Annotated in this window: 116 protein-coding genes and 3 pseudogenes (1 of these 119 only partly in view); 52 read left to right on the top strand and 67 right to left on the bottom strand. The window is 69.0% G+C overall.

Features of this window, described 5'->3' with window-relative positions:
• A protein-coding gene (locus ON19_RS06960) for a cutinase family protein (protein WP_043688367.1) crosses the window boundary here: on the top strand, window positions 1–658 show its 3' portion. Its footprint begins 251 nt before the window's first position; 658 of the gene's 909 nt are visible here — the last part of the coding sequence; the start codon falls outside the window, past its left edge; the stop codon is at window positions 656–658.
• Between the two features lie 123 nt (window positions 659–781).
• On the opposite strand, the gene ON19_RS38720 is transcribed toward ON19_RS06960, so the two are convergent.
• The gene (locus tag ON19_RS38720) at window positions 782–1321 is read right to left on the bottom strand and encodes an Rv3235 family protein (RefSeq protein WP_051168600.1); all 540 of its coding nucleotides are present in this window, start codon (window positions 1319–1321) and stop codon (window positions 782–784) included.
• 209 nt (window positions 1322–1530) lie between these two features.
• Between ON19_RS38720 and ON19_RS06950 the strand changes: the two genes are divergently transcribed.
• The 4 genes from ON19_RS06950 (at window position 1531) to ON19_RS06935 (ending at window position 5172) form a co-directional block, all read left to right on the top strand.
• On the top strand, window positions 1531–2754 hold the full coding sequence (locus tag ON19_RS06950) for an alpha/beta hydrolase (RefSeq protein ID WP_157229610.1): 1224 nt from the start codon (window positions 1531–1533) through the stop codon (window positions 2752–2754).
• Window positions 2755–2856: 102 nt separating this feature from the next.
• Entirely contained in the window at window positions 2857–3951 is a 1095-nt protein-coding gene (locus tag ON19_RS06945) for an LLM class flavin-dependent oxidoreductase (RefSeq protein ID WP_043688366.1), read from the top strand.
• A complete protein-coding gene (locus tag ON19_RS06940) occupies window positions 3948–4553 on the top strand; it encodes an FMN reductase (RefSeq protein WP_043688365.1) in 606 nt (201 codons plus the stop codon). The genes ON19_RS06945 and ON19_RS06940 overlap by 4 nt, the downstream gene beginning before the upstream one ends.
• A 70-nt stretch (window positions 4554–4623) precedes the next feature.
• A complete protein-coding gene (locus ON19_RS06935) occupies window positions 4624–5172 on the top strand; it encodes a YceI family protein (protein WP_043688363.1) in 549 nt (182 codons plus the stop codon).
• A gap of 56 nt (window positions 5173–5228) precedes the next feature.
• On the opposite strand, the gene ON19_RS06930 is transcribed toward ON19_RS06935, so the two are convergent.
• The 3 genes from ON19_RS06930 to ON19_RS06920 form a co-directional block, all read right to left on the bottom strand.
• Complete coding sequence (locus ON19_RS06930) at window positions 5229–6068, bottom strand: DUF72 domain-containing protein (RefSeq protein ID WP_227954443.1); 840 nt, start codon at window positions 6066–6068, stop codon at window positions 5229–5231.
• Window positions 6069–6143: 75 nt separating this feature from the next.
• Window positions 6144–7661, bottom strand: coding sequence for a glycerol kinase GlpK (gene glpK / locus ON19_RS06925; RefSeq protein WP_043688360.1), 1518 nt, complete (start codon window positions 7659–7661; stop codon window positions 6144–6146).
• 48 nt (window positions 7662–7709) lie between these two features.
• Window positions 7710–8474, bottom strand: a complete 765-nt coding sequence (locus ON19_RS06920; RefSeq protein ID WP_043688359.1) for an IclR family transcriptional regulator — start codon at window positions 8472–8474, stop codon at window positions 7710–7712.
• A 174-nt stretch (window positions 8475–8648) separates the two neighbouring features.
• Between ON19_RS06920 and glpK (ON19_RS06915) the strand changes: the two genes are divergently transcribed.
• Complete coding sequence (gene glpK / locus ON19_RS06915) at window positions 8649–10169, top strand: glycerol kinase GlpK (RefSeq protein ID WP_043688472.1); 1521 nt, start codon at window positions 8649–8651, stop codon at window positions 10167–10169.
• A gap of 50 nt (window positions 10170–10219) precedes the next feature.
• Window positions 10220–11899: a glycerol-3-phosphate dehydrogenase gene (gene glpD, locus ON19_RS06910; protein ID WP_043688358.1), complete on the top strand. Its 1680-nt coding sequence runs from the start codon at window positions 10220–10222 to the stop codon at window positions 11897–11899.
• A gap of 46 nt (window positions 11900–11945) precedes the next feature.
• Here glpD and ON19_RS42800 read toward each other — a convergent pair whose 3' ends face one another.
• Entirely contained in the window at window positions 11946–12110 is a 165-nt protein-coding gene (locus tag ON19_RS42800) for a hypothetical protein (RefSeq protein ID WP_169334161.1), read from the bottom strand.
• A 173-nt stretch (window positions 12111–12283) separates the two neighbouring features.
• Between ON19_RS42800 and ON19_RS06905 the strand changes: the two genes are divergently transcribed.
• Entirely contained in the window at window positions 12284–12958 is a 675-nt protein-coding gene (locus ON19_RS06905; protein WP_086006602.1) for a class I SAM-dependent methyltransferase, read from the top strand.
• Between the two features lie 10 nt (window positions 12959–12968).
• Here ON19_RS06905 and ON19_RS06900 read toward each other — a convergent pair whose 3' ends face one another.
• From ON19_RS06900 to ON19_RS06890, 3 genes are read right to left on the bottom strand one after another with little or no spacing between them, the layout of a single operon-like run.
• On the bottom strand, window positions 12969–14231 hold the full coding sequence (locus ON19_RS06900; RefSeq protein ID WP_043688355.1) for an acyl-CoA dehydrogenase family protein: 1263 nt from the start codon (window positions 14229–14231) through the stop codon (window positions 12969–12971).
• Window positions 14232–14239: 8 nt separating this feature from the next.
• A complete protein-coding gene (locus ON19_RS06895) occupies window positions 14240–15238 on the bottom strand; it encodes a phosphotransferase family protein (protein WP_043688353.1) in 999 nt (332 codons plus the stop codon).
• Complete coding sequence (locus tag ON19_RS06890) at window positions 15235–15531, bottom strand: DUF6285 domain-containing protein (protein ID WP_043688351.1); 297 nt, start codon at window positions 15529–15531, stop codon at window positions 15235–15237. Before ON19_RS06890 ends, ON19_RS06895 begins: the two co-directional genes overlap by 4 nt.
• Window positions 15532–15778: 247 nt before the next feature.
• Here ON19_RS06890 and ON19_RS06885 point away from each other — a divergent pair, with 247 nt between their 5' ends.
• Entirely contained in the window at window positions 15779–17002 is a 1224-nt protein-coding gene (locus ON19_RS06885; RefSeq protein WP_051168598.1) for a L,D-transpeptidase, read from the top strand.
• A 230-nt stretch (window positions 17003–17232) separates the two neighbouring features.
• Here ON19_RS06885 and ON19_RS06880 read toward each other — a convergent pair whose 3' ends face one another.
• Window positions 17233–17703: a winged helix-turn-helix transcriptional regulator gene (locus ON19_RS06880; RefSeq protein WP_043688350.1), complete on the bottom strand. Its 471-nt coding sequence runs from the start codon at window positions 17701–17703 to the stop codon at window positions 17233–17235.
• A gap of 104 nt (window positions 17704–17807) precedes the next feature.
• Here ON19_RS06880 and ON19_RS06875 point away from each other — a divergent pair.
• Window positions 17808–19059, top strand: a pseudogene (locus ON19_RS06875) (cytochrome P450).
• A 294-nt stretch (window positions 19060–19353) separates the two neighbouring features.
• On the opposite strand, the gene ON19_RS44485 reads toward ON19_RS06875, so the two are convergent.
• Both ON19_RS44485 and ON19_RS44480 read right to left on the bottom strand, forming a co-directional pair.
• A complete protein-coding gene (locus ON19_RS44485; RefSeq protein ID WP_083899198.1) occupies window positions 19354–19806 on the bottom strand; it encodes an SRPBCC family protein in 453 nt (150 codons plus the stop codon).
• 399 nt (window positions 19807–20205) lie between these two features.
• A pseudogene (locus tag ON19_RS44480) lies at window positions 20206–20601 on the bottom strand (FUSC family protein); the annotation flags it as partial.
• A gap of 946 nt (window positions 20602–21547) precedes the next feature.
• Here ON19_RS44480 and ON19_RS06865 point away from each other — a divergent pair.
• Together ON19_RS06865 and ON19_RS06860 are read left to right on the top strand one after the other, a co-directional pair.
• Window positions 21548–22966: an amidase gene (locus ON19_RS06865; RefSeq protein WP_083899187.1), complete on the top strand. Its 1419-nt coding sequence runs from the start codon at window positions 21548–21550 to the stop codon at window positions 22964–22966.
• Window positions 22967–23053: 87 nt separating this feature from the next.
• The gene (locus tag ON19_RS06860) at window positions 23054–23863 is read left to right on the top strand and encodes a class I SAM-dependent methyltransferase (RefSeq protein ID WP_043688348.1); all 810 of its coding nucleotides are present in this window, start codon (window positions 23054–23056) and stop codon (window positions 23861–23863) included.
• Window position 23864: 1 nt separating this feature from the next.
• On the opposite strand, the gene ON19_RS06855 is transcribed toward ON19_RS06860, so the two are convergent.
• The 7 genes from ON19_RS06855 to ON19_RS06825 all read right to left on the bottom strand — a co-directional run bounded on the left by ON19_RS06855 (window position 23865) and on the right by ON19_RS06825 (window position 29615).
• Window positions 23865–24872, bottom strand: coding sequence for a cation diffusion facilitator family transporter (locus ON19_RS06855; RefSeq protein ID WP_218006381.1), 1008 nt, complete (start codon window positions 24870–24872; stop codon window positions 23865–23867).
• A gap of 142 nt (window positions 24873–25014) precedes the next feature.
• The gene (gene crcB / locus ON19_RS06850; protein WP_043688345.1) at window positions 25015–25383 is read right to left on the bottom strand and encodes a fluoride efflux transporter CrcB; all 369 of its coding nucleotides are present in this window, start codon (window positions 25381–25383) and stop codon (window positions 25015–25017) included.
• A complete protein-coding gene (locus ON19_RS06845; protein ID WP_265336458.1) occupies window positions 25380–25868 on the bottom strand; it encodes a fluoride efflux transporter FluC in 489 nt (162 codons plus the stop codon). The genes crcB and ON19_RS06845 overlap by 4 nt, the downstream gene beginning before the upstream one ends.
• 52 nt (window positions 25869–25920) lie before the next feature.
• Window positions 25921–26370, bottom strand: coding sequence for a universal stress protein (locus tag ON19_RS06840; RefSeq protein ID WP_051168596.1), 450 nt, complete (start codon window positions 26368–26370; stop codon window positions 25921–25923).
• A gap of 58 nt (window positions 26371–26428) precedes the next feature.
• A complete protein-coding gene (locus ON19_RS06835; protein ID WP_043688344.1) occupies window positions 26429–27781 on the bottom strand; it encodes a flavin monoamine oxidase family protein in 1353 nt (450 codons plus the stop codon).
• A gap of 526 nt (window positions 27782–28307) precedes the next feature.
• Entirely contained in the window at window positions 28308–28922 is a 615-nt protein-coding gene (locus ON19_RS06830; protein WP_051168595.1) for a TetR/AcrR family transcriptional regulator, read from the bottom strand.
• A 6-nt stretch (window positions 28923–28928) separates the two neighbouring features.
• Window positions 28929–29615, bottom strand: a complete 687-nt coding sequence (locus ON19_RS06825) for a crotonase/enoyl-CoA hydratase family protein (RefSeq protein ID WP_043688342.1) — start codon at window positions 29613–29615, stop codon at window positions 28929–28931.
• A gap of 227 nt (window positions 29616–29842) precedes the next feature.
• On the opposite strand from ON19_RS06825, the gene ON19_RS06820 reads away from it, so the two are divergent.
• Window positions 29843–31090 carry a phthiocerol/phthiodiolone dimycocerosyl transferase family protein gene (locus ON19_RS06820; protein ID WP_051168594.1) on the top strand — a complete coding sequence of 416 codons (1248 nt, stop codon included), beginning with the start codon at window positions 29843–29845 and terminating at the stop codon, window positions 31088–31090.
• A 26-nt stretch (window positions 31091–31116) separates the two neighbouring features.
• Here ON19_RS06820 and ON19_RS06815 read toward each other — a convergent pair whose 3' ends face one another.
• From ON19_RS06815 to ON19_RS06800, 4 genes are all read right to left on the bottom strand, one after another.
• Window positions 31117–32325, bottom strand: a complete 1209-nt coding sequence (locus ON19_RS06815; protein WP_043688341.1) for an ROK family transcriptional regulator — start codon at window positions 32323–32325, stop codon at window positions 31117–31119.
• Window positions 32326–32354: 29 nt separating this feature from the next.
• Window positions 32355–33593, bottom strand: a complete 1239-nt coding sequence (locus ON19_RS06810; protein ID WP_043688339.1) for a sugar ABC transporter permease — start codon at window positions 33591–33593, stop codon at window positions 32355–32357.
• Window positions 33590–34363 (bottom strand): ATP-binding cassette domain-containing protein, encoded by a 774-nt coding sequence (locus tag ON19_RS06805; protein ID WP_043688337.1) that lies wholly within the window; start codon window positions 34361–34363, stop codon window positions 33590–33592. Before ON19_RS06805 ends, ON19_RS06810 begins: the two co-directional genes overlap by 4 nt.
• Window positions 34364–34436: 73 nt before the next feature.
• Window positions 34437–35585, bottom strand: coding sequence for a sugar ABC transporter substrate-binding protein (locus ON19_RS06800; protein WP_227954447.1), 1149 nt, complete (start codon window positions 35583–35585; stop codon window positions 34437–34439).
• Between the two features lie 316 nt (window positions 35586–35901).
• Here ON19_RS06800 and ON19_RS06795 point away from each other — a divergent pair, with 316 nt between their 5' ends.
• From ON19_RS06795 to ON19_RS06780, 4 genes are all read left to right on the top strand, one after another.
• A complete protein-coding gene (locus tag ON19_RS06795; RefSeq protein ID WP_043688336.1) occupies window positions 35902–36225 on the top strand; it encodes a hypothetical protein in 324 nt (107 codons plus the stop codon).
• Window positions 36222–37592 carry a hypothetical protein gene (locus ON19_RS06790; RefSeq protein WP_043688335.1) on the top strand — a complete coding sequence of 457 codons (1371 nt, stop codon included), beginning with the start codon at window positions 36222–36224 and terminating at the stop codon, window positions 37590–37592. Before ON19_RS06795 ends, ON19_RS06790 begins: the two co-directional genes overlap by 4 nt.
• Window positions 37579–38571: a DUF8176 domain-containing protein gene (locus ON19_RS38715; RefSeq protein WP_051168593.1), complete on the top strand. Its 993-nt coding sequence runs from the start codon at window positions 37579–37581 to the stop codon at window positions 38569–38571. Before ON19_RS06790 ends, ON19_RS38715 begins: the two co-directional genes overlap by 14 nt.
• 167 nt (window positions 38572–38738) lie before the next feature.
• Window positions 38739–39677, top strand: coding sequence for an alpha/beta hydrolase (locus ON19_RS06780; RefSeq protein ID WP_043688333.1), 939 nt, complete (start codon window positions 38739–38741; stop codon window positions 39675–39677).
• Between the two features lie 81 nt (window positions 39678–39758).
• Here the strand turns inward: ON19_RS06780 and ON19_RS06775 are convergent, their stop codons facing one another.
• On the bottom strand, window positions 39759–40169 hold the full coding sequence (locus ON19_RS06775) for a nitroreductase family deazaflavin-dependent oxidoreductase (RefSeq protein ID WP_043688332.1): 411 nt from the start codon (window positions 40167–40169) through the stop codon (window positions 39759–39761).
• 111 nt (window positions 40170–40280) lie between these two features.
• On the opposite strand from ON19_RS06775, the gene ON19_RS06770 reads away from it, so the two are divergent.
• Complete coding sequence (locus ON19_RS06770; RefSeq protein ID WP_174377670.1) at window positions 40281–40937, top strand: response regulator transcription factor; 657 nt, start codon at window positions 40281–40283, stop codon at window positions 40935–40937.
• On the top strand, window positions 40934–42097 hold the full coding sequence (locus ON19_RS06765) for a sensor histidine kinase (RefSeq protein WP_043688330.1): 1164 nt from the start codon (window positions 40934–40936) through the stop codon (window positions 42095–42097). The genes ON19_RS06770 and ON19_RS06765 overlap by 4 nt, the downstream gene beginning before the upstream one ends.
• A 55-nt stretch (window positions 42098–42152) precedes the next feature.
• On the opposite strand, the gene ON19_RS06760 is transcribed toward ON19_RS06765, so the two are convergent.
• Window positions 42153–42530 carry a hemophore-related protein gene (locus ON19_RS06760; protein ID WP_043688328.1) on the bottom strand — a complete coding sequence of 126 codons (378 nt, stop codon included), beginning with the start codon at window positions 42528–42530 and terminating at the stop codon, window positions 42153–42155.
• Window positions 42531–42698: 168 nt separating this feature from the next.
• On the opposite strand from ON19_RS06760, the gene ON19_RS06755 reads away from it, so the two are divergent.
• Window positions 42699–43511 (top strand): DUF1460 domain-containing protein, encoded by an 813-nt coding sequence (locus ON19_RS06755; protein ID WP_043688327.1) that lies wholly within the window; start codon window positions 42699–42701, stop codon window positions 43509–43511.
• A gap of 22 nt (window positions 43512–43533) precedes the next feature.
• On the opposite strand, the gene ON19_RS06750 is transcribed toward ON19_RS06755, so the two are convergent.
• A complete protein-coding gene (locus ON19_RS06750; RefSeq protein WP_043688325.1) occupies window positions 43534–45039 on the bottom strand; it encodes a flavin-containing monooxygenase in 1506 nt (501 codons plus the stop codon).
• A 24-nt stretch (window positions 45040–45063) separates the two neighbouring features.
• Between ON19_RS06750 and ON19_RS06745 the strand changes: the two genes are divergently transcribed.
• Window positions 45064–46125: an AraC family transcriptional regulator gene (locus ON19_RS06745; RefSeq protein WP_227954448.1), complete on the top strand. Its 1062-nt coding sequence runs from the start codon at window positions 45064–45066 to the stop codon at window positions 46123–46125.
• Window positions 46126–46280: 155 nt separating this feature from the next.
• Entirely contained in the window at window positions 46281–48224 is a 1944-nt protein-coding gene (locus tag ON19_RS06740) for a UvrD-helicase domain-containing protein (RefSeq protein WP_051168592.1), read from the top strand.
• Between the two features lie 5 nt (window positions 48225–48229).
• On the opposite strand, the gene ON19_RS06735 is transcribed toward ON19_RS06740, so the two are convergent.
• Entirely contained in the window at window positions 48230–49213 is a 984-nt protein-coding gene (locus tag ON19_RS06735; protein ID WP_043688324.1) for a sigma-70 family RNA polymerase sigma factor, read from the bottom strand.
• Between the two features lie 156 nt (window positions 49214–49369).
• On the opposite strand from ON19_RS06735, the gene ON19_RS06730 reads away from it, so the two are divergent.
• The 3 genes from ON19_RS06730 to ON19_RS06720 all read left to right on the top strand — a co-directional run bounded on the left by ON19_RS06730 (window position 49370) and on the right by ON19_RS06720 (window position 50983).
• Window positions 49370–49759: a PPOX class F420-dependent oxidoreductase gene (locus ON19_RS06730; protein WP_043688322.1), complete on the top strand. Its 390-nt coding sequence runs from the start codon at window positions 49370–49372 to the stop codon at window positions 49757–49759.
• A gap of 62 nt (window positions 49760–49821) precedes the next feature.
• The gene (locus tag ON19_RS06725; protein ID WP_043688320.1) at window positions 49822–50196 is read left to right on the top strand and encodes a hypothetical protein; all 375 of its coding nucleotides are present in this window, start codon (window positions 49822–49824) and stop codon (window positions 50194–50196) included.
• Window positions 50197–50254: 58 nt separating this feature from the next.
• Complete coding sequence (locus ON19_RS06720; protein WP_043688319.1) at window positions 50255–50983, top strand: VIT1/CCC1 transporter family protein; 729 nt, start codon at window positions 50255–50257, stop codon at window positions 50981–50983.
• A 95-nt stretch (window positions 50984–51078) separates the two neighbouring features.
• Here the strand turns inward: ON19_RS06720 and ON19_RS39980 are convergent, their stop codons facing one another.
• The 3 genes from ON19_RS39980 to ON19_RS06715 are packed head-to-tail and all read right to left on the bottom strand — an operon-like array spanning window position 51079 to window position 51880.
• On the bottom strand, window positions 51079–51252 hold the full coding sequence (locus tag ON19_RS39980) for a CsbD family protein (RefSeq protein ID WP_083899183.1): 174 nt from the start codon (window positions 51250–51252) through the stop codon (window positions 51079–51081).
• An 11-nt stretch (window positions 51253–51263) separates the two neighbouring features.
• Window positions 51264–51419, bottom strand: coding sequence for a DUF6131 family protein (locus ON19_RS42795; protein WP_085994835.1), 156 nt, complete (start codon window positions 51417–51419; stop codon window positions 51264–51266).
• Between the two features lie 23 nt (window positions 51420–51442).
• A complete protein-coding gene (locus tag ON19_RS06715) occupies window positions 51443–51880 on the bottom strand; it encodes a hypothetical protein (protein WP_051168591.1) in 438 nt (145 codons plus the stop codon).
• 113 nt (window positions 51881–51993) lie between these two features.
• Between ON19_RS06715 and ON19_RS06710 the strand changes: the two genes are divergently transcribed.
• The 5 genes from ON19_RS06710 to ON19_RS06690 all read left to right on the top strand — a co-directional run bounded on the left by ON19_RS06710 (window position 51994) and on the right by ON19_RS06690 (window position 55819).
• A complete protein-coding gene (locus ON19_RS06710; protein ID WP_043688317.1) occupies window positions 51994–52188 on the top strand; it encodes a heavy-metal-associated domain-containing protein in 195 nt (64 codons plus the stop codon).
• A 92-nt stretch (window positions 52189–52280) separates the two neighbouring features.
• Window positions 52281–53465 carry a cytochrome P450 gene (locus tag ON19_RS06705; protein ID WP_043688452.1) on the top strand — a complete coding sequence of 395 codons (1185 nt, stop codon included), beginning with the start codon at window positions 52281–52283 and terminating at the stop codon, window positions 53463–53465.
• A gap of 145 nt (window positions 53466–53610) precedes the next feature.
• Complete coding sequence (locus ON19_RS06700) at window positions 53611–54054, top strand: hypothetical protein (RefSeq protein WP_043688316.1); 444 nt, start codon at window positions 53611–53613, stop codon at window positions 54052–54054.
• Between the two features lie 3 nt (window positions 54055–54057).
• Entirely contained in the window at window positions 54058–54615 is a 558-nt protein-coding gene (locus ON19_RS06695) for an ImmA/IrrE family metallo-endopeptidase (RefSeq protein WP_083899182.1), read from the top strand.
• Window positions 54616–54619: 4 nt separating this feature from the next.
• Window positions 54620–55819: an MAB_1171c family putative transporter gene (locus tag ON19_RS06690; protein ID WP_051168589.1), complete on the top strand. Its 1200-nt coding sequence runs from the start codon at window positions 54620–54622 to the stop codon at window positions 55817–55819.
• A gap of 2 nt (window positions 55820–55821) precedes the next feature.
• On the opposite strand, the gene ON19_RS06685 is transcribed toward ON19_RS06690, so the two are convergent.
• The gene (locus ON19_RS06685; RefSeq protein WP_043688447.1) at window positions 55822–56823 is read right to left on the bottom strand and encodes a DUF418 domain-containing protein; all 1002 of its coding nucleotides are present in this window, start codon (window positions 56821–56823) and stop codon (window positions 55822–55824) included.
• 118 nt (window positions 56824–56941) lie between these two features.
• Between ON19_RS06685 and ON19_RS06680 the strand changes: the two genes are divergently transcribed.
• Entirely contained in the window at window positions 56942–57433 is a 492-nt protein-coding gene (locus ON19_RS06680) for a MarR family winged helix-turn-helix transcriptional regulator (protein ID WP_043688315.1), read from the top strand.
• Entirely contained in the window at window positions 57430–57810 is a 381-nt protein-coding gene (locus ON19_RS06675) for a DUF5313 family protein (RefSeq protein ID WP_043688313.1), read from the top strand. Before ON19_RS06680 ends, ON19_RS06675 begins: the two co-directional genes overlap by 4 nt.
• Window positions 57811–57907: 97 nt before the next feature.
• On the opposite strand, the pseudogene ON19_RS39975 reads toward ON19_RS06675, so the two are convergent.
• Window positions 57908–58075, bottom strand: a pseudogene (locus ON19_RS39975) (ionic transporter y4hA); the annotation flags it as partial.
• 41 nt (window positions 58076–58116) lie between these two features.
• On the bottom strand, window positions 58117–58533 hold the full coding sequence (locus ON19_RS06670; protein ID WP_083899180.1) for a nitroreductase/quinone reductase family protein: 417 nt from the start codon (window positions 58531–58533) through the stop codon (window positions 58117–58119).
• Between ON19_RS06670 and ON19_RS44630 the strand changes: the two genes are divergently transcribed.
• Window positions 58456–58872, top strand: coding sequence for a recombinase family protein (locus ON19_RS44630; protein ID WP_227954449.1), 417 nt, complete (start codon window positions 58456–58458; stop codon window positions 58870–58872). The genes ON19_RS06670 and ON19_RS44630 overlap by 78 nt on opposite strands.
• A 14-nt stretch (window positions 58873–58886) precedes the next feature.
• A complete protein-coding gene (locus ON19_RS39690; RefSeq protein ID WP_043688444.1) occupies window positions 58887–59720 on the top strand; it encodes a TIGR02391 family protein in 834 nt (277 codons plus the stop codon).
• 333 nt (window positions 59721–60053) lie between these two features.
• On the opposite strand, the gene ON19_RS41685 is transcribed toward ON19_RS39690, so the two are convergent.
• The 4 genes from ON19_RS41685 to ON19_RS06645 form a co-directional block, all read right to left on the bottom strand.
• Window positions 60054–61166 (bottom strand): hypothetical protein, encoded by a 1113-nt coding sequence (locus ON19_RS41685; RefSeq protein WP_157229609.1) that lies wholly within the window; start codon window positions 61164–61166, stop codon window positions 60054–60056.
• 70 nt (window positions 61167–61236) lie between these two features.
• On the bottom strand, window positions 61237–61809 hold the full coding sequence (locus tag ON19_RS06655; RefSeq protein ID WP_157229608.1) for a hypothetical protein: 573 nt from the start codon (window positions 61807–61809) through the stop codon (window positions 61237–61239).
• 303 nt (window positions 61810–62112) lie between these two features.
• Entirely contained in the window at window positions 62113–62382 is a 270-nt protein-coding gene (locus ON19_RS06650; RefSeq protein ID WP_043688309.1) for a hypothetical protein, read from the bottom strand.
• A 279-nt stretch (window positions 62383–62661) separates the two neighbouring features.
• Window positions 62662–62988: a hypothetical protein gene (locus ON19_RS06645; protein WP_227954450.1), complete on the bottom strand. Its 327-nt coding sequence runs from the start codon at window positions 62986–62988 to the stop codon at window positions 62662–62664.
• A 302-nt stretch (window positions 62989–63290) separates the two neighbouring features.
• On the opposite strand from ON19_RS06645, the gene ON19_RS06640 reads away from it, so the two are divergent.
• Window positions 63291–64223 carry a helix-turn-helix domain-containing protein gene (locus ON19_RS06640; RefSeq protein WP_083899178.1) on the top strand — a complete coding sequence of 311 codons (933 nt, stop codon included), beginning with the start codon at window positions 63291–63293 and terminating at the stop codon, window positions 64221–64223.
• Window positions 64224–64443: 220 nt separating this feature from the next.
• On the opposite strand, the gene ON19_RS06635 is transcribed toward ON19_RS06640, so the two are convergent.
• Window positions 64444–64839, bottom strand: coding sequence for a nitroreductase/quinone reductase family protein (locus tag ON19_RS06635; RefSeq protein ID WP_043688306.1), 396 nt, complete (start codon window positions 64837–64839; stop codon window positions 64444–64446).
• Window positions 64840–65383: 544 nt separating this feature from the next.
• On the opposite strand from ON19_RS06635, the gene ON19_RS06630 reads away from it, so the two are divergent.
• Window positions 65384–66046, top strand: a complete 663-nt coding sequence (locus ON19_RS06630) for a phosphate signaling complex PhoU family protein (protein ID WP_043688441.1) — start codon at window positions 65384–65386, stop codon at window positions 66044–66046.
• Window positions 66047–66091: 45 nt separating this feature from the next.
• Here the strand turns inward: ON19_RS06630 and ON19_RS06625 are convergent, their stop codons facing one another.
• Entirely contained in the window at window positions 66092–66952 is an 861-nt protein-coding gene (locus tag ON19_RS06625; RefSeq protein ID WP_043688304.1) for an RNA polymerase sigma factor, read from the bottom strand.
• A gap of 64 nt (window positions 66953–67016) precedes the next feature.
• Complete coding sequence (locus ON19_RS06620; RefSeq protein WP_372478628.1) at window positions 67017–67967, bottom strand: haloalkane dehalogenase; 951 nt, start codon at window positions 67965–67967, stop codon at window positions 67017–67019.
• Between the two features lie 614 nt (window positions 67968–68581).
• Here ON19_RS06620 and ON19_RS06615 point away from each other — a divergent pair.
• Entirely contained in the window at window positions 68582–69304 is a 723-nt protein-coding gene (locus tag ON19_RS06615) for an HNH endonuclease family protein (RefSeq protein WP_043688303.1), read from the top strand.
• Window positions 69305–69311: 7 nt separating this feature from the next.
• On the opposite strand, the gene ON19_RS06610 is transcribed toward ON19_RS06615, so the two are convergent.
• Window positions 69312–69755, bottom strand: a complete 444-nt coding sequence (locus tag ON19_RS06610) for a hypothetical protein (RefSeq protein WP_043688301.1) — start codon at window positions 69753–69755, stop codon at window positions 69312–69314.
• A gap of 86 nt (window positions 69756–69841) precedes the next feature.
• Between ON19_RS06610 and ON19_RS06605 the strand changes: the two genes are divergently transcribed.
• Window positions 69842–70642, top strand: coding sequence for a helix-turn-helix domain-containing protein (locus tag ON19_RS06605; RefSeq protein WP_043688300.1), 801 nt, complete (start codon window positions 69842–69844; stop codon window positions 70640–70642).
• A 65-nt stretch (window positions 70643–70707) separates the two neighbouring features.
• On the opposite strand, the gene ON19_RS06600 is transcribed toward ON19_RS06605, so the two are convergent.
• From ON19_RS06600 to ON19_RS06580, 5 genes are all read right to left on the bottom strand, one after another.
• Complete coding sequence (locus ON19_RS06600; protein WP_043688298.1) at window positions 70708–71910, bottom strand: FAD-dependent oxidoreductase; 1203 nt, start codon at window positions 71908–71910, stop codon at window positions 70708–70710.
• Window positions 71911–72091: 181 nt separating this feature from the next.
• A complete protein-coding gene (locus ON19_RS06595) occupies window positions 72092–72736 on the bottom strand; it encodes a PadR family transcriptional regulator (protein WP_043688297.1) in 645 nt (214 codons plus the stop codon).
• A 58-nt stretch (window positions 72737–72794) separates the two neighbouring features.
• On the bottom strand, window positions 72795–74828 hold the full coding sequence (locus ON19_RS06590) for an MDR family MFS transporter (RefSeq protein WP_043688295.1): 2034 nt from the start codon (window positions 74826–74828) through the stop codon (window positions 72795–72797).
• Window positions 74829–74883: 55 nt separating this feature from the next.
• Window positions 74884–75840 carry a sigma-70 family RNA polymerase sigma factor gene (locus tag ON19_RS06585; protein ID WP_043688294.1) on the bottom strand — a complete coding sequence of 319 codons (957 nt, stop codon included), beginning with the start codon at window positions 75838–75840 and terminating at the stop codon, window positions 74884–74886.
• Between the two features lie 81 nt (window positions 75841–75921).
• A complete protein-coding gene (locus ON19_RS06580) occupies window positions 75922–76158 on the bottom strand; it encodes a hypothetical protein (RefSeq protein ID WP_043688293.1) in 237 nt (78 codons plus the stop codon).
• A gap of 170 nt (window positions 76159–76328) precedes the next feature.
• Here ON19_RS06580 and ON19_RS06575 point away from each other — a divergent pair, with 170 nt between their 5' ends.
• Window positions 76329–76967: a TetR/AcrR family transcriptional regulator gene (locus tag ON19_RS06575; RefSeq protein ID WP_043688292.1), complete on the top strand. Its 639-nt coding sequence runs from the start codon at window positions 76329–76331 to the stop codon at window positions 76965–76967.
• On the opposite strand, the gene ON19_RS06570 is transcribed toward ON19_RS06575, so the two are convergent.
• Window positions 76964–77605 (bottom strand): TetR/AcrR family transcriptional regulator, encoded by a 642-nt coding sequence (locus ON19_RS06570; RefSeq protein ID WP_043688290.1) that lies wholly within the window; start codon window positions 77603–77605, stop codon window positions 76964–76966. The two genes, ON19_RS06575 and ON19_RS06570, sit on opposite strands and share 4 nt — an antisense overlap.
• Window positions 77606–77737: 132 nt before the next feature.
• Between ON19_RS06570 and ON19_RS06565 the strand changes: the two genes are divergently transcribed.
• The 4 genes from ON19_RS06565 (at window position 77738) to ON19_RS06550 (ending at window position 81437) form a co-directional block, all read left to right on the top strand.
• Window positions 77738–79180 (top strand): lipase family protein, encoded by a 1443-nt coding sequence (locus tag ON19_RS06565; protein WP_438803619.1) that lies wholly within the window; start codon window positions 77738–77740, stop codon window positions 79178–79180.
• A gap of 126 nt (window positions 79181–79306) precedes the next feature.
• Entirely contained in the window at window positions 79307–80182 is an 876-nt protein-coding gene (locus ON19_RS06560) for an oxidoreductase (protein WP_043688289.1), read from the top strand.
• 428 nt (window positions 80183–80610) lie between these two features.
• On the top strand, window positions 80611–81075 hold the full coding sequence (locus tag ON19_RS06555) for a glucitol operon activator (RefSeq protein ID WP_043688288.1): 465 nt from the start codon (window positions 80611–80613) through the stop codon (window positions 81073–81075).
• On the top strand, window positions 81072–81437 hold the full coding sequence (locus ON19_RS06550) for a DUF3817 domain-containing protein (protein ID WP_043688286.1): 366 nt from the start codon (window positions 81072–81074) through the stop codon (window positions 81435–81437). The genes ON19_RS06555 and ON19_RS06550 overlap by 4 nt, the downstream gene beginning before the upstream one ends.
• A 21-nt stretch (window positions 81438–81458) precedes the next feature.
• On the opposite strand, the gene rdgB is transcribed toward ON19_RS06550, so the two are convergent.
• The 10 genes from rdgB to clpS form a co-directional block, all read right to left on the bottom strand.
• Window positions 81459–82070 (bottom strand): RdgB/HAM1 family non-canonical purine NTP pyrophosphatase, encoded by a 612-nt coding sequence (rdgB, locus tag ON19_RS06545; RefSeq protein ID WP_043688285.1) that lies wholly within the window; start codon window positions 82068–82070, stop codon window positions 81459–81461.
• A complete protein-coding gene (rph, locus tag ON19_RS06540; RefSeq protein ID WP_043688437.1) occupies window positions 82070–82840 on the bottom strand; it encodes a ribonuclease PH in 771 nt (256 codons plus the stop codon). Before rph ends, rdgB begins: the two co-directional genes overlap by 1 nt.
• Before the next feature lie 447 nt (window positions 82841–83287).
• Entirely contained in the window at window positions 83288–84052 is a 765-nt protein-coding gene (locus tag ON19_RS06535; protein WP_043688284.1) for a cyclic nucleotide-degrading phosphodiesterase, read from the bottom strand.
• A 69-nt stretch (window positions 84053–84121) separates the two neighbouring features.
• Window positions 84122–84847 carry a rhomboid family intramembrane serine protease gene (locus ON19_RS06530; RefSeq protein ID WP_083899194.1) on the bottom strand — a complete coding sequence of 242 codons (726 nt, stop codon included), beginning with the start codon at window positions 84845–84847 and terminating at the stop codon, window positions 84122–84124.
• Window positions 84848–84913: 66 nt separating this feature from the next.
• Window positions 84914–85876, bottom strand: a complete 963-nt coding sequence (locus tag ON19_RS06525; protein WP_043688283.1) for a PLP-dependent cysteine synthase family protein — start codon at window positions 85874–85876, stop codon at window positions 84914–84916.
• 8 nt (window positions 85877–85884) lie between these two features.
• Complete coding sequence (locus ON19_RS06520; RefSeq protein WP_043688282.1) at window positions 85885–86157, bottom strand: MoaD/ThiS family protein; 273 nt, start codon at window positions 86155–86157, stop codon at window positions 85885–85887.
• A gap of 34 nt (window positions 86158–86191) precedes the next feature.
• A complete protein-coding gene (locus ON19_RS06515) occupies window positions 86192–86611 on the bottom strand; it encodes a M67 family metallopeptidase (RefSeq protein ID WP_043688435.1) in 420 nt (139 codons plus the stop codon).
• Window positions 86612–86780: 169 nt separating this feature from the next.
• Complete coding sequence (locus ON19_RS06510) at window positions 86781–87845, bottom strand: P1 family peptidase (RefSeq protein WP_043688280.1); 1065 nt, start codon at window positions 87843–87845, stop codon at window positions 86781–86783.
• Between the two features lie 61 nt (window positions 87846–87906).
• Complete coding sequence (aosR, locus tag ON19_RS06505; protein ID WP_043688279.1) at window positions 87907–88476, bottom strand: oxidative stress transcriptional regulator AosR; 570 nt, start codon at window positions 88474–88476, stop codon at window positions 87907–87909.
• 22 nt (window positions 88477–88498) lie between these two features.
• A complete protein-coding gene (gene clpS / locus ON19_RS06500; RefSeq protein ID WP_039796380.1) occupies window positions 88499–88849 on the bottom strand; it encodes an ATP-dependent Clp protease adapter ClpS in 351 nt (116 codons plus the stop codon).
• Window positions 88850–88971: 122 nt separating this feature from the next.
• On the opposite strand from clpS, the gene ON19_RS06495 reads away from it, so the two are divergent.
• Window positions 88972–90282: a nicotinate phosphoribosyltransferase gene (locus ON19_RS06495; RefSeq protein WP_043688277.1), complete on the top strand. Its 1311-nt coding sequence runs from the start codon at window positions 88972–88974 to the stop codon at window positions 90280–90282.
• A gap of 2 nt (window positions 90283–90284) precedes the next feature.
• Here ON19_RS06495 and ON19_RS06490 read toward each other — a convergent pair whose 3' ends face one another.
• Window positions 90285–90473 carry a hypothetical protein gene (locus ON19_RS06490; protein ID WP_043688276.1) on the bottom strand — a complete coding sequence of 63 codons (189 nt, stop codon included), beginning with the start codon at window positions 90471–90473 and terminating at the stop codon, window positions 90285–90287.
• Between the two features lie 179 nt (window positions 90474–90652).
• Between ON19_RS06490 and ON19_RS06485 the strand changes: the two genes are divergently transcribed.
• Both ON19_RS06485 and ON19_RS06480 read left to right on the top strand, forming a co-directional pair.
• Window positions 90653–91219, top strand: a complete 567-nt coding sequence (locus ON19_RS06485) for an isochorismatase family protein (protein ID WP_043688274.1) — start codon at window positions 90653–90655, stop codon at window positions 91217–91219.
• A 57-nt stretch (window positions 91220–91276) separates the two neighbouring features.
• The gene (locus tag ON19_RS06480) at window positions 91277–93325 is read left to right on the top strand and encodes an ATP-dependent DNA helicase (protein ID WP_043688272.1); all 2049 of its coding nucleotides are present in this window, start codon (window positions 91277–91279) and stop codon (window positions 93323–93325) included.
• 164 nt (window positions 93326–93489) lie between these two features.
• Here ON19_RS06480 and ON19_RS06475 read toward each other — a convergent pair whose 3' ends face one another.
• The 4 genes from ON19_RS06475 to glgP form a co-directional block, all read right to left on the bottom strand.
• Window positions 93490–93885, bottom strand: a complete 396-nt coding sequence (locus ON19_RS06475; RefSeq protein WP_043688271.1) for a RidA family protein — start codon at window positions 93883–93885, stop codon at window positions 93490–93492.
• A gap of 141 nt (window positions 93886–94026) precedes the next feature.
• Window positions 94027–94560, bottom strand: coding sequence for a DoxX family protein (locus tag ON19_RS06470; protein WP_043688270.1), 534 nt, complete (start codon window positions 94558–94560; stop codon window positions 94027–94029).
• A 163-nt stretch (window positions 94561–94723) separates the two neighbouring features.
• Window positions 94724–96085: an NCS2 family permease gene (locus ON19_RS06465; RefSeq protein ID WP_043688268.1), complete on the bottom strand. Its 1362-nt coding sequence runs from the start codon at window positions 96083–96085 to the stop codon at window positions 94724–94726.
• Between the two features lie 106 nt (window positions 96086–96191).
• Entirely contained in the window at window positions 96192–98765 is a 2574-nt protein-coding gene (gene glgP, locus ON19_RS06460) for an alpha-glucan family phosphorylase (RefSeq protein ID WP_043688266.1), read from the bottom strand.
• A 293-nt stretch (window positions 98766–99058) separates the two neighbouring features.
• Here glgP and ON19_RS06455 point away from each other — a divergent pair, with 293 nt between their 5' ends.
• From ON19_RS06455 to glgB, 4 genes are all read left to right on the top strand, one after another.
• A complete protein-coding gene (locus tag ON19_RS06455; protein WP_157229606.1) occupies window positions 99059–99502 on the top strand; it encodes a hypothetical protein in 444 nt (147 codons plus the stop codon).
• A 178-nt stretch (window positions 99503–99680) separates the two neighbouring features.
• The gene (locus ON19_RS06450) at window positions 99681–100322 is read left to right on the top strand and encodes a LysE family translocator (RefSeq protein WP_043688264.1); all 642 of its coding nucleotides are present in this window, start codon (window positions 99681–99683) and stop codon (window positions 100320–100322) included.
• Between the two features lie 99 nt (window positions 100323–100421).
• Window positions 100422–102425: an alpha-1,4-glucan--maltose-1-phosphate maltosyltransferase gene (locus ON19_RS06445; RefSeq protein WP_043688262.1), complete on the top strand. Its 2004-nt coding sequence runs from the start codon at window positions 100422–100424 to the stop codon at window positions 102423–102425.
• Window positions 102422–104575, top strand: coding sequence for a 1,4-alpha-glucan branching protein GlgB (glgB, locus tag ON19_RS06440; protein WP_043688260.1), 2154 nt, complete (start codon window positions 102422–102424; stop codon window positions 104573–104575). Before ON19_RS06445 ends, glgB begins: the two co-directional genes overlap by 4 nt.
• A gap of 349 nt (window positions 104576–104924) precedes the next feature.
• On the opposite strand, the gene ON19_RS06435 is transcribed toward glgB, so the two are convergent.
• The 3 genes from ON19_RS06435 to ON19_RS06420 all read right to left on the bottom strand — a co-directional run bounded on the left by ON19_RS06435 (window position 104925) and on the right by ON19_RS06420 (window position 108458).
• Complete coding sequence (locus tag ON19_RS06435) at window positions 104925–105773, bottom strand: tetratricopeptide repeat protein (RefSeq protein ID WP_043688259.1); 849 nt, start codon at window positions 105771–105773, stop codon at window positions 104925–104927.
• A 61-nt stretch (window positions 105774–105834) separates the two neighbouring features.
• On the bottom strand, window positions 105835–106203 hold the full coding sequence (locus ON19_RS06430) for a DUF3817 domain-containing protein (RefSeq protein WP_372478629.1): 369 nt from the start codon (window positions 106201–106203) through the stop codon (window positions 105835–105837).
• Between the two features lie 1076 nt (window positions 106204–107279).
• A complete protein-coding gene (locus ON19_RS06420; protein ID WP_043688255.1) occupies window positions 107280–108458 on the bottom strand; it encodes an acetyl-CoA C-acetyltransferase in 1179 nt (392 codons plus the stop codon).
• A gap of 129 nt (window positions 108459–108587) precedes the next feature.
• Between ON19_RS06420 and mce the strand changes: the two genes are divergently transcribed.
• Both mce and ON19_RS06410 read left to right on the top strand, forming a co-directional pair.
• Window positions 108588–109061 (top strand): methylmalonyl-CoA epimerase, encoded by a 474-nt coding sequence (mce, locus tag ON19_RS06415; RefSeq protein WP_255218370.1) that lies wholly within the window; start codon window positions 108588–108590, stop codon window positions 109059–109061.
• Between the two features lie 86 nt (window positions 109062–109147).
• Window positions 109148–110149 (top strand): coiled-coil domain-containing protein, encoded by a 1002-nt coding sequence (locus ON19_RS06410; protein WP_043688253.1) that lies wholly within the window; start codon window positions 109148–109150, stop codon window positions 110147–110149.
• 182 nt (window positions 110150–110331) lie between these two features.
• Here ON19_RS06410 and ON19_RS43605 read toward each other — a convergent pair whose 3' ends face one another.
• From ON19_RS43605 to ON19_RS06400, 3 genes are read right to left on the bottom strand one after another with little or no spacing between them, the layout of a single operon-like run.
• Window positions 110332–110637: an Rv1322 family protein gene (locus tag ON19_RS43605; RefSeq protein ID WP_083899175.1), complete on the bottom strand. Its 306-nt coding sequence runs from the start codon at window positions 110635–110637 to the stop codon at window positions 110332–110334.
• Between the two features lie 48 nt (window positions 110638–110685).
• The gene (gene nucS / locus ON19_RS06405; protein ID WP_043688251.1) at window positions 110686–111375 is read right to left on the bottom strand and encodes an endonuclease NucS; all 690 of its coding nucleotides are present in this window, start codon (window positions 111373–111375) and stop codon (window positions 110686–110688) included.
• 37 nt (window positions 111376–111412) lie between these two features.
• Complete coding sequence (locus tag ON19_RS06400) at window positions 111413–112141, bottom strand: rhomboid-like protein (RefSeq protein ID WP_051168610.1); 729 nt, start codon at window positions 112139–112141, stop codon at window positions 111413–111415.
• Window positions 112142–112299: the final 158 nt, after the last annotated feature.

Here is a 112299-nt window from a genome sequence, read left to right as displayed (position 1 = left end):
CCCCTGGGAGAGCGATGTATACGGGGCCTCGAAGCGCGAGGCGACCGACAACGCGCGCGGCATGATCGCGGCGATGGGCAGGGCATGCGGTGCGACCAGAATCGCGCTGCTCGGCTACAGCCAGGGCGCGGACGCCGCGGGTGATCTCGCCGCCGAGATCGGCACCGGTCTCGGTGTCGTGCCGCCGCACCGGATCGCCGCGGTAGGGCTCATCTCCGACCCACGCCGCTCCCCCACCGACGCGCTGGTCGGGCCGCCGGTGGGCGGCGCGGGCGCGGGCGGTCCCCGCATCGGCGGGTTCGGCTTCGTCACTCCGCAGACCCGCACCATCTGCGCGATCGGCGATCTGTACTGCGCCACGGCCGCGGACGATTTCGTGACCCGCTTCGCGGGCTTCCTGGCCCAGACCTCGCATCCCGACCCGGCCTACCTCTGGCGCTACCAGCTCGAAATGGGCGCCATCGTCGGTGATCTGATGTCCAACGGCGGCATCACCCTGCTGCAGAGCCAGCTGTCGGAGTCGGCCAATCAGGAACGGGCTCGGCTGTTCGACGAGTTCTACCGCTCACAGGCGCACACCGCCTACGGCAGCTATCCCGTCGGCGACGGACAGACCGCGCTGTCGTGGATGCACGACTGGCTGGCATCGCAGGCCTGAGTCAGCGAGCGCGCTCGCACTCGGCGGCCGAGCAGGCCCTGGGCACACTGCGCACCGTCATCGACGGCTACTGGTGCGGCACGGTCAGCCGAACCGTTCCGCTCGGCTGACCGTTCAGGGCTGTCATCGGATACGCAGCGCCGTCATCCGCCAGCCTGCCGAGCGCGTCCGAACGATGCGTGCCGCCAGAGCGAAACGACGCCTGCCACGGCCGTATGCGGCGACGACTTCGGCGGTCTTGGCGTCCACGATGACCACGCTCACCCGGACCGGCACCGCGGCGCCGAGGGCACGCCCGGGCACGAGACCGTTGTCGATCAACGTGCGCACCGCGGCCACGACCGTGGCGTCGGCGACCACGGCGAGTTGCGGCACGGGCCGCCTGCGGTCGAGCACCTCGAGGACGATGCGCACCGCCGACTCGGCGAACCGGCGCGCCGCCGACTGCGTTTCGTCATCGGCCGGCGCCGCGTGACTTCGGCGCACCACACTGCGCACCCCGGCACTGGACCGAGCGGATGCCGCGTGCGGCCGCGGCCTGCACGTCAGCGCCCGGCCGGGCGCCGGATCCCGCGCCGAGCGCTCCGCCTCGGCGCGCCGTCGACTGTCCAGCGGCGGCTCCGGATTCGGAGCAGGCGCCAACCAATCGCGATAACCAGCCATGCAGATCCCCCTTCGAAACACAGTGGTCGAACCCTTGTGGCGACGATTCTGCGGACGGTCCACCGGATATCGCGCGTAGTCGGCTACCCGATTCCGGCCGGCCGGACCACCACCGCGAGTCGGCGGGCACGAAGGCAGACCTATGTTGGAGTCGGCAACCCCCGACACGGAAGCGGAGATCCCGGATGACCGACGAGCGAGGAGCGGACGTGACCGTACCCGGAAAATCCGCGCGCCCTCGTCGAATGGCTCGCGCCGCGCTGCTGACGCTCGCCGGAGTGCTCGCCGGGTACCTCGCGCTCAGCCAACTGCTCGCGGTCGCGCCGGTTTCCTGGTCGATGCCCTTGCTGCGCAACGCGATCGTCCAGTCGGCCGTGCTCCTGCTCGGCGCGGTCCGCGACGCCCTCGGCTCGTGGAACATGGTGCTCGCCGTGCTCGCGACCGGACTCGCGCTGATCGCGTTCCGCACCGGCGGGCGGGGACGGCGCCTCGCCGGCACGGTGACCGGCGTGGCCGCCGCCGGTCTCGTCCTGTCCGTCCTGACCAGTGCGACCCTGGTGTTCGCGGCGCGCGACGCGGCGGGCGTCTGGATTCCGTTCGCCCCGCTCGTCCCGTTCAGTACGGTCGGCGACGCGCCCGACGAGACCGTCACGTACGCGACCGTGGACGGGCAGCCGATCCAGGCGGATCTGTACCTGCCCGCACCCGCGCCCGCACCGGCCCCGCTGGTGGTGAGCATCCACGGCGGAGCTTTCGTCACGGGCAGCCGTGGCACCGACGCCTACACGACATGGCTGGCGGCCAACGGATACGCCGTCCTCGACGTGGACTACCGCCTCTCCGACGACGACCACCACCGCTGGGACACGCAGGACGCCGACATCGCCTGCGCGCTGAGCTGGGCCGCGGCGAACGCGCAGCGATACAACTGGGATATGCGGCGGGTCGCCACGTTCGGCGAATCCGCGGGCGGCAATCTCGCGATCAACGTCGCGAACAAGATCAACTCGGGCGCCCTGCGGCCCAGCTGCGGCAGCGCCGCCGAGCTGCCGAAGGTGCGCACGGCGATCGCGCTGTACCCCGCGGTCGATTTGGCCGCGTCGGGTACCGAGACCGCGCTCGGCGTCGACGCGGCCAGGCAGTACCTCGGCGGAACGCCGGAGCAATACCCCGAGCGCTACGCCGCGACCAGCTCCGCGTCGCACGTCACCGGCAACACTCCGCCCACGCTGCTGATCCAGGGTGCAGGCGATCATCTCGTGCTCGCCGAGCACACCTCCGCCTACGCCGCCGCGCTCGAGACCGCGCGCATCCCGCACCGCTACGTCGAACTTCCCTTCCTCGATCACGCCTTCGGCACCACCGAACTCGACGCGGGCGCCCAGGTCACGCGCGAGCTCACCCGGACCTGGCTGGCGGAATACCTGGCGTAACCGACGCCACACCGCCGCCCCGGGAATACCCGCGCACCCCGCCCGGTTCCTTTGGTTGCCATATCCACCAAATTGAGCCAGACTGAGAACGAAGGAGGCGTCGTGCAGTTCGGAATTTTCACGGTCGGTGATGTGACGACCGACCCCACGACCGGCCGGACGCCGAGTGAGCACGAGCGCATCACCGCCATGGTGACGATCGCGCGCAAGGCCGAAGAGGTCGGGCTGGACGTGTTCGCCACCGGCGAGCACCACAACCGGCCGTTCGTGCCGTCGTCGCCGACCACCATGCTCGGCTATATCGCGGCGCGGACCGAGCGGCTCCAGCTCTCCACCGCAACGACGCTGATCACCACGAACGACCCGGTGAAGATCGCCGAGGACTTCGCGATGCTGCAGCACCTCGCCGAGGGACGCGTGGACCTGATGCTGGGCCGCGGCAACACCGGGCCGGTCTACCCCTGGTTCGGCAAGGACATTCGCGACGGGATCCCGCTGGCGATCGAGAACTACCACCTGCTGCACCGGCTCTGGCGCGAAGACGTGGTCGACTGGGAGGGCAAGTTCCGCACGCCGTTGCAGTCGTTCACCTCCACGCCACGACCGCTGGACGACGTACCGCCGTTCGTCTGGCACGGCTCGATCCGCAGCCCCGAGATCGCCGAGCAGGCCGCCTACTACGGTGACGGATTCTTCGCCAACAACATCTTCTGGCCGAAAGAGCACTTCCAGCGGCTGATCGCGCTGTATCGGCAGCGCTACGAGCACTACGGCCACGGCTCGGCCGACCAGGCGATCGTCGGCCTGGGCGGACAGGTGTTCATGCGCAAGAACTCCCAGGACGCCGTGCGCGAGTTCCGGCCGTACTTCGACAACGCGCCGGTATACGGCCACGGCCCGTCGCTGGAGGAGTTCACCGAGCAGACCCCGCTCACCGTGGGCAGCCCGCAGGAGGTCATCGACAAGACGCTCACCTTCCGCGAGTCGTTCGGCGACTACCAGCGCCAGCTGTTCCTGATGGATCACGCGGGCCTTCCGCTGAAGACCGTGCTGGAGCAACTGGACCTGCTCGGTGAAGAGGTGGTTCCGGTGCTGCGCAAGGAATTCGCGGCGCTGCGCCCGGCGCATGTTCCGGACGCGCCGACGCACGCGAGCCTGGTAGCCGCCCGCGAGGCGGCGGTGGAGGCGACCCGATGACCCGCATCGCCGTCGTCTCCGCGGGCCTGTCGCAGCCCTCCTCGACCCGGTTGCTCGCCGATCGCCTCGCCGCCGCCACCGGCGAGGCGCTGGCCGCGACCGGCGGGGAGGTGACAGTCGACGTCGTGGAAGTACGCGACCACGCCCGCGATCTGACCGACAATCTGGTGACCGGATTCGCGGCGGGCGACCTACGCGCGACGATCGATACCGTGACCGCCGCCGACGGCTTGATCGCCGTCACGCCGATCTTCAACGCCTCCTACAGCGGCCTGTTCAAGACGTTCTTCGACGTCCTGGAGCCGGATTCGCTGACCGGGATGCCCGTGCTGCTCGGCGCGACCGGCGGCTCGGCGCGCCATTCCCTCGCCTTGGAGCACGCACTGCGTCCGATGTTCAGTTACCTGCACGCGGTGGTCGCGCCGACTGCTGTCTACGCGGCTTCCGAGGACTGGGCCTCCGCGGCGGAGGGCGGGCTGAGCACCCGAATCGGCCGTGCCGCAGCGGAATTCGCCGCCATGCTGACCAACACGCCGCGACCGCGTGCCACCGATCCGTACGACGACCCGGTACCGTTCGCACAGCTGCTCGGCACTCATTGATCTTTTCCCCGAATCACTCCCGACCGATCCATACCGAACTAGTTTAAATCTCAACTATCAAGGAGAACTCATGTCGACCGGAACCACCAACGCTCTGACCGCGGGCACCTGGGCCATCGACCCCGCCCACTCCACGCTCGGCTTCTCGGTACGCCACCTGATGGTCAGCAAGGTGCGCGGCCGCTTCACCGACTTCTCCGGCAAGCTGGTCATCGGCGAGGACGGCAGCGCCTCGGCCGAGGCCGAGATCCGGGTCGACTCGGTCACCACCGACAACGAACAGCGCGACGCGCACCTGCGCACCGCGGACTTCTTCCAGGCCGAGCAGTTCCCGGTGGCCACGTTCAAGTCCACCGGATTCCGGCTGAACGGCGAGGACTTCGTGGTGGACGGTGAATTCACCATTCGCGGCGTCACCAAGCCGGTCTCGCTGGAAGTGGAATTCCTCGGCGCGAACCCCGGCATGGGCCACGGGCCGGTCGCGGGTTTCGAGGCCAAGACCGTGATCAACCGCCGCGATTTCGGCATCACCATCGACATGCCGCTGCCCGACGGCGGCGCGGTGATCGGCGACAAGATCACACTCACCCTCGAGGTCGAGGTCGGCCTGCAGGCCTGAGCGCGTCGGACGCCTTCCGCGGGAGCTTCGAGCTTCCGCGGAAGGCGTTCTTCCGGTCAGAAGAGCGTCATCGGCTCCGCCGCCGCGGGCTCGGGCAGCGGGTCGAGCTCGGGCAGGCGGGCACGGACCTCGTCGTGGAAGCGGCGGGCCAGCTCCAGCGAGCCGGCATTGTCCGGCGTATGCAGGAACACCGTCGGTGACCGGCCTTCCCGCAACCATTCGGCGACCGTGCCGACCCACGGTTGCCAGCCTTCGACGGTGCGCCGCACGTCGTCGCGGCCGTGATACCGCACGATCGGGTATTCGGTCAGCGCGCGCATCCTGCGCCGCACCCGGGGCTTCTTCGCCGCCGCCTCCTGCTCCGCCGCACTGGTGGGCGGACCGTCGAAAAGCACGGTGGTGTCGAACGGAACCCATTCGGCGCCGACCCTGGACAACACGTATTCGAGCCTGCGCGCCGCCTGCTCGTCGGCGAAGAACGCGGGATGCCTGACCTCGACGGTGATCCGGTAGGAGCGCGGCGCCTGCCGCAGGAATCCGGCCAGCGCACCGAGATCCGTCGGGCCGAACGAGCCCGGCAGCTGCACCCACAGCGCGTGGATACGTTCCCCGAGCGGCTCCATCACGCCGAGAAACGAGCGCAGATCGTCCTCGGCGCCGACCAGCCTGCGTTCATGGGTGATCGGCTTGGGCAGCTTGAGCACGAACCGGAACGCGGGATCGCATTGGCTCGCCCACGATTGCACCGTTCGCCGTGAAGGCGTCGCGTAGAACGTCGTGTTGCCCTCGACCGCGTTGCACCGCGTGGCGTACCAGCGCAACCGCTCCCCCGGCGCGAGTTGCTTGTCCTGCCAAGCCGCGTGCGTCCACATCGCACATCCCACGTGAAGCCGCATGATCTCGACGCTAACCCACCGTCCCGACACGAGTGCCGAGCGCTCGCCCCGGCAGCACGCGGCCACGAGCCGGACTCATTGCCGCGCCCGCTTCTTCGACCGAACCCAGCCGAAGGTCAACTCGACGGCGCGCTTCCAGTTTTCGTACTCGTCCTGCCGCAACTCGGGGTCCATCCGCGGAACCCACTGGGCGGCAAGACGCCAATTGTTGCGCAGTCCTTCCAGATCCGGCCAGTAACCGACGGCGAGGCCCGCGGCGTACGCGGCGCCGAGCGAGACGGTTTCGGCGACGAAGGGACGCGACACCGGAACATCCAGGACATCGGCCACGATCTGCATGAGCAGGTTGTTCGAGGTCATGCCGCCGTCCACGCGCAAAGCCGCGGCCTGCAGGCCGGAATCGGCGTTCATCGCCTCGACCACGTCGCGCGTCTGCCAAGCGGTGGCCTCCAGGACCGCGCGGGCGATGTGCCCCTTCGTGATGTAGGAGGTCAGCCCGGCGATGAGTCCGCGGGCGTCGCCGCGCCAATGCGGCGCGTACAGACCGGAGAACGCGGGCACCACGTAGCAGCCGCCGTTGTCTTCGACGGTGCGGGCGAGGGTTTCGATCTCCGGCGCGCTGGTGATCAGGCCGATGTTGTCGCGCACCCACTGCACGAGCGAACCGGTGACCGCGATCGGTCCCTCCAGCGCGTAGACCGGCTCCGGGCCGATCTGGTAGCCGATCGTGGTGAGCAGGCCGTGCTCGGACCGCACCAGCTCGCGTCCGGTGTTCATCATGAGGAAACCGCCGGTGCCGTAGGTGCACTTGGTTTCCCCACGGGCGAAACAGGTTTGGCCGAACAGCGCGGCATGCTGGTCGCCCAGCGCGGCGGCGATCGGGATGCCGGGGACTACCCGGTGGGTCGTGCCGTAGGACGCGGTGGAGGGCTGGATGCGCGGCAGCATCCGAGCGGGGATACCGAAGAACTCCAGCAGTTCGTCGTCCCAGCTGAGAGTGCTGAGGTTCATCAGAAGGGTGCGGCTGGCATTGGTGACGTCGGTGCGGTGCAGCCCGCCGTCGGGACCGCCGGTGAGGTTCCAGATCAGCCAGGTCTCCATCGTGCCGAACAGCACCTCGCCCCGCTCGGCGCGCTCGCGCAGACCGGGCACCGAGTCCAGCATCCAGCGCAGTCGCGGCGCGGCGAAATAACCGGCCAACGGCAGACCGCAGCGTTCGCGGATCCGGTCGGCGCCCGGCTTGCGCTCCAGTTCCCCGACCAGCTCCTCGGTGCGCATGTCCTGCCAGACGATGGCGCGGCCGATCGGCGTCCCGGTGCGGCGGTCCCACACCACGGTGGTCTCGCGCTGGTTGGCGATGCCGAGGGCGACGATGCGGTCGGCGGTGACGCCGGAATCGCGCAGCGCCTGCGGCACGATCCGCTCGACATTGCGCCAGATCTCCAGCGCGTCCTGCTCAGCCCAGCCCGGCTGCGGATGGTGCTGCCGGTGCGGGCGCTGGGCGACGCCGACCAGCCGGGCACGCTGATCGAACAGGATGCACCGCGTGGAGGTGGTGCCCTGATCGATGGCCAGCACGTAACGCTGCTTCATGCTCGGCTGCTCCTGGTCGAAATCCGCCGGTCGTAGGCCGGACGGAGGTCAGCGGCCCGCACCGAGATCCCTCGACACGGCGCGAGCGGCGTCGAGCACGTGACCGACCAGCGCGGACCGGTGCCGCCACTGAGCGTCGCAGAGCCGGTCGACCGCGCCGGTGATGCCGATGGCGCCGACCACCAGGCCGCCGGGCGCCCGGATCGGCGCCGCGATGCCCGCCTCCCCCGTCCGGAATTCCTCGGTGTCGCCGGCCCATCCGGCCTGCCGGACACCGCCGAGCGCCTTGGTTAGCGCGGCACGGTCGACCAGGGTGCGGTGCGTGAGCGGGGCCAGTTCCCCGCGGCGCACCGTATCGGCCAAGTCGGTGTCGTAGGCGAGCAGGACCTTGCCCAGCGCGGTGGCGTGCGGCGGCAGGAGCTCGCCGAGTTCCAGCGCCTGTTCGGTGTTGTCCGGCCGGAACACGTGGTGGACCACGACCACCGCACCGTCCATCGGAGCGCCGATCCGCACGGACTCGCCGGTGCGCGCCGCCAGCGCGTCGGCCCAGTTGATCGCGCGGGAGCGCAACTCGTTCGCGTCGAGGTAGCTGGTGCCCAGATGCAGCAGCGCCGCACCGAGTCGGTATTTGCCGGTCGCCGGGTCCTGCTCGACGAAGCCGACACCCAGCAGCGTGCGCAGGATGCCGTGCGCGGTCGGCTTCGGCAGCTCGAGCGCGCCCGCGATGTCGCCGACGCCGAGGCGCCCGGAGCCGCGGGCCAGCAGCCGCAGGACGGCCGCCGCCCGCTCGATCGATTGGATCGCGCCCGGCATGCCGGGAAACCTATCGCCTGCGGCGCGATTCGACAATGTCGAACGGGAGCCGTATCCGGGTCGGACATTCCGCCGTAATTTCCGAGACACGCACGGTCGCGTTCGCGGCCTGCGGGGTGAACGGGAGGCTCAGCGGTGTTCGAGCTCTCCGGCAGCACTTCCGAAAGGACCGCGATGAGCAAGTTCGTCGGAGCCATCGACCAGGGCACCACGAGCACCCGCTTCATGGTGTTCGACCACAGCGGCAACGAGGTGGCCCGCCACCAGCTCGAACACCAGCAGATCCTGCCGCGCCCGGGGTGGGTGGAGCACGATCCGACCGAGATCTGGGAGCGCACCCGCGCGGTCATCCAGTCCACCCTGACCAAGGCCGATCTCGTCGCGAGCGACCTCGCCGCGGTAGGCGTCACCAATCAGCGTGAGACCACGGTGGTGTGGAACCGCAGGACCGGGCGGCCGTACTGCAACGCGATCGTCTGGCAGGACACCCGCACCGATCGCATCGCCGCCGAACTGGAACGGGCCGGGCACGGCGACACCATCCGGCGCAAGGCGGGCCTGCCGCCCGCCACCTACTTCTCCGGCGGCAAACTGCGCTGGATCCTGAGCAACGTGCCTGGAGTGTCCGAGGACGCCGAACGCGGTGACGCGCTCTTCGGCACCACCGACACCTGGCTGCTGTGGCAGCTGACCGGCGGAGTCGACGGCGGCGTGCACGTCACCGATCCGACCAACGCCAGCCGCACCATGCTGATGGACCTGGAGACACTGGACTGGGACGACGAGCTGTTGTCGCTGTTCGGTGTGCCGCGCGCGATGCTGCCCAGGATCGCCCCCTCGGCGAACTCGGAGCTTTTCGGCACCACCCGCCCCGACGGCCCGTTCGGCGGGGCGGTCCCGCTGTCCGGCGTGCTCGGCGACCAGCAGGCGGCCACCGTGGGGCAGGTCTGCTTCCGCCCCGGCGAGGCGAAGAACACCTACGGCACCGGTAACTTCCTGCTGCTCAACACCGGAACCGAGATCGTGCGGTCCCAGCACGGCCTGTTGACCACGGTCGCCTACCAGTTCGGCTCGGAGAAGCCGGTGTACGCGCTGGAAGGTTCGATCGCGGTGACCGGCTCGGCGGTGCAGTGGCTACGTGACCAGCTCGGCATCATCTCCGGCGCGGCGCAGAGCGAATCGCTGGCCCGGCAGGCCGAGGACAACGGCGGGGTGTACTTCGTCCCCGCGTTCTCCGGATTGTTCGCGCCGTACTGGCGTTCGGACGCGCGCGGCGCGATCGTCGGCCTGTCCCGCTACAGCACCAACGCCCATCTCGCACGGGCGACCCTGGAATCGATCTGCTACCAGACCCGCGACGTGGTGGAGGCGATGCAGGCCGATTCCGGCGTGCGGCTGGACGTGCTGCGAGTGGACGGCGGCGTCACCGCCAACGAGCTGTGCATGCAGTTGCAGGCCGACTTCCTCGGCGTGCCGGTGTCGCGGCCGGTGGTCGCGGAGACCACGGCACTCGGCGCGGCTTACGCGGCGGGGCTGGCGGTCGGCTTCTGGAGCGACACCGACGAACTGGAACAGAACTGGAACGAAGCCAGGCGCTGGAGCCCGACCTGGTCGGCCGAGCAGCGCGAGCGCGGCTACGCCCGCTGGAAGAAGGCCGTCGCCCGCACCCTCGATTGGATCGACGTCGACGAGTGAGGGACGACGCCGGTTTATCCCGATACCCCCCAAAACAAGGAGATACCGCTGTGTCCGCACGTTTGGACGCTACCTACCGCGCCCGCGCGGTGAACTCGCTCGGCGACGCCGAGATCGACGTGCTCGTCATCGGCGGGGGCGTGGTCGGCGCGGGAGCCGCCCTCGACGCCGCCGCCCGCGGCCTGACCGTGACCCTGGTGGAGGCCAGGGACTTCGCCGCGGGCACCTCGAGCCGCTCCAGCAAACTCATCCACGGCGGCCTGCGTTACCTGGAGCAGCTCGACTTCTGGCTGGTGCGGGAGGCGCTGAAGGAACGCGGCCTGCTGCTGCACCGCCTCGCCCCGCACCTGGTGCGCCCGGTGTCGTTCCTGCTGCCGCTACGGCATCGGGTATGGGAGCGCGCCTACATCGGCGCGGGCGTCGCGCTGTACGACACCATCGGCGGCGCCCGCGCGCTGCCGATGCACCGGCACCTGTCCCGCACGCGCGCGCTGGAACTGGCGCCCGCGCTGCGCGACGACGCGCTGACCGGCGCGATCCGGTACTTCGACGCGCAAGTCGACGACGCCAGGCACACGATGACGATCGCGCGCACCGCGGCACAGCACGGTGCGACCGTGCTCACCCGCACCAAGGTGACGGCCCTGCTGCGCGATGGTGAACGCGTCGTCGGCGCGGAGGTCACAGACCTGGAAACCGGCCGCGTGCACACCGTGCGCGCGCGGCGGGTGATCAGCGCGACCGGCGTGTGGACCGACGAGATGAACGAGATGACCGGCGTCGAGTTCCCGTTCCACGTCCGGATGTCCAAGGGCGTGCACATCTTGGTGCCACGCCACCGGCTGAACCTGGGCACCGGCCTGATCACGCGCACCGAGAAGAGCGTGCTGTTCGTCATCCCGTGGCACGGGCACTGGATCATCGGCACCACCGACACCGACTGGGCGCTGGACAAGGATCACCCGGCCGCCAGTGACGCCGACGTGCAATACCTGCTCGACCACGTCAACCGGGTGGTGCGCGAGCCGCTCACCCGCGACGACATCGTCGGCACCTATGCGGGACTGCGCCCGCTGCTGTCCGGCGCGTCGGCCGACACCGCGACGCTCTCGCGCGAGCACGCAGTGGCCGAACCGGCGCCCGGGCTGTTCGTGATCGCGGGTGGCAAGTACACGACCTACCGCGTAATGGCCGCCGACGTCGTGGACGCGGCGGTGGCCGGGCTCGGCCGGGCGGTAGCCCCCTCGGTGACCGAGCACCTGCCGATCCTCGGGGCGGTGGGGTATCAGGAACTCGCCGCCGACCTGGACAGTCTCGCGCAGCGCGCGGGCCTGCCGAGGGCGACGGTGCAGCGTCTGCTCGGCCGTTACGGCTCGGCGATCACCGACCTGTTCGACCTGATCACCCGCGAGCCCGAACTGGGCGAGCCGCTCACCGGCGCGCCGGGCTACCTCGGCGCCGAGGCGGTGTACGCGGTGACCCACGAGGGCGCCTTGCACCTGGACGACGTGCTCACCCGCCGTACCCGCGTCTCCATCGAAGCGGCCGACCGAGGGCTGGCCGCCGCCCCCGAGGTGGCCTGGCTGATCGGCGCTCACCTCGGCTGGGACGCCGCCGCCACCGAGCGCGAGATCACCCGCTACCGCGAGCGGGTGCACGCCGAACTGGCCGCCAATCAGGCGGCCGACGACGAGTCCGCGAACGCGGCCCGTCTGGTCGCCGTCGTCTGAGTCCGTTGCGTGGCACGGTCCCGTACACCGGCCGTGCCACGCGCTGCTACTCGTCCGATCCGCTGTGCCCGCGCGGAGTCGACTCGTCGGTCTCGAGCTCTTCTCCGGTGGGGTGCTCATCGGCGTGCGTCGGCTTGGTGTGCTCGTCGGCGAAATCCGCGTCCTGCTGCATCGACTCCGCCGTCGTCGGATCGACATTCGGTGTGCTCATAACGCGCGCGTACCCACCCACGCCGCCCCGACGCAGACGCGGCCCACCTCGCCCAGACCTGGTGAGGGCATCGCACACTTCGTGGTCTGCGTGCGGGACAGTTCGGGGGCACAAGCGCCTCGGACGGCGTGGCAGGTTGACCTCGAGTGGGGTTGAGGATGGACAGTGGTTGCATGACTCGTCCAGCGGATTTCTGGAATACCGTTTACGACAACGACACCGCGCCCTGGGTGATCGGTGAGCCGCAGCCCGCCATCGTCGCGCTGGAGCGCGAGGGGGGTATCGGCGGCCGGGTGCTCGATCCGGGCTGTGGCGCGGGTGAGCACACGATTCTGCTGACCAGGCTCGGATACGACGTGCGTGGGATCGATATGTCGCCGAGTGCGGTGGCGTACGCGCGCGCCAACGCGGCCGAGCAGGGTGTGCCCACCGCCGCGTTCGAGGTGGCCGACGCGCTGGCGCTCGGCGACCGGCCGGATTTCGCCGGTGACCCGCCCGGTTCCGCGCCCGCGTTCGACACGATCGTCGACAGCGCGCTGTTCCATGTCTTCGGGACCGAGGACGAGGCGCGCGCCGCGTACGTCCGCAGCCTGCACGCGGTCTGCAAGCCGGGCGGCACTGTCCATGTGCTCGCACTCTCCGATACCGAGCCGGGGTTCGGCCCTCGGATCAGCGACACACTGATTCGGGAGTCGTTCCGCGACGGGTGGGTGGTGGAGGACCTGCGGCAGGCCCGGTACCGCGGACGAGTCACCGACCTGGTGGCTCAGGAAGCGGCCGACCTGGAGATCTCCGAGTCCGGACAGGTCGACGCCGCCGCGTGGCTGGCCCGCATCCGCCGCCTCTGAACCGTCCGCGTCACACTCCTTTGGGCGCCTTGCTTCCCATGAAGCCGAACAGGTAGCCCGCGACGCGCCGCATCTGGATCTCCTCGGCGCCCTCGGTGATGCGGTAGCGCCGGTGATGGCGGTAGATGTGCTCGAACGGCTTGTGCCTGGAGTAGCCGAGGCCGCCGTGGACCTGCATGGCGCGGTCGGCGGCCTCGCAGCACAACCGGTTGGCCCAGTAGTTGCACATCGAGACCTGCTCGGAGACCGCGAACGTGCCGTAGGTGTCCATCGACCACGCGGTCTTGTGGATGAGGGCGCGCAGCATCGCGCACTGGGTGTGCAGTTCCACCAGGGGGAATTGGATCGCCTGGTTGGCGGCCAGCGGCTTGCCGAAAGGCTTGCGCTGCTTCGCGTACGCCACCGACTCGTCGATGCAGTACTGCGCCGCACCCAGGCTGGAGGCGGCCTGGCGGATCCGGTTCTCGTTGAAGAAGTGCTGGACCACCGCCAGGCCGCGTCCTTCGCCGCCGAAGACGGCGGTGTCCGGCACCCGGACGCCGTTCAGCGCGACGCGGGCGTGATCGGTGGGCATGTTGAAGGTCCAGAGGTACTCCTCGACGACGAAGCCCGGCGCGTCGATGGGCACGAGGAACGCCGTGATGCCCGCCGCGTCGCCGGGGCCGCCCGAGGTGCGCGCGAAGATCAGGTCGGCGTCGGCGATGTGCACGCCGGTGTTCCAGGTCTTCTGTCCGGTGATCACCCAGCCGTCGCCGTCGCGGACCGCCGAGGTTTCCATGTGGGTCGCGTCGGAGCCGTGCTCGGGCTCGGTGATGCCGAAGGCGAAGAACTTCGTCCCCGAGGCCAACCCGTCCACCCACTGCGCCTGCTGCGCGGGCGTGCCGTATTCGAGCATGAGCAGCAGGCCCACGTTGTTGGCCACGATGGCGTGCTCGTTCTGCAGGTCGCAGTGCAAGCCGAGACCGCGCCGGGCCAGGTGCTCGCGGATCACGGCCATGCCCAGGTTGGTGCCGTCCCGGCCGCCGTATCGCGCCGGGAACGCGTAGCGCAGGTGCCCAGCGGCGTCGGCGCGCCTGCGGACCTCGGCCAGCAACTCCTCCCATTCCGCGTTCGGCAGGCCGCCGCGCTCCCAGTCGGTGCGGGCGTCCTCGCGGCGGTGGTCGAAGAACCGGATATTGTCGCCGGTCTGCTCGAGCGGCGTGATCTCCCGTTCGATGAACGCGTCGAGTTCGGCCAGGTAATCGACCAGTTCCGCGGGTAGCTCGAAATCCATCGCGGCATCTAACCTTTCGCAGTGGGTCGGATCTGCATCAGCAGGTCCCATTCGATTTCCGACACCCGGCGGCCGCTGGCCGCCATCACGATGTCGCGCACGCTGCCGTCGGAGTGCGCCGCGGCCTGCCCGGCGAGACCGACGCCCCAGGCCAGCGTGCACATCACCTTCCACCAGCGGAACCGGTCCTCGTCGAAGTCGCCGCCCCCGCGGGAGTACCCGCGCACGAACGCCGCACGGCCGGCGAGACCGCCGAACTCCCGCTCGTCCGCGCGGAAGCGCCACATGCGCAGCGCGGGCCAGGCCACATCGCGCATCGGGTCGCCGTGGCGCTGCGCGCCTTCCCAGTCGAGCACCGCGCGCAGACCGTCCGGACCGACGACGATGTTGCCGTTGCGCATGTCGGTGTGCAGCAGCGCCGTGCGCGACGGTGGCGGTGGGCAGTGGCGTTCCAGCCAGCGCAGGGCCAGGGCGAACACCGGCCGATCCGCCAAGAGCGCGCGCACCTGCTCGCGGGCCTCGCTCAGCTGACGCTCGGGATCGGCGGCCGCCGCGGGCAGCCGTGCGGGCGCGCTCGCCGGGTCGATGGCATGCAGGCGCCCCATGGCCTCGCCCAGTTGCTCGGCGACTCGTTCGCCGAGGTCCGCCGCCTCGGTCAGCCGTAGCACCCGGCGCGGCACGGTCTCTCCGTCCACCCGCTCGGAGACCACGAACGGCCCGCCGGCATAGGCGCTGTCGGTGCAGATCGCGACCACGGGCGGCACCGGCACACCGTGGGTGCGCGCGAGTTCCCGGACCGCGGCCTCCACGTCCACCGGGACCAGTTCGATCGCGCTCGGCACGATGGTCGCGACCAAGCGTCGTGTCCCGCTTCCGGTATGGGCGTCGAAGGCGACGTTCCGGCGGCGAGCGCCCGCGGAGAGGAATTCGACGTTCGACACTGTCACCGGCCGGCCGCTCCCCGCCGTGAGGAACTCGGTCAAACCGCGTGCCAGGTCGGCGCTCACTCGCCCGCCCAGGCGTCGTACCCGGGTTTGGCGATCGCGAGATCGGCCCGCACCACGGAAACCAGCGCCTTCCAGAGTTGTTCGTCGTCCCCCTCGGCCACCGCGGCGAGCAGCGCACGCTCCTGCTCCGCCGCGGCGGGGCCCGATTCGATCTCCCTGCGCACGATCCTGGCGAGATTGGCCCCGACCCGCGCCTTGTGCTGCAGATCCGCGGGCAGGGCAGGCAGCAGCGTCTGCTCGAGCAGTTCGGCGAGCGATTCCAGCAACTCCGCTGCCGATGGGCGATTCTGCATTCGTTCCCCTCGGTCGACTCCGGCCCTCAGCATGGCACGCACCGCTGCCGCCCCGATCGGTACTTTCGGCCGTCACCCTTGGCCGCGCAGTCGCACCTGCCGTGGGAAGGAAACGGCCGGGCAACTGGGAATCTGCGGTGGGTCCTTCGTCGGACGGGTTTGTGTAAGCGCTCGGTCGGTAGACTTCGAGTGGGACATCAAGGCGCGGATGCGCCATTCGTTGCGCTGGGCGAAAACAGGAGAAGGCATGGCGGCCAGTCGCGTCCGATCCACGGTCATAGCCGGGTTCGCCCTGGTCATGGCGGTGATCGTGACGGCGTGCTCGTCCTCCTCCCCGCCGGATGGCGCACCCGGAGCCACCGGTTCGGCGCCCGTGCCGATCGCCATCACACCCGCCTCCGGCGCGGGCGAGGTCGATCCGCTGGCACCGGTGCAGGTGAGCGCCACGGAGGGCCAGCTGACCTCGGTCACCATGACGAACGAACAGGGCAAGGTGATCGACGGGGTGCTGACGCCGGACAAGACGGCCTGGAAACCCACCGAACCGCTCGGCTACGGCCGCACCTACACCCTCACCGCGGAAGGGCTGACCGTCACCGGCAAGACCGGCCCGACCACCGCCACGTTCTCCACGTTGACGCCGAACAACCAGACGAAGGTGTCGCTGACCACCACCGGCGGCACGCCACTGTCCGACGGCGGCACATTCGGCGTCGGCACCGTGGTGGTGGCGCACTTCGACGAGGACATTCCCGACCGCGCCACCGCCGAGAAGCACCTGTCGGTCAGCACCGACCCGCCTGTGCAGGGCTCCTGGTACTGGCTCGACGACCGCAACGCGCGCTGGCGTCCGAGGCAGTACTACACGCCGGGCACCAAGGTCACCGTGGCGGCGAACATCTACGGTCAGGAACTCGGCCGAGGGCTCTACGGCCAGGAGGACACCGAGACCACGTTCACCATCGGCGCCTCGCACGTCTCCATCGCCGACGACGCGACCAAGCAGATCCAGGTCTTCGACGGCGGGCGGCTGATCCGCACCATGCCGACCTCGATGGGCATGGGCGGCAGCGAGGTCGTCGCGGGCAAGACGATCACGTTCTGGACCCAGCCCGGGATCTACACGGTGATGGACAAGGCCAATCCGGTGATCATGGACTCCTCCACCTACGGCCTCCCGATCAATTCCCGCCTCGGCTACAAGGAGGCCATCGGCTGGGCCACCCGGATCAGCGCCGACGGCATCTACCTGCACCAACTCGACTCCACCGTGTGGGCGCAGGGCAATACCAACGTCTCGCACGGGTGCCTCAACCTCAGCGGCGAGAACGCCCAGTGGTTCTTCAATTTCTCCGTCCCCGGCGACGTGGTGGAGATCCGCAACACCGGCGGCGCCCCGCTGGAGGTCTGGCAGAACGGCGACTGGGGCCTGCCCTGGGACCAGTGGGTACAGGGCAGCGCGCTGCGGTAGCCGCCTCGGGCCGACACGCGGTCCGGTCTTGCCGACGTCCTCCAGCTGCACTACATTCCTGCACTCGCGAGACCACCCGGTCTCCAATCCCTGCGCGACGTACCCGCGACGGCACGGCGTGGGACCCGCGTTGATGATCGGAGCCGGCTCGATGGCGATGCTGCTGTACTACCTACTGCTACCGCTGTATCTGGCCGAGGCTTTGCTCAACGCGCTGGATTGAGCCCGGGTCACTCGGCCTGTTCGGCGCCCGGCGGTTGGTGGAATCCGGGGCCCGCCTTGGGTTCGACGTCGCGCGGGTCGATCGGTTCGCGGCAGTGGTCGCAGACCAGCATCGGCGAGGTCTCGTGCCCGCAGCTGCGATGTTCCAGGACGATCGGCCTGCCCTCCGGCCCGACGAGATGGTTGTCTCCCCAGACCATCATCGCCGTGACGATCGGATAGAGCTCGCGGCCCGCGGCGGTCAGGTGATAGTCCACGCGCCCGCCGCCGTGGTCGGTGCGGGTGAAGATCCCCGCGTCGATCAGCATGCGGAGGCGGCTGGTGAGCAGGTTGCGATTGGTGATGCCGATGTTGCGGGCGAAATCGCTGAACCGGTGCACCCCGAAGAACGCCTCGGCGATGAGCAGGATGGTCCATCGGTCGCCGAGCAGTTCGACGACGCGGGTGACCGAATCGTCGACCGGGCGCCGCAATGTCATGGCGACATCTTCGCATCTCCGACCGGTATTGCTTTCCTACCAATGGTATCGGAATAATACCAAACAACCGATGCCCCATCCGGGCCGGACGACTGGGAGTGTCGATGACGACCACGAACCACCCGACCGACGACTATGTGCGCCTGCTCGACCCCGCCGTAAGGCCGGATCCCTATCCCCTTCGCGCGACTGCGCGACGCCGGTTCGTTTCGGATCGGCACCGCCCCGGTGGTCGTCCTGACTCGCTACGCCGACTGCGCCGCCATGCTGCGTGATCCGCGCGCGAGCGTCGACCGGTCACTGGCCCGGTTGCAGCTCGGCTCGATGCCGATCTACGACGCGACGCGCGAAGACGGCGCGGCTCGGGCGAAGCCCTCGTTCCTGTTCCTCGATCCGCCCGATCACACCCGCCTGCGCCGCCTGGTGGCCAAGGCGTTCACCCCGCGCGTCGTGCGGCGACTGGAGCCGCGAGTCACCGAGATCGTGGACGACCTGCTCGACCAGCGTGCCCGCGAGGGGAGCTTCGACGCCGTCGACCACTTCGCCTATCCGCTGCCGGTGACCGTCATCTGCGAACTGCTCGGCGTCCCGCTCGCGGACGAAGCACGGCTGAGCGCCTGGTCCGCGCTGCTGTCGCGCACACTCGACCCGACTTCCCGCGCGGCATCGCAATTCCGCGCCGACCCGGCGCAGATCCAGCGGGCCGGCACCGAACTGCACGCCTACTTCGAAGATCTCACCGATCGCCGACGCCACACACCGGGCGAGGATCTGCTGTCCGAACTCATCGCGGCCGAAGACGCCGGCGACGCGCTGACGCATGCCGAACTGATCTCGACCTGCGCCCTGCTGCTGGTCGCCGGACACGAGACCACGGTCAACCTGATCGCCAACGCGACCCTCGCCCTGCTGCGCAGGCCGGAGGAACTCGCCGCGCTGCGCGCGGATCCGGACCGGGCGGCGGGCGTCGTCGAGGAGACACTGCGCTTCGACCCGCCGGTGCAGCTGATCCCGCGCATCGCCGCCGACGATCTGACCATCGGCGGCGCGGACATCCGACGCGGCGATCTGGTGGTGCTGCTGATCGCCGCCGCGCACCGCGACCCCGCGGTGTTCGCCGATGCCGACCGATTCGACCCCGCGCGCGAGAATCGCCACCTGGCCTTCGGCCTCGGGGCGCACTTCTGCGTCGGCGCTCCCCTGGCCCGTTTGGAGGCGCGAGTGGCATTGACCCGGTTCGCGCAACGGGTCGATTCCCCGGCCCTGACCATGGATCCGCCGCCGTATCGGGAACACGTCAATCTGCGCGGGCCCGCCCACCTGCCCATCGAATTCGCGGCGATCCGGCCACGGTAGCCCGGCAGGTCAGCCGGCGTAGGCGACGTGCGGCGTCCATCCCTCGGCGGGGCGGGTGGCAGCAGCGTGCAGCGAGGCCGCCTGCTGCCACGGCTTGTCCGCCGCAAAGCTGTCGCGGATCGGCCTGACGGAAGACGCTAAGACGGTTCGGCCTCCGCGGCGAGCCGTCAGGCCAGCACCGTGGCGAAGCCGTCCGCGGCGAACAGGCGGGCGACCGACAGTCCGGCGCCGAGCACGAGGAGCACGGGAGCGGTCATGGTCGCCGAGCCCCGGTCCGGCGGCTGTGCACCGGGATCATTCGACGACGGCCTTGATCCGGTTCAGCGTCTCGCGCATCCCCTCGACATTGGTCTTGTTCCGCGTCCATCCGGCGAGCAACCAGTACAGCCGCAGCACGGGGTTGTCGTGCAGCTGGAACGACTCGGTGACGTCGGTGCCACCGTCGACCGGCTCGAAAACATAGCGCCACGTGTTGATCGGGATGCCGCGCGGGCCGAGCACGGTGAACGCGAACTCGCGACCGGCCTCGCAGGCGACGATTCGGCACACCGTCGCGTACTTGAGCCCCCACCCGTTGCGGTTGACGTGACCACGGAATTTCACGCCCACCGCGGGACCGGTCGCGCCACCCAGCCACTCCGCCGCGAAGGTTTCCGGGCTGAACCGCCCGGTGTTCTCGATGTCGCTGACCAGTGCCCAGATCTTGTCGGCGGGTGCAGCCATCCGTACCGTCACGCTGTCGTGCATGCGCCGAACGCTAGCAGGCGGTCCGGCCGTCGCGTCCGGGCCGGACCGAGCCGCGGCGAGCCTGGCCGACCAGCCGTCCACGTCCGCCAGCCACTGGCCGGGTAACAGCACCCAGCAGGCGGCGAGCAAATCGTGGCCGTAGTGTGCGACGGCCGTGTGCTCCGGCCAGTACTCGCGGGTCCACTCGGGGTCGTCGGCCGCCGAGTCGATGCCGCTGCGGACCACGCCGACCAGCTCGAATTGCAGGTGCTGGACCAGCATCCACGCTCTGGCGTCCATCGGCTTGCGACGCAGCCGGTCGAGCAGGTCACGGGCGGCGGCACGCACCCGGTGCTCCATCCAGTGGAAGGTACGCCGGTGCCCACGCGGCGCCACGCCGTGCAGCGCGAGCACGGCGACGGCGACACCGAGCACGGTCTCGAGCAGCCGGTCCCGGATCACCGGTCCGATCGGTCCGCCTGTGGTGGCGACCCCGCCCGCGATCAGCGCGACCGGCGTGATGAAGACGACGGCCAGTGCGTAGTTGCGCGGCACGAAAAGCTCGATGCAGAACTGCAGCGCGGCGATCAGAACGATCAGCGCGTACCCGGTCGGTCCGAGCTGGTAGATGAGCGCGAACAGTCCGAGGCCCGCGATAGTGCCGACGAACCGGTGGATGGCACGCACCTGCCCGCGCACCCGGTCCGGCCCGGTCTGCAACACGATCAGGGCACTGAGCACCGCCCAGTGCGGCCGCTCCAGACCGAGCAGCGCGCTCAGCGCACCCGCACCCAGGCAGCCCGCGGCCACGCGCATCGAGCTGATCGCCGCATGCGAGGACAACGACAGCGAACGCCCCAGCCGGAAGCCGACACCGGGGCGGGCGAACGAGACCAAGGGATCGACCAGCAGGTCTTCGGTGTCGTCGTCGGCGGGAGCGTGCCCGGCGAGCCTGCGCCGTGCGTCCTGCAGGGTGGCCAGCAGCGCGGCCTCCCCGGGGTCCGAGGGCGGACCGGCGTCGTAGACCGCGGCCCACGCGTCCGCCATCGCGGCACCTGCCCGGTGGCGCAGCTCGATGGCGGGCGTCCCCGCTTCCCGTGCCGCCACGTAGGCGTCCACCGCGCGCACCGCTGCGTCGACCGCCGTGCGTTCGGGTTTACGGCGGTCACGCAGCACCCCGGCCATCGAAACGACGATCGACGCGACGACACCGCAGGCCGTACTGACCAACAGCGTCGCCACCCCGGTCCCGGACTCGACGGCTTTCATCGCGCCCGTGCAGACCAACGCGAAGAACAGCGCACCCGGCGGCCCGAGCCGCAGCGCGTCGATGACGAAGACGGCCACCACCGCGATCGCGGACACCACGATCACCAAGAGCAGGGACGCACCGAGTCCGGTGTCCAGCACGGCGCCGACCGCCGCGCCGACCGCGCAGGCGGCCAGCAGGGCCAGACCGGCCGCGAGGACGACCCAGCCGCGCACCCGGAACGGTCGTCCCTCGCCGTAGAGCACGGCGAACGCCCCGAACATGACGAACACCGCCGTGTCCGGACGGCCGAGAGCGGTGAGGATCGCGGCGGGTGCGGCGAACGCCACGGCAGCCCGCAGCGCCACACTCCACCGCCGCCCCGCGGGTGGCAGGGCGAACAACAGCGAACCCACCCGACCCTTCGGTGGCACCGGATCCGGGTATGTCGCGGCCACCTGCTGCCCTTTCTGATCTGGACGGACTACCTGGTGCACACATTAGATTCGGGAGATGACCGCCGACGCTCAAATACCGCTACCCCCGCGCGTCCACGCCTTCGCCGACGACGCGCTCGCTGATCACGACGCCGTCGGCCTCGCCGAGCTGGTACGCGACGGGGCGGTTGCACCACACGAACTCACCGCCGCCGCCGTAGCGCGCGCCCAGCAGGTAGAGCGGCTGGCGGCCGTCGCCTACCCGAGCTATGCGAATCCACTGCTGCCCGCCGAGCGGACCGGCACGTTCTACGGCGTGCCCAGTTTCGTCAAGGACAACACGGACGTGGCGGGCATGCCCACCAACCAGGGCACGGCCGCGTTCCGCGCGACACCCGCCCGCGCGCACAGCGGCTACACCCGGCAGTTCCTCAGCACCGGCCTCACCGTCCTGGGCAAGAGCGCGATGCCCGAGTTCGGCTTCAACGCCAGCACCGAGCCGCCGCACTCCGCGCCCACCCGCAACCCGTGGCACACGGGCTATTCGGTGGGCGGCTCGTCGGGCGGGGCGGCCGCGCTGGTGGCGGCGGGCGTCGTCCCGATCGCGCACGGCAACGACGGCGGCGGATCGATCCGGATTCCGGCGGCCTGCGCCGGGCTGGTCGGCCTGAAGCCGACGCGGGGACGGCACGTGGTCTCCGGGCTGGCCCGCACGCTGCCGGTCGACATCGTCAGTGAAGGGGTGCTGACCAGGACGGTGCGCGACACAGCGGTCTATGCCGAGGCGGTCGAACGCTATTGGCGCAATCCCGCGCTGAAGCCGATCGGCCGCGTCGAGGGACCGGCGACCCGGCGGATGCGGATAGCGCTCGTGCTCGACAACCTCGCGGGGCCGCTCGCCGCCGGTCCGACGCGGGCGGCCGTCGAACGGATCGCACACGTACTGGCATCCAGTGGCCATTCGGTCGAGCCGGTGCCCCTGCCGTTCGACGCGGCGATCGAAAGCGCCTTCCTGCACTACTGGGGTCTGCTCGCGGCCGCGATCAGCACGACGGGAAGACTTCTCGACCGCCGGTTCGACGCGCGCCGAGTGGACGATCTGACCGTCGGCCTCCGCGCGCTCTTCCTGCGCCGGGCCCTGTACGCGCCGCTCACGCTCTACCGGCTGCGGGCGGCGGCGGCCACTTACGAGCGGGCGCTCGGACCCTACGACGCGCTGCTGCTGCCGACGCTCGGGCACACCACGCCGGAACTCGGCCATCTCAGCCCGACGGTGCCCTTCGAGGAGCTCATCGACCGCTTGCGCGCCTACGTCTGTTTCACGCCGATCAACAACATCACCGGCACGCCGGCGATCACCGTTCCGGCCGGACTGACCGAGGGCGGGCTCCCGATCGGAGTCCAGTTCGCCGCCACGCGCGGCAACGAGCGCACCCTGCTGGAGCTGGCCTACCTGATCGAGTCGGAGCAGCCGTTCCCGCGCCTCGATCGCTGACCGTTTCGGTCCGAATTAGGTTAGGCTAACTTCGCTTGGTTCGAGTATCGCGAGCGGACACGGCCGGGGGCCGGAGAGGACGAAATCATGGGCGCCAGCGTCGAATTGGCAGGAGTCCCGGAGACCATGCTGTGGACGCTGTACAACCGGGCGTCGGAAGCGAAACGGGCGGACGGCATCCTGCGCGACCCGGACTGCGTCCGGATCTTCGACGCGCTCGACTACGACTACGCGCGGGCCTTCGGCGCACCCGACGGCACGCACGCGGTGCGGTCGCTGCGTTTCGACCAGGCGCTGCGCCCCTGGCTGGCAGCGCATCCCGGCGGCACCGTCGTCGAACTCGCGTCGGGGTTGGAAACCCAATTCCAGCGGTGCGACGACGGAAAGGTGCGGTGGGTCTGCGTGGACGTGCCCGAGGGCATCGCGCTGCGCGAGCGGTTCCTGCCGCCGAGCGAGCGCTGCCGCCACCTGCCGATCAGCGCGCTCGCCCCGGCCTGGCTCGACGAGGTCGACGCAGGACGCGGAGTCTTCGTCACGGCGCAGGGCCTGTTCATGTACTTCGAGCCCGACGAAGTACGGCGCCTGTGCAGCACGATCTTCGACCGGCTGCCCGGTGTGGAGCTGATGTTCGACATCATCCCGCCGTGGTTCTCTCGCAAGACCATGCGGGGCTTCCGCAAAACGCCGCACTACACCGCGCCGCCGATGCCATGGGGAGTCGAGCGCAGCCGGGCGGCGCGGCTGCTGCGCGAATGGAGCCCGCGGGTGGCAGAGGTGACGACGTCGTCCTTCGGCCCTTCCCGCGGTCCTCTCGCGGTGAGTCTTCCTCTGTTCGAGCGCCTTCCGGTGCTGCGCGACATCCCGCCCGGCATCGTGCACGCGCGTGGCGCCCGGTAGGTCAGGGCGCGCCGATACCCGCCGCGGACGACGGACGGTCGCGGTGCACCGGGCCGTGCGCGTCGTCGCAGTGGTCCTCCAGCACCGGCAGCAGGCGCTGCGCGTCCGCGGCCGGCGCGGCGGCCACCGCGTGGGTGTGGTCGACCTGCAGCGTGGTGTGGGTGATGCCGTAGTCGTGGTCGAGCAGGTGCTCGATCCGCTGGCGCAGCCCGTGGCAGTCCGCGCCCGCGCGGACCAGCACGTGCGCCGAGAGAGCGATGTCGCCCGAGGTGATCTGCCAGACGTGCAGGTCGTGCACCTCGTCGACGCCCTCGATGTCCACCAGCCTGCGCCCGAGCGCGTCCGGGTCGACCCCGGCGGGCGCCGCCTCCAGGAAGATCCGGCCGGATTCGCGCACCAGCCCGAGCCCCGCCTTGACCATCAGCGCGACCACGATCAGGGTGGCGATGGCATCCGCTCTGGCGAAGCCGGTGGTCAGCACGAGGAGCCCGGCAACGGCGGTGGCGATGAACCCGTACAGGTCGTTGAGCACGTGCTGGAAGGCGCCCTCCACGTTGAGGCTGGAGCGGTTGGCTTTGCTGATGGCCCAGGTGGCCGCGATGTTGACCACGATGCCTGCCAGCGCGGTCACCAGCACGAGACCGCCGGTGACCTCGGGCGGCTCGAGCAGGCGACGCACGGCCTCATAGGTGAGCCAGCCCGCCAGCACGAGCAGCGTGACGCCGTTGGCCTGCGCCGAGAGGATCTCGGCGCGCTTGTAGCCGTAGGTGTACTTGCCGTTCGCGGGTCGTGCCGCCAGCCGGATCGCGATGAGCGCGAGCACAATGGACGCGGCGTCGGTGAGCATGTGCGCCGCGTCCGACAGCAGGGCCAGCGAGTTCGCCAGCACGCCGATCACGACCTCGACCGACATGAATCCGACGATGAGGGCCAGCGCGATGGTCAGCCACCTGCGGTCGGCCTCACCGGACACTCCGTGTCCGTGCGCGTGACCATGTTCGTGTCCCATCGAACCAGCCCTTCCCATCACCGAAATGTATGCGCATATTTGCATCTGTCAGCCCAGAGCTTAGCCGACCCTGACCGGCGCGCGGTAGGCCGGCCGAGTGAACTGGATCACGTCCCATATCGGTTCGGTGAAACCGGCCTGGTCAGCCGAACAGGGCGTGCACCGCGGCGTAGGTGGACACGGTGGCGACCAGTCCCGCACAGACACTGACGATCACGTTCATCGCCGCGAAGAAGTAGGCGCCCCGCTCGGCCAATCGCACGGTCTCGTAACCGAAGGTGCTGTAGGTGGTCAGGGCTCCGCAGAATCCGGTGCCGAGCAGCGCGAAAAGCGGCCCGGCCAGCGCGGTCCCCGCTCCGCTCAGCGCGCCGAGGATCAGGCAGCCGATCGAATTGACCAGGAACGTGCCCCAAGGGAACAGGCTGTCGCGGCGATTCTGCACCGCCCGGTCGATCAGATACCGCAGCGGCGCGCCGATCGCGCCGCCCGAAAGAACCAGAAGCACGGTCATTTCGCCCTCCTTGCGCGCTCGTAGCAGGCCCTGGTGAGCCACATCGCCGCGAGCGTCGCGAGCAGAGCGCAGATCAGCGTGCCCGCCAGGTAGCAGGCCGCGGCGACCATCGTCTCCGGACGCATGAGTTCGCGGATCTCGTTGACATACGTGGAGAAGGTGGTGAATCCGCCCAGCACGCCCACGCCGAGGAACGGGCGTAGCAACCGAGGCGCCGTCCAGATCTCGGTCACCGCCACCATGAGTACGCCGATCGCGAAGCAGCCCGAGACATTGGTGACGAAGGTGGCCCACGGGATGTGTCCAGCTCGGCCGGGCAACCCTTGGGCAAGACCGTAGCGGGCCAACGCGCCGAGCGCGCCACCCGCGGCGACGACCACCAGCACCACCCCTTGGGAGCGCCAGAATTCCCGCCATCGCGCGCGGCTTTCGGCGCGCTCGGCGGAGTGCATCGGCTCCTCGGTCAGTTCACCGGCCACGCACATCTCTAACACGACCGGCTCGGTGCGGCGCCACCGCCGTCACGACACGGCGCGCTCACCGGCCTTCGGGCGGTCCGTCGCCGTCGTGCGCGACCAGCACCGAACAGCCTGCGTGCCGTGCGGCCTTCTCCGCGGTGCTGCCCATGAACCTGCCCCAGATGCCCGAATGCCCACTGCGGCCGAGAACCAGCAGGTCGGCCTGGTGCTCGGCGGCGGCCGTGGCCAACTCTTTCGCCGCTTGGCCCGCGCGAATCTCGGCCTGCACCGCGATGCCGCGCTGGTGCGCGGATTCCGTGGCGGCGCCGAGCCACCGGCGGCAGGTCTGCTCACCGATCGAGCGTTCGTCCTCGATCTCGCCGACCACCGGGCCGTAGTGCGGCAGATACTCTTCGACCGCCACCACCGTGAGCACGGAGTGATGCGCCGTCGCCAAGTCGAGCGCCATCGTCAAGGCGGCCCTGGCGCCGGGTGAGTCGTCGTAGCCCACCACGATCCGCTGGAACACCTTTCCATTGTGATCCCTCGGCTCGACCGGAGCCAGCGTTACGGCAATCCTTCGGCAATCACGCGGTGGCCGCGGATCGGTCCGCCGCGAGCACCTCGGCGGCCGCGCGCTCGCCCGAGCGGATCGCTCCCTCGATGTAGCCCGACCATTCCGTGGCGGTTTCGCTTCCCGCCCAGTGGATCGCGCCGACCGGATGGCGCAAAGCCGAACCGAGGGTGGTCAACACGCCCGGCGGGAAGAAGGCGCCGTAGCCGCCACGGGTGTACGGGTCGTCGGCCCAGACCTTTTCGTGCCACTCCAGCGGCTCGCGGGCGGCGTGGCCGAAGGCGCGCACGAGCGCGCCGACGATCATGGCGCGCCGCTCGCTCGCGGGAAGCGCGGCCAGCCGCTGCGCCGCCCGGCCGGGCACCAGCGCGCCGAGCACGCCGGGACCGCCGGGGCGGGTGGCGTCGAAGGTCACCGGTACCGGATCGTGCAGGTTCAGCGCCTGGCCGGTGAGCCGGTCGTCGCGCCAGAAGGGGCGCTCGTAGACCGCGAAGGCTTTCAGGACCGAGCCCATCGGCATGCGCTGGATCAATTGGTCGCGCGCGGCGGGCAGCGGCGGATCGTAGGCGATGCGTCCGGCGAGGGTGGGCGGCACCGCCACGATCACGTGCTCGGCGTGCACGTCACCGGAAGCCGCGCTCACCCGGACGCCGTCCGCCCGCTGACGGATACTCGTGACCGGTGCGCCGAGGCGCACCACGTCCCCGAGTTCGGCGGCGATGGCCAGCGCGGGCCCGTCGGCGCCGTCCACGAACAGGCGGGTCACCGTCTCGGCGGTGATCCCGGCCTCGACACCGCCCGCCGAGCGGATCGTGGTCAGCAAACCGAGCATCGAGATGCTGCCGACGTCTACGCACAGCTCCTCGCCGATCATCACCTCGGCCAGGTTCCGCGCGCGCCGCTCCGGCAGATTCCGGCGCAGCCAGGTCGCCGCGGTCATCGCGTCCAGTCGATCCGCGCCCGGCGTGGTCCACGGGCGCGCGAGGTCGATCCGGGCGGCCATGCGTTCCAGCCGCCACATGGCCTGGGCGAGCACGACCAGCACCAGCGCGGGCAGTGGCGGCCGCGCTCCGGTGAACGGCCGCCGGACCACTCCCTCGACCAGCAGGTCGACCCCCTCCGGCGGTGCGTACATCGCCGCGTCGTACTCCTCGGCCAGCGCGGCGAATCGCGTGTGCGCGCCCGAGATCCACTGCCCCCCGAGGTCGACTGCCCATCCGTCGCCGACGCGCGCGGCCAGGGTGCGACCGCCGACGCGATCGCTCGCCTCCAGGACGACGACATCCCGGCCGGATGCCCGCAAGGTCCGCGCCGCGCACAGCCCGGCATATCCCGCACCGACGACAACGACGTCCGCACGGTCCATGGTGGCCTCCCGTCGCCGCACCGTAACTCGACAACCACTGTTGATCACCCATCGCAGATCCGCAACCGGCGCGGGCATCGACCCAGCACCGTTACTCGGGACTCCGCACTCGGGCCCCCGCGCCGCCCCGAGTCGGGTTGTGTCCACCCCGGCTCCGCGCGGTCCGTTGTGCCTGCGCCCGGCTCGGCGCAACCCCGTCGTTTCCCACCCCGCTCCGCGCCGCCTCGAGTCCGATGTGCCCGCGTCCGGCTCGGCGCAACCCGGTCGTTTGCGCACCCAACCCCGCGCCGCCCCGATTCCGGCTGTGCGTCCTCGGCTCCGCGCGGTCTCGAGTCCAGTTGTGTCCCCCGGCTCCCCGCGGTCCCGAGTCCGGTTGTCACCGAATCCGGTCCTGCTGCTCCGGGGTGATCGGCCACTCGTCCGAGCGTCGGCCTCGCGGACTGGAAGCGCTCGACCGGGCTTTCGAACCGCTCCATGACCACGAGTTCGTCGCACCGATGTCGAAACACGCTGCGACGACCCAGCTTCAGGTAGCCGCGACGTCCGTCCCGGCGAGCGGTCGGCGAATCAGCGTGGCGAGGGCGGCGACCGCGGCATCCTGAAAGGTCGCGGTCAGTGTGCGCGGCGACGCAGAGACGCGTCCGCGCACCCATTGCCTGCAGTACTCCTGGGCCGGTCCGACGCAGATCGCATGGGCCACCGGATAGCCGTCGTCGCCCACGTCCGCGGTTGCGAGCAGCTCACGGTAGCGGCGGTCCAGCACGCCGAAGAAGACTCGATTGTGCTGTGCCAGTTCGGGCTCCGCGCTGCGCGCGACCTCGTCCGGGAGCGTGGCGAACAGGAAGCGGGCGAGTTCGCGATGGTCCTCCACCCAGCCGAGATGGGCCGCGAGCATCGCGCGGATCGCCTGCTCGGCGCCGATACCGGACTCGTCGAGCCGCTCCAGTACCGCGCGCTGATAGTCGAGCATCCCGGCGACGTAGACGGCGGCCGCCAGTTCGGCCTTCGAACCGAACGCGTGGAACATGCTGCCGCTGGACAGACCGAGCCGATCGCGCACGCCCGCCACCGTGAACGCCGGATATCCCTTGGCCAGCAGCTGTTCGGTCGCTTCGGCCAGGATCCGCTCGCGGGTGCGCACGAGCCGCTACGCCCCGAATTCGGCGTCGATGCCGGACCGGACCGCGGCGAGCACCTGGGCACGGACCCGCGACTTCGTGCCGGTATGTGCGGCGAAGTCGATGCCGGTCAATCGGTGCGCCTCGGCGGTCGCGCGCTCGCGCAGATCGTCAGCGTCGGCGGCGAGCACGTCGAGGAAACCCAGTTGCCTGGCTTCCTCGGGACCGACCAGGATGCCGGTGTTGGCCGCCCGGTCGAAGCCCGGCGCGGTGAGCCGATGCCGCGCCGTCTCCACGCCGTAATGCGGAATGGTCAGCCCGATCGCGACCTCGTTGAGACCGAGCTTGAAATCCCCCGCGACACCGAACCGCACGTCCGTGGCCAGCAACGTGAACGCGCCCTGGGCGATCGCGTGCCCTGGGCATGCCGCGACGACGGGGTACGGGAACCCGAGCAGCCGATGGACCAAGTTGCCTCCGGCACGCAGGGTGCCGCGGATGTCGTCGGCGGAACGGGAGAACGTCGCCAGGTCGTAGCCGGCGGAGAACATGCGCGGGCGTCCGGTCAACAGGACGACAGCACGGTCGGCCTCGGCCCGGTCCAGGGCGGCGGCGATGGCCCCGATCATGTTCTCCGACATCACATTCGCCTTGCCGTCGTCCAGCGTGATCGTGGCGACCCCGGCGTCGAACCGGTAGGTGACGAGTTCGGTCATTCCAGCCTCCTCTAGAGCAATGCTCTAGAGTATCACTCTAGAGGCGCGGTAGCTAACGCTGGGCTGCGCGACGGATGGCCTGGTCCAGGCAAGGTGTCGTTGTGGCAACGACGCGAAACAGCGGTCCGCTATCTCCCGATACAGGACACAGATGATGCTGCCGAAAGAGCCTGGCGCGTCCGGGCTTCGGACTAGCCTCTGGGACAGGCTCAGGTGGAGGAAGCGACATGACCGCAGCAACCGTCATCCGTCCGCTGGCGCCGAGCGAGGCGATCTTCGCCAACAGCGAAGTCCTCGTCGGCTATTCGATTCGGGTCGCCGGCCGGTTGGATCTCGCCGCGCTGTCGGCGGCGTTCGAAGCCGTGGTTCGCTCCCGCCCGATCCTCGGCGCCCACCTGGAGCCGGACGGGCGCGGCGGGCACCTCCTGCTCGAATCCCCGGGCGCCGCAGCGGAGATGACCGTCGCCGAGGGCGATCCCGAGCGGTTGCTCACCGGCGCGCGGCTGGATCAGCGCAGAGCGCTCGGCTCGCTGTGCGTGGTCCGCGACGGCGCCACCGCCGGTGTCACCTTGGTGACCCACCACAGTGTCGCGGACGCCTATCATTCGCTGGCCGTGTTCGCCGAGCTGTGGTCGTGTTATACCGACCTCGCCCGCGGCCGTCCCACCGAGCTGGAGCCGCACGGCTTCCCACGCTCGGTGGAAGACCTGCTCCGCGAGCGCGGCGTGCGCAAGACCGACACACCCGTGATGCCGCACCGCCCGATGGGTGTCGCCCAGATGTATGCCGGCCCGGAGGATCCCGACTACCTTCTGCCCCGCACGGCACGGTGCAGGCTGACCCGCGAGCAGACCGCCGCGCTGGTCGAGCTGGGGCATCGGGAGAACACCACGATCAACGGCCTCGCCTCCGCCGCGATCATGCTCACCGAGGCCGAGCTGCGCAGGCTGCCCCTGGCCGAGCTGGCCTACACCTACTCGGTCGACCTGCGCACCCGGGTGACGCCGCCGATCGCGACGACAGAAGGCACCAACGTACTCGGCTTCGCGAACTTCGTCCCGGCACCGCGGACGGGCACGTCGCTCGTGGAGCTGGCTCGCGGCATCAGCGACACGCTGCGCGCCGGAGTGGACACGGGCCTGGTGCAGCAGACACCGCTGCACATCCCCGAGATCGCCGCGGGCCCTCCACCGCGCGCACCGGGAATCGTGCTCGCCACCAACTGGGGACGCGTGCGCAGACCCCGGGTGCCGGACGACCTGCGAATCACCGACTTCCGCTCGATCATGCTGGGCAAACCGGACAAGACCGGGCACCGGTTGCAGCAGCCGAGCGGCACCATCATCATCAGCACCTTCGACGACCGGCTGAGCATCGAGATCCACCACCCCGAGGAAACCACCGACGAACAACGGGTGCGTGTCCGGCTGCTCGCCACGCACCTGTCGGAGTTCAGCGCGGCAGGCGCCGCATAACGCCGGGTCGCGTCCGAACCGGCCCGTCAGGCGCGCGCGGCGGACGTGCGGGACAAGGTCTGCAACGGATCGGTGAGCACGTCGGTGAAGGCCAGTTCCGCAGCGCCGATCAGGGTCGCGTCGCCGCCGAGTGCGCTGGTGCGCAGGCGAACCCGTTCGCGGACGGCTTGCAGGCCGTTCATCGCCACCCGGCTGCGCACCTGTGCCGCCGACGCCAGATAGATCTCCCGCAACACGCCGCCGAACACCACCACCGACGGATTGAAGACGTTCACCAGATTGGCGACGCCGTATCCGAGCCATTCGCCGACCTGGTGCAGCGCGTCCCGTGCTGTCGTGTCGCCGCGGGCGGCGGCATCGACGATCGCGTCGACCGCCGCCTGTCCGGGGGGATCGCTGCGTCCCGCCGCCGCGATCAACCCGAGTTCGCCCGCTTCGGCCTCGAGGCAGCCCCGGGAACCGCAGGCGCAGGGCCGCCCACCCGGATGAACGATCATGTGGCCGACTTCTCCGCCGTAACCGCCTTCCCCGCCGAGCAACTCGCCGTTGACGATGATTCCGCCGCCGATGCCGACGTCGCCGTGCAGGTAGATCAGATTCGCCAAGCCGACGCCGACGCCACGTTCCCGTTCGGCCAGCGCACCGAGGTTGGCGTTGTTGCCGACCGCGACCCGCAGGCCGAGATCGAGTTCCCTGGTCATCGCGGCGCCGAAGGCGACGTCCACCCAGCCGAGGTTCGGCCCGTACCGCACCACACCGTCCTCCTCGCGGACCATGCCGCAGAACGCGACACCGACGCCGACGCACACGGCGTCCGGCGCGGCCGCGGCGATCATCGCCCGCGCCATGGTCACCAGCGCGGCGATCACATCGTCGGGGTCGAACGCGCCACGGGGACGGGTGCTCTCGGTGCGATCGAGCACCGAGCCGCCCAACCCGACCCGCGCGGCGGCGAGGCGGTCCGCGCTGACGTCCAGCGCGACGACGTACACCCGTTCCGCCCGCGGCCGCACCACCAGGGAGGGCCTGCCCGCCCGTCCGGTCTGGCCGGGCAGCTCCTCGCTCACCAAACCCGCGGCCGCCAGGTCCGTGGTGAGCGCGAGGATCGTGCTGCGGTTCAATCCCATTCGCTCGGCGAGCGTGGTGCGCGACATCGCCCCGTCACGGTGGACGTTCCGCAGCAGCGCGGCGAGGTTGCGCGTGCGGATCTCCTCGGGAGAAGGTGCTGCTCGCATTCACCGGGCTTTCGTCACGGGGCTGGGATTCATCGATGCAGGAGCGCACGCTTACGCGACAGCGCGTCCACTCCGGCGGCCAAGAGCAGCACAAATCCTGTCACAACGAACTTCGTGCCCGCGCTGTAGCCCATCAGCCCCATCCCGTTGTTGATCACCGCGACCACCGCGGCGCCGAGCACCGCGTCCAGCATCCGCCCGCGGCCGCCGAACAGGCTGGTGCCGCCGATCACCGCCGCGCCGACCGCCGTGAGCAGCACGTCGCTGCCGCCGGTGTTCGGATCGACGGAATTCGCGCGCGAGGCCGCGATCAGCCCGCCCACCGCCGCCATCGTCGAACACAGCACGAAGGCGGTGATTTTCACGCGATCCACCGCGATACCGGCCCGCCGGGCGGCCTCGGCGTTGCCGCCGACCGCGTAGATGTGCCTGCCGAACGCGGTGCGGTCCAGCACGAATGTCCACAGCAGCAACAGGGCCACGATCAGCGGCACCACGATGGGCATCCCCGCCAGCGAGTGCAACGCGGGATTGCGGCTGCGCTCGCCGTTGAGCACCAGCACCGCCGCACCCGCCACGAACGCCAGCAGCGCCACACGCACCACGACGGTGCGCGCCGTCGTGCCGGTGAGCCCGAGTTTCGTGCGGGCCCGCAATTTCCGGTACTGGACCAGCGCGAACCCGGCGATCAGCACCGCGTACAGCGCCCAGCCGATCGCGGGCGGGACGTTCTTGTTCGCGATCGCGACGATCGTCTCGTCGCGGATGGAGATGTTGCGGCCGTTGTCCATGATCTTCAGTGCCACGCCCTGCAGCGCGAGGAACGCCGCCAGCGTCACCACGAACGACGGGATCCCGATCGTCACCACGACCGTGCCGATCACGAGTCCGATCGCCACACCGGTGAGCAGCGCGACCAGCACCGCGAGATACCACGGCCACCCTTTGTCGGTGAGCAGTACGGCGAGCACGGCCGCGCAGACGCCGCTGGTGAATCCGGCCGACAGGTCGATCTCGCCAAGCAACAGCACGAAGATCAGTCCCATCGCGATCACCGCGATCGCCGCGCCCTGCGTGAACAGATTGGCGAAGTTGGCCTCGGACATGAAGACCGGGCGCGCCGCCCAGAAGATCACCGAGAGCACGACCAGCGCGATCACCGATGGCAGCGCCCCCATGTCGCCCCCGCGCACCCGGCCGACGTAGTCGCTCACGAGGTCGGTCACCGGCGCCGCCGCCGGTCGCCGCTGGGTCGTCACCGCGGTCATCGGGCGACTCCGCTCGTCTCGAGACCGAGCGCGCCACTGCGGCCCGCAGTGATCAGTTCGACCACCTGCGCGTGCGTCACGTCGGAGGTGCGGACCTGAGCCGCCATCCGGCCGAGGTAGAGCGCGGCGATCCGGTCGGACACCGCGAAGACGTCGTTCATGTTGTGCGAGATCAGCACCACAGCCAAACCCTGGTCGGCGAGCCTGCGGACCAGTTCGAGCACCTGCTGGGTCTGCGCGACGCCCAGTGCGGCCGTCGGCTCGTCGAGGATCACCACCTTGCTGTTCCACAGCACGGCTTTCGCGATGGCCACCGTCTGGCGCTGACCGCCCGACAGGCTCGAAACCTGCTGCCGCACCGACTTGACGGTGCGCACCGACAGGCCGGCCAGCGTCTTTCCGGCCAGTTCCTCCATCGTGTATTCGTCGAGCACGAGACCGCGCCTGCGCTCCCGGCCGAGAAACATGTTCTGGACGATGTCCAGGTTGTCGCACAGCGCGAGATCCTGGTAGACGATCTCGATGCCGAGCGCCGCCGCGTCGCGCGGGCTGTGCACCTGCACCGGGGAGCCCTCGAAGAGGAACTCGCCCGCGTCGATCGGATGGGTGCCGCCGATGCATTTGACCAGCGTGGACTTGCCCGCGCCGTTGTCGCCGACGAGGGCGGTGACCTCGCCGGGATAGGCGCTGAAGGCGACCTCGTGCAGGACGTGGACGGGGCCGAAACTTTTCTGAACTCCGCGTAATTCGATGACCGGCAGTTCGGACATGGGGTAGCTCCTCGAGCAGGAATGGAGCCCCTTCCGCAATCCCCTCATCGAACCGCGGAAGGGGCGTGCGATATCAGATCCCGTTGTCCGCGCAGAGTTTCGCGAACTCGCCGGTGCACAACTCGGCCTTGGTGACATAGCCGTCGGCGACCACATCCTTGACCTCGCCCGGGTAGATCGCCTTCGGCTCCAGCAGCACCGACGGCACGTCGGCATTCGACTCCGGGTCGCGCACCGCGCCGTTGGTCGTGCCCGGCTCCCCCTTCACCAGCGCCACCGCGAGTTTCGCGGTCGCCTCCGCCTCCTTCTGGATCGCCTTGTAGACGGTCATGCACTGGTCACCCGCCAGCACGTTCTGCAAGCCCTGCACCGTGGCGTCCTGCCCGCTGACCGGCACCTGACCGTTGAGCTTCTGCTTTTTCAGCACGGCGATCGCGGCGTTGGCCAATCCGTCGTTGGCCGCGACGACGCCACCGATGTCCGGCCGGCCGGTGAGCATCTGCTCGAAGATCGTGCCCGCCTTGGTGTTGTCCCACTCCGGGACAGCCTGATCAGGCCCCTTGACGTATTGCCCGGCGTCGAACCGGGGCTTCAGCACCCCGTCGTAGCCGGTCTTCAGCAGGGTGGCGTTGTTGTCGGTCGGTCCTCCGTTCAGGTACGCGACCACCGGGCGCGCGGCATTGCGGTCGGTCAGGCATCGCGCGACGCCCTCCCCGAGCAGGCTGCCGACCTTCACGTTGTCGAAGGAGACGTAGTACTGGGCGCCGCCGCCGAGGGTGAGCCGGTCGTAGTCGATCACCGTGACCCCTTGCGCTTTCGCCTTCTGGATCACGGCTTTGCCGGTGCCGCTGTCCAGGTTGGTCATCACCAGCACCGCGGCGCCGTTGGTGATCATCTGGTCGGCGATGGTCTGGAAGGCGTTCTTGTCGCCCTGCGCGTTCTGGATATCGGCCTTGACGCCCGCGGCTTCGAAAGCCTGCTGTAGGTACTTGCGGTCCGCGGTCTCCCAGCGTGCGGAGGTCTTGCTGTCCGGGAGGATCACGCCGATCTGGGTTCTGCCGCCGGATTCCGCGGCGTCGTCGCCGCACGCGGTGAGCGTGGCGGCGAGCAGCGCGAACGACAGCGCCGCGGCGCTGAACATGCCCTTACGCATGAGTGGGCCTTTCATCACCGGCCCCGGGAAGATCCCGGGGCCGGTCGGAGTGGAGCGAATGTTGTTCACAGCAACATATTCGACTGTGACACAGGGCACAACAGCTGATTTGTTGTTCCGCATAACAATCTCGACACGTGGGCATCCGCTCAGGTGGCGGCCGTCGAGGAGGGCTCGTGAACAGGGAGGTCGGCCCGCCGCGCGACGCCACGTCCGCGCTCTTGAACGGATCCGACAGAGATCGCGGTGGGCAGCGCGGACGCCGCGGGCGGCGGACGCGGGGAACAGACCACCGAGGATCGGGCGCATAGCAGCCCTCCGGCACAGTACGCTTGGCGGTGAATCTTGGCGCGGCAGCGACAGACTGGGATCCGGGAGGGGAACAGTGGACACGCTCAGGCTCGACCCGGCGGCGGTGGCCGCCTACACCGCGATAGCGGACGCGGTGTCGAAACAATTGGCGTCGGCGGCCACGGTCGCCTCCGGCGCGGTGGATCCGGATCGGCTGGCCGCCGATCTCGGGCTCGTCGGCGCGGAATTCGCGGCGCGTTTCTCCGCCGCCGTATCCGAACACGCGGAAGCGTTGTCGACCGCGGGGCAGTTGGTCGGTGCCTACGGCCAGGTGCTGCGCGGTTACAGCGCGGACGCCCAGGATGTGGACGCCACGACGGCCGCCGCGATCACCCGCTCCGGGGAGGCACTGGCATGAGAAGCCTGATGGGACTGCGCAAACGCGCGCACGCCACCCAGCCCGCCGCCGAGGCCCCCCGGCCGCAGAGCACCGAACCGGGCGCCGATCCGCCGATCATCGCCGCACTGGTGCGCCCACTGCTGACGTTGCGCTCCTCGCTCGGCACCGGTGTCGGCGTGCCGAGCGCGGCTGCGACCGGCGCGCTTTCGGCCGCCTCCACACAGGTGGCCGATACCGAAGGTCCGCACCGCGAAGGCTTGTACGCGCTGGAGTCGACCTGGACCTCCCGCGCGGCTGACAACGCGGTGCCCGCGATGCGCACCACGCAGACCCAGATCGGTGACATTTCCGATCGGGGGCCCGCTTATCTGTCCGTCCTCGCCGACGCGCACGCCACGTCCGGGCGCGCGGCACGGCGGGTCGACCAGATCATCGCGGACTTCCGCCGCGACGCGCGGGAGATCCTGGGCAACGCGAGCTCGGCGCCGGAGACCGACGCCGTCATCGCCCGCGCCAGCCTGGCGCTGCGCGACGCGCTCACCACCGTGACGGCCGCGCGTACCGAAATGGACGACCACACCAGGAAGCTCGACGAGATGGGGCCGCTCACGGTCACCAGCCCGTCCGGTGTCAGTGTCAGCCAAGGTCAGGCCGCCCACTCCGGCGGCACCGGGCCCCATCCCAGCGGCACCGGGCCCCACTCCAGCGGCACCGGGCCCTACCCCGGCGGCGCCGCGCCAGTCGTGCCGGGCACCGCTACACCTGCCACCACGCAGCCCATGGACCCGGCGTTGGCCGCCCAGCTCCAGCTGCAGCAGGCGCTGATCTCCGCGGGCGTGCAACTCGGCACCACGGCCATCAACGCGGGCGTCGACATCGGCACGCACATCATCGACAAGATCGCCGAGGTCGGCATCCACAGCATCGATACGGTCGCGGCAGCCGCGGACAAGGCGATTCCGGAACTGATCAACCCCGGCTCCACCACCAACTCCGGCACCGGCGGCGACGATTCGAAGAATTCCTCGAAGCTGTTCGACTTCGGCGGATCGCAGGACCACAAGCCGTCGTCCACCGGTCCCGGTTCGGTGAACCCGCCCGGCAATTCCGCGCCCGCCGGACGGCCGGACGTGCCCAAGCCGGAAAGCAGGCCCGCCCCCACCCTCGCGCCGTTCGCCGACTCCACGCCGCCGGCGCCCGCGAGCCGTCCGGACCACCCCGGTCAGCCCGGTCACAGCGGCGGCATGGTGCTGCCGCCCGCTCCGCCGCCCGGCGGCAACGACCACGAGCACAAGCCGCGCGACGGACAGCTCGGCGTGACCATCCCGTCCGCTGTGACAGCGGTCGTACCGGTGCTGGGCGAATTCGACGATGACACCCCCTGACCGGGACCATCCCAGTCAGGGCGCGAGCCAGAGCAATCCGTTCGACACGGGTCTGCCGATGCTGCGCATTCCCGCGAGCAAGCCGTCGAAGCGACGTCGTTCGCCCGGCCGTCGCAAGCAGGTTCGGCGCCGCGAGCCGGAGTACGAGGTCGCGGAGCCGCCGCGCGAGCCGGAGCGGCAGAATTCCCGGCCGCACTTCGGCGAGTGGGAACAATGGCTCGATCCCGCGCCACCGGCCGAGCAAGCGCCGCGACCGCAGGCCGCGCAGCAGCGCAGCGCGCCCGCTGCCGCGGAACCGCCCGGGGTCGAGGACGGCCTTGTCAAGGCGCCCGCCATAGTCAATCGATCCGGCCGGCATCCCGGCACCCCGGTGCGCCATCCGCGACGCACGGATCAACAGCGCGGCAATCGCTCACTGACCGTCTTGATCGTCCTCGCCATCGTGGTCGCCACCATCTCGATCGGCCTGGCCATGATCTACGGTTCCGGTTCGAATTCGCGTAAGGCGGCGGTCACGTCGCCCGCGCGCGCGGCCGGACCCGCCGCGGTCCCCTCCACGTCCACGTCCCGGGTCAAGCCCCCGTGGGCCATCGCGACGCCGGGTTGCGAGCAGAAGCGCACCGCCGATGTCGTTTCCGGCACCGATCCGGGCGGCACCGGCAGCGGCCCCGACGCCATCTTCGCCTTCGAGTACGCCTATTACGCCGAACGGTCGGGATACCGGGCCCGCGCGGTGGTCGCCCCCGACGCGGCGGTGGCGCCCGCCGATCAGATCCAGCGCGGTATCAACCAAGTGCCGGCGGGCACCCGGTACTGCGTCCAGATCTCCCGGGCCGGTGACGGCCCCGACGGCCAAGCGCGGTGGGAAGTCCGGTTGACCCAGCAGTTCCCCGACGAGGACCCGAACACCTTCACGCAGTTCATCACGACCCGGACCGGTACGGACCAAACGCTGATCACGGGAATCACCGCAGGCTGATCCGCTCGGCTCGGCGGTACCCGGGCCGAAACATGCTGGTCGCGCAACGCGTAGCGGCTTGCGCCGAGATTATTTGCGAACAGCGCTATTCACAGAGGTCGCGGTGCTCTAGATTCGGTTGTGAGAGTGAACATTTCGATACGACCGCAGAGCGAAAGGTCCGATCGTTGCGTCGCCTGAGCCGGATTGCCCTCGCCATCGCCACCGTCATCGCGGGTCTCACCGTGCCCTTCCTGTCCGTTCAGCCCGCCCAGGCGGTGTCGACGGTGCGCTGGGAGACCCGGGTCAGCGACCGGATTCTCGACATCGGGCTCTCCTCGCCCCACCTCGAGGGCCCGGACTGGTCGGTCAAGGTGGTCCGGCTGCTGCTCCCGCCTGGCTGGTCCAAGGACGCCGCCCGGACCTGGCCCACCGTGTGGGTGCTGCACGGCGGCTTCGACGACCACAAGTCCTGGACCGACAAGGGCGATCTCGAGGCGCTCACCGCGGGCAAGGACGCAATCTTCGTGCTGCCCGAAACGAGCTGGTGCAGCGCCTATTCCAACTGGTACAACGACGGTCGCGGCGGTCCGCCCGCCTGGGAGAGCTACCTCCTGGAGGATGTGCGGACCCTGCTGGAATCGGGCTACCGCGCCAATGCGACACGCGCCGTCGCGGGTAACTCCATGGGCGGCCTCGGCGCTATGAAATTCGCTGCGGCGCATCAGGGTTGGTTCGAATCGGCCGCTTCCTTCAGCGGCAACGTCGACCCGCTGCACGACTCCGGCGCGCCCGGCGAACCCGACAAGCCCGGCCAGGGCTGCGCCGCGGACTGGAAACGGGTCTGGGGCGACTACGCCGTCCACCGCGATATCTGGGTCGCCAACAACCCGTACAGCCGGGCCGCCGACCTCACCGGGATTCCGCTGTTCGTCTCCTACGGCAAGGGCGATCCCGTGGAGTCCGCCGCCTACGAGCAGAACTTCCGCTTCGTGGACCGTCTGCAACAGCTCGGGGCGCAGGTGGACGAGCGGTATGTCCCGAATCAAGGCCACAACTGGGACGCCTGGAAGATTCAGATGCGCGCCGCCCTGCCCATGCTGCTGTCCTCGGTGGGCGTGGCGTAGTCGGCTGACGGGCGCGAGCCGTACGTGCGGATACCGCGGGGCTGGTGACGTTCGACCACCCGGCACGCGCACGTGCTTCGGTCAGCGCGGCGTCAGCTTGACCACCGGAATCACCCGGTCGGTCTTCTCCTGGTACTCGGCGAAGCCCGGCATGACCTCGACCATCGCGGCGTAGAGGCGATCGCGCTCCGGCCCGTCGGTGACCGGAGTCGCGGTCGCCTCGAGCGTTTCGGTGCCTATTTCGAGCGTGACCTCGGGGTTGGCACGCACGTTGTGGAACCAGTCGGGGTTGGTGGGAGCGCCCGCTTTGGAGGCGATGACCACGATGTCCGCGCCGTCGCGGATGAAGGCCAACGGATTGGTACGCGGCAGACCGGATTTGGCGCCGGTGCTGGTGAGCAGCAGGAGTTCGCGGCCCGCGAAGGGACCGCCGACCTTGCCTTGGTTGGCGCGGAATTCCTCGATGATCTGGGCGTTCCAGTCGCCTGCCATGACGTGTCTCTCCTGGGAGTCGGGTGCGCCGGGTCGTCACGAGCCTACCCAGACCTGCCCGGCCACCTGAACTAACAGCCGCCCAACAGCGGAAGGGTGCACGATGGCGGGGTGCGGGTGCTTGTTGTCGAGGACGAGAAATTGCTGGCCGACGCGATCGCCGACGGGCTGCGCCGCCACGCCATGGCGGTCGACGTGGTGTACGACGGCGGCGCGGCACTGGAGCGCGCAGGCGTCAACGACTACGACGTGGTGGTGCTCGACCGAGATCTACCGGGGGTCCCCGGTGACGCGGTGTGCGGCACGCTGGTCGAGTCCGGCGGCGTCGCTCGGATCCTGATGCTGACGGCCGCGAGCGCCGTGGCCGAACGTGTGGCGGGTCTGGGATTGGGCGCGGACGACTATCTGACGAAACCGTTCGCGTTCGCCGAGCTGGTGGCCCGGATCCAGGCGCTCGGGCGCCGCGCGCGCAGCGCCGCTCCCCCGGTGCTGGAACGGTCCGGCATCCGGCTGGACCCGCACCGCTTCGCCGTGTCCAGAGATGGCGAGCCGGTGTCGCTGTCGCGCAAGGAGTTCGCGGTGCTCGCCGAACTGCTGCTTGCGGACGGCGGCGTGGTCTCGGCCGAGCACCTGCTGGAGAAGGCGTGGGACGAGCACATCGACCCGTTCACCGGCGTGGTGCGGTACACGATCATGAACGTGCGACGGAAGCTGGGCGAACCGCCGGTGATCGAGACCGAGCCCGGCGTCGGATACCGGATCCGATGAGCGGGCGCACCATCCGGCTGCGGCTCACGATGCTGTACGCGACGGCGTTCTTCCTGGCCGGCGCGGTGCTGATCGCGCTGATGTACTTCTATCTGAACCAGTTCTTGGAGCGACGGCCCGGCGTCGGCGCGCAGCAGGTGGTGCGTGAGTATCTCATCGAACGTGCGGAACGGAACCGGGCTCCGGTCTCCACGGACCTGTACAAGGCGCTGACCGAGCAGGCCCAGCGGAATCGGCGGGACACCTTGCGCGCCATGCTGATGTGGTCGCTGGTGTCCCTGGGCGCCGTCGGCATCGCAGCGGGCGGGTTCGGCTGGTTGCTGGCCGGACGCGCACTGCATCCCCTGCAGCGGATCACCGCGACCGCACGACGGGTGGCCGACACCAGCCTGCATGAGCGCATCGCCCTCGAAGGTCCGCAGGACGAACTCAAAGATCTGGCGGACACTTTCGACGCGATGCTGGAGCGCCTGGACCGTGCGTTCGACGGCCAGCGCCGGTTCGTCGCGAACGCCTCCCACGAGCTGCGCACCCCGCTGACCATCAATCGCACGTTGATCGAGGTGGCATTGGAAGACCCGGACGTGCCGGAGTCCACCCGCAGGCTCGGCGCCACGCTGCTCGAAGTCAACCACCGCCACGAACGGCTGATCGACGGCCTGCTGCTGCTGGCCACCAGCGAACAGCGGCTGACCGAACATCGCCGCGCCGACCTCGCCGACATCGCGGCCGACGCGGTCGGGACGCCGGCCGGCCGGCCGGGCGCACGCATCACCGCAGACCTACGACCCGCACCTGTGCTCGGGGATCGACTTCTGCTGGAACGCCTCGTCCACAATCTGCTCGACAATGCCCTGCGCTACAACCTCCCTGAGGACGGCTGGGTGATGATCGGGTCCCGGACGATCGGCGGGCGCGCGGTACTCACGGTGGAGAACAGCGGCCAACCGGTTCCGGCATTCGAAGTCGACGGTCTCTTCGAACCATTTCGCAGACTGACCTCCTCCGAACGTCTGGCCGAGTCCGGCGCCCGCGGCGCGGGGCTCGGTTTGTCGATCGTGCGCTCGGTAGCGCAGGCCCACGGCGGCACGGTCCGCGCGGCGGCGCGCCCGGGCGGCGGGCTCGCGGTGACCGTCGATCTCCCACGCGCCGGGGGATAGCGCGGCTATCGCCTGGTGCGGCACGGGCGAGTCCGACACCTCGCCCGTGCCGTGCTCAGTAGTTGTGGCAGGTGTCGGCGAGGACGCGCAGTTTCTCGCGATGCTCCTGCGCCCGCGGTGAATCGCGCCGCTCCTCGAGCCTGCCCTTTGCCTCCGGGTGCTTGTCCAGGAACTCCTTGGCGCGTTGCTTGCGCTGGTCGACCGGGAGCCCGAGGAATTCTCCGAGCTTGGCCTTGCGTTCAGGGTGCGCATCGAGCTTGGCTGCGAGTTCGGGGAACTGGGCATGCACGGCGGCGTCGATCTGCGCGAAGCTGCACGTCGTCTCGAGCAGCCCGCCCGGACCCGGCTGCGCGGAGGCGGTCGCCGGAACCAGCAGCGCCCCCACGGCGGCCAGACCGCCGAGAGCAACGGTGACTCGAACGAATCTCGTCATGTCGGATGTCCCTTTCGGTTGGACGTTCGGGCCACCGCGACGTGACCCGGCGTTCAGTCCATCAGGAGGGGTGTTCGGTCAGCGCTAGGTCATCGTGGAGCCCGGCTGTCCTTCGCCCGCTACCGTGGGTGTCGCTGTCGTGTACCGATCACCTCTGCTGGAGGCGTCTTGCGCACCATCGCTCGCGTACTGCTCGTCCTGGCGGCCCTCGCCTGCGCCGCCGTATCGATACCGCCCGCGGCGCTCGGCGCGCCACCGGCCGGGCACCTCGACGACGCCACCGCGCGCAAGCTCGACGAATTGCTGTCGGTGCGTGCACAGGCGCCCGCCTCGGCGAGCAAGGCGGAGTTGATCGAGCTGCTCTCGCGGCCGTTCCTCGGCACGCCGTACGGCGCGAACATGCTCGTCGGGTCGGCGACCGAGCCCGAGCAGCTGGTCATCGACTTCCGCCGGGTGGACTGCTTCACCTATCTCGACTATGTCGAGGCGCTCAGCAGATCGACCGATCGGGATCGGTTCACGGCGAATCTGATCGAAACGCGCTATGCCGGTGGCCGAGTCGATTTCCGGCAGCGCAAACACTTCTTCAGCGATTGGGCCCACACCGCCCGAGCCGCGGCCACCGACATCACGGCGACCCTGAGCCCCAGGGCGGTGACGGTCACCAAGCACCTCAACGCGAAAGCCGACGGCGGTAACCATCTGCCCGGATTGCCCGTGGTGGATCGCGCCATCACCTACGTGCCCAGCGCCGCGGTCGACCAGGACGTCGTGAGCGGGCTTCGCACCGGCGACTACATCGGCGCCTACACCGGCCAACCGGGCCTGGACGTCACCCACGTCGGCATCTTCGTCATGACCCCCGCGGGCGCGGTCTTCCGCAACGCGTCGTCGCTCGCGGGCAACAACAAGGTGGTGGACTCGCCCTTCGCCGAGTACGTCCGGTCCACCCCGGGCATCGTCGTTCTCCGCGCGGGATAGGTCGCCCCGCACGACTGCCGAGCTAGACGACCGGCACCGGCTGGCGCACCGCCGATTTCGGCGTCGCGGTGAGCGTCTTGTCCAAGTCCGTACGCAGCGTGGTGGCCGAGTCGAGCAGGTAGTTCTGCCGCACCTTCCACGGATGACGATCGCCCTGGCGCGGGAAGTCGCCGATGGAGCGCTGGATATAACCGGAGGCCAGGTCCAGCAGCGGGTGCTCGGCGAGGTCCGCCTGCGGCTGCGGCACCACGGCGGCGTAGCCCTTGCGATCCATGTGGTTGAGCACCTTGCAGATCAGCCGGGAGGTGAGATCGGCGCGCAACGTCCAGGACGCGTTGGTGTATCCGATGCACACGGCGAAGTTGGGCACACCGGTGATCATGGTCCCCTGCCAGACGAATTGCTCGGACAACTCGACTCGCGCGCCGTCGACAGTGGGAGCGATACCGCCGAAGGCCAGCAGTTTCAACCCGGTCGCGGTGATCACGACGTCCGCCTCCAGCACCCGGCCCGACTTCAGCCGGATACCCTCCGGCACGAAGGTGTCGATGTGATCGGTGACGACCTCGGCCTTGCCTTTCTTCATCGCCTTGAAGAAGTCCGCGTCCGGGACCGCGCACAGCCGCTGGTCCCACGGGTTGTAGCTGGGCGTGAAGTGCTCCGCGACGGCCTTGTCGTCCTTCAGGATGCGCGTGGTGAGGCCGGTGAGCAGCTTGCGCGCCGCTTCCGGACGCCGTCGGCAGTACTGGTAGAAGCCGATGCCGAAGAGGATGTTCTTGGTGCGGATCACGCGATGCGCCAGCCGCGGCGGGAGTAGTTCGCGGACCTTGTCGGCCACTTTGTCCCGGCCGGGTACGGCGCTGATCCAGGTCGGCGTGCGCTGCAGCATCGTCACCAGCTGCGCCTGCTGCGCCATGGCCGGAACCAGCGTGACCGCGGTGGCGCCGCTGCCGATCACCACGACGCGCTTGCCGCGGTAGTCGAGGTCCTCGGGCCAGAACTGCGGGTGCACCACCGCACCGGCGAAAGAGGAGATGCCGGGGAACTCCGGCGCGTACGGCTGCTCGTAGTCGTAGTACCCGGCGCAGGCGTAGAGGAAGCCGCAGGTGAGCGTGCGCGTCTCGGTGCCACCCGCCGCGTCGCGCTGCTCGAGCGTCAACGTCCAGCGTGCGGCGCCGCTGTCCCAGTCGGCGGCGATTACCCTGGTGCGGTAGCGGATGTGCCGGTCGATGCCGTGCTCCGTCGCGGTCTCGGTGATGTAGCGCAGGATCGACGGACCGTCGGCGATCGACTCGGCCTCGCGCCACGGCTTGAACGGGTAGCCGAGGGTGAACATGTCGGAGTCCGAGCGAATCCCGGGGTAGCGGAACAGGTCCCAGGTGCCGCCCAGCGCGTCGCGTGCCTCCAGGACGGCGTAGGTCTTGCCCCGGCACTCGGTCTGCAGCCGGTAGGCCGCGCCGATACCGGAGAGTCCGGCGCCGACGATCACGACATCGAGGTGTTCCGGTACTGCGACGGTCTCGGTCATGTCTCCAGTGTGCGAGCCGTGCGGATGGCTTCCTTGACTTTGCGCGACAAGTATTTGATCCTCGACGACATGTCGGTGATTCGGTCCGCGGGGTTGCGCGGGTTCCGCGCCACCGTGGCCGAGCTGGGCGGGGACGCCGAGGCGATGGCCACGGCGTGCGGCTTGCCGGCGGCCGCGCTGGACACCGACGACCTGCTCGTGCCCGACGAGCGGGTCGCGGGCGTGCTGGAGCTGGCCGCCCACCAACTGCGCTGCCCCGACCTGGGTTTGCGGATCTCCCAGCGGCAGGACCTGGACATGCTCGGCCCGCTGGCGCTGGCCATCCGGAATTCGCCGTCGCTGGCCGACGTGCTCGAATGCTCGGCGCGGTATCTGTTCCTGCACGCGCGGTCGCTGAGCCTCACGCTGGAGCCGGACCCCTACGGAGATCGCGGAGTGATCGCGCTGCGGTACGGCGTGCAGCCCGGATTGCCGACCCCGGTCCAGGGCACCGACCTTGGGCTGGCGTTCGTGCATCGCACCATTGCGCGTCTGGTGGACGACCGCTACGGATTGCGCTCGGTCGAGCTGCCCTATCGGCCGGAGGCGCCGGTCGCCGATTACGAGGAGTTCTTCGGCGCGCCGGTGCGCGTCGAGCGGCCGTTCGCGGCGCTGCGGGTGCCGAGCAGCCTGGCGAGCCGGCCGCTGACCGGCGGTGACGAGAACCTGCACCGGCTGGCCATCGCGTTCCTCGCCGAACAGTCCGGCGGCGCGGACGCGGCGATCACTCCGAAGGTGCGCGCCGCCGTCCGGCAGCTGCTCGGCACGTCCGCGCCCGAGCTCGGCGCTGTCGCCCGGCTGCTGACCGTGCACCCGCGCACACTGCAACGACGTCTCGCGGCCGAGCGCACCTCGTTCGCCGCGATCCTGGACGAGGTCCGCCGTGACGCGGCGCGCCGGTATCTCACCACGACGGATATGCCGATGAGTCAGGTCGCCTCGCTGATCGGGCTGTCGGAGCAGGCGACGTTCACCCGATGTGCCCGAAGATGGTGGGGCACAACGCCCACCGCGCTACGCCGCACCGGACCGCACGGAAGAACCTAGCGGCACAACACTTTCGGGTGACGAGTCGACAACGGTCCGGCGTCCGATTCGCCCGTTTCGGTAACGGTTGCCGCGGAAAGTGTTCGGTGCATTCCCTCCTCGACGCCGGGTCTTTACCGTCGAAGACGAGGTATGTGTGCACCGAAGGGGGACCCATGAGCACCGATACCTGGCTTGCCCGCGTCGCGGACGCGCTGGCCCGCATCCCCGGCTTCACCTCGCATCAGGCAGCATTCCTCGCCGACGCGCTGACGCAGCCGGGGCGGTACCTGCTCGTGCACCGGGACGCGGGGCGCGCGCCCGCAGGCCACGCGCATGCGCTGATGGTTTGCGGCACAGGTTTTTTCGCGTTCCGCTTCGCCGACAACGTACCTGCCGAACTCGATGACATCCGCCGCGACGTCGAAGCGAGGTTCGGCAAGTTGCAGTTCGGGCGGGAGAAGGTGGTCGCCCACGACGTGCAGATCGTCCTGCTCGTCCCGGCCGGAGTCGGCCTGCGCGAGGACGGCCGGTTCGCCGTCGCCGGGCCGGGCGAGCTCGATCGGGTGATCCGCGCACGAAGCCGGCGGCTGCGCCCGAGCCGGGTACAGGCGATCGCGAACACGATCGCGCATCAGTCCGCGCGCGAATACGACCTACTGGAGATCGACGAGGACGGCCCACCCGACCTCGCCCTGCTCGAGCGGTCGGAGGTGCTCGCTCCGCAACGGGACACCGCGCTGCGGATACCGTTCCAGCACTGGATGACCTTCCTGGATCCCGAACAGGAACTCCTGGTCACCCGCACGTACACCGGCCCGGCACGGGTGACCGGCCCCGCGGGCACCGGGAAGACGGTGGTGGCGCTGCACCGCATGGCCAGGCAGGCCAAGCGATCCACCGGACGTCAGCTGTACACCACGTTCGTCAAGACCCTGGCGAACTGCCAGGAAACCTACTTCCGCCGGCTCGCGCCCGGAACCGAGGGCCGTGTCCAGTTCGCCGGACTGCATTCCTGGGCTCTGGATTTCCTCGGCCACCGGATAGCGGCGCCCAGGCTCGATCCACACGGAGCGGATCAGGTCTTCGGCCGTGTCTGGGAACGGGCGAGAGCGGACTTCGAGGACCTCGAACCGCACGAGAGCTACTGGCGGGAGGAGATCGACCGGGTCATCAAGGGCCGGGAAATCGATGATCTCGACGTCTATCAGCGCACCGAGCGCTTCGGACGCGACGGCGTGCGCCTCGACGGCGACCGGCGCGCCGAGGTGTGGCGCAAGCTCTACGTCCCCTACGTGACCGAGATGCGCAGACGCGGCATCTCCGACTACAGCGACGTGATCGCCGTCGCGCTGGCCGAGATCCGCAACGAACCACTGGCGCAACCGTACGACGCGGTCGTCGTGGACGAGGTGCAGGACATGACGCTGGCCGGGCTGCGGCTGGCCCACGCCATCGCCGGGGGCAACGGATCGAGTCCGCTGCTGCTGCTCGGCGACGGGCAGCAGCAGGTGTACGCGGGCGGCTGGCGGATGGCCGACGCGGGCATCAACCTGCGCGGCCGCGGGGAGATCCTGCGGGTGAACTACCGCAATCGCCGCCGCGTGTGGGAGAACGCGGCCGGCATCGAAGCGGTGAACGCCCTGGGCGATCTCGACGACGCGCCCGGCGTGCTGTTGCGCGACGCCGACGTCGCCCTGCCCGACGGACTGGTGCACGTCTGGCGTGGACCGGACCAGTACCTGGAGGCCGCGCTGGTGCGCGGCATCCGCGAGTGCGGGAAACCGCTGTCGGACATCGCCGTGCTGACCAGGACGCGCCATGAGGCCGACCGGCTCGCCGGGGCGCTCGACGCCGTCGGCATCGCGACGCTGCGCCTCGAGGAGTACGACGGCACACTGGTGGCCGCGGTCAAGGTCGGCACGGTCCACCGCGCCAAAGGCCTCGACTTCGCGGCCGTCTTCCACCCGACCTGGTCGGGCAGCCCGCAGCCGAGCCTGGGCGCGAGCCGCGAACGAGCCGAACTCGCCGACCGGCAGAAGCTCGTCGCGATCACCAGAGCGCGCGACTACGCGTGGATCGGTATTCGAGACGATCGTCCTGGCACCGACCGGGCCTGACGGGGTCACCCCAGGACCGGGGCGAATCCGAAGGCCGTGACCAGATCCGGGTCGCCGAATGCGGTGATCCGGATGATCGAGTCCTTCGTCGTGGTGAGCACCGCGACGCCGAAAGCCCGGTAGTCGCAGCCGGATTCCCGGTGATAGGCCACCGCGGCCGGCTGCCCGTTGGCCGCGGCCGGGAACAGCATCCACTCGCCGGGGGTCCCGAGGACCTGCCGGGCCAGGTAGTCGACGCACGTCCGCTTGCCCGCGAACCAGGTGCCCGACGGCGGCATCTCCAGAACGGCGTCGCGGTGCAGCAGTCGTTCGATGGCCGCGGGATCGGCACGGCGGAACGCGATCAGGTACTCCTCGAGCAGCGCGCGTTGTCCCGGCTCGCTCGGCGCCACCGCCTGCTCGGCGGCCGACGAGACCTCGGCCAGCCGGGCCCGGGCACGCTGCAACGTGCTCTTCACCGCCGCGGTACTGGTGTCCAGCAGGTCGGCGACTTCGGCCGCGGGCAGTCCGAGTACGTCGCGCAGCAGCAGCACGGCGCGCTGCCTGCCGTTCAGGTGTTGCAGGCAGGCGATGAGCGCGAGGCGCAGGCTGTCGCGGGCCACGGCCACACCGGCCGGGTCCGCCGACTCCGGCGTCACCAGCGCGTCCGGCAGGGGCTGGAGCCACCGGACATCCGCCGCGGCGGCCACCGGCGGCGCGGACGGGTCCGTGCCCGGCGCGCCGAGACCGGACGGCAGCACGCGCCGCCCGTGGTGCCCGAGCGCGGTCAGGCACGCGTTCGTGGCGATCCGGTACAGCCAGGTCCGCACCGACGAGCGCCCCTCGAAGGTGTCGAAGGAGCGCCAAGCCCGCAGATAGGTCTCCTGCACCAGGTCTTCGGCGTCGTGGACCGAGCCGAGCATGCGGTAGCAGTGCGCAAGCAGTTCCCGGCGATACGGCTGGGTGCGGCGAATGAATTCGGCGTCGGGCAGCGCGCTGGTCGTGGTCATCCGCAGGTCCTTTCCCGGTCCACCGAGCGTGAGCCGTCACAGATGAGACCGAGCGGGACGCGAAAAAGAATCGCGGACCCCGATTCCTCCGGCTCGCGACGGAAGTCCACCTGTCGGGGATCACCGTGATTCCCGCATCGACCGAGGAGAATTCCCATGCCACTCGACGACACCGTGCGCACCCTGATCGACGGCCCCCACGCCGCCGTCCTGGCCACCGCGAACGCGGACGGCCGTCCGCAGTCCTCGGTGATCTTCGTCGACTACGACGGCGACACCCTGCTGTTCAGCACGATCGAGGGGAGACTGAAGACCCGCAACATGGTGCGCGATCCCCGGGTGAGCCTGCTGGTGCTCAGCCGCACCGACGGCCGGTATGTGGAGGTGCGCGGCCGGGTCGAGATCACCGACGACCCGGACAAGACCCTGCTCACCGCGATGTACGCGAAGTACATGGGCGGCGCCACGCCTCCGCCGGAACCCGAGGCGCACCGGCTGATCGTGCGGATCCTCCCGGAGCGCGTCTACGTCTTCCCACCCGCTTGAATCGCCACTGGGAAGGCACGATTCGGCCGCTAGACTCCTGGAACGACTGGGAAGGGGGCCGCATGGACGCGGTTATCAAGGAGGTCGCCGAGGAGGGCAAGCGGCTGATCGACCGAGCCTGGCTCGGCGAACTGAGCCGCGACCAAGCGGTGCACATGTTCGTCCAGGTCGGTGACGGCATGGTGCGCTACGAGACGGCGCTGACCATCATCGACGACGGCGTGCAACGGCTGGCCGCCAACGCCAGGCGGCTGCGGATCCTGCGCTGGTGCGCCCTGCTGGAGTTGCCCGTGTTCGGTGGGTTCGCGGTGCTGGCGGTGTTGCTCGGGGACTACACCACCGCCGCGCTCTCGGTCCTGTTCCTGCTGATCCTGCAGATCATCCACCGCACGATGCTTCCGCATCCGCTGGCGGTTCCCCGTCAACCCGGCGGTTGACCGGCCACCCGGGCACGGGCTTCCCGTCCGCGCCTCACGGTGTCATTAGGGTGCGTTCATGGCTCGCACGACCAGCGCCTCCGGCGCGCACCCGCACGAACCGCACGGCGACGGCTTCGCCGCCAAGCTCAACTGGCTGCGCGCGGGTGTGCTCGGCGCGAACGACGGCATCGTGTCCACGGCGGGGCTGGTCGTGGGCGTCGCCGCCGCGACAACCGAGACCGCGGCGTTGTTCACGGCGGGCATCGCGGGCATTTCGGCGGGCGCGATCTCGATGGCGGTGGGCGAATACGTGTCGGTCAGCACCCAGCGCGATTCGGAGCGGGCCCTGCTGGCGAAAGAACGCCGGGAACTGCGCGAGGAGCCGGACTACGAGCTGGCCGAACTCACGGGCATCTACCGGGCGAAGGGGCTGACGCCGGAAACGGCGCGGAAGGTCGCCGAAGAACTCACCGCGCACGACGCGTTCACCGCGCACGCGGAGGCCGAACTCGGCCTGAACCCCGCCGAGTTGACCAACCCCTGGCAGGCGGCGTTGTCCTCGGCGGTGGCGTTCACCCTCGGCGCGCTGTTGCCGTTACTGGCCATCCTGCTGCCGCCGGTCACCGCGCGCATTCCGGTGACCTTCGCGGCCGTGCTCACGGCGCTCGCGCTCACCGGGTCGGTCAGCGCCCGGCTGGGCGGAAGTTCCCGTGGCCGGGCGGTGCTGCGGGTGGTGCTGGGCGGTGCGCTGGCCATGGCCGTCACCTATGGCATCGGGCAGCTGGCCGACGTCGCCGGAATATGACTCCGGCGCAGCGCTGTTGCGCATCGGTCCCGACGCACGCCGATGCCGGGCGGAGGCTGTCGGCCTTCGCCCGGCACCGGTCGCCGGTGACGCGGTCAGCGCTTGAACGCGTCCCGCAGTTTGTCCGCGGCCCGCTTGACGTTGCCGCGAGCCTGCTCACGCCGTCCCTCGGCCTCCAGCCGGGAGTTTCCGGTCGCTGCGCCGAAGAATTTCTTCAAGCTGCCCCTGGTCGCTTGCACCTGGTGCGCGAGGCGATCTTCGAACTTCATGGCGAATTCCTCTAGTAGTACCACCGGCGGCCGCCCACCGGACGGCCCACCGAACCGGCCACCAGCAGCACCAGCCCGATGATCAGCACGATGATGCCCGCGGTGGTGAGCAACGAAATTCCGAGCAGCCAGCCCAGAACCAGGAGGATGAGGCCGAGAATAATCATTGTCGTGTTCCTTTTCTCGATAACTATTTCGCGGTCACGGGTTTGGAGGTCGATACCGTCGCGCCGCGATCGGTCCGGGTGCCGCCCGAACCGGGTGTGCGCAGCCACCGCCGCCAGGCCGGCTCCTGGGCAGTGCCCTTGACCGGGACGGAGGTGTCTGTCGCCAGATCACGCCGTACCGCCGCCATCTCGCGACGAGACTGCGCTAGTTCACGACGCGCGACCATGCCGCGGCGGGTCACCCGCCAGGCACCGGTCAGGACGAGCGCCAGTCCGAACATGCCGATCGCGCCGAGCACGACCCCGTAGCCGAACAGCGCTCCGCTGGAACCTTGGAAGTGATAGTCGAATACCGCGAAATCGCTCGTCAGTTGCTGAGCGGAGCCGGTGTTGCCGACTACGGCGGCAACTCCGATAATCACGGCCGCGATCAGAGCGACGAGCCCGATGATGATGATCATGACAATCCCTGTGGCGTCGAGTCGTATGACAACACCGCTATTCCCGGGGTCCAGGCGATCAAACGCGGCGAAAAGGAAAGTTTGATCGGGGCGAATCGGGCAATGCGAAATGCATGACGTACACAGTTACTCTGCACAACGTTACCCGCGAGTCCGCGTCGGCGATCGAATCGTCATTGCGCGGCGTCAACGGCATCGACTCCGTCGACATCGACGTGCCGTCGGAGCGCGCCCTGGTGAACTCCACGACGCTGACCTACGGCGAGGTTCTCGACGCGATACGGCAGACCGGAGCCTCCGCCTCCTGATCGGAGCGTTCCGCCGCACTCCACGGCGTCGCCGGCCCGTGCGGTAACCATTGCCCGTTCGTGCGCACCATACGGTGCGCGATGATGACCGGGTGACGAACGTGTTCGACCCCGAATTCGCGCGAGACCCGTGGCCCACGCTGGATCGGCTGCGCACCGCTGGGGGCGTGCACCGCGTTCCGACGCCGGACGGCCCACCGGCTTGGTTGGTGACGCGCTACCGCGACGTGCGGGCCGGACTGCTGGATCAACGGCTGTCCACTCAGGCCCGGCACGCGCGAGGGGACGATTACCGAGGATTCCCCGTCCCACCACCGCTGGACGAGATGCTCAACGCCGCCGCGGCCGACCATGCCCGGCTGCGCAGCCTGGTCACCGCCGAGTTGTCGCCGCGCAGGCTGGCCGAGTGGACCGCGCTCGCTCCGGGCCTGGTGGATTCGCTGCTGCGCGGGGGTGATCCGGGCGGGACGGTCGATCTGGTCGAACGGCTGGCGGTGCCCCTTCCCGCAGCCGTGCTGAGCGAACTGCTCGGTCTCGACGACTCGGTCTCGGAACGTCTTCGCGACTGGGCGAATTCGACACTGCTTCCGTCGCAGTCGCCGCCGCGTGCCCGCGACACCCTGGCCACCATGCACGCGATCATCACCGAGGCCACCGCGCGGGCCCGGCCCGATACGGCGCTCGGCCGGTGGGTCGCCGCGCACCAAGGTTCCGGCTCACCGACCGCCGACGAGCTGGCCGGACTGCTGTTCTACCTGCTGTTCGTCTGGTACGAAGTGCTCGCCGACCTGATCGCCGGCTCGGTGCTCACGTTGCTGGGCCATCCCGACCAGTTGCGGGTGTGGCGTGCGACGGCCGACAAGCAGTCCGCCGTGGACGAACTGCTGCGCTACTTATCACCGCAGGTGCTGGCCGGACCACGGTTCGCGATGACCGAGCTGACCATCGGCGACACCACGATTCGCGCGGGACAAACCGTTCTGCTGTGCCTGGCCTCGGCCAATCACGATCCCGAAACCTTCGACCGGCCCAGGAATCTGGATCTGACGAGAGACCGCGGCGCCCAGCTCGCACTCGGCTACGGCATGCACGCCTGCCTGGGCAACGCGCTGGTGCACACCGTCACCGCCGCGGCTGTGGATCACGTCTTCACCCGGTGGCCGGATTCGGCCCTGGCGGTGGACGAGCGAGAGATATCCTGGCGCTCCGGTTTTCGTCATCGAGGTCCACTGGCGCTGCCGGTGGATCTGGCGATGAGATGGGGCGAGCGACGATGATCGCCCCACCTGCTGCCGCTGCCGGATGCCGGGCCTCTCGCGGTCACCCAACCCTTCGGGGCGACCACACCGGCATGCGTCGGCGGAGCACGGACGAGTATGATCTACGACACACACGCTGTCAACTACAGGAGACACGCTGATCATGGGGGAGGATGCACACCCGTTCACGCGGGCTCTCACGACGCTCGTCAACGGAATGCACCCGCCGGCGAGCAAAGACGGACGGCCGCAAGAGATCACCCATCGAGCGCTCGCCGAGGACATCCACCGCACCACCGGCGCGAGCCTGTCCGCCAACTACCTCTGGAAGCTGCGCACTGGACAGGCGGTGAACCCGTCCTACGAGACGCTCGAGGTGTTGCGCGGCTACTTCGGGCTCGACAGCCTGGACCCGTTCACCGATCCGCAGTTGGCGGCGGCGCGGGGCAGCGAGCTGGCATTGATCAACGCGCTCAAGGGAAATGCCGAGCACGAGGTGCTCGAGCTGGTGCTGCGCGACGGGCTGCAACAAGGTACGGTCCGCGCGGAGTCGGTGCTGGCGATGCTGGATGTCCTGCGGCGCATCGAGAACGAACAACGCGAGTGAGCGATGCGGATCGCGGCTTGGAGCAAGGACGGAGGTGACCAGCCGGTGCTGGATCGTCGCTGGCTGCGCCGCGAACTGCGCGGACTCGGGCTGCCCGGCAGGTTCACCGTCGGCGAGCTGGCCGAGGCGGTGGCCGAGCGCCGCGCCCGGCCGCTGCGCCTGCGTCCGGAGAGCTTCCCGGTCACCGGGCTCACCGGCGGCCTGCTGGTCACCGACGCGATCGACTTCATCGCCTACCAGCGCAACACCTCGAAGGTGCACCAGGACCACATCGTCTGTCACGAGCTCGGCCATCTGCTCGCCGGGCACCGCACCGTCGACGTCGGCGGCGCGGAAGCGGTGCGGCTGCTCGCGCCGAACATCGACCCCGCGGTCGTGCGGCGGATGCTCGGGCGCACCAGCTACGCGCAGCCTCAGGAGCGCGAGGCAGAGCACATCGCGAATATGCTGATGGCCCAATACATCACGCAGTGGACCGCCAGGGAGGAGTGGGTCCTGCCCGATTCCGCGCCGGTCGCCGCGCGCCGCCTGCTGGACGCGCTTGGCCCGGGGCAGGGCTGAGCCGATGTGGTTCGGACTGGTCTACGGCGGCGTGGCCGCCTTCGCCTTCGCCGCCTTCCTGTGGCGGGTCGCCCTCGCCCTTCGCAACCCGGGTAGTCCCGCACGCTGGGCCGTCGCATTCGCCATTCTCGCGGCGGGGATCGGATTCGAAGCGGCTGTGCCGCAGACCTATACCTGGATCGGGGACGTCTCGGGCATTCCCAATCTCGCTTCACTCGTGGTGTACGGGGCCATCGCCAGTGCCGTGCTCGCTCAGGTGGTGTGGACCGGGTTCATGGTGGCGCCCCAGGAGCCGGACGCCGGGGCCGGGCGGCGCGTCCTCATGCTGCCGGTGCTCGTGCTCGCGGGGTTGGCGGTGCTGTTCGCCGTGGCGCCGGTGCACGACGAGAGCCATCCGACCGACTTCGACGCCCACTACGCGAAGGTCCCGTCGGCGGTGGCTTTCCTCGGCGTCTACCTCGCGGTGTACTCCGCGGCGCTGATCCGCATCATCGGGTTGTGCCGCAGATGGATCGGCGAGGTCGACCGGCTCTGGTTGCGGCGTGGCCTCCGGCTGCTCGCGGTCGGCAGCGCCGTCGCGCTGGGATACAGCGCGGGCAAGGTGATCGCTGTCGGCGCGGCGTGGTTCGACCTCGATCTGCGCCGCCTCAACACCGACGTCGCGCCCGCGTTCGCGAGCCTGGGCGCGACCGTCATGCTGGTCGGTTACCTGTGCCCCTCGCTGGCGCCGTGGCTGCTGCACACGATCGCCCGGCTGCGGGCGCTGCCGCGGCTGCGTCCGCTGTGGCTGGCCCTGCGTGAGGTGGATCCGGAACTGGCGCCAACACCGGACCGGAGCACGGCGGCCCGAGACCGGGTGTACCGCAGGGTGATCGAGATCCGCGACTGGCTGTTGCGCCTGCAACCGCACCTGTCCGGCGAGGCGACGGCGATCGCCGAGCGCCTGGCCACCGAACTGGCTGTTCCGGGGCGCACCCGGGCCGCCGCGATCGAGGCCGCTCGCATCGCCGCCGCGCTGCGGGCGCACCGGCTCGGCCTGCCGGCCGCCGGGGACGACGAATCCTTCGCCGAGCCGCGCCAACCCACGCTGGCCGCCGAGCTGGCCTGGTTGGTCGATGTCGCCGTTCAGTTCGACACCGCGCCGCTGGTTTCCGCGACGCTGGCCGCGCTGGAGAAGACCGGCGATCCCGCCGCCGGACGCTGAGTTCAGTACGGACGGCTAGGCACCCGCGCCCGCCGGATCGGCACCATCGTCCACCAGGTGACGCAACGCCACACCCATTCCAGCGGGCCGTACTCGAACAACCGCAACCACCCGGCGCTGAACACCGCCTGCACCGCGACTATCGCCGCGGCCAACCCGAGCACCGTCGCGTAGTCATCGGAGCCGGTCAGTCCCAGACGCGGTGCGGCGAGCAGGATCAGGGCGGTGGCGCCGACGTAGTTGGTCAAAGCCATGCGGCCCATCGGCCGCAACACCTCCGCCAGCACCTGGCCGGGTTCGATGCGCAGCAACAGCAGCAGTCCGGTGAGATAAGCGAGTGCGCCCAGCAGGCCCGCCACGGCTATGGCGGGGGTGGACCACAGCTCGAGATACGGCGTGCGGTACTCCCACCTGCCCGCCACTATCGCGGCGGGCAGGGCGAGAGCGAAGACCGCACCGATCTGCCAACCCCGCTCGTCCAAGGTGTCCACGATCCCGGCGCGTGCGGTGGCCAGGCCGAGCAGGAACAACCCGGGCACCAGGGCCAACCCTCCGCCGAGGGCCAGCGCGACGCCGAAGGTGCCTGCCAGGCCAGCCAGCAGCACCACCCAGTTCGGCAGCGCCCACGCGGGCACCAGGATCACCAACCCGGCCAGCGCGTACGGCAGCAGCGCCTCACCCGGTTGGAACTGCTGATGGATCAGGCCGACGACGCCGAGCGCGAGCAGGCGGCGGATCAGGACCAGCCGCGGCCGCTCGCCGCGCTCCGCCGCGGTGTCCATGAGCAACGCGAAACCGATCCCGAACAGGAACGCGAAGATCGGGAAGAAACGTCCCTCGAACAGCACCGACAGCGCGTGCCGCACCGGGATCACCGCGCCAGACCCGTCCGTCGTGACCATCCCGTTGAGCTGCCAGATGTTCACCACGAGGATTCCGCACAGCGCGAACCCACGTACCGCGTCCAATTCCTCGATGCGTAGCGGGCCCGGATGGTTGTGCATGAATTTCACGGTATCGAGCACCCGCCGCCGCACCGGGATCTCGAGCGGAGATGTCGCGCACATTGATTAATGCACTAACTATTCATGCGCTAACTTGGAGCGCGGACAAGGAGGACCGATGGAGACCGAAATCGACGATCCCCTGCGCTTGGATCGGCAGGTGTGCTTCGCGCTGGCGGTGGCCAACCGCTCGGTGCTGGCCGTCTACCGGCCGCTGCTCGAGCCGCTCGGGCTCACCCACCCGCAGTATCTGGTGATGCTCGCCCTCTGGGGCGAAGCGCCGATGTCGGTCAAGGCGATCGCCGAGGCCGTCCAGCTCGACTCCCCCACCCTGTCCCCCCTGCTCAAACGCCTGGAAGCGGCCGGGCTGATCAGCCGCGAACGGGACAGCCGGGACGAGCGCAACCTGGTGGTGAACCTGACCGGGGCCGGAGCCGAACTGCGCGAGCAGGCCGAGCGGATCCCGCCCGCCGTCGTACGCCGCCTGGGCGTGACCATGGCCGACCTCGAGGAGTTGCGCGACGTCTTGACCCGGGTGAACGAGGCGGCCCGCCGGTCGGTGCTCGTCGAGTCCGGCTCCCCCGCCACCGACCGAGGAGTTCAGGCATGACTCGACAGCGACGACGGCCCGATCCGATCCAGTGGCTCGGCTACGCCTTCGGACGCCGCCTGCCCGATTCGATGCGCGAGTGGGTGCGCGACGATCTGACCGGAAGGTTCGCGACCATCCGGCACATCTCGCGCGGGATGGTGCCGTTCACGCCCCTGTTCGCGGCGTTCCTGCTGTTCCCCGGCGAACTGTGGCTGCGCGGCGCGATGGTCCTGCTGGCGCTGCTGCTGGCCCTGTTCTACACCGTCGCGTTCATGCCGATGAACCGTGCGCACCGGCTCGTGAAACACGGGCTGCCCGCGGATCTGGAGAACCCGCGGCGGGCCAGGCGCCGCGAGCTGGAACGGGCGAGATACGCGGCGCAGTACCCGCACTGAGCTGTTCATTCCGTCGCGAGTGCGAGGCGGCGATGTGGATCGTGCGGGCCGCCCAACGCGCGTGGGTCGACCGCTTCGTGGTTTCCGCGTTCGCCGGTCAAGGGCTGGCGGCGAGGCCGACGAAGGCTGCGAACACAGCCAGGTGGACGCCGCCCTGTAGCAGGGTCGCCCTACCCGGGACGACCGTCAGCCCGCCTACTACGACGGTGAGGGCCAGCAGCACCATCTGGGTCGCGCCGAGGCCGAGCACCAAGGGGCCCTCCAGCCCTGGTCGGGTGCAATCTCGACGCACCCGGCCCCGGGGGCTCAGTCGTCCAGATCGATGCGGAGGGTGAGCAGGTCGGTGCCGACGAGCCGGACGGCCGCGCTGTTGGCCCGCGGCAGGGCGGCGAGGCGGGCACGCGGATCGTCGTCGGGCAGCAGGTGCGCGGTGCCCGTGTGCCACCGCCCGTGCAGCCGCAGCCGGACCCGGTTGTCCGCCTTGATGTTCCGGACATACTGCGAGCGCTCGCCGAACTCGGCGACCAACCAGAATTCCCGCCCGATCCTCCGCCCGCCGATGGGCGTGGTCCGTGGCTGTCCGCTGACCCGGCCGGTGGTCTCCAGACCGAACGCGGTGTTGGGTTCCGCTCGCTCACCGAGGGATTGCACACCGCTGGCCCGATGGGCAAAGCAATGCTCACGATCATGGCCGCGTTCGCGCAATTGGAACGAGACACCCATGATCGAACGCACCCGTGCCGGTTTGGCCACTGCTGCCGCCAATGGCCGCAAGGGCGGACGCCCCCCAAGGTCAACGACTCGGACGCCGCCAAGGCGCGTGCGTTGAAATCGAAGGACGTGCCCGTACCTGATATCGCCAAAATACTCGGGTGTCCCGTGCCACGGTGTACCGCTACCTTGCCGAGTCACCGAGCACGTAACGGGACAACGACGTTCGTCCTCAACCTCGTACCCACCGGTACGCGCCAGCGCGGCCCACCAATGCAGCAAAATGGTTTGTTCATGGCTGTACACCCAGCCACACTTGCGGAGATTGCGCGCCAACCCCTTCAGCGATGACAGGAAGCAACCCCGTGGTCAGCAACTACAAGCCCCAATACCTTCGCGACGTCCACCAGGCGGTCGTGGAGTTCCGCAACCTACTCGTCAAGTACCTCGACCTACACGCGGACACTGTGATTGCGCCGGGGCTTCTGCCGTCTATTACCCCCCGCGCCGACGCCGACACCAATGAGATCTATGAGCTTCGTAGGCAGATTGGAATAGCGGCAGGCCGAGCAAGCGAAGCAACTGAGATCACGGGCGGCAAGATCGCAGTCCAAGGTCACAACTTGCCAATCGACCCGATAGTGAACTGGCGCTTCATCACCTACCCGAAGCCAGTGGTCACCCCTGCGGACGTACTTGATACCGCCGACTACGCAGTCGGCCGGCTCGAAGCCATGATCGCGCGTGCCGAAGCGGCCCTATCGCCATCCATGGGACCTACGGAACTGCATCCACTCATATGGGGCGCGGCAGCCAAGCTCTGGGAAATCGGGGAGTTCCGGCGCGCAGTTGCCGCCGCATGTGATGCCGTGGAGCAGCACGGACGCGCAATTACCAATCGATTCGACATCCAGAGCGGAGCATCTATGTGGCAGAGCGCATTCAGTTCGCATCCGCCGAAGCCTGGCCAGCCGCGTCTGCGATGGCCAGGTGATCCATCACACGTCTCAGTCAAGGGGATGAATGACGGTCTCGTGCATTTCGCTCCTGGCGTCCAAATGACGATCCGGAACCAATCAACCCATGGACAAGGCGAAAGCGAGTACACCGAGCAGGAAGCATTGGAACGACTGGCAGCGCTCAGCTTGCTGGCCCGATGGACCGATGGATGCAACGTCGAGAAAGCCGAAGGCGAGTAGACGGACCTCCGGGTATCGACGTGTCGAACCGTACGCGCCACACAAGCGGTTCCCCAAGTTCCGGAACCACTGTCGGGAACCGGGAACCGGGAACCGGGAACCGGGAACCGGGAACCGGGAACCGGGAACCGGGAACCGGGAACCGGGAACCGGGAACCGGGAACCGGGAACCGGTCGACCCAATACCCCCTCCCCCCTGTCTGCGTGAATATTGGCCCGAATGCCTGGGAGTGGGCCACTACTGCCGGGGGAGGGGCTATAGCCCACCTACGGACACGCCTCTAGATCGGCCCGTGAGCGACGAAACCGGTTGCGCCCATACTTGGGGGTCGGTTATCGGTCGCGGGATATTCCACGTGAGCGTTCCTGCCCCTGTCCGGTGCCGCCACGCACAACGCCAGGCGCATGACCAGGCGGCTCCCGTACTGCCGCTGACGGCGGTTCCGCTTGCCCGAGCCCGAGAATCTTCACGACTTCCGGGGGCACTCCTCGGGCTTGCAGTCGTGCCAGTTCTTCGGCGCGTTCCTTGTCCGCTGCCTCGCGAGCTTCGCGCGCCTTCTCCTCTGCCGTGCGGGCGTCGGCTGCTGCCCGCTCCAGGCTGGCAGCGTCGGCGGCTTCTCGGGCCGCATGCTCTCCAGTGTCAGCGGCTTCCCGTTGCTGAAACTGATTGGGTGTCGGGAATTCCTGCGCCACCCGTTCAGCAGCTTCGCGCTCAATTCGCGCACGCTCGCTCTCCGGAGTTCTGCCCGCCTGCCTGGCCCGCTCGGCCTCTTCTCGCGCCCGCCGCTCGCGCTCGACTCGTTCGGGGGCTTCCGCCCTGCCACGGGTAGCGCCGCCGCGGAATCGCAGCATATTCCGGAACTTCTCGGCTCGCTCACGCGCCCGCTCCCGCTCCGCGATTTTGTCCCGCCGCTTTTGTAGCTCCTGGGCTTTCTCCTCCCGCGCCTTCTCTGCTACTCCTTGTAACTCAAGCTGCTTACCTCGCTCCGGCAGTTCGCGCTGTTTACTTCGCTCTAGATCCACGCCCAATGCCCAAATTGTCCGGGCTTCAGCTCGCGAGATTTCTAGGTGGGTGAATCTGTCTCCGAAGTCTTGCTTCAAACCGTTGATAAGTACCTGACAGTCTTTCGATACAGTCTCACCTTCTACTGACCGTAGCGTATGCTCCTGCACGACGCCTGTCTCCAGAAGGACCCGTAATGCCTTGAGCTGCTTTTCATCCTTGGGTCCTTCAATTCTGCCGGATTTATCCTCGATAGAGAAAGTTTTACCTTGCTCCTCTCTGACGTGGTCGAACTGAATCCGGCCTTCCGGGGTCTTGTATATGCGGGAGCTGGGTAGATATCCACGCTCACGGTCCTTGAAATATGCTTCGATACCGTTCTCGAATATCCTTCCGCGCTCGTGGGGCTTGTAGTTGTCTCGGTCTCTTTCGTATTCGTCCAACCGATCCCCCAAGAAGCCTGAAGCGATTCGAGAAGTTCTTGGCCGTAGCCTAGGAAGCAGTTGAGGCAGCTCAGCGGCTGCGATGGCCCTCGTGGAGAGATGCGTACTCGCGAATGGCGGCAGCCATTTTGCAGAACATCCCCTCATGCTCCTCGGGGCTATATTCGATCATGCGCCCGATTAATCCCCATACGGTCTCGACGTCTTCTTCGTCGCCCGTATCCATCTCTAACGCGGGATTCACGTCGTCGTAAAACGAATATTCGCGGCCGAACCATTCTTCATCGATAAATCTGGACCCTGCGAATCTTTCGAAGCACGCACCGATGAAACAAACGAACGCGTCAACCAAGTCGGCGTCATCGGGTGCTGCCGCAGCAGCAGCCCTGGTCGGGAACAGTTCGGCGACGATGGAGTCAAGCCGTTTGACCTCGGCCGAGTCTTCCGGCCACGGCTCCGAAGGGAGACCGCTTATGCCCGCATAGTCCATGAACTTTTGGGCCTGCGCCTTGCGGCGGTCCGGATCAACCCATTTGTCCCATGCGGTCTGCTCGACAGGAACTCCCAGATCCATACTCAACTGGTCGTCGCCTTGCCCCATCACATTCCCTTCCGATAGTCGGTAGCCCTGCGTATCACCCAAACGGAACAGTGTCCCACGTTCAGGGGTTGCGCGCGCCCGTCCGCCTCACCGGGCAAGCACCGGGCGGCAGCGGGGGTGGGATAGCGCAAACAGAACCATCATCGCTCGACATACAGCCGTTCCCCCAGGCAACCTTGGTAAGCGGTCGGGCGTGCCCTTCGCTACGTACACGCCGTCCGTGCTATGCCGTTCCGCTTCGTCTTGGACGAAGATCAACGCGGCAGTCAGACAGGCCGCGAAGTGCAGATGTAAGCCGCGCAGCCGCACGACGAGATGCACGTCCGGTTCGTTCGGGGGACGTCATCACATGCCCCGTTCCCGGAACCACCGGTAGTTGTCGCGGATCACGAGTTGCGCCGCTACCAACGTCGAACACTGCAACAGGTCGCAATCCTCGTGTGCATCTAATGCCTTGTCGGCAGCAGTGCGACTCATCAACGGCAGACCGGGGTTGCTGTGCGACGCCAACCGTTCGAGCAGTCTCGACAACGCTGCCTCAACGTCGAATCTGTCGGACTTGCCGCCCTGGAGTAGTTGCAGCGTTGGCCGTGCGGCACTGTCGGCGAGCGTCATGACCAGTCCCAGCCGGGCTGTACCCGACCGGAGTGCGCTGCTTCGTAGTCCGCACGATCATCAACGATGCGCGTACCAACCCACGGGCACCCACCCGGCACGATTTCGTCTATTGGCGCGGTATGCAGAGCGATGCGACCATTCACCAGCGGCACCAACTTGTCGGGGCAGAACCGCGACGGGCACCGTACCGACAGCAACGCATTCGTCGCCTGGTCGTACCCGAAGATCCCGCAGTGAGACAGCTTGATCCATGGACCTTGCCCGCACGAAACGCAGTCAGGCATAAGCCAGTCCCCGCCGACGCCGCGCCCTCTTCGCCGCCACAATGTCACGGACAGCCCGCACAACAAGACGCCCGGACGGGCGGACATGGCTGTCCGGCAGAACGATCCACGCACGGAACTTGGTCCCTCGATCGGCTGGACTCGGCAGCCCGATCGTTCCGCCGTCTCGCACAATCGACACATCCAACCGGAACATCTCAGCGAACAACGGCACGTCGTCCGGCACGTCAGGGCGAATAATGAACGTCCACCGTTTCGACCGTGGGTGCGACAGGATCGGCCCCAGCTTGTAACCCTGGTTTTGCATCCACACCTTCACGTCGTGGCACAATACGGCGGGCATGGTGATCGCCCACACTGAGCCGCAGCGGGCCACGATCCGGCCTACCTGGGGAGGGTCAACTCTCGCGGGTATATCGCACACGTTCCGGTAATAGTGGCATCGGGACAAGGGCGTATTCCCGAAAACTACATGATTCATAGAACCCCCTGCTGCATCGATAATGAGTTGCGCTCCGACGCACCATCAGTGAGGTGCGCCGAGTAGTAGTCTCGTGGAATCAACGGGGTATCAGCCCCGTTTGTTGTTGACAGCTGTTTTCAGCGCCGAGGGGTGGACCGATGAAGCAGGGTTCAATACTCCGCACTGCACGCGAGGCGCGGGGTGTGAAGTTGCGAGCGATGGCCGCACTGACCAACTACAGCCCCGCGTACCTGAGCCTGATCGAGTCAGGCAAGCGCCCGGTACCTCAACGCATCGTTGATGCCTACGAGAGAGTCTTAGGTACCGATTTGGGCCGACTGTCGACTGTCGCGGGATCGGCTGCCAACGTCGATGCATCCAGTCTGCGAGAAGTTGCCACGATGCTGGCCTCGATGAGGCGCATCGAAGATGCGACCGGTCCAGTGGCAGTGCTTCCCGCTGTACAGGGAATCGGGAAGATGGCCGAATCATTTGCTGAGCAAGCCAACTCAGCGCTAGCGAAGCGTTCAGCAATGATCGCGAGCGAGATCAGTCAGTACCGAGGCTGGCTCGAACTAGTTACCGGTGCCGACACCGCCTCTCGGCAAAGCCTCGCCCGTGCCGTCCAACTCGCCGAAGCAGCCAACGGGCCCGATCAACTCGCGCACGCACTCAGCTTCACCGCTTATGCCTCGTTAGCGCGGAACCAGTGGCACGAAGCAGAGAGCTACGCCGAGGTAGTCATGTCCGTAGCGCAGATGCACCCGCTCATCCGCGTGTACGAGAACTATCAGCTTGCGCGAGTACATGCCGTCAGCGGCAACACACGAGCCGCGCAACACACCCTGATCCTCGCCGACAAGGCAGCGGAAGACTCCGAGGGGGAAGAACCGCCCGAAGCGGGATACTGGTACACCATGGGCTTCTGGTGCCTCCAGCGTGCCCGGGTGCTCTGGATTCTCGGACAACACGAGCGAGCCCGCGACGAAGTGCAACATGGCCTTGCAGAGATGCCGGAGTCGCACCGCAGTGCCGAATGGGCCACCAAGTGGGTCCGGGCCGCGAACGGCGAGACGGCAGTCCCGCACTGACCAGCGCTTTTAAAAGCGTGCCCGATCAACGCCACCACCACGATCGTCACCGCGACACCGGGCAGACTTCGACCCCAGGTGGCCGCGAGGGCGAGCACGGCGAACAGTGGTAGGAGTACGGTCCAGCGGGCGGTCAACACACGGATCATGCCCACCATCGTCCCAGCAAACTATCCGCATCCTGGTCGGGTGCAATCTCGACGCACCCGGCCCCGGGGGCTCAGTCGTCCAGATCGATGCGGAGGGTGAGCAGGTCGGTGCCGACGAGCCGGACGGCCGCGCTGTTGGCCCGCGGCAGGGCGGCGAGGCGGGCACGCGGATCGTCGTCGGGCAGCAGGTGCGCGGTGCCCGTGTGCCACCGCCCGTGCAGCCGCAGCCGGACCCGGTTGTCCGCCTTGATGTTCCGGACATACTGCGAGCGCTCGCCGAACTCGGCGACCAACCAGAATTCCCGCCCGATCCTCCGCCCGCCGATGGGCGTGGTCCGTGGCTGTCCGCTGACCCGGCCGGTGGTCTCCAGCAGGGTCTGTCCGGGCAGCGTGCGAAGGATCGGGTTGCCGACCCGGCGCTGGAACGCCGTCACCACCCGATGCTGAATGTCGCGCAAGTTCGGCATGCCGCGACGGTAACACCGGCGACATCCGCGGGCAGGCTTCGCGCCCGCGCGATTCGGGCGCTGAGCAGGGCTCGGGCAGACGCGCACCCGGCCGTGGCGCGCACAGGCACCGGATCGCAAACACCCCGCTCGCGGCACCGGGCAGGATCGACCGTCCGCGCCGCCGCCGCGGGCAGGGCGGGGCATGCGGTGAGCAATCGGACGAGTCGACGTGCGCCGCAACGGCTCACTGTGATGTGCACCATAATTCTCCGTTCCGGCAATAACTCTCCGCCGCTTGTCCCGGACCGCGCCGACCAGCGCGATCGCGCGGAGTCGACGCAAGCGACGCCCTCGGTCTCGTGCGCCGAGCCGGTGGCTCCGCCGAAGCCCGCGCTGCTCGAAAAAATCACCAGGACCAGGGTTTTCCACGCGACCCACGCGCTCGCGCCGCGCGGTTGGTGATCGCGGCGGGGCCGCGGGCGCCGAACCGAGGCGAGGTCGTTACCGAAGAACATCCGGCAAGGAATCGACCCCGCACCGGTCGATAGGTGAGAATTTGGCGGTGCGCACTCAGTTCACTGCCGAGCTCATCGCGTTGACGAAAGATCTGACGCTGATGTGCACGCTCGCCCACGACGCCGTCGAGCGTGTCACCGACGCGCTCGTCGACGCCGACCTCACCGCGACCTACGAGGTCTTCGCGCTCGACGAGCAGTTGCAGAAGATGTACGGCGCGTGTGAGGCGCGCACCGTGGTGCTGCTGGCGTTACAGGCGCCGGTGGCGCGCGACCTACGGCACGTGGTGACCGCGATCCAGATCGCCGGTGAACTGTCCCGCATCGGCTGGCTCGCCAGCCGGGTCGCCGACCAGGTGTACCGGAGCCATCCGGGACACGTGGCGACGCAACCCATCCTGGACATCCTCGCCGCGATGGGTCAGTTGGCGGCGCAGCGCACGGCGTTGGCCGCGCAGGCGGTCGCGGGCCACCAGGCGCAGGCCGAGGAGCAGACGCCTACCGCGCGGCCGATGGAAACGCTGCACCAGCAACTGCATGCCGTGCTGCGCGAGCCGGAGTCCCAACCGTCCACCGAGGTCGCGATCGATATCGCGCTGCTGGGTCACCACCTGGAACGCTGTGTCGACCACACGGCACGCATCGATCGGCTCATTCGCTTCCTCGACACCGGGGTTCCCCCGACCGCCCAGCCCACCGACGACGAGTGAGCCGCCTCCGGTAGCCGATCGCCGCGACGCGGGCTGCCGAGCCGGTCACTTCTCGTCGAGCAGGGGGAAGCGGCCGGAACCGAGCAGCCCCGCGATCGCGTCCATCTTCGCTTGCGGCGCGGCGTAGTCCGGGTGCGCGCGCAGCACCGACGCCGCATCGTGCAACCGGACCATCTGCTGTTCGGCTGCGGCCGCGGTGCGCCCGCCCGGGCTGACCGGATGGCGCGCGTACACCGGACGGCGCTGGTCGACCCGTCCCAGCGCGAGCGCTCGGTCCACCCGGCGCGAGCAGCGGCAGAACGCTTGCGGGTCGACCAGGCCGCAGGTCGCGTTCAGGAAGTTCCCGAGCCGTTTCTTGGCGCGCTCCAATCGCTTTCGGTAGGCGGCGGGAGTGATGTCGAGAATCCAGGCGGCCTCGGTCGAGTTCAGCTCGAACACCTCGCCGAGCACGAAGGCGACCCGTTCGTCGCGGGCCAGGCATTGCAGCATGCCCTGACTACAGGTGAGCCGCACTTCCGCGGTCAGCAGCACCGCTTCCGGTCCGCGATAGTCCGCCTCCGACAAGCCGTCGGCCAGCCCGTCCCGGTAGGCCTCCAGGCTCAGTTGCGCGGCCTCGTGCGGGGTCTGCCGCCGCAGGTTCAGCAGGTGGTTGACGCCGATGCGGTAAGCCCAGGTGAGCAGCTTCGCCTCGGCGCGCCAGGTGTGCAGATGACCGAGGACGCGCACCAGGATCTCCTGCGTCGCGTCTTCGGCCTCGGCGGGCCGCCAGACCATCCGCAGCGCCAGCCGGTAGAGCGGGTCCTGCAGCAGGCGCACCACCTGGGCGACGGCGTCCCGGTCGCCCGCGACCGCGCGCGCGACCATGACCTGCTCGTCCGCCGCGACCCGCTCGTGCTGCGTGCTCATCCGGCCATCATTCGGCCTGGGTCGCGGTCGACGCAAGCAGCGCCGGGTCACCCCGTGGCGCGGGTCACGAGCGAGCTGCGGTCCCGATCAGGGCGTGCCGGTCCAGCCACGCCGCGACAGCCCGGCCGATCTCGTCCGGCCGGTCTTCCGGCGCGTGGTGGCCGCCGGGACCGATCGGCGCGACCTCGGCGCTCGCGAAAGCGCTCGCAGCCCAGTCGATCACCTCCGCCGCCCCCATTCCGACGCCGTTCTCCAGCGCCATCAGCAATTTGGGCACCTCGGGTGTCGCGGCCGCCCACGCGCCGTAGTTGCGCACCAGAGCGACCACGTCGGCGGGCTCTCCGTCCAGCGGGAACTCGCGCGGCCACGCCAGCAGCGGCTTGCGCGCGGCCGGTGTGGGGTACGGGGCCCGGTACACATCGTGATCCTCGGCCGACAGGTCTGCGACGCCCCTCGGCAGGTTGAACTCGATGAAGGTGTTCTCCTCCAGCACCATTCGCTCTCCTTCCGCCGAGCGGAACTTCCGGAACAACTCGGCGCCGAGCGCGGGCAGCTCGTCCCAGCGCATCGGCCGCAGGAACGTCTCGATCAGCGCGACTCCGCGCACCCGGCCCCGGTGCCTGGCGGCCCAGTCCATGCCCAGCGCGCCACCCCAGTCATGGCCGACCAGCACCACCTGGTCCAGCCCGAGTGCGTCGAACCAGGCGTCCAGGTATGCGGCGTGATCGGTGAACCGGTAGTCGCTGTCGGGCTTGCCCGACTCCCCCATGCCGATCAGGTCGGGCGCCAGCGCCCTGGTCCGGTCGGCGACGTGCGGAATCACGTTGCGCCACAGGTACGACGAAGTCGGATTGCCGTGCAGGAACACCACGGGGGTGTCGCCCGCACCGGTGTCGCGGTAGTGGATGAAGGAGTCGAGTACGTCGACGGTCGGCATGATGTGGTCCTTCCGGGTCCGGGTCTGCTTGCCTGCACCCGTTTCGACACACGATTTCGCTTGTCTGTGACCGGACACGACGTGAGCATCGTCACAGGACCGAGCGGATGGACGACACCCGCGCTGCGCCGTCATCTCAGGGAGACATCCGTAGTCATGCAGTAGATGTATGGCCGAAACTGAAGATCGGCTGAGAAATTTTTCGAACCATCAGAACGAACTTGCCAATCTACATATCGCCTATCTACTGTTTTGATACGTAGAATCAAGCGCGATCGAGATGGAGCGGATGCGTGCTGGCGCCCCATAGGGTACGGCCTCCCCGGTCACCGGCACCCACCGGATCCCGATCGCCCTGATCGTCACGAGCGAGTCCGGAACAGGCGCGGCTCGACACCTCGGGACCTCCCCCTCATCAGCCCCGTGGTGTCGTCCCAGTGCGGAATTCGGAGTGGACAACCATCCGCACAACCGCGCGGCTCCACAGGTCTCCTCGTGATAGACCGCCCCCGAATCGGCGCCGGCACGGCGATTCGGGGGCGGGCCCGCTTTCCGGCCCGGTGGCCTTGTGAGCCTCCGGATATCGACCACCTGTGCCGAATCTCATACGCGCCATTCGGTTGTGCGAACACCCGGACTGGATACTTTGACGCCGGTTACAGTTTCAAGTGGATTCGGCGTTAGGAAGTTCGATGAAGTCCACAGCGCAGCGGCTGGCTCTGATCGGTGTCATGGTCGCGACTTCCATCGGACTGGTCGGGTGTTCCTCCATCCGGCCCAGTGAGTCGACGGCGGCGCAGTGCGGTTCCGACGGCCGGGCCTGCGCCGACGCGCCCGCCTCGATGCCAGGGCGGGACGCCCTCGCCCTCTTGAACTCCCTGCGCGTCGCGGATCGCGCACCCAGAACCGGCTACAGCCGAGACGAATTCGGGCCTCCGTGGTCGGACAATGTCTCGGTGCCCGGCGGCGGCAACGGCTGCGACACCCGCAACGACATCCTGCAGCGCGACCTGACCGACGTGACCTTCAAGTCGGGCAAGTGCATCGTCGCCACCGGGACCCTCGCCGACCCCTACACCGGCAAGACCATCAACTTCAAACGCGGCACGAAGTCCTCCGACGAGGTGCAGATCGATCACGTCATCGCGCTCTCGGACGCCTGGCAGAAAGGCGCACAGCAGCTTTCCGCCGAACGCCGACGTGACCTGGCCAACGATCCACTGAACCTGCAAGCCGTGGACGGTCCCACCAACCAGTCCAAGAGCGACTCCGACGCGTCCGAATGGCTGCCGCCGATCAAGGGCTATCACTGCGCCTACGTGACCAGGCAGGTCCAGGTGAAGGCGGCATACCAGCTCTGGGTCACCCCGGCCGAGAAGGACGCCATGGTGCGGATCCTCACCGCCTGCCCCTGAGCATTCCTCACGCGACGCCGATGTACTGGTGGTCCCACCGGATCCGGCCCTCGTCATCGAGTGCGATCACGTCGTACCCACCGCCGACGACGGCCCCGTCCGCCTCGGCCACCATGTGCCAGGTGACGCCGATCAGGTTCACCGACAACCGCACCGCGGGTCCTGCTCCCACGAACACGTGCTCGCCAGGGGCGACGAACTCGTCGTACGCGCGATCGACGCGACGGTCCAGCGCTTCGTAGCCGCGGATCTGCACGGTCGGAATCGGGAAGGACAACTGGGCCAATGCCTCCCGCATCGCCTGCGGCGGGTCCACCAGCACCTGGGCGCCGTCCTCGGACCACAGACGCCTGATCTGTTCGTGCCTGGCGTCGGCGTCGGGCTCGTTCCACAGCGCGATGTACCGCTCGGTGAATCGCGACAGTTCCTGCTCATCGAGTTGTTTGCTCATGCCGCAGAGTTTTGCCGTCGTCCGGCGCGTGTGCGATTCCCCGCAGGGTATGGCCAAGGACCAACCACCCGCCCGATACTGCTGCTATGACGACGGCGGTCCAGTCCACCGGGTTCGCCCGGCAGCTCAAGCATTGGCGGACCCTGCGCCGGGTCAGCCAGCTCGATCTCGCGATCCGCGCCGACACCACACAGCGACATCTGAGTTTCCTGGAGCAGGGCCGCTCGCGCCCCGGCCGCACCATGGTGGTGCGGCTGGCCGAATCACTGGACCTGTCGCTGCGGGAACGCAACGGATTGCTGCTCGCCGCGGGCTACGCGCCGATCTTCCCCGAATCGGAAATCGACACCGTGGAACTGGCGCCGGTGCTGGAGGCTCTGCGGGCCGTTCTGGACGGTCATCTGCCCTACCCGGCGCTGGTCGTCCGGCCCTACGGAATCCTGCTCGCCGCCAACGCCGCCTTCGACGTGCTCACCGAGGGCGCCGCCCCTTGGCTGCTGGAGCCTCCGGTCAACGTACTGCGGCTCGCCCTGCATCCCGACGGCTTGGCCGCCCGCGTGCTCAACCTGCCGGAATGGGGCAGGCACGTCACCGAGGCGCTGCGCAACCGGATGACCCGCAGCCCCGATCCCGCCCTCGACGCACTGATCGACGAGCTGGAAACCTATCTGCCGCAAGCCGAACCGGGGCCGGAGCATCTCGGTTTCGCGGTGCCCCTGCGTCTGCGCCGCGACGAAGGCGAGTTGCGTCTGATCACCACGCTCACGTCGTTCGCCACCGCCGTCGACGTCACCCTCGCCGAATTGCAACTGGAGGCGTTCCTGCCCGGCGACGAGCAGACCGCGCGGATCCTGCGCGACCGCGCGGCACGACGCCTAGGGGAATGACGCTCACCATTACGGAATGAGCGATCCCGCCGGTCGGCCGGACCGGCGGGATCGCTCAGCAGGACTCAGACCGCCGCGAGTTCGCGGTCGGCGGGCGCGTCCCAGTCGATCCGGTAGCGCTGCTCGGGCCCCATGGACTTCTCCGGTTTCATCACCGTCTTGGCCATCAGCGGCATGAGCAGCTGCATCATCTTGCGCCCCACCGGTCCGGGCGTCTTGCTGTGGTTGATCTTCGCCGCGCGAGCCGCGACGCCCTCCACCCGGTCGCGGCGCAAGCGCTCGTAGACCGCGAACGCCTCCGCGGCGGGCAGATCACGCAGGCAGCGGGCCAGCTGCACGGCGCTCTCGATCGCCAGCGACGCTCCCTGGCCGGAGCTGTTGGACGGGGCGTGCACCGCATCGCCGACCAGCACCATCCGCCCGCGATACCAGTGCGGCACCGGCGGCATGATGTGCAGCGCGCCGACCACCTCCAACTGCCCCTCGGTGGTGCGACGAGCGAGTTCGCCGCCGGGAGTGTCGTCGCGGTAGGTCTCGCGCAGGATCTCCAGCCAGCGCGCGTTCGGCACGGCCCGCGCCGCGGTGAGCGACAGATACTGCTTGTGCGGCAGATTCGCTCCCCACGCCACCCGTCCGTCCCCGACCGGCCAGTACAGGTAGTACGCCCGCTTGCCGAACGCGAAAGTCATGGTCTCAGGCGCGATGTCGGCGTCGCACTCGGTGATCGCGCCGAAGCCGAGCATGCCGGTGTAATCGGGCCCCGGCGCGTTCGGGTCGATCAGCGTGCGCACGGCCGAGCGGATACCGTCCGCACCGATCAGCACGTCGGCGGTGGCCGTGCTGCCGTCGGCGAAGCGCGCGGTGACGCCCGACGCGTCCTCGTGCGCGTCGACCAGGCGCTTGTCGTACTCGAACGGAACGCCCGCGGCGATCGCGTGCCGGTGCAGGGCTTGGTGCAGCTCGCTGCGATCGACCAGTTGCAGCGGCGGCACGTCGGACAGGCCGGGCAGCGCCAGCACTTTGTCGCCGACGGCCATGTTCATCTTCGTCACCGGCTGGGCGATCGCGCGAACGGGATCGCCCGCCCCGATGATGTCGAGGGCGGCGATGCCGTTGGGCGCCAGCGCGAGGCCGCTGCCGATGCCGTAGGACGGGCCGGGGTAGGCCTCGTAGACGCGGGCTTCGATACCCGCTTTGAGCAGGGCAGTCGCGACTACCGGGCCGGCGATGCCGCCACCGATCACCAGGGCGGTACGTGTTGTGGACATGGGTGTCTCCAGGATTCGTGCGATTCGGGTTTTCGGTTCCCCGAACCGACCCACGCGCCACCCACCCGGTTATCCTGTGGTTGCCAGCCTTGTAGCCGGGTGCGCGTTCGCGGGCGCGGTTCGAGACTGTTCGATCGGGCCCGGCGGCGGTGTTGCCGCACCTCGCCGGGTCCGGTCTCGGCTAGTTCTCGGCCATCCCCCTCTCCACCAGCTCGGCGACCTCGGACTGACGCATGCCGCGTTCGTGCCATTCCCGCCACTGCACCAGCCCGGGGAAGGCGCCCTCGGTCAGCTCGTCGCGCAGCGAACGCGTCCACGCCGCTTCGGCTTCCAGCATGGCCAGCCCGAACTCGGACTCGATGATGAACAGGCGCGGCAGCGTGCCCGCCAGTTCACCCAGTTCGCGGCGCACGGTCTCGATGGTCCGCCCCAGCGCTTCGAGCCGGGCACCGAGCAGTTCGACCACCTCGGCGGGCGGAAGCACCGCGAGCATGGACAGACCCGCGACGAACCGGTGCGGTTCCGGTTCCGGAGTCGACAGCAGCTCCCTGGTCCAATCGGCCATCTCGGCGCGGCCCGCGTCGGTGATCCGGTAGATCACCCGCTCGGGCCGGGCGCCCTCCCGCTCGCTGCCGACGATCTCGAGGAAACCGACCTTGGCCATGTTCTGCACGACCGTGTAGAGCGAACCCCACTTGATCGCCATGTCATGGTCTTTGCCCCGGTCGCGCAAGGTCTGCGCGATCTCGTACCGATGCATCGGGCGCTCGACGATCACGGACAGCACCGCGAGCGCGAGCAGGTTGTCCACCTTGCGTTTCTTCATCGCGGCGCCTCCTTACTCGTCTACGAATATACGTGCACGAGTATTTGGAGGCAAGAAGTCAGACCCGCACCGTTTCCTCCTGGCGCGCCTCGTCTTCCAGCAACTTCGTGGCGATGTTCGACAGCGCCCGGTCCAGCAGCGCGCGGTCGACGGGATCGGCTTCGTTCCAGTCGTCGAGTCTGCGGTCGAGCCAGCGCCGCCAAGCCGCCTTGATCCGATCCATCTCGGCCGCACCGGAGTCGGTGAGCCGCAACCGGTCCGCGTCCCGTGTCAGATACCCCTCCGCGCCGACCTGGTCGTAGATCGGCTCGATCACCTCCTCGGGCAGGCGGTGCGCCCGCGCTATTGCCGCGAGCGTGGCGTCGCCCGTGATCCGCTCGCGCAGATACACCTGCCCGAGAGCCCATGCTTCGCCCCGCGTGAGATCGCTGTCCGCCTCGGCGAGGAGGCGCGGTCCGATCAGGTCCCCGGCCCCCGCCTTGCGCATGGTGCCCGCGATCGCGCGCTCCAGTTGCACCAGCCGGTCGGGAGAGTCGGGCACCGAGAACCCTTCGCCCACGTCGCCCGCGCCCGCCCGCGCGCTGTCGCGCAGCGGCACCTCGGGCAGGAACCACGCGATCACGAATCCGGCGAGCGCGACCGGCACCACCCAGAAGAACACGTGACCGATGGAGTCGGCGTACGCGTCGATGATGGGGATCGACTGTTCGGCGGGCAGTGCGCGCAACGACTGCGGGTCGGCCGCGACGCCCGGCGGCACCACACGCACGCGAGCCAGGGCAGCGGCAAGGTTCGGCTCGATCTCGTTGCTGTACAGCGTGCCGAAAATCGCCGTTCCGAAGGCGCTTCCGAGCGTGCGGAAGAACGTGACGCCCGAGGTCGCGGTGCCCAACTGGGCGTAGGGCACGGTGTTCTGGACGACGATGGTGAGCACCTGCATGGCCAGGCCGAGACCGAGGCCCAGGATCAGCATGTACAGCGACTCCAGCCACGTTTCGGTGGTCCGGCCCATGGTCGACATCAAGTACAGCCCGAGCGCCATGACCAGCGTGCCCGCGATCGGGAAGTACCGGTACCGGCCGGTCTTGCCGACCACCTGCCCGGACAGGATCGAGGTGGCGAACAGGCCGGCCACCAGCGGCAGGGTGCGCACGCCGGACATAGTGGCCGAAACGCCGTCGACGTACTGCAGGTAGGCGGGCAGGTAGGTCATCGAGCCGAGCATCGCGAAGCCGACGATGAAGCTGAGCACGGAGCAGACCGTGAACACCCGGCTGCGGAACAACCCCATCGGCAGCATCGGTTCCGCGGCCCGCAACTCCACCGCGACGAATGCGCCCAGCAGGATCACCGCCGCGGCGAACAATCCGACGATCATCGGCGAGCCCCACGCGTATTGCTGTCCGCCCCACTCCAGTCCGAGGATCAGGCACGAGACGCCCAGCGCCACCAGACCGATGCCCGCGTAATCGATGATCGGCTTGGCCGCGGCGCGCACCCGCGGGATGGTGCGCGCCGCCAAGACGATCATGACCACGGCGACCGGCACGTTGACGTAGAAGCACCAGCGCCAGCTGGCGTGATCGGTGAACAGGCCGCCCAGCGTCGGGCCGATCACCGTGGTCACGCCGAACACCGCGCCCAGCGCGCCTTGGTATTTGCCACGCTGCCGCAGCGGGATGATGTCGGCGATCAGTGCCATCGAGGTGACCATCAGCCCACCCGCGCCGAAGCCCTGAACGCCGCGGGCCAGCACCAGCAGCAGCATGCCGTTGGCCAGACCGGCGACCATCGAGCCGACGATGAAGATCACCGCGCTGACCTGGAACACCAGCTTGCGGCCGAACAGGTCGCCGAGCTTGCCCGCCAGCGCCGTCGCCACCGCCTCGGCCAGCAGATACGAGGTGACCACCCAGGCCATGTGCCCCGCCCCGCCGAGGTCGGCGACGATGGTGGGCAGCGCGGTGGACACGATGGTCTGGTCCAGCGCCGCCATCAACATGCCGAGCACGATCGTGCCGAACACGACGTTGGTCTTGGCCCTGCCCATCGGGGCCGCTGGGTCCGCGGCGACAGCAACCGAACCGGCCATCTGCCCAGTATGGGACTTCGCTGCTTCGATGGACATCCAGCGACACGGCAGCGAATCAGCCGAGCAAGCCCTCCAGCGCCTTGGCCCGCGCGGGCTGCCGCAGTTTCGCCATGCCCTTGGCCTCGATCTGGCGAGCTCGCTCGCGGGACACTCCGTAGGTCTTGCCGACCTCGTCGAGCGTCTTCGGCTCCGCGCCGCCCAGCCCGAAGCGCAACGCGATGACCGCCGCCTCCCGTTCGGTCAACGCGCCGAGTGCCCGGTCCAGCTGATCGCGCAGCGCCGACTCGGCCGCCGACTCGGACGGGTCCGGCCCGGCATCGGCGATGAGTGCGCCGAACTCGGTCGCATCGTCGCCGACCGGGGTGTGCAGCGACAGCGGTTCGCGAGCGAGATCGAGCAGCTCACGCACCTTTCCCGCGGACAGTTCCAGCTCCGCGGCCAGTTCCGCGACCGTGGCCGCGCGACCCAGGCGCTGGGCGAGCGCCCGCTGCGCGCGGTTCAGCCGGTTGAGCACCTCGACGACGTGCACCGGAATGCGGATGGTGCGGCTCTGATCGGCCAGCGCTCGGCCGATCGACTGCTTGATCCACCAGGTCGCGTAGGTGGAGAACTTCAACCCGCGCCGGTGATCGAACTTCTCCACCGCGCGCATCATGCCCAGCGTGCCTTCCTGGACCAGGTCCAGCAGCGATATGCCGGTCGGCGTGGGATACCGCTTGGCGATCGAGACGACCAAGCGCAAGTTGGCCTCGACCATACGGTCCCTGGCGCGCGAGCCGTCCGCGATCCGGCGGCGCAGTTCCCGGCGCTCTCGCACGTCGAGTTCGGCGGCCGCACCGGCATCGCCGAGGCGCAGCGCGGCTTGCTCGCCCGCCTCGATCCGCTGGCCGAGTTCGACCTCCTGCGCGGCGGTGAGCAGCGGGGTCCGGCCGATGAGCCGCAGATAGTCCTTGATCGGGTCGTCGCTGACGGTGCCGGTGAAGCGGAGGGGGCGGGTGCACAACTTGGTCATGGAACGTCCTTCCTGGTGGAGCGAACCGTTCGGCGGCGTGCGGGTACACGCCGCCGAACGGTGAGTTGGGGCGGCGAGCGGTCAGCCACGCCCCGGGATACGCAGCGGACGCTGCGGCTTGGCGCGATAACCGCTGGCGCCCCGGATCGTTTGGACGCCCTTACGTTCGCGGCGCCGCGGGCTCGGATAGGAGCGCGCCGACGGCGCGGTGCGCACGACACCGGTGATGCGGGGAGCGCCGGTCGCGTCGTCTCCTTCGGCGAGGAGCAGGCGAACCGCGGTTTCGACGACGGTGGGCGCGGTGGTCTTGTCGGCCATGACGACTGGTCCCTTTCGGTCGGTGCTGGAGCTGATGTGAGCCGAGGTCGCTTCGACAAGTCCGTGGTGCATGGTGGCCGTCCCTTCGTTCCGATGACGAGCACAAACTTAGAACGAACATAAAAATATGTCAAGACGATTTTTAGGTCGACTTCAGATAGAGTGGCGGCATGACCACGCCGGACCTCGGGCTTCGTGCCAGAAAAAAGCAACAGACCAGGGACAACATCTCCCACCACGCGACCTTGCTGTTCCTCGAGCACGGCTTCGAGAAGGTGACCATCGCCGACGTCGCCGCCGCGGCGCAGGTCGCCAAGATGACGGTCACCAACTATTTCCCCCGCAAGGAAGATCTCGCGCTCGACCTGCACGAAGTGTTCGTCGACCAGCTCGCCCGCGTGGTGCGCGAGCGCGCCTCCGGCGAGTCCGCGAGCGCGGCTCTACGGCGGGACTATCTGGCCGCCGTGGCCCGGCACGATCCGGTGGTCGGCTTCTCCGGACCCGAGTTCGCCCGCATGATCACCGACAGCCCCGCATTGGTGGCCCGGCTGCGGGAGTTCCACGACGAGCGGGAACGGGCACTGGCCGCCGCGCTCGCCGCGGAAACGGGCACCGCCGACACCGATATCACGCCCCGGGTGGCAGCCGCACTGCTCGGCGGCGTACATCGCGTGCTGTTCGACGAGACCCTGCGCCGCACATTGGACGGCGAATCCGACGACGACATCGCCACGGCCCTCACCCGGTACATCGGCGCCGCGTTCGACACGCTGGAGCAGGCGATCGGCGACTACGCCGTGCGCGGCTAGCTCTGCGCAGGCCGCTCGATCAGCGCCATCGCGATCGGGACGAGCAGATCGACGAGTTCGGCCGCCGTCGGGCGCGGGTCGGCGAGCACCCACTCGTGCGCGAGCCCGTTGATCGCGCCGATCAGAGCGCTCGCGCCCCACCCGGGCGCACCCCGCACGCGCGAACCGGGCGCGACGACGGGCACTACCCGGGACTCCAGCACCGCCGCCCAGGCGTGACGGCGGTCGCGACGGTGCCGCTCCATCCGGTCGCTCACCCCGACCACTTCGATGAAGGCGACCTTCGCGCGGTAGGAATCGGAGCCGATCGATTCGAGGTAGGCCGTCACCACGGCGGTCATCGCGGCGGGCAGGTCGAATCGGGGGTCGAGGTCCCCGAGCCGGGCCAGCACGGCGGCCGCGGCCTCGTCCTGGATCCGGTCATAGGCCGCGACCAGCACGTCCTCCCTGGCGTGGAACTCCTCGTAGAACTGCCGCTTGGACAAGCCCGCCGCGGCGCACACGTCGGCCAGTGAGCAATTCGCGTAGCCGCGCTCGGCGAAGAGCCGGGTGGCCGCGTCGAGGAACCGCTGACGCCGCTCGGCTTTGCGCTCCACGACGGCACGTCCGCCGTATTGCCTGCCCACTGTCGCCGTCACACCTCTCACCGTAGCGAAATCGCGGCGACCACGAACTATCTCACCGGCCGAGGCTGCGGCGAGATTCGTTCTTGTGATCCGGGTCATGACACCGCATACTCGTGCCTAGTCTGAAACCGATGGGGCTCACATATGTGGCTCGAAGAACGAAGAGGTTCTCGCGTGGTCATTTCCCGCAAGTACGCACCGAAGCTGTTCGCGGCCCTCGCCGCGGTGGCCGTGGGGCTGGCCTTCCTTCCGGCCGGGCCGGCGTCCGCCGAACCGGCGCCGAACGATCCGGTGATCCAGCCCGCGCTGCCCTTCCCGGTTCCACCGCTACCGCCCGGCTTCGACCCGGCGTTCTATCGCCCGGCCCCGGAGACCTACACGGACCTGGCGCCCGGCCGGATCATCGCCGCACGCCAGGTCAACCTGGCCAACCTGTCGCTTCTCCCGGTGAACGTGGACGCCTGGCAGCTGTCCTACCGCTCCACCAACTCCCGCGGCGAGCCGATCCCCGCCGTGGCCACGGTGATCAAGCCCCGCGGCTACGTCGCCGACCGGCCGCTGTTCTCGTACCAGATCGCGGAGGACTCGACCGGCAACTACTGCATGCCGTCGTATCAGCTCCAAATGGGTTCGATCCCGGCGACCCTGACCGGTTCCACCCTGGTGGCCGCGCAATTCCTCGAGGTGCAGGCGGCACTCGCCCAGGGCTGGGCCGTAGTGGTCCCCGATCACCAGGGGCCCGACTCGGCCTACGCCGCAGGGCCATTGGCCGGGCGCATCACCCTCGACGGCATTCGCGCCGCGGAGAACTTCGCGCCGATGCAACTGTCCGGGACCGCGACCAGGGTCGGGATGATGGGCTACTCCGGCGGCGCCATCGCCACCGGCTGGGCCGCCGAGCTGAAGCGAAGCTACGCACCTGAACTGCACGTGGTCGGCACCGCCGAGGGCGGCATTCCGGCCGACCTGTCGGCCGCGTTGCGGATGGCCAACGGCAATCTGTCCGCGGGGCTGATCTTCGCGGGCGCGCTCGGCGTCTCCCGCGAGTATCCCGAACTGCGGAAATTCCTCGACGAGAACGCGAACGGCCTGGGCAAGCTCATTATCGCGGGCAAGGAACAGCTCTGCGCGAGCTACCAGGCCGCGCTGTTCCCGTTCGCGGACAACCTCGGGATGCTGGCGAAGAATCCGTTCACCGAACCCGCGGTGGTCGACGTGCTGAACAAGACGAAGCTGGGCCAGGCCGTGCCGGACATGCCGATGCTGATGTACCAGGCCAACGCCGACTGGCTGATCCCCGTCGGACCGGTCGACGCACTCGTCGCGACCTACGCCCAGGACCCGGGCGCGCGGGTCGAGTACATCCGCGACCACTTCAGCGAGCACCTGACGCTCGACCCGATCGGAGCGCCGCGCGCCATGCTCTGGTTGAAGGACCGCTTCGCGGGCATACCGGTCGCCGAGGGCGTGACGGTCACCGATGTCGGCTCGATGACCTTGGACCCTGCCACCTGGCAAGTGTGGAGCGAGACGGCGGGCGCCGTCCTCGCCGCCGTCTTCCAGCAACCCATCGGCAGCGGCCGCTAGCACGCCGCGCGCGAAAGCTCGTGTCGCGGCGGTGTTCCACGACACGAGCTCTTGCGTCTGAGACGATCATGAAAGGAATACCGTTCACACCTTCCCCCGTAACTTACTCCAAAGTAAGGTTGAGCCATGGCGTGGAAACCTACTGAGATCCCGGACCAGACGGGACGCACCTTTGTCATCACCGGCGCGAACGGCGGTCTGGGCGCCGTGGCCACGAAAGTCCTGGCCGCCAAGGGCGCGACCGTGATCATGGCCTGCCGCAACCCGGTCAAGGCGAAAGAGGTCGCCGGCGGCATCGACGGCGATGTCCGGGTAGCCGAACTCGATCTGGCCGATCTGGCCTCGGTGCGCAGATTCGCCGACGACAGCGGCGAATTCGACGTCCTGGTCAACAACGCGGGCCTGATGAACCTCCCCTTCTCGCGGACCAAGGACGGATTCGAAACCCAATGGGGTGTCAACCACCTCGGACACTTCGCGCTCACCGGCCTGCTGCTGGACCGGATCACCGACCGGGTGGTCACGCTCTCCAGCATCGCGCACAAGCAGACCCCGAAGCTCTGGATCGACGACCTGGACTACGAGAACCGTCGCTACCAGCGCAATCTCGCGTACGCGCAAGCCAAGCTGTGCAATCTGATGTTCGCGCGGGAACTCCAGCGCAGGCTGTCGGAGTCCGGCTCGGCCAAGCGCTCCTACGGCGTGCACCCCGGTGTCTCGGCCACCGACCTCTTCGCGCACACCGAGACCCCGCTCGACTACATCTCGAAGCCGTTCATCCGCCTCATCGGACACTCACCCGCCAAGGCCGCACACTCGACGCTGTTCGCCGCGACCATGCCCGATGCCGACCCCGAGGTCTACTGGGGTCCGACCTGGCTCTTCGGCACGCAGGGGCCGGTCAAGGCCGCGTCGTCCACCCGCCTCTCCCAGAACAGGGAGCTGTGGCAGCGGCTGTGGGCCGAGTCCGAGCGCAAGACCGGGGTCACCTACTCGTTCTGAGCCGAAGGAACTCGTCGGCGGTCGACAGGGCTGCCGTCGTCCGAGACGGGCCGCTCACTCACGCGACCGAGGGGCCGCTCGATCGCAGCGGGTCGCCCCCAGTGAGCGGCCCGAGCGTTCGCGCGGGCAGGCCGTCAGCGTCTCGTCCGCACGCTGAACTCCTCGACCGACAAGCCGCCCCTGGGGTCAACGGCAACGGGGTTCCGGGATTCCGGCGGGCCTGCCCGTCTGTCGAGCACGTGGCACGGCAACAGGCGCTCCGGCAGTCGCGCACGGTCGATTCGCCCGCCTCACTCCCCTCGGTCCACCGGCACCGAACAAGCTCTTACCTCGGGCCGAGCAATGCCGCGATGATCGTGGTCACAGCGTGCCCGGCACGGTGTACCTGGTACTACGGCCCGCGTAGTAGAACGGGTACCGTAGTAGCCGTGTCCGCCTCACCCCGCCGCTCGGCACACAATCGCCCGGCCCTCATCGCGCTGGTGATCTTCGCCGCGCTGGGGTGCCTGGCGCTGGCCTGGTGGCAGTGGGAACGGTACGACTCCGCCACCGGCACCGGCCAGAACCTCGGGTACGCGCTGCAATGGCCCCTGTTCGCGGGTTTCGCCGTCTTCGCCTACTTCCGGTTCGTCCGGCTCGAGCGTGCGGCCGCCGAAGAGGACCACTCCGCCGACGCCACGCGGCGCACTTCCGCCCCGGCCGGGCGCGCCGCGAAACCGGCCGCCCCCACGGAGCTCCCGCCGGGCCTGCTGCCCGAACGCCCGAAGGCCGTCCGGGCCGAAGACCCCGTGCTCGCCGAGTACAACCGGTACCTCGCCGCGCTGCACGCCGACGACATCGATGAGCAGGTCCGCTCGGCAGGCCTGCACACCCGCGAGAGGAGCGCCGGTTGACCACCAGCGAGAATTCCACCGAGACCACCACCGCCCCGGCCCAGGCGGGCAACGCCGCCAAAATCGGTCCGGCACTGCTGCGCTACCGGGCGCTGGCCTGGATCACCGGTCTCTGGCTGCTGCTGCTCACCGGCGAGATGATCGCCAAGTACGGCTTCGACGTGCACACCCCCAGCTGGATCGCCGTGGTGCACGGGTGGGTGTACTTCGTCTACCTGCTGTTCACCGCCGACCTCGCGGTCAAGGTCCGCTGGCCGGTCCTGCGCACCGTCGGCACCCTGCTCGCGGGCACCATCCCGCTGCTGTCGTTCTTCGTCGAGCACGTCAACGCCAAGCAGATCAAGCAGAACTTCGGCGTCTGACCCGGCGGATCGCCGCCCGCGTCAGCCTTCGGTGAGTGCCGCCAGCGCAGGCGTCAACTGGGCCAACGCCCGTCCGCGATGCGATACCGCGTCCTTCTCGGCGGGCGTCAACTGGGCCGCGGTGACCTCGCCGCCCTCCGGAGTGAACAGCGGGTCGTAGCCGAAACCGCCGTCGCCGACCGGCTTGCGCCCGATCGTGCCGGGCCATTCGCCGCGCACCACGGTCTCCACGCCCCCTGGCACCACGAGCGCGCAGGTCGACACGAACCGCCCGCCACGGCGCTCGTCCGGCACATCGGACAGCTGCGCCAGCAGCAGCGTGTTGTTGGCCGCGTCGTCGCCGTGCTTGCCGGACCAGCGCGCCGACAGCACGCCGGGCATCCCGTTCAACGCGTCCACCTCGAGGCCGGAATCATCGGCGACACAGGCCAATCCCGTGGCCGCGGCGCCGTCGCGGGCCTTGGCCAGCGCGTTCTCCTCGAACGTCGCGCCGGTCTCGGGCGCCTCGTCGTACGGGGGAACGTCGTTCAACCCGACGATCTCGATTCCGGCGATACCCGCCTCGTCGAGAATGCGGCGCAGCTCGTTCAGTTTCTTGGCGTTGCGGCTGGCAACCAGTAGACGGCGGGTCATCACTTCTTCTTCGTTTCGGACTGCTCCGGAAGCCCGCCGGGATACGGCAGCGCCAGCGCCTCTTTCTGCACGACGAACAGTTGCTCACAGCCCGCGAGCGCCGCGTCGAGCAGCTTGTCCAGCGTGGAGCGCGGGAACGTGGCGCCCTCGCCGGTGCCCTGGATCTCCACCAGCGTTCCGGTGTCGGTCGCGACCACGTTCATGTCGACCTCGGCGCGCGAATCCTCCTCGTACGGCAGATCCAAGCGCACCCGGCCGTCGACCACGCCGACGCTCACCGCGGCGATCGCGCACGAGATCGGCTGGGGGTCGGCCAGCGCACCGGCCGCACCGAGGTAGGTCACCGCATCCGCCAGCGCCACGTAGGCGCCGGTGATGGCGGCCGTCCTGGTACCACCGTCGGCCTGCAACACATCGCAGTCGATCGCGATGGTGTTCTCGCCGATCGCGGCCAGGTCGATGCAGGCGCGCAGCGAACGGCCGACCAAGCGGCTGATCTCCTGGGTCCGTCCGCCCACCCGGCCCTTCACCGACTCCCGCCCGCTGCGGGTGTGCGTCGCGGCGGGCAACATCGCGTATTCGGCGGTGAGCCAGCCCAATCCGGAGTCACGCCGCCACGGTGGCACCCCCTCGGTGACGCTCGCGGTGCACATCACCCGCGTCTGACCGAACTCCACCAGCACCGAACCGGCTGGATGCGTGGTGAATCCACGGGTGATCCGGACCTCGCGGAGCTCATCGTCCGCCCTGCCATCGGCTCGTCTCGACACGGCCACAGCCTACTGTGTTCGATTTGCCGCGACTTCGTCGCGGCGTGTTCGCGGCCCCTTTGTGGCTCGCGTCCGAGCGACCGCCGCTGGCGACTTCGTCGCGGACGCGGCGGCCGCTCGGACGCGAGCCGGGCCGCGAACGGCGCATGCTCGGTCTCGCTTCGCTCGAAACCTGTGGTTGGGCCGGTGCTGGTTGCGTCGAGTGATGAGGCTTGCTCCTGAGCGCTTGCCGAGGATCAGAGGGTCGCCAGTTCCTGAGAGCGATCGGGGTTCAGGTTCAGCATTCTGGCGATGGTGCCCGCTGCTGGTGACGGCCGTGTGCGCGGAAGGTACGGCAGCCTCCGGCGGCCTCGATGCGGCGAGGGCCGGTGCCAGGCCGGGGATGGTGCGGTTGGCGCGTTCGGAGTGCACCCTTCATCTCGCGCCGGTGATCCGAGGCCGATTCGGTCAGAGGTCGAAGGTCTCGCCGGGGGCCACGGCGTGTACGGGGCCGGCGAACTGTGCTTTCGCCTCGGCGATCACGTCCTCGCGGGAAGTCCACGGGGGGATGTGGGTGAGCAGCAATTCCTTCACGCCGGCCTCGGCGGCGATCTGGCCCGCCTCGGTGCCCGAAAGATGTATGCCGGGCGGCCGATTCGCTGGGTCGTGGGTCCAGGACGCCTCCGCCATCAGGACGTCGGCGCCCTGCGCGAGTTCGTGGACCTGGGGGCAGAGTGCGGTGTCGCCGGTGTAGACGAAGGTGCGTCCGGCCGCGGTGACGATCCGCAGACCGTAGGACTCCGGCGGGTGGTACATGCGGCGCGCCGTCACCGTGTGGCCCGGCCCGAACGAGATGGGCTCACCTTCGACCCAGGGCTGCATATCGATCACGTCGGACCAGTCGTCGCATTCGCCGCCGATCTCGGCGGAGGCGTTGCCGATGCGCAGCGAGGTGTCCGAGGGGCCGCGCACGATCGCCTTTCCCTCCGGCGGGGTCGGGTGGTAGCGGCGCCACACCAGCAAACCGGGCAGATCGAGGCAGTGGTCGGCGTGCAGATGGGTCAGGAAGATGTCGACCTCACCGGGATCGGCGTGGCGCTGCAACGCGCCGAGCACTCCGGGACCGAAATCGATGACCGTCGGCCGCATGTCCGGGCCGGTCAGCAGGTAACCCGACGCAGGAGAGTCCGGGCCGGACACACTGCCCGAGCACCCGAGGACGGTAAGGCGCATCCCCCCATGCTGCCACGCGGAATTCTCACTCAAGAAAGGGTCCCCCACATTCTCCGGCGGGCCGCGTGCTCACCGCGGCGCCGCGCCGATTCCGGCTCGATCCCCGCGGCGGTTTCGTCGTGCATCTCCAGAGAGTACCCAGCCGGCCAGCAATCCACTCAACGCGCCGAATAGGTGCCCCTGCCAAGAGATTCCGGGCTCGCCCGGCAGCACGCCCCACAGCAGCGACCCGTAGAGCGCCAGCACGACGAGGCCGAGCGCGATCTGCCCGATGTTCCGGGCGAACCAGCCACGCGAGATGAGGAAGGTCAGCCAGCCGAATACCAGCGAGGACGCGCCGAGATGCAGGCTGCCCGTCGCTCCGGTGAGCCAGGTGCCGAGCCCGGCCACGAGCCAGATGATCGCGGTCGCGGCCAGCCCGCGCCCGATGCCCGCCAGCAGCACGAGAAAGCCCAGCACCAGCACCGGAAGCGTGTTGCCGATCAGGTGCGGCCAGCCATTGTGCAGCAACGGGGCGAACACGATGCCGGTCAGCCCGTCGGCACGGCGCGGCTCGATGCCCGCGGCGTCGAGCCGTCCGTCGACGAAGGTATCGACCCCTTCGATCCCGTAGAGCACCGCGACGAAACCGGCGATCAGCACCCCCGCGCGCAACCACAACTGCTTGATCGCGCCGAAACCTCCGGTCGCCGGTGCCGTGGGCGGCCCCGGCACGCCGACGGGCTTGCCCAGCTGCGCACGCATCGCCGCGATCCGATCAGGATCGAACGACGGCCCGAGTCCCGCGCCGGTCATGGCCACCTCCTCGCCGTGGCGGGGTCGTGGCCCCGCCTCACCGAGGGTACCGGCGCGGCGGGGAAATCAAGCCCAGAGCTGGCCGTCGAGCCGCTCTTCCGCCTCTTCGAGCGTGCCGTCATACGCCCCGGTGGACAGGTACTTCCACCCGCCGTCGGCGACCACGAACGCGATGTCGGCGCGCGTGCCCGCCTTCACCGCCTTGCGGGCGACCCCGAGCGCGGCGTGCAGGATGGCGCCGGTGGAGATGCCGGCGAAGATGCCTTCTTCGAGCACCAGTTCGCGGGTGCGTTTCACCGCGTCGTACGGGCCGACCGAGAAACGGGTGGTCAGCACGCTCTCGTCGTACAACTCCGGGATGAATCCCTCATCGATGTTGCGCAGGCCGTAGACCAGTTCGCCGTAACGCGGCTCGGCCGCGACGATCTCGATGCCGGGCACCTTCTCCCGCAGGAAACGGCCGGTCCCCATCAGCGTGCCCGTGGTGCCGAGGCCCGCGACGAAATGCGTGATCTCGGGCAGGTCGGCGAGGATCTCCGGGCCGGTGGTCTCGTAGTGCGCCGACGCGTTCGCCGGATTGCCGTACTGGTAGAGCATCACCCAGTCCGGGTTCTCCGCGGCGATCTGCTTGGCCAGCGCGACGGCCTGGTTGGAGCCGCCCGCCGCGGGGGAATCGATGATCCGCGCGCCGAACATGGTGAGCAGCTGCCGCCGCTCCACCGAGGTGTTCTCCGGCATCACACAGATCAGCCGGTATCCCTTGAGCTTCGCGGCCATGGCCAGCGAAATGCCGGTGTTCCCGCTGGTGGGCTCCAGAATCGTGCACCCGGGTCGCAGCAGCCCGTCGGCCTCGGCCTGCTCGATCATCCGCAGGGCGGGCCGATCCTTGATCGAACCGGTGGGGTTGCGATCTTCCAGCTTGGCCCACAGCCGCACGTGGTGGTCACCGTCCCACTGGGGAGACAGGGTGCGCAGGCCGACCAGCGGGGTGTTGCCGAGGGTCGCGATCAGCGATTCGTAACGCGCCACGAGACGGGTCAGCCTCCGGCCACGGCGGGCAGGATCGTGACGCTGGCGTCCTGAGGCACCTCGGCCTCGAGCCCGCCCGCGAAGCGCACGTCCTCGTCATCCACGTAGATGTTGACGTAGCGGTTCAGCTTGCCGTCCTTCAGCAGGCGCTCGGCGAGCCCGGGGTGATTGGCGTCGAGATCATCGATCAGCGCGGACAGCGTGGCGCCCTCGGCCTGCACGCGCTTCTCACCTCCGGTGAGGCCCCGCATGATGGTCGGGATGGACACGGTTACCGGCATGAGTACTCCTCGGTTTCGCGAACGGGCATCGGGTCTAGTTCTCGTACGCGTCGACGATCCGCACCGGCTCCTCGGTGACCTCGCCGTCGACGATCCGGTAGCTGCGCAGCTCGTGCTGCTCGGGGTCACGGGTGGAGATCAGCACGTAGTGCGCGAACGGCTCGGAGGCGTATGACACGTCGGTCCGGCTGGGGTAGGCCTCGGTGGCGGTGTGCGAGTGGTAGATCACCACCGGCGTCTCGTCGGCGTCGTCCATCGCGCGCCACACCTTCAACTGCTCACCGGAGTCGAAGCGGTAGAACGTGGGCGAACGCTCGGCGTTGACCATGGCGATGAAGCGCTCCGGACGGTCCGAGCCCTCCGGTCCCGCGATGACACCGCAGGCCTCGTCCGGGTGATCGGCGCGCGCGTGCGCCACCATCGCCTCCACGAGGTCGGCCCTGATCACCAGCACGAGTCGCACCCTTTCCACCACGCCGACCCATCGCAGTCGACAACGAGCCAGAATATTCGGGTATTCCCTCGGCGACGTCGCCCGGTCCCCGGTTCGGCCCCACCAGCGCACATCCGACCGCGCACTCGATACCGACGCCTACGGTGCCCCGGTTGCGGGTATCGCCCGTTCAGCCTCCGAATAGACCGCGGTAGGCCGGGATGCCCGCCACCGTCTCCGCCGAGCGGATCGCGTCGACGATGGCGCGCTCGACGCAGACGGCGGCTGCCGTGCAGATCTCGTCCAGGACGAGCAGATCGGCCGGAAAGGCGGGTGGCAGCGGAATGTCCGTGTCCTCCTCGGCCGTGCCGGTGGCCAGCGCGAAGAGCGTGTCCCCGTCCAGTGGCGAATGCGCGGGGCGGATCGCCCTGGCCAATCCGTCGTGCGCGGTGACCGCGACCCGCTTGCAACCCGCGGGATCGAGCGGCGCGTCGGTGGCGACGATGCCGATCGTCGTGTTGAGCACGGTGCCCTTCACCGGCAGCGCATTGGCCGCCGTCAACTGCTCCGCGGTCGGCGTGCGCAGACCGAAGTAGTCGGGTCCGTCGGTGCCGCAACCCCAGGGCAGCCCGGTGCGTGGATCGAACACCGAGCCGACCGGATTCGCCACGATCAGCGCGGCGACGGTGATTCCGGCGGCGGCGCCTTCGCCGAGCACGATGCTGGCCGTGCCGATCCCACCCTTGATCGATCCGGCGCGTGCGCCGACGCCCGCGCCGACCGAGCCGCGAGCGAAATCGACCCCGGCCACCTCGGCCGCGCGATAGCCGAATTCGGCGGTCGGCCGGATGTCCCACGCGCCGACCGGCAGATCGAAGATCACCGCGCCGGGGACGATGGGCACCACCCGGCTCGCCTCCGACGGGTCCATCACGATGCCCGCGCCGTTCTCCTCCAGCCAGCGCATCACGCCGTCGGCCGCGGCGAGGCCGAAGGCGCTGCCGCCGGTGAGCAGGATCGCGTCGACTTGGCGGACGGTGTTCATCGGGTCGAGCAGGTCTGTTTCGCGCGTTCCCGGTCCGCCTCCGCGCACGTCGACCGCCGCCACCGCGCCGCCGGGTACGCGCACGACCGTGCATCCGGTCGCCGCCCCGGTCCCGAGTGTGGCGCTCGGATCGAGGACGTGGTGGTGCCCGACCAGCACTCCGGTCACGTCGGTGATCGAATTACGTTGTCCCGGCGCGGCATTCGCCATCTCTGCTCCTCACGGCCCGAATCTGCTGATCACTTCGCGCCGATCTTCGCACCGCGGCAGGTCAGGGAGCCAACGCCTGGAGCAGCGAGTCCTGCATCCAGGTCAGCCAGTGGTACACGTCCAGGTGCGGGGCGCGCGGATCCTCGGGGTCGAGATGGTCGGGCGTGTCGGCGTCGATGTTCAGTACCGTGCCGAGCGCCAGCCGCACGTCGGTGAGCGCGGTCAACCACGCGTCGGCCTGCTCGGGGGTGAGGACGATCTTGCCGCCCGCGCTCGGCACGGTGTCCAGCACCACCGAACCCGCCGCCAGCTTGGCGTCGATGATGTCGGGTTCGTGCAGGCCGCGCAGCGCGCTGTTGAGGTCGGCGCGTTCGGCGTCGGGCGAGCCGGGCTCGTTGCGGTGGAAGTCCGGCAGGAGTCTGCGCAGCCGCGGGTCCTCCGGCGGGACGGTGTTGCCGGATCGCAGTCCGGTGAGAGCGGCCAAGTCGTCGTCGGGGGCGGACCCGGCGCGCTCGTTCAGCAGCCCGGAGACCGCACCGACCAGTGACCGAAGCACATCGGCCTCACGTGCGTCCATTTCGGATCGCAGTTTGAGACCGCTCAGCGAGTTCTTCCTGCTCCACTTGCGCACGGCGTCAGGGTAGTCGTCCGGGTCAGTCGTCCCGCTGCATGGTGGCCCAGAGTCCCGCGGCGTGCAGCCGCTGGACATCGTGCTCCATTTTGTCCCGGGAACCGGACGAGACCACTGCCTTGCCTTCGTTGTGGACCTTCAGCATCAGTTCGGTCGCCTTCGCTTTGCTGTAGCCGAACAGCTTCTGGAAGATGTAGGTGACGTAGTGCATGAGATTGACCGGATCGTCCCAGACGACGGTCACCCAGGGGCGGTCCTCCGCCTCCAGTATCTCGGTGTACTCGACCGCTTCGGGTGTCGCCTGTGCCGCCGACAATGTCGCGTTCGCGGCGTCCACAACGACGTCACCCCGGACTGTGTTGCACAAGGCCATACGGTCAAGGGTACGACTCGACTCCGGATAAACAACACCCACGCAGCCCCGATTCGCGTTTCGGCGGTTCACCGGACCGATGCCGGACCCCATGAGCCGACCGTTCTGTCTACAGTGACAGCGTGGACCTGCGCGACGGCGTCATCAGCACGGCGCTGCTGACCGACCAGTACGAACTGACCATGCTCGCGGCAGCGCTCGCCGACGGTTCGGCGCATCGCCAGTGCACCTTCGAGGTGTTTGCTAGGCGTTTGCCAAATGGCCGGCGCTATGGCGTCGTCGGTGGTACCGGCAGGATGCTCGACGCGCTGCGTCAGTTCCGGTTCGAGGAGGCCGAACTGTCCGTCGCGGCCTCGTTCTCGGATCGGCGGACGCTCGACTGGCTGCGCGACTACCGGTTCACCGGCGATATCGACGGCTACGCCGAAGGAGAGCTGTACTTTCCCGGCTCCCCGGTCCTCTCGGTGCGCGGCAGTTTCGCGGAGTGCGTCGTGCTGGAGACGCTGATCCTGTCGATCCTCAACCACGACAGCGCGATCGCGGCCGCGGCGGCCCGTATGGTCAGCGCCGCGAGCGGTCGCCGGATGATCGAGATGGGCTCACGGCGCAGCCACGAGATGGCGGCCCCGGATTGCGCACGCGCCGCCTACCTGGCCGGTTTCGACGCCACCTCCAACCTGGAGGCCGTGCGTCGCTACGGGATTCCGGGCGCGGGCACCAGCGCGCACGCGTTCGTCCTGCTGCACAGCGGCGCCGATGGGGCGCACGAGGCCGAAGCCTTCCGCAGCCAGGTCAAGACCCTCGGCGTCGGGACGACACTGCTGGTGGACACCTTCGACATCACCAAGGGCGTGGCGACCGCCATCGAGGTGGCGGGCACGCAGTTGGGCGGGGTGCGGATCGATTCCGGCGATCTGGGCGTGCTGGCCCGGCAGGTGCGCGACCAGCTCGACGCGCTCGGCTCCACCAAGACCCGCATCGTGGTCTCCGGTGATCTCGACGAGTACGCGATCGCCGCGCTGCGCGCCGAACCGGTCGACGTCTACGGCGTCGGCACGGCGCTGGTCACCGGCTCGGGCGCACCGACAGCGGGGATGGTCTACAAGCTGGTCGAGGTCGAAGGGGTGCCGGTCGCCAAACGCAGCAGTCACAAGCAGTCCCGCGGTGGCACGAAGAAGGTGATCCGCCTGGCCCGCGACACCGGCACGATCGTCGAGGAGATCGTCTACCCCGCGGCCGGGCCGGTGCCGCCGAGCAACGGCTTCCAGACCAGGGACCCGCTCGTGCCGCTGCTCCGCGGCGGTGAGCCGGTCGAGGATCTGCCCACCCTCGCCGAGAGCCGCGACTTGGTGGCGCGGGGACTGATCAGCCTGCCCTGGGAAGGCCTCAAGCTCTCGGCGGGCGAGCCCGCCGTGGTGACCACCTTCGTCTGAGGTCAGCGCCTGCGTTCGTCGACGCGGCACACCAGCCGCAGTCCGACGGCGAAGAGCCCTGCGAACACCACCCCGGTGATCGCGAACCACACCCATGCCGCCGGTTCGGCGGGCCGGGAGCCCAAGAAGAAAACCGCCAGGAACACCGTGGTACCGATCGTCACGCTGCGGAACAGGTTGGCAGGTGTCATGGGTGGTCTCCATGGGGAAGGCGGCGAACCGGGACTGGAAACAGGGTGCACTCGGTAATCACCGTGGGCGGCGGCCGCGTTTACATCGGGACCGAATTCCCCGCGAGTCGGGTGAACCGAGCGTCCGATCGAGCGGCAGAATCTGGAGCAGACATTCGGCCATACCGCGGGAGGTCGCCATGACCCGGGCACTGATCATCGTCGACGTCCAGAACGATTTCTGCGAGGGCGGGTCGCTCGCGGTCAGCGGAGGCGCCGCGGTGGCGGCCCGGATCAGCGAGCACCTCGCGGCGGCGAAATACCGCGCGGTCGTCGCGACCCGCGACTACCACATCGATCCCGGCGCCCACTTCTCCGACGAGCCCGACTACATCGACAGCTGGCCGCCGCACTGCCGAGTCGGCACGCCCGGCGCCCAGTTCCACCCCGCCCTGACCACCGGGCCGATCCAGCAAGTCTTCTCCAAGGGCGCCTACTCCGCGGCCTATTCCGGGTTCGAGGGCACCACCGAGGACGGCACGGGGCTGGCCGATTGGCTGCACGACCGCGGTGTCGAGGCCGTCGACGTGGTCGGCATCGCGACCGACCACTGCGTACGCGCGACCGCCCTGGACGCGCGCATCGAGGGTTTCGACACCCGCGTCCTGCTCGATCTCACCGCGGGCGTCGCTCCCGACACCACGCGCGCCGCGCTGGACCGCATGCGCGGCGCGGGCGTCGACCTGGAGGGCAGCATCAGCCGGTAGACCGTCCGGTCTCGGCGACCGGACAGCTCTGTCGGAGGCGCCGAGTAGGCTGCTCGCGTGCCCGAACTGCCGCCCGTTTCCGACCTTTTGGCCACCGCCGTGCAGGCGCTCGGCGGCAAGGAGCGCGCCGGGCAGGTGACGATGGCCGCGGCGGTGGATCACGCGATCGACACCAAGGAGCATCTCGCGGTGCAGGCCGGGACGGGCACCGGCAAGTCGCTGGCGTATCTGGTGCCGAGCCTGCGCCACGCCGTGCGCACCGGCCGCACGGTGGTGGTCTCCACGGCGACGATCGCGCTGCAGCGTCAGCTGGTCGACCGCGATCTGCCCCGGCTGGCCGACGCGTTGAGCGCCCCGCTGGGGCGCACGCCGAAGTTCGCGATCCTCAAGGGCCGCAACAACTATCTGTGCTTGAACAAGATCAACAGCGCGGTGCCCGACGAGCCGGCCGAGGCGGAGCTGTTCGACGCGTTCGCGATCTCCCGCCTCGGGCGCGAAGTGCAACGGCTCAACGAATGGACCTCCGACACCGAGACCGGCGACCGCGACGAACTCGCCCCCGGCGTGAGCGACCGCGCCTGGCGGCAGGTCAGCGTGTCCTCGCGGGAGTGCCTGGGCAAGTCGCGCTGCTCGTTCGGCCAGGACTGCTTCGCCGAGCGCGCGCGGACCGAATCGGCGCAGGCCGATGTGGTGGTGACCAACCACGCGCTGCTCGCCATCGACGCGATCAGCGGCATCCAAGTGCTGCCCGAACACGACGTGGTGGTCATCGACGAGGCGCACGAGCTGGTCGACCGGGTCACCGGGGTGGCCACCGCCGAACTGGCCTCCGCCGCGATCAGCGCGGCCGCCCGCCGCTGCGCCAAGCTCATCGATGAGCAGGAGGTCGATCGCCTGGAGGGCGCCGCGGAGGCATGGCACACCATGCTGGACGAGCTGCCCGCCGCCCGCTGGGACACCCTGCCCGACGGCGTCGCCCCGGTGCTGGCCCTGATCCGCGACGCCGCCTGGAACGCGCGCACCGCGCTCGCGCCGCAGGGCAGCGGCACCCCACAGGGCGATCCGGAGACCTCCGCCGCCCGCAACATGGCGCTGGCCGCGATCGACGAGGTGCACGACAGCGCGGTCCGCGCGCTGACGGCGTTCGACGAGCCCGACCCGGCCGCCCGGCGCGACGTCATCTGGCTGACCGCCGACGAGATCCGCGGCGTCGTGCGCCGCTCGCTGCGGATGGCGCCGCTGTCGGTGGGCGGGCTGTTGCGCAGCAGGCTCTTCGGCACCGCCACCGTCGTGCTGACCTCGGCCACCTTGCAGATCGGCGGCTCGTTCGACGGGCTCGCGCTCACCTGGGGCCTGCCGGCCCAGTCGGGCAGTCGCACCGATCCGGCCACCGCGAACGGCGCGCAGGCGCCCTCGGACGCCGACACCGTGCGCTGGAGCTCGCTCGACGTCGGCTCGCCGTTCGACCACGCCAAGTCCGGCATCCTCTACGTCGCCAAGCACCTGCCCGCGCCGGGCCGCGACGGGTTGGCGCCGGCCTACCTGGACGAGATCGAGCGACTCGTCACGGCGGCGGGCGGGCGCACCCTCGGCTTGTTCTCCTCGATGCGCGCGGCCCGCGCCGCGACCGACGCACTGCGCGACCGGTTGCCGACCCCGGTGCTGTGCCAGGGTGACGACTCGACGGGCGCGCTGGTCCGGAAATTCGCCGACGACCCGGAGACTTCCCTGTTCGGCACGCTGTCGCTGTGGCAGGGCGTCGACGTGCCGGGGCCGTCGCTGAGCCTGGTGATCCTCGACCGCATACCGTTCCCCCGCCCGGACGATCCACTGCTGGCGGCCCGGCAACGCGCCGTGGAGATGCGGGGCGGAAACGGGTTCATGACCGTGGCCGCCAGTCACGCCGCGCTGCTGCTCGCCCAGGGCACCGGCCGCCTGCTGCGCAGCGTCGATGATCGGGGCGTGGTCGCCATCCTCGATTCCCGCCTCGCCACCGCCCGCTACGGCGGATACCTGCGCGCGTCGCTGCCGCCGTACTGGGAGACGGCCGACCCGGAGGTCGTGGTGAAGGCGCTGCGCAGGCTCGCGGCCGCCGCCACGGTGTGATACCGAACACACCTCCCGGCATCTACTTCCAGACGGAAGTAGATTGTTGATCGGTACTTCGGTGTACCCCCGACACCGAAGGTATCGGCCGGCCCCCGCGCCAAGCCCTGCACGCGGCGCGGGGCCATCACCTGGCCCCGGCCCCTGCCCCGGCCCCGGGTATCTCAGCCGCGCACGGCCACCGCGTCGACCTCGAACAGCATGCCCGGCAGCGCGAGCGCGGCCACGCCGGTCAGCGTCTGCGCGGGCGGCCGCGCACCCCAGATCGCCGCGATCTTCTTGCCGAGCACGGTGAGCTTGTCCAGATCGTGGTCGACGATGTGCGTCCGCAATTGCGCCACGTCGGCGAAGTCCACTCCCGCCGAGCGCAGGGCGATTCCGAGGTTGGCGAACGCGTTGTCCACCTGAACCGCGAATTCCGTGCTGGTGGTGCGCCCCTCGGCGTCCGAGTCGTACTGCCCCGCGATGAACACCAACTCACCGCGCGCCACTGCCACGTGGCTGTAGCCGAACCCGGTCGGATCGTGCAGTTCACCGGGATTGCTGATTTCGACGCCCATCGTTTCTCCTCGCTCGGTCGACAAGTGCTGCAACATCACGACGACGATCCAGCAGTCCGAGGTGTGACATGACGAAGGACACAAACGACCGCGGCGCGGCGACCGAGGTCACCGCGCCGCGAATCCGGCTGTGCCGCAGGATCAGAGCACCCACTTCAGGATCAACGTGAGCACGCCCGTCACCACCGCGAGGATCAGCGCACCCACACCCCACACGAATCCGTTGCGCTCCCACGGGCGCCCGGAATCCAACGAGAACTTGCCGGGCCCGGTGAAGGGCAGCGCCGCGCCGACCACCGCGAACATCAGGCCGATTTCGTAACCGCCGAACAGGCCCATGGACCACGTGACGTTGATCGCGTTGATCATCGTGCCCAGCACGATCGCTCCGGCCAGTGGCGTGAGCAGGCCGAGCAGCAGGAGCAGCCCGCCGCCGAGTTCGGTCAGCCCCGCCAGCGTCCCGAACACCTTGCCCGGGTTGTAACCCATCTGCTCGAAGCCGTCGGCGTTGGCCTGCAGTCCGGGCCCGCCCCACCAGCCGAAGAGTTTCTGCGCCCCGTGCCCCGCGAGCAAGCCGCCGAAGACGACTCGCACGATCAGCAGGCCGATGTCGGTGGAGATTCCGTCCAACTCGGTGTTCGTGCCGCGTCGTTCCAGTACGGATTTGATGGTCATGCTGGTCCTCATCCCTGCAAGTCGTTCTCGGACATGATCGTTACCTCCGCAAAGAAGCGGACTACGGTCCGATTCTCTCATCAAGAGGCCCAACTGCCCAACCCCTCGGTCTTATTCCACGGTCCGACGGGAAGGATGGTTCAGCGCGTAAGCGAGCGGAAAGTTACTCCGCGAGGAAGAAGAAGTAGCCGAGGAACACCAGCATCAGGGCCCACATCGCCGGATGCACTTCCCTGAACCGGCCTTTCGCCGCCATGACCACCGGGTACAGCAGCATGCCCATGGCCAGGCCGTTGGCGATGGAGTACGTCAGCGGCATCATCACGACGGTGATGAACGCGGGCACCGAGTACTCCAAGAGGTTCCAGTCGATCTGGCCGAGCGCGCGGGCCATCAGGATGCCGACCACGATGAGCGCGGGCGCGGTCACCTCGGCGGAGCCCGCGACCACCGCGAAGATCGGATAGCAGAACATCGCGACGAGGAACCAACCCGCCGTGCCGACCGCGGTCAGCCCGGTCCGGCCGCCCGCCGAGACGCCCGCCGTCGATTCCACGTAGGCGGTCGTGGTCGAGGTACCGATCACGGCGCCCGCCATGGTGCCCACCGAATCCGCCGCCAGCGCGCTCGCGGCGCGCGGCAGTTTGCCGTCCTCGTCCAGCAGGCCGGCTTGGTTCGCGACGCCGATCAGGGTGCCCGAGGCGTCGAAGAAGTCGACGAACAGCATGGTGAGCACCACCACGGCCATCTGGCCGGTGAACGCGTCGGGCAGATGGACGATGGCCTGGCCGAAGGTCTGCTCGAGCCCCTTCGGCGCGGCGAACACGCCCTTGGGCAGGTCGACCAAACCGCTGACGATGCCGACGATCGTGGTCAGCACGATGCCGTAGAGCACCGCGCCGTGCCAGCCCCGCACGAGGAACACCACGGTCACCAGCAGCCCGAACAGCGCGAGCAACGTGGTGCCCTCCGTGAAGTCACCCAGCGCGACCAGCGTCGCGTCGCTGTTCACCACGATCCCGGCGTTCTTCAGGCCGAGGAACGCCACGAACAATCCGATGCCCGCGCCGACAGCGAGCTTCAACTGCATCGGGATGGCATCGAGAATGCGTTCGCGGATCCTCGTCACGGCGAGGACGAAGAAGATGACGCCGGACAGCAACGTGCCCGACAACGCGACCTGCCACGGAATCCCCATACCGAGCACCACCGTGTACGCGAAGAACGCGTTGAGCCCCATACCCGGCGCGAGCGCGATCGGATACCGGGCCCACAGTCCCATGACCAGTGTGCCGACCACCGCCGCGACGGCCGTGGCGGTGAACACCGCCTGCATGGGGATGCCCTTGTCGCCCAGCGCTCCCTGATCACCGAGCACCGCGGGGTTGACCGCGAGGACGTACGACATGGCGAGGAACGTGACCGTTCCCGCCATGAGTTCGCGCTTGACGGTAGAGCCGGTCGACCGGACCCCGAAGTACCCGTCGAGGCGTCCTCGGGTCCGGTGCAGAACGTCGGTGACCATGGGTGACTCCAGTCGAGAACGATTCGGGCGTGCCAGGGCACGGTAGCCGACGGTTCACTGCCAGGGGCAACTCGCGGCGGCCGCACCGTGACCAGCGCCACCGGCCTCAGGCGCTCGGGGCGGAGACCAGGCCCAGCTCGGCGTCGGAGGCCAGCAAGTCGTTGTGCGGCAGCACGCGCACGGTGTAGCCGACCGCTCCGGAGAGCGGGACCGGGGTGTCCACGGTGAACAGCTCGGCGCCGCCGTCCGACCCGCTGTGCGTCATCGGGACCGTCGTGGTGTCGGAGAGGTCGTCGGTCGCCGACACCCGGCCGAGCACCGCCTGCACCACGACGTCCGACACGCTCAATCCGCCGAGCTCGACCCGCGCGGCCAGTGCCAGCCGCGCGCCGATCACCGGGGTATCGGGCAGGCCCGCGCTGTCCACCTGGATCACCTTCACCGAGGGCCACGCCGCCTCCACCCGGTGGCGGTACTCGGCGATGGCACCCGCGACCGCGAAATCGTCGGCCGTCGCCCGCTGATACGCCGCGGCGGCGGGAGCGTAGTACTCCACCGCGTAGTCGCGGACCATCCGGGAAGCCAGGACCTTGGGCCCCAAGGTCTGCAGAGTGTGGCGGACCATCTCGACCCAGCGCACCGGCATCCCGGCGGCGTCGCGCTCGTAGAAGCGCGGCGCCACCGCACGCTCGAACACGTCGTAGAGCGCGGCCGCCTCCAGGTCGTCGCGGCGGTGCTCGTCACGGACGCCCGCCGCGGTCGGAATGACCCATCCGTTCTCGCCGTCGTACATCTCGTCCCACCAGCCGTCCCGGATGGACAGGTTGAGCCCGCCGTTCAGCGCGGATTTCATGCCGGAGGTGCCGCACGCTTCCAGCGGGCGCAGCGGGTTGTTCAGCCAGACATCGCAGCCCCAGTACAGGTAGCGAGCCATCGACATGTCGTAGTCGGGCAGGAAGACGATCCGGTGCCGCACCTCGGGATCGTCGGCGAAGCGGACCACCTGCTGGATCAGCGCCTTGCCGCCGTCGTCGGCGGGGTGGCTCTTGCCCGCCACCACCAGCTGCATCGGCCGCCGCGGGTCCAGCAGCAGGGCGCGCAGCCGCTGCGGGTCGCGCAGCATCAGGGTGAGGCGCTTGTAGGTCGGCACCCGGCGCGCGAACCCGACGGTCAGCACGTTCGGGTCGAAGACACCGTTCACCCAGCCGAGTTCGGCCTCCGCGGCGCCACGCTCCAGCCAGGACGCGCGCACCCTGCGACGCACCTCGTCGACGAGGATGCCGCGCAGGGTATTACGGGTGGACCACAACTCGGTGAGATCGATGTCGCGCAACCGTTCCCAGCCGCGCCCCTCCTCGACCAGTTCCGCGCCGATGTGCTCGCGCGCCTTGTCCACCCATTCCCGCGCGGCCCAGGTGGTGGCGTGCACACCGTTGGTGACCGAACCGATCGGCACCTCCGCCGGGTCGAAGCCCGGCCACAGCGAGGCGAACATGGACCGGCTCACCTCACCGTGCAGCTTCGAGACGCCGTTGGCGCGCTGCGCGAGCCGCAGACCCATGTGCGCCATATTGAAAACGGAGGGATCGGCTTCCCGGCCGAGCGCCACGATGCGGTCCACGGAAAGGCCGGGCAGCAGCGCCGATTCGGATTCGCCGTGCGCGCCGCCGAAGTAGCGGCGCACCATCGGCATCGGGAACCGATCGATGCCGGCCGGGACCGGCGTATGCGTGGTGAACACCGTGCCCGCCCGCACGGCGGCCAGCGCGGAATCGAAATCCCGTCCGGCCGCGACGAATTCGCGGATGCGCTCGACGCCGAGGAAACCCGCGTGACCTTCGTTCATGTGGAACACGTCGGGATCGGGCAGTCCGGCCGACGCGGTGTACGCCCGCACCGCGCGCACTCCGCCGATGCCCGCCAGGATCTCCTGGCGGATGCGATGCTCCTGGTCGCCGCCGTAGAGCCGGTCGGTGACCGCGCGCAGCTCAGGATCGTTCTCGGCGATGTCCGAGTCGAGCAGCAACAGTGGAACCCGGCCGACCTGCGCGATCCACACCCGCGCGCGCAGCACCCTGCGGTCGGGCATGGCCACGTGGATGAGCACCGGCGACCCGGCGGAGGTGAGCGCCCGCAGCGGAAGGCCCTGCGGGTCCAGCGCCGGATAGTGCTCGGCCTGCCAGCCGTCCGCCGTCAGGGACTGCCGGAAGTACCCCGAGCGGTACAGCAAGCCCACACCGATCAGGGGTAGACCCAGGTCGGAGGCCGCCTTGAGGTGGTCACCGGCCAGGATGCCCAGACCGCCCGAGTAGTTCGGCAGTACCTCGGTGACGCCGAACTCCATCGAGAAGTAGGCGATGCCGCGCACCCCCTCCTCCCCCGCCCTGCGCTGGAACCAGCCCGGCGCCTCCAGGTAATCGCGCAGATCCGCCGCCGCCGCGTCGACACGAGCGACATAGCCGGGGTCGGCGGCCAGCTCGTCCAGCCGCGCCGCGGGTACCTCGCCGAGCATCCGGACCGGATCGTGCCCCATCTCCTGCCACCGCCGCGGATCCAGGGCGGCGAACAGGTCCTGCGTCGGCGGGTGCCACGACCACCGCAGATTCGTGGCGAGCTCACCCAGAGCCGCCAAACGCTCGGGCAGATGGGCACGGACGGTGAATCGACGCAATGCCTTCATTGGGTAGAAGCTACACGGCACCCGCGGCGCTCGTCCTGTCTGACCACGCCCGGAACAACCTTCCGACCAGCGGGTTTCGTGATCGAGCGCGCCGAGGTGGGCCGCGCGCCCGATCTTGCGTAACGCTTTCTACCGTCACGGAACGGCCACGTGACGCACCCGGCGCCGTCGGTCCCGCTACCCGATCGAGACCCGCGCTCGCTTGTGAACTCCGGAACGCGGGGCAAACCCACAAGCTGTGCGGACCAACCGGCCGCACCAACCGAATCAGTACGGGAGTGATCGAGATGTGGATGACTGCACACCCAAATCGCGCCCGCGATTTGCGCTGGTCGCGCGCTGGAGCGGCCATCACGGGCTTCGGAGCCGTCGCGGCTGCACTCGTTCTCGCCGCACCCGCCGCCGGGGCCGCCGTCACGACGGCGACGGCGAACTCGGCCCAAGGCATCAGTCTCGGCTTCGGGAACTACGGAACCAACTGCCAATACCGGGTGACGGCCACGGTGGACAACATTCCCTCCGCCGAATCCGTCCAGTTCTCCGACAGCGCCGCGGGTACCTTCTCCCCGAATCCCGCACCGGTGAGCGGCAACCAGGCCACCACCACCTGGATCCCTGACGCTGCCGGGCAGCACACCATTTCCGCTGTGCAAGGCGCCGGGCCGGTGTGGACCTCGCCGGCGATGACGGTGGGCGACGGAATCAACCTCGGCATGGCGTGCGTGGTCATGCCGTAGCGCTCGCTGCGCTTCGCCAGTGGCAGGGTGAGCACCCAGGTGGCCACGCGCGCACAGCTCTCCAGCCCGTGGCCGCCCGGGTCCCTCGCGGTCTCCCGGCCCGTGACCTGCGATCGTCACCGAACGGGGTGACGGAAATGTCTGGCCTGAGCAGGGGCCGGGGTGACAGCATCGGCTGATGCCGCACTGGGTCGAGGTTCTTCCGCAATTCCTGCTGGCCTGCCTGCTCCTCGCCGCACTGCCGGGGCCGGCGACCGCCCTGTTCTTGCAGCGCGCTGTGCGTGACGGGCGCACCGCGGGTCTGGCAGCGGTGGCCGGGAACGAAATCGGCGTGCTCGGTTGGACGCTGGCGGGCGGGGCGGGGCTGTCCGTGCTGCTCGTCGCGAACCGAGCTATGAACACCGCCGTGCACGTCATCGGCGCGCTGGTCCTGATCTGGCTCGGCGTGCAGGCATGGCGAGGGGCGCGCGGCGGCGACGAGTTCGGCAGTGCGATGACGAAGATGCTCCCCGCGGGTCGCACGCCCGCGGCCGCCTTCCGCGCCTCGCTGCTCTCGATCGCGGCCAACCCGAAGGCGGCGGTATTCGGGTTGACGATCCTTCCCCAATTCCTGCCGTCCGACGGTCCGGTACTGGCGACCGTGGTGATCCTGGCGCTCATCCAGTTGGTGGTCGACACCGCCTGGTGCGTCGGCGTGGTCGTGGTCGCCGACCGTGCGGGCGCCTTGCTGCGCCGCACCGGCATCCGGCAGCGGGTCGAACGCGCGCTCGGCGCGATCCTGGTCGCCCTCGGCCTCGGACTCGCCGCCGACGCACGCTGACCCGAACACCCAGCTCAGCGGTCAGGGCGGCGAGCCTCGGCGGCGAACGAAAAGCTCGCTGATCCGATCCGCACGCCCAGCTACCGGTAGGTTGGTCCCGTGACCGGCCGCATCGCTATCGATGACACTGCCCCGTCCATCCCCGGCGGCCGGCCCGCCAAAGCGGTGGTCGGCGAGGTTTTCCCCGTGCGCACCGTGGTGTGGCGCGAGGGGCACGACGCGGTCGCCGCCACACTGGTCGTCCGCGCGCCCGGGGCGTCGCGACCGATCCGCATCCGCATGACGCCGGACTACGAGCCCGACGTCTTCAACGCGACCTTCACCCCGAACGCGCCGGGCGCGTGGACCTACCGCATCGAAGGCTGGAGCGATCCGATCGCGACCTGGCGATCGGCGATCGAGGCGAAGCTGGCCGTCGGGCAGAGCGCCGCCGATCTGGCCAACGACCTGGAATTGGGCGCCCGCCTGTTCGAACGCGCGGCCCAGGCCGTCCCGAAGCGACAGTTCGAGCGCTTGCGCGCGGTCGCGGCCGCCCTGCGCGGCGGCGACCAACTACCCGCACGGGTGGCCCCCGCGTTCACCGAGGATGTCGCCGAGATCCTGCGCGCCACGCCGCTGCGCGACCTGGTCACGCGCGGGCCGCAGCACACCGTCCTGGTCGAACGGCACCGCGCGCTGTACGGCTCCTGGTACGAGTTCTTCCCCCGATCCACGGGCGGACGCGACGCCACCGGCAAGCCGGTCCACGGCACCTTCGCCACGGCCACCGAAGAACTTCCGCGCATCGCCGCCATGGGCTTCGACGTGGTGTACCTGCCACCCATCCACCCGATCGGCGAGGTCAACCGCAAGGGCCGCAACAACGCGCTCACCGCCGAGCCGGGCGACGTCGGCTCGCCATGGGCGATCGGCTCGAGACACGGGGGCCACGATGCCCTGCACCCGGAATTGGGCACCGAAGCCGATTTCACCGAATTCGTCACCGCGGCGCGGCGGCTCGGCCTCGAGGTGGCGCTCGACCTCGCCCTGCAATGCGCGCCGGATCATCCGTGGGTGCAGGCGCACCCCGAATGGTTCACCACCCTGCCCGACGGCACCATCGCCTACGCGGAGAATCCACCGAAGAAGTACCAGGACATCTATCCCGTCAACTTCGACAACGATCCCGACGGCCTCTACGCCGAAGTGCTGCGCGTGGTCCGGCACTGGATAGCGATGGGCGTCACGATCTTCCGCGTCGACAACCCGCACACCAAGCCCGCCGACTTCTGGGAGTGGCTGATCGCGAACGTGCGGCGCACCGACCCGGACGTCATCTTCCTGTCCGAGGCGTTCACCCGGCCGGCCCGGCTCTACGGGCTGGCCCGGCGCGGATTCAGCCAGTCCTACACCTATTTCACCTGGCGAGTGGCCAAGTGGGAGCTGACCGAGTTCGGCAACGAACTCGCCGCCAAGGCCGACGAGGCCCGTCCGAACCTCTTCGTGAACACCCCGGACATCCTGCACGAGAGCCTCCAGCACGGCGGGCCGGGCATGTTCGCCATTCGCGCCGTCCTGGCCTCCACCCTCGCCCCGACCTGGGGGGTCTACTCCGGTTTCGAACTGTTCGAGCATCAGGCGGTGCGTCCGGACAGCGAGGAGTACCTCGACTCGGAGAAGTACGAGCTGCGGCCGCGCCCGTTCGCCGAGGCGCTCGCGCGCGGCGAATCGCTGGAGCCCTGGTTGACCAGACTCAACGAGATCCGCCGGGCGCACCCTGCCTTGCAACAACTGCGCTGCCTGCATTTCCACCACGTGGACAACGACGCGCTGCTCGCCTACTCCAAGATCGATCCTGCCAGTGGCGACGCGGTGCTGGTCGTGGTGAACCTCAACCCATACGGGGCCGAGTGGGGCATGCTCTCACTCGACCTGCCCGCGATCGGCCGCGAGTGGCACGACCATCCGGTGGTGTACGACGAGGTCAGCGGCGAGGAATACCACTGGGCGCAGACCAACTTCGTGCGGTTGGACCCCGCGCGTGCCGCCGCGCACATCATCACCCTGCCTCCGGTGTCGCAACAGGCGCGCACCGAGCTGGCCTACCGCAGGACACTGCGATGAAACGGCGCGACCTCCTGCTCCTCGCGGCAGGCACCCATGCCGACCCGCACACCGTGCTCGGCGCGCATCCCCATCCCGACGGCACCGCCGTCCGGGTGCTGCGCCCGCACGCGGAAACCGTGTCGGTGCGCGTCGGCGGCGTCGACCATGCGCTGAAGTCCGTGGGCCACGGCGTATTCGCGGCGGTGCTGCCGTACCCGGAGATCATGGACTATCGCGTCGTGACCACCTACCCCGGCGGCCAGACGATCGTCGGAGCCGACGGCTACCGCTTCCTGCCCACGCTGGGCCCCCTCGACCTGCACCTCATCGGCGAAGGCCGCCATGAGCGCCTCTGGGACGTGCTCGGCGCGCACCCGCGCCGCTACACCACCCTCGACGGCGACGTGTCGGGCACGTCGTTCGCGGTGTGGGCGCCCAACGCGCGCGGCGTCACCGTGATCGGCGATTTCGACGGCTGGAGCGGCCACACCGCGCCCATGCGTGTGCTGGGCTCGTCCGGGATCTGGGAGGTCTTCGTTCCCGGCGTCGGGCCCGGCGCCAAATACAAGTACCGCGTGCACGGTGCCGACGGACGGACCGTCGACCACGCCGACCCGCTGGCTTTCGCCACCGAACACCCACCGGCGACGGCCTCGGTGGTCACCGAAAGCCATCACGTCTGGGACGACCGCGCGTGGCTCGAGCGCCGCGCGGCCACCGACCCGACCCGTGCTCCGATGAGCGTCTACGAGGTGCATCTCGGTTCGTGGCGGCCCGGCCTGGGCTACCGCGAGCTGGCCGAGCAGCTCGCCGAGTACGTGCGGGCCGCCGGATACACCCACATCGAGTTGCTCCCCATCGCCGAGCATCCGTTCGGCGGATCGTGGGGTTACCAGGTCACCTCCTACTACGCGCCGACGGCGCGATTCGGTTCCCCGGACGATTTCCGAGCGTTCGTCGACCGCATGCACGCGGCGGGCATCGGCGTCCTGCTGGACTGGGTCCCGGCGCATTTCCCGCGCGACGAGTGGGCGCTGGCCCGCTTCGACGGCACCCCGCTCTACGAGCACGCCGACCCGCGCCGGGGCGAGCAACTCGACTGGGGCACCTACGTGTTCGACTTCGGCAGGCACGAGGTGCGCAACTTTCTCGTCGCCAACGCCCGGTACTGGATCGAGGAATTCCACATCGACGGCCTGCGCGTCGACGCGGTCGCCTCCATGCTCTATCTCGACTACTCCCGCGCCGACGGCGAGTGGGAGCCCAACGTGCACGGCGGCCGGGAGAATCTGGAGGCCGTCGACTTCCTGCAGGATCTCAACGAGACCCTGCACCGCCACCATCCCGGCGTCGTGACGATCGCCGAGGAGTCCACCACCTGGCCCGGCGTCACTCGTGGCACCGACGTCGGCGGTCTCGGCTTCACCATGAAATGGAACATGGGCTGGATGCACGACACCCTCGGGTTCCTCGGCCGCGACCCGGTGCACCGCTCCTGGCACCACAACGAGGTCACCTTCTCGCTGGTCTACGCCTGGAGCGAGAACTACGTGCTGCCGATCAGCCATGACGAAGTCGTGCACGGCAAAGGCACCCTGTGGACCAGGATGCCGGGCGACGATTTCGCCAGAGCCGCGGGCGTGCGGGCGCTGCTGGCCTACATGTGGGCCCACCCGGGTAAACAGCTGCTGTTCATGGGCCAGGATTTCGGCCAGTTCCGGGAGTGGTCGCACGATCGCGGCCTGGACTGGCAGGAACTGGACAATCCACTGCACCAGGGCATCAGCGCGCTGGTGCGGGACCTGAACGCGGTCTACCGCGCCCACCCCGCCCTGTGGAGCCAGGACACCACCCCGGGCGGCTATGCCTGGATCGAGGCGAACGACCACACGAACAACGTGCTGGCATTCCTGCGCCACGGTTCCGACGGCTCCGTGGTGGCCTGCGTCTACAACTTCTCCGGGTCGACACACGACGGATACCGGGTCGGCCTGCCACACGCGGGCCGCTGGCTGGAAATTTTCAACACCGACGCCGCGGACTACGGCGGTTCCGGCCTCGGCAACCTGGGCGAGGTGACGGCGACCGACGAGCCGTGGCACGACCGACCGGCCTCGGCCGCGGTGACGCTCGCGCCGCACAGTGCGGTCTGGCTCCGCCCCGCCTAACGGCTCACAGGCCAGGCCGCTTCGACCCCGCACAGCACCGAACGTACGCCCGCGCCAGTCGAGCACATGCACGGCTGCGCGCCGAACCGGCTCTACGTGCGCGAACCCGGAGTACGTGCCCCAGGCGCTCCGCGTCAGAAGCAACGAATCGTTCGACAGCGCGACCCGACATACCGGGAACCGTATGGACATCGAACGGCAGATTCACTCGTTTCAGTGATCGAGCAAGGTGCGAGGGCACGCCGCTCACGGCCGAGACCAGCTCGCCGCGCACCCCGCCGCCAGGAACAACCGTGCACCCGGAGGCGAAGCGCGGCGATCCGGTTCACGACCGCCCCGCGCGGCGAACTCAGTACAGCGCGGAGGCCAGCTTGCGGCGTGCGGCCACGACGAACGGCTCGGCCTGGTCGAACAGCTCGAACAACTCGAGCAGCCGAGTACGCGCCGTGGTGCGGTCGTCGCCGGAGGTCCGCTTGACGACGGCGATCAGCCGGTCGAAAGCCGCTTCGGGCCGCTGCTGGAACAGTTCGAGATCGGCGGCTCGGATCGCGGCCTCGACATTCGACGGGTCGGCGTCGGCGTCGGCGATGGCCGACTCCGGCAGCTCCTGCGCCCGAGCCAGGAACCGCAGCTGGCGCAGCGCGCCCTTGGCCTCCTCGTTCGCGGGCTCGGCGTCGATAATCGCTTGGTAGGCGGCCTCGGCGCCGGCCAGGTCGCCCTGCTCCAGCGCCGCCTCGGCCGCCGCGAAACGCGGGTCCTCGGCAGGCTCCTGCGGCTGCCCGCCGCCTTCCAGCTTGCCCGCCACCGCGTCGACCACCGCGTCCAGCCACTGCCGCACCTGCGGCTCCGGCTGCGCGCCCTCGAAATCGGCCAGCGGCTGCCCGGCCGCGATCGCGATCACCGTCGGAATGCCCTGCACCCGCAGCGCCTGCGCGATGCGCATGTTGGCCTCGGCTTCGACGGTGGCCAAGTCCCAGGTGCCCGCATCGGCGGCCACCAGACGCTCCAGCGTCCGGACCAGTTCGACGCTGCCCGGGCTGCGCTGCGAATACAGCACGACCACCACGGGCACCTGCATCGAACGACGCAGAACCCTGGTCTCGAAATCGGCCTCGGACACCGCGTGGTCGCCGCCGGCAGCTGCGCCCGCGCCCCCCGCGGGCTGCTTCAGGCTGGACAGATCGACCGCGCCGGACATGGCGGCGGCGACAGCGGGCGAAGGACGGCGTGCGGCTGGTCGATTCACGACTTCCAGTTTGTCACGACGTGGCGGATGCGGGCGCCCCGGACTCGGCCGAACCGGCGACACTCAGCTCACCCAGCTGACCCGTGCGCACTGCCCAGACCTCGAACAGCACCGTGCAGAACGGCGGGATGCTGGACAGCAGCGCCAGAGCGGTGGTCTTGAGGTTCCAGCCCAGCTCGCGCGCCGCCACGATCGCGCTGATCACGAACAGCACGAACACGATGCCGTGCGTCATGCCGAACACCTTGACCGGCCACAGCACCGGCTCGGGAATCCGCTTGAACACCATGCCGATGATCAGCAGAAACCAGGAGATCGCCTCGAGCACCGCGATGAAACGAAACCGCTTGGCCACCGTACTCAGGTCGAAGACATTGCCCATGCGCCCCATTGTGCCGGATGCACTACGCACTGTCGTAGTGAGCTGTGTCTTATTTGCTGTGTTGGATTTGCAGCGCCTGCGGCGCTGCGTGTTCGCGGCCCCCTTGTGGCTCGCGTCCGAGCGACCGCCGCTTGCTCCTTCGTCGCCTACGCGGCGGCCGCTCGGACGCGAGCCGGGCCGCGAACGGCGCATGCTAGGTCTCGCTTCGCTCGAAACCTGTGGTCGGGCTGTGGTGGTTGCGTAAACGGTGACCCTGCGGACCCGAGGTTCGCCGTCCATAGTGGCCCAACGAGCGCTGCTGGCGACCTCGACACAGCACTCCTCTGAGGTGCGGAAATGGCTGGCTCCACTCGAAATCTGCAGCCGGGCCGGACGTGGCCATACAGGGCGGCAGTGACATGCGGAGCGCAAGTTCACTGCGGGCGGGAGACAACCACTGGTGACAACTTCGCCATCGACACAGCAGTCCTTCGAGGTGCGGGCCGCGGACGGCACACACTCGATCTCGCTCCACCCGAAAATTTCCGGTCGGGCCGACACGGCCACGCAGGGCGGCAGTAACACGCGGAGCAGGGGTTCACTATGGGCGGGAGTTCACCGTGGGCGGGAGGCAACCACTGGTGAGGACTTCACCACCCACACAGCGATCACTCCGCCGCAAGCCGGTCGCGAAGGGCACACACTCGGTCTCGCTCCACCCGAAACCTTCAGTCGGGCCGACGTGGCCATAAGGGCGGCGGTGACACGCGGGGGCGGGTTCACCGCGGGCGGGAGGTAACCACTGGTGACAACTTCGCCACCAACACAGCGATCACTCCAGCGCAAGCCGGTCGCGAAGGGCACAGCTAGGGCTCGCTTCCCCCGAAAGCGGCGGCAGGGCCGACGTGGGTGGTGGCCTGGGGATCGATGTTCGTAGTTGGTGCGGCGACCGCTCCTCGTGACACTCCGGTCAGCTTGTCGCACCGGGCGCACGCTTTGCCGTGTCCCCGCGTGCCGTCCGGCGGGACGACCGATGGCCGCCCATATCGGAGCGGCCATCGGTTGACGATGCGGCGCGGGGTGTCGCCCCGCACAGGTCAGACGCGGACGATGAGGGCGTCGCCCTGGCCGCCGCCACCGCAGAGGGCGGCCGCGCCGACGCCGCCGCCGCGGCGCTTCAGCTCGAGCACCAGGTGCAGCAGGATGCGGGCGCCGGACATGCCCAGCGGGTGACCGATGGCGATGGCGCCACCGTTGACGTTCACCTTCTCCGGGTCGATGCCCAGCTTGCGGGTGGACGCGATGCCGACCGCGGCGAACGCCTCGTTGATCTCCACCAGGTCCAGGTCGGCGGGCGAGATGCCCTCGCGCGCGCAGGCTTTGGCGATCGCGGCGGCGGGCTGGTCCTGCAGCGTCGAGTCGGGGCCCGCGACCACGCCCGCGGCGCCGATCTCGGCGATCCAGCTCAGCCCGAGTGCCTGCGCCTTCTCCTTGCTCATCACGACGACCGCGGCGGCGCCGTCGGAGATCTGCGACGCGGTGCCCGCGGTGATCGTGCCGTCCTTGCGGAAGGCCGGGCGCAGCTTGCCCAGCGACTCCACCGTGGTGTCGGCGCGAATGCCCTCGTCCGTGGTCACCAGCACCGGATCGCCCTTGCGCTGCGGCACCGCGACCGGAACCACCTCGTCGTCGAAGACGCCGTTCTTCCACGCCGCCGCCGCACGCTGGTGCGAAGCCGCCGCGAACGCGTCCTGGTCCTCCCGGCTGATCCGGTCGGTCTCGTTGCGCGCCTCGGTGAGCGCACCCATCGCCTGGTCGGTGAAGATGTCGTGCAGGCCGTCGTAGGCCATGTGGTCGCGCAGGGTCACATCGCCGTACTTGAAACCTTCCCTGCTCTTCTCGAGCAGGTGCGGCGCCCGGCTCATCGACTCCTGCCCGCCCGCGACCACGATCTCGTACTCCCCCGCCCGGATCAGCTGGTCGGCGAGGGCGATCGCGTTGATGCCGGACAGGCAGACCTTGTTCAGCGTCAGCGCGGGCACGTCCATCGGGATGCCCGCCGCCACCGCCGCCTGCCGGGCCGGGATCTGCCCCGCGCCCGCGGTGAGCACCTGGCCCATGATCACGTAGTCGACCTGGTCGGGCGCGACACCGCCCTTCTCCAGCGCCGCCTTGATGGCGAACCCGCCGAGATCGGAACCGCTGAAGTCCTTCAGACCCCCGAGCAGCCTGCCGACCGGGGTACGCGCACCGGAGACGATCACGGAAGTGGTCACGACGAGCCTCGCATTCGTAGATCGGACCTGCCCGCGCCCACCCGCGAGGTGGCGCGAGAGCAGGTGTTCTACTCAACGGTAGCGGGTGTGTCCCGCGCGACCGGTGCCAGGTCGCGCTACTTTCGAATGGTGAGCAACGTTACCGAACAGTCATCGTTCATCCCCGCGGACTACGTGACCGCGGTCGACCACGTCGGCATCGCGGTGCCGGATCTGGACACCGCGGTGGCCTGGTACGCCGAGAACCTCGGCATGGTGGAGACCCATCGAGAGGTCAACGAGGCCCAGGGCGTGCACGAGGCGATGCTGTCGCTGCCCGGGGCACCGGATCGCGCCACCGCCCTGCAGTTGCTGGCCCCGCTCAACGCGGAGTCGACCATCGCGAAGTTCATCGACCGCAGCGGGCCCGGCTTGCAGCAACTGGCCTACCGGGTGACCGACATCGAGGCCGTCTCCGCGTACCTGCGCGCCAAAGGTCTGCGTTTGCTGTACGAGGCTCCGCGGCATGGAACGGCGGATTCCCGCATCAATTTCATCCACCCGAAGGATGCTGGAGGTGTGCTGATCGAGTTGGTCGAACCGAGCGCTCATGTTACGCACTAGTATCGACGTCAAGTCGGGAAAACTCGTTGGAATGACATTCGCAGTCGAGTCACCATCGGCTGTCTTCAGGCTGTAGTTTGTGTGCCATGTCGTCACCCGAGTCCGATCGCAATCGCTTCGTTGCACTGCCCTTCACCGTTGTGCGCAAGGGTTATGCGCAAGACGAGGTGCGTAATTACTTCGACCGCTTCGACGCGGAACTGAGAGTCACCGCCACCGACCGCGATGCCGCTGCGGCACAAGCACGTAACCTCGCGAGCCAGCTGGAAGACGCGCGCGACGAGATCGACGAACTCCGCAAGGAGGTCGACCGACTCTCGGTGCCGCCGACCACCGCGGAAGGCATGTCCGACCGCATCTCCCGCATGCTCCGTCTCGCCTCCGACGAGGCGTCCGAGGTCCGTGCCCTGGCCCAGGCCGAGGCAGCGGAGATGGTGTCGATCGCCGAGCAGCAGGCCACCGAGATGCGTGGCAAGTACGAGTCGCTGCTCGCGGAGACCAAGGAGAAGCGCGAGGCGCTCGAGATCGAGTTCGAGCAGACCCTCGCGAACGCACGCACCGAGTCCGCCAAGATCATCGAGGCCGCCCAAGCCGAGGCCGACCGCATCGCCAAGGAAGCCGACGCGAAGCGCAAGGCCACCCAGCAGGACTTCGAGGCCACCATGGCCGAGCGTCGCACCAAGCTCACCCGCGCCATGGAGGAGCTGGAGGCCACCAGCCGCGCCGAGGCCGCCCAGCGGATCAAGGACGCGACCGACGAGGCCAACCGCCTCATCACCTCCGCCACCCAGACCTCCGAGCGCAAGATCGCGCACGCGAAGGAACTGGCCGAGGAGATGCGCGTGCTGCGCGGCCGTGTGCTCGCCCAGCTGCTCGGTATCCGCGGTCAGCTCGACTCGGTGCCCGCGATGCTCGCCGCGGTCAACCGGGAGAGCGAACTGCTGGACGGTGTTCCGGACCAGCGCAAGTCGATCGGCGGCAACACCAAGTCGGTCACCGGTTCGCGCCAGAAGGCGATCCCCGAGGTTGCCACCGAGGACGACGACATCGACTCGGACGAGCGCGAGAGCGCCGACATCAGCAACTGACGTCGGGCCGAACGGCGACAGCAGCAATCTCAACCGAATTCACCGAAGGCCGCCCCTCACCAGGGCGGCCTTCCCTAATTCCGCACTCAGCAGATCTACGGCCGTAACCGAGTTCGACGAATGCCGATACGGCCCCACTCGGTCAGGGACCGGGGATCGTCATCACCACGCGGCTCGATGTGTCAGGACCACCGACGAGTGATCCGGCGAGTCCGGCGCCCGTTCCAGCAGCCGTAATGCCAGTGCCTACGGTCGTCTTCTCCGCCGTATGCCGGCCACGCGACGATATGAGCGACGCCGGGCGGGATCTCGTGGTCGCAGCCGGGGCAGCGGTAGATCTTGATCGCACGCGCGCCGGGGATGGCCCGCACCACATACGTCTCGTCCCCGTCCGGACCTGACTCGGTCCGTCCGAAGACGTCCCCTAGTGCGCCACCCGCCCACGAGCGATCAGCATGGCGATCCGAACGCGGCTTCCGGCGGGGCATGCGACAAGCGTATTACTCGCGCGCGCGAGCCCCGCACGGCCCCCGAGTTCAGAAGAGGCGGAATTCGTTGCTCTCCGTGCCGCGCAGGGCGTCGTAATCGAGTGTGAGACAGCGGATGCCGCGGTCCTCGGCGAGCGTGCGCGCCTGCGGCTTGATCTGCTGGGCGGCGAAGACGCCCGCGACCGGAGCCAGCAGCGGATCGCGGTTGAGCAACTCGAGGTAGCGGGTCAGTTGTTCGACGCCGTCGATCTCACCGCGCCGTTTGATCTCGACCGCCACCGTGCCGCCGTCGGCGTCCCGGCACAGCAGGTCCACCGGCCCGATCGCGGTCATGTACTCACGGCGGATGAGCGTGTAACCGGCGCCGAGCGTGTGCACGTGCTCGGCGAGCAGCTCTTGGAGGTGGGCCTCCACCCCGTCCTTCACCAAGCCCGGGTCGACGCCGAGCTCGTGGGAGGAATCGTGCTCGATGTCCTCGATGGTGATGCGGAGTTCTTCGCCTGCCTTGTTGGTGACGACCCAGAGCGCCTTCGCTCCGTCCGGGAGCTGCGCGTCGCCGTTGCGTTCCTCCAGCCGGCAGGGCGGGCTCATCCAGTTCAGCGGCTTGTACGAGCCGCCGTCGGAGTGCACCAGCACCGAGCCGTCCGCTTTCATCAGCAGTAGTCTGCGGGCCATCGGAAGATGGGCGGTGAGTCGCCCTACGTAGTCGACCTGACAGCGAGCAATCACTAGGCGCACCCAAGCACTGTAGGCGAGCGCCCTTCGGCGGCTGCCGTCAGCCCATGAGCAGGATCGCCGCGAGGATCGCGCTCACACCGAGCAAGGCGTTCTCCACCCGGGTGAGCCGCCGGGTGACGGTCTTGGCCCGAGCCATGAAGAATCCGACCGCCGCCCCGATCGTGAACGCCACCAGGTGTCCCACGTGGGTGAAGGTCTGCCCGATCAGCACGCCCTCGACCGCGACGATGAACCACATCGTGGCCCAGGCGATCCGCCACCGATACGGCACCGCGGCCACGAGCGCACCGATGAGCGCCATGGCGCCGTAGCTCACGCCGACGTCCTCGGCCCAGCGGATGCTCGCGGGCACCCACCCGGCTTCCACACCGATCCACAGGCCCGCCGCGACGAGCACCGTGGCGCCGATGTGACCGGCTAGGAAGACGTGCACCGCATGCAGCGCGCCGAAGCGCAGTTCCGCGAGGGCGAGCAGACAGGCGAGCAAGGGGATGATGACCCAGGCCCCCACGACGTCGCCGATCACGAACGCGCTGGCCAGCAGCGTCCCGACGCGACCGCTCAGCAGGTTGTGCAGGTTCGTGCTCGCGTGCAGAACCATCCTCGTCTGCGCGGAGTCGCTCAGTACCGAGAAGACCACCGAGACAGCGATCAGGCCCGACAGGTACACAGCCGTGGCGGGCAGCCTCGGCGGCCACCATCGCGATCGCGCCGGTGTGCCGGGGTCGAGCGCCGCCGACCGAGCCGGCGTCGTCGCGACGATCATGCATACCTCCGTTGTTCGCGCGGGCGGCGCCACACCGCCAACCATCCTCGGTCTCCGCGCGCTACGTACTCTCACATTTCGCTGCGAATTTGCTGCGAACCACGATTCTACCGATCGAACGACGAAAGGCCCTCGACTGATGTCGAGGGCCTTTCGTG

Source organism: Nocardia abscessus NBRC 100374 (genome assembly GCF_000308455.1).
In the GTDB taxonomy this organism is placed as follows: domain Bacteria; phylum Actinomycetota; class Actinomycetes; order Mycobacteriales; family Mycobacteriaceae; genus Nocardia; species Nocardia abscessus.
The sequence above is the reverse complement of the archived record's forward strand: the minus strand, read 5'-3'. Positions and strand labels throughout refer to the sequence as shown.

Coding starts and splice junctions, on each gene's coding strand:
- ON19_RS06605 (WP_043688300.1), top strand. CDS start 69,842: ATGACGACGGCGGTCCAGTCCACCGGGTTCGCCCGGCAGCTCAAGCAT.
- ON19_RS06855 (WP_218006381.1), bottom strand. CDS start 24,872: ATGGGACACGAACATGGTCACGCGCACGGACACGGAGTGTCCGGTGAG.
- ON19_RS44485 (WP_083899198.1), bottom strand. CDS start 19,806: ATGCACGACAGCGTGACGGTACGGATGGCTGCACCCGCCGACAAGATC.
- glgB (WP_043688260.1), top strand. CDS start 102,422: ATGAAACGGCGCGACCTCCTGCTCCTCGCGGCAGGCACCCATGCCGAC.
- ON19_RS06750 (WP_043688325.1), bottom strand. CDS start 45,039: ATGACCGAGACCGTCGCAGTACCGGAACACCTCGATGTCGTGATCGTC.
- ON19_RS06575 (WP_043688292.1), top strand. CDS start 76,329: ATGACCACGCCGGACCTCGGGCTTCGTGCCAGAAAAAAGCAACAGACC.
- ON19_RS06520 (WP_043688282.1), bottom strand. CDS start 86,157: ATGCCGGTAACCGTGTCCATCCCGACCATCATGCGGGGCCTCACCGGA.
- ON19_RS06455 (WP_157229606.1), top strand. CDS start 99,059: ATGACTGCACACCCAAATCGCGCCCGCGATTTGCGCTGGTCGCGCGCT.
- ON19_RS06450 (WP_043688264.1), top strand. CDS start 99,681: ATGCCGCACTGGGTCGAGGTTCTTCCGCAATTCCTGCTGGCCTGCCTG.
- ON19_RS06560 (WP_043688289.1), top strand. CDS start 79,307: ATGGCGTGGAAACCTACTGAGATCCCGGACCAGACGGGACGCACCTTT.
- ON19_RS06590 (WP_043688295.1), bottom strand. CDS start 74,828: ATGGCCGGTTCGGTTGCTGTCGCCGCGGACCCAGCGGCCCCGATGGGC.
- ON19_RS06595 (WP_043688297.1), bottom strand. CDS start 72,736: ATGAAGAAACGCAAGGTGGACAACCTGCTCGCGCTCGCGGTGCTGTCC.
- ON19_RS06535 (WP_043688284.1), bottom strand. CDS start 84,052: ATGCGCCTTACCGTCCTCGGGTGCTCGGGCAGTGTGTCCGGCCCGGAC.
- ON19_RS06410 (WP_043688253.1), top strand. CDS start 109,148: ATGTCGTCACCCGAGTCCGATCGCAATCGCTTCGTTGCACTGCCCTTC.
- ON19_RS06435 (WP_043688259.1), bottom strand. CDS start 105,773: ATGTCCGGCGCGGTCGATCTGTCCAGCCTGAAGCAGCCCGCGGGGGGC.
- ON19_RS38715 (WP_051168593.1), top strand. CDS start 37,579: ATGACACCCCCTGACCGGGACCATCCCAGTCAGGGCGCGAGCCAGAGC.
- glgP (WP_043688266.1), bottom strand. CDS start 98,765: ATGAAGGCATTGCGTCGATTCACCGTCCGTGCCCATCTGCCCGAGCGT.
- ON19_RS06650 (WP_043688309.1), bottom strand. CDS start 62,382: ATGACGCTCGCCGACAGTGCCGCACGGCCAACGCTGCAACTACTCCAG.
- ON19_RS06615 (WP_043688303.1), top strand. CDS start 68,582: ATGAAGTCCACAGCGCAGCGGCTGGCTCTGATCGGTGTCATGGTCGCG.
- ON19_RS06635 (WP_043688306.1), bottom strand. CDS start 64,839: ATGCCGAACTTGCGCGACATTCAGCATCGGGTGGTGACGGCGTTCCAG.
- ON19_RS06675 (WP_043688313.1), top strand. CDS start 57,430: ATGACTCGACAGCGACGACGGCCCGATCCGATCCAGTGGCTCGGCTAC.
- ON19_RS06470 (WP_043688270.1), bottom strand. CDS start 94,560: ATGACCATCAAATCCGTACTGGAACGACGCGGCACGAACACCGAGTTG.
- ON19_RS06845 (WP_265336458.1), bottom strand. CDS start 25,868: ATGTGCGTGGCCGGTGAACTGACCGAGGAGCCGATGCACTCCGCCGAG.
- ON19_RS06940 (WP_043688365.1), top strand. CDS start 3,948: ATGACCCGCATCGCCGTCGTCTCCGCGGGCCTGTCGCAGCCCTCCTCG.
- ON19_RS06900 (WP_043688355.1), bottom strand. CDS start 14,231: ATGGATTTCGAGCTACCCGCGGAACTGGTCGATTACCTGGCCGAACTC.
- ON19_RS06740 (WP_051168592.1), top strand. CDS start 46,281: ATGAGCACCGATACCTGGCTTGCCCGCGTCGCGGACGCGCTGGCCCGC.
- ON19_RS06400 (WP_051168610.1), bottom strand. CDS start 112,141: ATGATCGTCGCGACGACGCCGGCTCGGTCGGCGGCGCTCGACCCCGGC.
- ON19_RS06680 (WP_043688315.1), top strand. CDS start 56,942: ATGGAGACCGAAATCGACGATCCCCTGCGCTTGGATCGGCAGGTGTGC.
- ON19_RS06860 (WP_043688348.1), top strand. CDS start 23,054: ATGGGCGCCAGCGTCGAATTGGCAGGAGTCCCGGAGACCATGCTGTGG.
- ON19_RS06715 (WP_051168591.1), bottom strand. CDS start 51,880: ATGATCATCATCATCGGGCTCGTCGCTCTGATCGCGGCCGTGATTATC.
- ON19_RS06670 (WP_083899180.1), bottom strand. CDS start 58,533: ATGGGTGTCTCGTTCCAATTGCGCGAACGCGGCCATGATCGTGAGCAT.
- rdgB (WP_043688285.1), bottom strand. CDS start 82,070: ATGACCCGCCGTCTACTGGTTGCCAGCCGCAACGCCAAGAAACTGAAC.
- ON19_RS06725 (WP_043688320.1), top strand. CDS start 49,822: ATGGACGCGGTTATCAAGGAGGTCGCCGAGGAGGGCAAGCGGCTGATC.
- crcB (WP_043688345.1), bottom strand. CDS start 25,383: ATGACCGTGCTTCTGGTTCTTTCGGGCGGCGCGATCGGCGCGCCGCTG.
- ON19_RS39980 (WP_083899183.1), bottom strand. CDS start 51,252: ATGAAGTTCGAAGATCGCCTCGCGCACCAGGTGCAAGCGACCAGGGGC.
- ON19_RS06865 (WP_083899187.1), top strand. CDS start 21,548: ATGACCGCCGACGCTCAAATACCGCTACCCCCGCGCGTCCACGCCTTC.
- ON19_RS06730 (WP_043688322.1), top strand. CDS start 49,370: ATGCCACTCGACGACACCGTGCGCACCCTGATCGACGGCCCCCACGCC.
- ON19_RS42795 (WP_085994835.1), bottom strand. CDS start 51,419: ATGATTATTCTCGGCCTCATCCTCCTGGTTCTGGGCTGGCTGCTCGGA.
- clpS (WP_039796380.1), bottom strand. CDS start 88,849: ATGGCCTTGTGCAACACAGTCCGGGGTGACGTCGTTGTGGACGCCGCG.
- ON19_RS06685 (WP_043688447.1), bottom strand. CDS start 56,823: ATGCACAACCATCCGGGCCCGCTACGCATCGAGGAATTGGACGCGGTA.
- ON19_RS06880 (WP_043688350.1), bottom strand. CDS start 17,703: ATGACATTGCGGCGCCCGGTCGACGATTCGGTCACCCGCGTCGTCGAA.
- ON19_RS06690 (WP_051168589.1), top strand. CDS start 54,620: ATGTGGTTCGGACTGGTCTACGGCGGCGTGGCCGCCTTCGCCTTCGCC.
- ON19_RS06765 (WP_043688330.1), top strand. CDS start 40,934: ATGAGCGGGCGCACCATCCGGCTGCGGCTCACGATGCTGTACGCGACG.
- ON19_RS06930 (WP_227954443.1), bottom strand. CDS start 6,068: ATGCGGCTTCACGTGGGATGTGCGATGTGGACGCACGCGGCTTGGCAG.
- ON19_RS06825 (WP_043688342.1), bottom strand. CDS start 29,615: ATGACCGAACTCGTCACCTACCGGTTCGACGCCGGGGTCGCCACGATC.
- ON19_RS06565 (WP_438803619.1), top strand. CDS start 77,738: ATGTGGCTCGAAGAACGAAGAGGTTCTCGCGTGGTCATTTCCCGCAAG.
- ON19_RS06640 (WP_083899178.1), top strand. CDS start 63,291: ATGAAGCAGGGTTCAATACTCCGCACTGCACGCGAGGCGCGGGGTGTG.
- ON19_RS06625 (WP_043688304.1), bottom strand. CDS start 66,952: ATGAGCACGCAGCACGAGCGGGTCGCGGCGGACGAGCAGGTCATGGTC.
- ON19_RS06815 (WP_043688341.1), bottom strand. CDS start 32,325: ATGCGAGCAGCACCTTCTCCCGAGGAGATCCGCACGCGCAACCTCGCC.
- ON19_RS06935 (WP_043688363.1), top strand. CDS start 4,624: ATGTCGACCGGAACCACCAACGCTCTGACCGCGGGCACCTGGGCCATC.
- glpK (WP_043688360.1), bottom strand. CDS start 7,661: ATGAAGCAGCGTTACGTGCTGGCCATCGATCAGGGCACCACCTCCACG.
- ON19_RS06775 (WP_043688332.1), bottom strand. CDS start 40,169: ATGGCAGGCGACTGGAACGCCCAGATCATCGAGGAATTCCGCGCCAAC.
- ON19_RS06490 (WP_043688276.1), bottom strand. CDS start 90,473: ATGACACCTGCCAACCTGTTCCGCAGCGTGACGATCGGTACCACGGTG.
- ON19_RS06530 (WP_083899194.1), bottom strand. CDS start 84,847: ATGACCGGCGCGGGACTCGGGCCGTCGTTCGATCCTGATCGGATCGCG.
- ON19_RS06710 (WP_043688317.1), top strand. CDS start 51,994: ATGACGTACACAGTTACTCTGCACAACGTTACCCGCGAGTCCGCGTCG.
- ON19_RS06600 (WP_043688298.1), bottom strand. CDS start 71,910: ATGTCCACAACACGTACCGCCCTGGTGATCGGTGGCGGCATCGCCGGC.
- ON19_RS06510 (WP_043688280.1), bottom strand. CDS start 87,845: ATGGCGAATGCCGCGCCGGGACAACGTAATTCGATCACCGACGTGACC.
- ON19_RS06735 (WP_043688324.1), bottom strand. CDS start 49,213: ATGACCACGACCAGCGCGCTGCCCGACGCCGAATTCATTCGCCGCACC.
- ON19_RS06610 (WP_043688301.1), bottom strand. CDS start 69,755: ATGAGCAAACAACTCGATGAGCAGGAACTGTCGCGATTCACCGAGCGG.
- ON19_RS06810 (WP_043688339.1), bottom strand. CDS start 33,593: ATGACCGCGGTGACGACCCAGCGGCGACCGGCGGCGGCGCCGGTGACC.
- ON19_RS06580 (WP_043688293.1), bottom strand. CDS start 76,158: ATGGCCGACAAGACCACCGCGCCCACCGTCGTCGAAACCGCGGTTCGC.
- ON19_RS06485 (WP_043688274.1), top strand. CDS start 90,653: ATGACCCGGGCACTGATCATCGTCGACGTCCAGAACGATTTCTGCGAG.
- ON19_RS06475 (WP_043688271.1), bottom strand. CDS start 93,885: ATGGGCGTCGAAATCAGCAATCCCGGTGAACTGCACGATCCGACCGGG.
- ON19_RS06835 (WP_043688344.1), bottom strand. CDS start 27,781: ATGGACCGTGCGGACGTCGTTGTCGTCGGTGCGGGATATGCCGGGCTG.
- ON19_RS06585 (WP_043688294.1), bottom strand. CDS start 75,840: ATGACCAAGTTGTGCACCCGCCCCCTCCGCTTCACCGGCACCGTCAGC.
- ON19_RS38720 (WP_051168600.1), bottom strand. CDS start 1,321: ATGGCTGGTTATCGCGATTGGTTGGCGCCTGCTCCGAATCCGGAGCCG.
- ON19_RS06700 (WP_043688316.1), top strand. CDS start 53,611: ATGGGGGAGGATGCACACCCGTTCACGCGGGCTCTCACGACGCTCGTC.
- ON19_RS06695 (WP_083899182.1), top strand. CDS start 54,058: ATGCGGATCGCGGCTTGGAGCAAGGACGGAGGTGACCAGCCGGTGCTG.
- ON19_RS06885 (WP_051168598.1), top strand. CDS start 15,779: ATGGCGGCCAGTCGCGTCCGATCCACGGTCATAGCCGGGTTCGCCCTG.
- ON19_RS06720 (WP_043688319.1), top strand. CDS start 50,255: ATGGCTCGCACGACCAGCGCCTCCGGCGCGCACCCGCACGAACCGCAC.
- ON19_RS06430 (WP_372478629.1), bottom strand. CDS start 106,203: ATGGGCAATGTCTTCGACCTGAGTACGGTGGCCAAGCGGTTTCGTTTC.
- ON19_RS06805 (WP_043688337.1), bottom strand. CDS start 34,363: ATGTCCGAACTGCCGGTCATCGAATTACGCGGAGTTCAGAAAAGTTTC.
- ON19_RS06790 (WP_043688335.1), top strand. CDS start 36,222: ATGAGAAGCCTGATGGGACTGCGCAAACGCGCGCACGCCACCCAGCCC.
- ON19_RS06820 (WP_051168594.1), top strand. CDS start 29,843: ATGACCGCAGCAACCGTCATCCGTCCGCTGGCGCCGAGCGAGGCGATC.
- ON19_RS06760 (WP_043688328.1), bottom strand. CDS start 42,530: ATGACGAGATTCGTTCGAGTCACCGTTGCTCTCGGCGGTCTGGCCGCC.
- ON19_RS06920 (WP_043688359.1), bottom strand. CDS start 8,474: ATGCCGGGCGCGATCCAATCGATCGAGCGGGCGGCGGCCGTCCTGCGG.
- ON19_RS06465 (WP_043688268.1), bottom strand. CDS start 96,085: ATGGTCACCGACGTTCTGCACCGGACCCGAGGACGCCTCGACGGGTAC.
- ON19_RS43605 (WP_083899175.1), bottom strand. CDS start 110,637: ATGCCCCGCCGGAAGCCGCGTTCGGATCGCCATGCTGATCGCTCGTGG.
- ON19_RS06745 (WP_227954448.1), top strand. CDS start 45,064: ATGGCTTCCTTGACTTTGCGCGACAAGTATTTGATCCTCGACGACATG.
- ON19_RS06890 (WP_043688351.1), bottom strand. CDS start 15,531: ATGCAGAATCGCCCATCGGCAGCGGAGTTGCTGGAATCGCTCGCCGAA.
- ON19_RS42800 (WP_169334161.1), bottom strand. CDS start 12,110: ATGAGCACACCGAATGTCGATCCGACGACGGCGGAGTCGATGCAGCAG.
- ON19_RS06905 (WP_086006602.1), top strand. CDS start 12,284: ATGACTCGTCCAGCGGATTTCTGGAATACCGTTTACGACAACGACACC.
- glpK (WP_043688472.1), top strand. CDS start 8,649: ATGAGCAAGTTCGTCGGAGCCATCGACCAGGGCACCACGAGCACCCGC.